The sequence below is a fragment of the Mesorhizobium sp. CO1-1-8 genome (assembly GCF_020164875.1).
Taxonomy (GTDB): Bacteria; Pseudomonadota; Alphaproteobacteria; order Rhizobiales; family Rhizobiaceae; genus Mesorhizobium.
Window position 1 is genome coordinate 57,672 of sequence record NZ_JAIUGZ010000010.1, and the last position, 110,928, is coordinate 168,599.

Annotated in this window: 119 protein-coding genes and 1 tRNA gene (2 of these 120 running past the window's edge); 82 read left to right on the forward strand and 38 right to left on the reverse strand. The window is 62.1% G+C overall.

Annotated elements, in window-relative coordinates:
• A protein-coding gene (locus LB558_RS20015) for a DUF922 domain-containing Zn-dependent protease (RefSeq protein WP_224699279.1) crosses the window boundary here: on the reverse strand, window positions 1–30 show its start. Its footprint begins 630 nt before the window's first position; only the first 30 of its 660 coding nucleotides appear in the window; the start codon lies at window positions 28–30; the stop codon falls past the left edge of the window.
• Between the two features lie 103 nt (window positions 31–133).
• Here LB558_RS20015 and folP point away from each other — a divergent pair, with 103 nt between their 5' ends.
• Genes folP through folK form a run of 3 tightly spaced genes read left to right on the forward strand, consistent with a single transcriptional unit; the run spans window position 134 to window position 1,844 of the window.
• Window positions 134–985, forward strand: a complete 852-nt coding sequence (gene folP / locus LB558_RS20020) for a dihydropteroate synthase (RefSeq protein ID WP_224699126.1) — start codon at window positions 134–136, stop codon at window positions 983–985.
• Between the two features lie 3 nt (window positions 986–988).
• Window positions 989–1,348, forward strand: coding sequence for a dihydroneopterin aldolase (gene folB, locus LB558_RS20025; RefSeq protein ID WP_023813034.1), 360 nt, complete (start codon window positions 989–991; stop codon window positions 1,346–1,348).
• Complete coding sequence (gene folK, locus LB558_RS20030; protein WP_127261126.1) at window positions 1,332–1,844, forward strand: 2-amino-4-hydroxy-6-hydroxymethyldihydropteridine diphosphokinase; 513 nt, start codon at window positions 1,332–1,334, stop codon at window positions 1,842–1,844. The genes folB and folK overlap by 17 nt, the downstream gene beginning before the upstream one ends.
• Window positions 1,845–1,870: 26 nt before the next feature.
• On the opposite strand, the gene LB558_RS20035 is transcribed toward folK, so the two are convergent.
• Both LB558_RS20035 and LB558_RS20040 read right to left on the reverse strand, forming a co-directional pair.
• Complete coding sequence (locus tag LB558_RS20035; protein WP_224699127.1) at window positions 1,871–2,416, reverse strand: DUF924 family protein; 546 nt, start codon at window positions 2,414–2,416, stop codon at window positions 1,871–1,873.
• 14 nt (window positions 2,417–2,430) lie between these two features.
• Complete coding sequence (locus tag LB558_RS20040; protein WP_224699128.1) at window positions 2,431–4,266, reverse strand: monovalent cation:proton antiporter-2 (CPA2) family protein; 1,836 nt, start codon at window positions 4,264–4,266, stop codon at window positions 2,431–2,433.
• A 159-nt stretch (window positions 4,267–4,425) separates the two neighbouring features.
• Between LB558_RS20040 and LB558_RS20045 the strand changes: the two genes are divergently transcribed.
• The 3 genes from LB558_RS20045 to LB558_RS20055 all read left to right on the forward strand — a co-directional run bounded on the left by LB558_RS20045 (window position 4,426) and on the right by LB558_RS20055 (window position 7,135).
• Complete coding sequence (locus LB558_RS20045) at window positions 4,426–5,415, forward strand: AraC family transcriptional regulator (RefSeq protein WP_224699280.1); 990 nt, start codon at window positions 4,426–4,428, stop codon at window positions 5,413–5,415.
• A gap of 61 nt (window positions 5,416–5,476) precedes the next feature.
• The gene (locus LB558_RS20050) at window positions 5,477–6,685 is read left to right on the forward strand and encodes an MFS transporter (protein WP_224699129.1); all 1,209 of its coding nucleotides are present in this window, start codon (window positions 5,477–5,479) and stop codon (window positions 6,683–6,685) included.
• Between the two features lie 183 nt (window positions 6,686–6,868).
• Window positions 6,869–7,135, forward strand: a complete 267-nt coding sequence (locus tag LB558_RS20055; RefSeq protein ID WP_024503536.1) for a hypothetical protein — start codon at window positions 6,869–6,871, stop codon at window positions 7,133–7,135.
• A 121-nt stretch (window positions 7,136–7,256) separates the two neighbouring features.
• On the opposite strand, the gene LB558_RS20060 is transcribed toward LB558_RS20055, so the two are convergent.
• The 4 genes from LB558_RS20060 to LB558_RS20075 form a co-directional block, all read right to left on the reverse strand.
• Entirely contained in the window at window positions 7,257–7,811 is a 555-nt protein-coding gene (locus tag LB558_RS20060; protein WP_224699130.1) for a hypothetical protein, read from the reverse strand.
• Window positions 7,812–7,946: 135 nt separating this feature from the next.
• Window positions 7,947–9,038 carry a YcjF family protein gene (locus tag LB558_RS20065; protein ID WP_224699131.1) on the reverse strand — a complete coding sequence of 364 codons (1,092 nt, stop codon included), beginning with the start codon at window positions 9,036–9,038 and terminating at the stop codon, window positions 7,947–7,949.
• A complete protein-coding gene (locus tag LB558_RS20070; protein ID WP_224699132.1) occupies window positions 9,035–10,513 on the reverse strand; it encodes a YcjX family protein in 1,479 nt (492 codons plus the stop codon). The genes LB558_RS20065 and LB558_RS20070 overlap by 4 nt, the downstream gene beginning before the upstream one ends.
• Before the next feature lie 63 nt (window positions 10,514–10,576).
• Window positions 10,577–11,080: a SixA phosphatase family protein gene (locus tag LB558_RS20075; protein ID WP_224699133.1), complete on the reverse strand. Its 504-nt coding sequence runs from the start codon at window positions 11,078–11,080 to the stop codon at window positions 10,577–10,579.
• 331 nt (window positions 11,081–11,411) lie between these two features.
• Here LB558_RS20075 and dksA point away from each other — a divergent pair, with 331 nt between their 5' ends.
• Window positions 11,412–11,828, forward strand: coding sequence for an RNA polymerase-binding protein DksA (dksA, locus tag LB558_RS20080; protein WP_013531862.1), 417 nt, complete (start codon window positions 11,412–11,414; stop codon window positions 11,826–11,828).
• Between the two features lie 213 nt (window positions 11,829–12,041).
• Here dksA and LB558_RS20085 read toward each other — a convergent pair whose 3' ends face one another.
• Window positions 12,042–12,779 (reverse strand): flagellar biosynthetic protein FliO, encoded by a 738-nt coding sequence (locus LB558_RS20085; protein ID WP_224699134.1) that lies wholly within the window; start codon window positions 12,777–12,779, stop codon window positions 12,042–12,044.
• A 225-nt stretch (window positions 12,780–13,004) separates the two neighbouring features.
• Here LB558_RS20085 and cckA point away from each other — a divergent pair, with 225 nt between their 5' ends.
• From cckA to LB558_RS20100, 3 genes are all read left to right on the forward strand, one after another.
• A complete protein-coding gene (cckA, locus tag LB558_RS20090; protein WP_127258845.1) occupies window positions 13,005–15,578 on the forward strand; it encodes a cell cycle histidine kinase CckA in 2,574 nt (857 codons plus the stop codon).
• 86 nt (window positions 15,579–15,664) lie between these two features.
• On the forward strand, window positions 15,665–16,372 hold the full coding sequence (locus LB558_RS20095) for a purine-nucleoside phosphorylase (protein WP_224699135.1): 708 nt from the start codon (window positions 15,665–15,667) through the stop codon (window positions 16,370–16,372).
• 181 nt (window positions 16,373–16,553) lie between these two features.
• Complete coding sequence (locus LB558_RS20100; protein ID WP_224699136.1) at window positions 16,554–16,991, forward strand: VOC family protein; 438 nt, start codon at window positions 16,554–16,556, stop codon at window positions 16,989–16,991.
• A 10-nt stretch (window positions 16,992–17,001) separates the two neighbouring features.
• Here LB558_RS20100 and LB558_RS20105 read toward each other — a convergent pair whose 3' ends face one another.
• Window positions 17,002–17,307 (reverse strand): ribbon-helix-helix domain-containing protein, encoded by a 306-nt coding sequence (locus LB558_RS20105; RefSeq protein ID WP_013531854.1) that lies wholly within the window; start codon window positions 17,305–17,307, stop codon window positions 17,002–17,004.
• Between the two features lie 208 nt (window positions 17,308–17,515).
• Here LB558_RS20105 and LB558_RS20110 point away from each other — a divergent pair, with 208 nt between their 5' ends.
• The 3 genes from LB558_RS20110 (at window position 17,516) to LB558_RS20120 (ending at window position 20,145) form a co-directional block, all read left to right on the forward strand.
• Window positions 17,516–17,911, forward strand: a complete 396-nt coding sequence (locus tag LB558_RS20110; RefSeq protein WP_224699137.1) for a VOC family protein — start codon at window positions 17,516–17,518, stop codon at window positions 17,909–17,911.
• An 85-nt stretch (window positions 17,912–17,996) separates the two neighbouring features.
• Entirely contained in the window at window positions 17,997–18,527 is a 531-nt protein-coding gene (locus LB558_RS20115) for a gluconate 2-dehydrogenase subunit 3 family protein (RefSeq protein ID WP_224699138.1), read from the forward strand.
• Window positions 18,528–18,573: 46 nt separating this feature from the next.
• Window positions 18,574–20,145, forward strand: a complete 1,572-nt coding sequence (locus tag LB558_RS20120; protein WP_224699139.1) for a GMC family oxidoreductase — start codon at window positions 18,574–18,576, stop codon at window positions 20,143–20,145.
• A 63-nt stretch (window positions 20,146–20,208) separates the two neighbouring features.
• On the opposite strand, the gene LB558_RS20125 is transcribed toward LB558_RS20120, so the two are convergent.
• On the reverse strand, window positions 20,209–20,622 hold the full coding sequence (locus tag LB558_RS20125) for a hypothetical protein (protein ID WP_224699140.1): 414 nt from the start codon (window positions 20,620–20,622) through the stop codon (window positions 20,209–20,211).
• A gap of 312 nt (window positions 20,623–20,934) precedes the next feature.
• Here LB558_RS20125 and urtA point away from each other — a divergent pair, with 312 nt between their 5' ends.
• From urtA to LB558_RS20155, 6 genes are all read left to right on the forward strand, one after another.
• Window positions 20,935–22,245, forward strand: coding sequence for an urea ABC transporter substrate-binding protein (gene urtA, locus LB558_RS20130; protein ID WP_224699141.1), 1,311 nt, complete (start codon window positions 20,935–20,937; stop codon window positions 22,243–22,245).
• A gap of 98 nt (window positions 22,246–22,343) precedes the next feature.
• Entirely contained in the window at window positions 22,344–23,957 is a 1,614-nt protein-coding gene (urtB, locus tag LB558_RS20135) for an urea ABC transporter permease subunit UrtB (RefSeq protein WP_224699142.1), read from the forward strand.
• Window positions 23,954–25,186: an urea ABC transporter permease subunit UrtC gene (urtC, locus tag LB558_RS20140; protein WP_224699143.1), complete on the forward strand. Its 1,233-nt coding sequence runs from the start codon at window positions 23,954–23,956 to the stop codon at window positions 25,184–25,186. Before urtB ends, urtC begins: the two co-directional genes overlap by 4 nt.
• Before the next feature lie 6 nt (window positions 25,187–25,192).
• Window positions 25,193–25,939 carry an urea ABC transporter ATP-binding protein UrtD gene (gene urtD / locus LB558_RS20145; RefSeq protein ID WP_127263655.1) on the forward strand — a complete coding sequence of 249 codons (747 nt, stop codon included), beginning with the start codon at window positions 25,193–25,195 and terminating at the stop codon, window positions 25,937–25,939.
• Between the two features lie 71 nt (window positions 25,940–26,010).
• Entirely contained in the window at window positions 26,011–26,706 is a 696-nt protein-coding gene (gene urtE, locus LB558_RS20150; RefSeq protein ID WP_127258867.1) for an urea ABC transporter ATP-binding subunit UrtE, read from the forward strand.
• 263 nt (window positions 26,707–26,969) lie between these two features.
• Window positions 26,970–27,146: a hypothetical protein gene (locus LB558_RS20155; protein ID WP_224699144.1), complete on the forward strand. Its 177-nt coding sequence runs from the start codon at window positions 26,970–26,972 to the stop codon at window positions 27,144–27,146.
• A 109-nt stretch (window positions 27,147–27,255) separates the two neighbouring features.
• Here the strand turns inward: LB558_RS20155 and LB558_RS20160 are convergent, their stop codons facing one another.
• The 10 genes from LB558_RS20160 to LB558_RS20205 form a co-directional block, all read right to left on the reverse strand.
• A complete protein-coding gene (locus tag LB558_RS20160; protein WP_224699145.1) occupies window positions 27,256–27,465 on the reverse strand; it encodes a hypothetical protein in 210 nt (69 codons plus the stop codon).
• 125 nt (window positions 27,466–27,590) lie between these two features.
• A complete protein-coding gene (locus LB558_RS20165; RefSeq protein WP_224699146.1) occupies window positions 27,591–28,742 on the reverse strand; it encodes a GGDEF domain-containing protein in 1,152 nt (383 codons plus the stop codon).
• A 115-nt stretch (window positions 28,743–28,857) separates the two neighbouring features.
• Window positions 28,858–29,649, reverse strand: coding sequence for a DUF72 domain-containing protein (locus LB558_RS20170; RefSeq protein ID WP_224699281.1), 792 nt, complete (start codon window positions 29,647–29,649; stop codon window positions 28,858–28,860).
• A gap of 107 nt (window positions 29,650–29,756) precedes the next feature.
• On the reverse strand, window positions 29,757–31,148 hold the full coding sequence (locus tag LB558_RS20175) for a glycosyl hydrolase family 79 C-terminal domain-containing protein (protein ID WP_224699147.1): 1,392 nt from the start codon (window positions 31,146–31,148) through the stop codon (window positions 29,757–29,759).
• Between the two features lie 100 nt (window positions 31,149–31,248).
• Entirely contained in the window at window positions 31,249–31,719 is a 471-nt protein-coding gene (locus LB558_RS20180; RefSeq protein ID WP_224699148.1) for a GNAT family N-acetyltransferase, read from the reverse strand.
• A gap of 32 nt (window positions 31,720–31,751) precedes the next feature.
• Window positions 31,752–34,673, reverse strand: a complete 2,922-nt coding sequence (gene uvrA, locus LB558_RS20185) for an excinuclease ABC subunit UvrA (RefSeq protein WP_224699149.1) — start codon at window positions 34,671–34,673, stop codon at window positions 31,752–31,754.
• A gap of 724 nt (window positions 34,674–35,397) precedes the next feature.
• Window positions 35,398–35,691: a hypothetical protein gene (locus tag LB558_RS20190; protein WP_224699150.1), complete on the reverse strand. Its 294-nt coding sequence runs from the start codon at window positions 35,689–35,691 to the stop codon at window positions 35,398–35,400.
• Window positions 35,692–35,779: 88 nt separating this feature from the next.
• Window positions 35,780–36,385: an ATP-dependent Clp protease proteolytic subunit gene (locus LB558_RS20195; protein ID WP_224699151.1), complete on the reverse strand. Its 606-nt coding sequence runs from the start codon at window positions 36,383–36,385 to the stop codon at window positions 35,780–35,782.
• A gap of 21 nt (window positions 36,386–36,406) precedes the next feature.
• The gene (locus tag LB558_RS20200; protein ID WP_224699152.1) at window positions 36,407–36,895 is read right to left on the reverse strand and encodes an SRPBCC family protein; all 489 of its coding nucleotides are present in this window, start codon (window positions 36,893–36,895) and stop codon (window positions 36,407–36,409) included.
• Complete coding sequence (locus LB558_RS20205; RefSeq protein WP_056582312.1) at window positions 36,892–37,206, reverse strand: ArsR/SmtB family transcription factor; 315 nt, start codon at window positions 37,204–37,206, stop codon at window positions 36,892–36,894. The genes LB558_RS20200 and LB558_RS20205 overlap by 4 nt, the downstream gene beginning before the upstream one ends.
• A gap of 226 nt (window positions 37,207–37,432) precedes the next feature.
• Between LB558_RS20205 and LB558_RS20210 the strand changes: the two genes are divergently transcribed.
• Both LB558_RS20210 and LB558_RS20215 read left to right on the forward strand, forming a co-directional pair.
• Complete coding sequence (locus LB558_RS20210; protein WP_224699153.1) at window positions 37,433–37,960, forward strand: single-stranded DNA-binding protein; 528 nt, start codon at window positions 37,433–37,435, stop codon at window positions 37,958–37,960.
• A gap of 137 nt (window positions 37,961–38,097) precedes the next feature.
• The gene (locus LB558_RS20215; RefSeq protein ID WP_224699154.1) at window positions 38,098–38,523 is read left to right on the forward strand and encodes an OsmC family protein; all 426 of its coding nucleotides are present in this window, start codon (window positions 38,098–38,100) and stop codon (window positions 38,521–38,523) included.
• 32 nt (window positions 38,524–38,555) lie between these two features.
• On the opposite strand, the gene LB558_RS20220 is transcribed toward LB558_RS20215, so the two are convergent.
• Window positions 38,556–39,185, reverse strand: a complete 630-nt coding sequence (locus LB558_RS20220; protein ID WP_127258888.1) for a MarC family protein — start codon at window positions 39,183–39,185, stop codon at window positions 38,556–38,558.
• A gap of 160 nt (window positions 39,186–39,345) precedes the next feature.
• The gene (locus tag LB558_RS20225; RefSeq protein WP_224699155.1) at window positions 39,346–39,876 is read right to left on the reverse strand and encodes a hypothetical protein; all 531 of its coding nucleotides are present in this window, start codon (window positions 39,874–39,876) and stop codon (window positions 39,346–39,348) included.
• Window positions 39,877–39,962: 86 nt separating this feature from the next.
• On the opposite strand from LB558_RS20225, the gene LB558_RS20230 reads away from it, so the two are divergent.
• Together LB558_RS20230 and gyrA are read left to right on the forward strand one after the other, a co-directional pair.
• Window positions 39,963–40,787, forward strand: a complete 825-nt coding sequence (locus LB558_RS20230) for a helix-turn-helix transcriptional regulator (protein ID WP_224699156.1) — start codon at window positions 39,963–39,965, stop codon at window positions 40,785–40,787.
• 202 nt (window positions 40,788–40,989) lie between these two features.
• Window positions 40,990–43,791, forward strand: a complete 2,802-nt coding sequence (gyrA, locus tag LB558_RS20235) for a DNA gyrase subunit A (protein ID WP_224699157.1) — start codon at window positions 40,990–40,992, stop codon at window positions 43,789–43,791.
• A 67-nt stretch (window positions 43,792–43,858) separates the two neighbouring features.
• On the opposite strand, the gene LB558_RS20240 is transcribed toward gyrA, so the two are convergent.
• On the reverse strand, window positions 43,859–44,011 hold the full coding sequence (locus LB558_RS20240) for a hypothetical protein (RefSeq protein WP_081714296.1): 153 nt from the start codon (window positions 44,009–44,011) through the stop codon (window positions 43,859–43,861).
• Between the two features lie 299 nt (window positions 44,012–44,310).
• Here LB558_RS20240 and coaD point away from each other — a divergent pair, with 299 nt between their 5' ends.
• The 7 genes from coaD to tgt all read left to right on the forward strand — a co-directional run bounded on the left by coaD (window position 44,311) and on the right by tgt (window position 48,958).
• Window positions 44,311–44,811: a pantetheine-phosphate adenylyltransferase gene (gene coaD, locus LB558_RS20245; protein WP_224699158.1), complete on the forward strand. Its 501-nt coding sequence runs from the start codon at window positions 44,311–44,313 to the stop codon at window positions 44,809–44,811.
• Window positions 44,812–44,978: 167 nt separating this feature from the next.
• Complete coding sequence (locus tag LB558_RS20250) at window positions 44,979–45,473, forward strand: peptidylprolyl isomerase (RefSeq protein ID WP_224699282.1); 495 nt, start codon at window positions 44,979–44,981, stop codon at window positions 45,471–45,473.
• Window positions 45,474–45,513: 40 nt separating this feature from the next.
• On the forward strand, window positions 45,514–46,026 hold the full coding sequence (locus LB558_RS20255) for a peptidylprolyl isomerase (protein WP_127258901.1): 513 nt from the start codon (window positions 45,514–45,516) through the stop codon (window positions 46,024–46,026).
• A gap of 12 nt (window positions 46,027–46,038) precedes the next feature.
• Window positions 46,039–46,488, forward strand: a complete 450-nt coding sequence (locus LB558_RS20260; RefSeq protein WP_027036714.1) for a DMT family transporter — start codon at window positions 46,039–46,041, stop codon at window positions 46,486–46,488.
• On the forward strand, window positions 46,488–47,576 hold the full coding sequence (gene queA / locus LB558_RS20265) for a tRNA preQ1(34) S-adenosylmethionine ribosyltransferase-isomerase QueA (protein WP_224699159.1): 1,089 nt from the start codon (window positions 46,488–46,490) through the stop codon (window positions 47,574–47,576). Before LB558_RS20260 ends, queA begins: the two co-directional genes overlap by 1 nt.
• Window positions 47,566–47,835, forward strand: a complete 270-nt coding sequence (locus LB558_RS20270; RefSeq protein ID WP_127258905.1) for a hypothetical protein — start codon at window positions 47,566–47,568, stop codon at window positions 47,833–47,835. Before queA ends, LB558_RS20270 begins: the two co-directional genes overlap by 11 nt.
• The gene (gene tgt, locus LB558_RS20275) at window positions 47,828–48,958 is read left to right on the forward strand and encodes a tRNA guanosine(34) transglycosylase Tgt (RefSeq protein ID WP_224699160.1); all 1,131 of its coding nucleotides are present in this window, start codon (window positions 47,828–47,830) and stop codon (window positions 48,956–48,958) included. The genes LB558_RS20270 and tgt overlap by 8 nt, the downstream gene beginning before the upstream one ends.
• A gap of 5 nt (window positions 48,959–48,963) precedes the next feature.
• Here tgt and LB558_RS20280 read toward each other — a convergent pair whose 3' ends face one another.
• Complete coding sequence (locus tag LB558_RS20280; protein WP_224699161.1) at window positions 48,964–49,383, reverse strand: DUF4864 domain-containing protein; 420 nt, start codon at window positions 49,381–49,383, stop codon at window positions 48,964–48,966.
• A 265-nt stretch (window positions 49,384–49,648) separates the two neighbouring features.
• On the opposite strand from LB558_RS20280, the gene LB558_RS20285 reads away from it, so the two are divergent.
• From LB558_RS20285 to LB558_RS20360, 16 genes are all read left to right on the forward strand, one after another.
• Complete coding sequence (locus tag LB558_RS20285) at window positions 49,649–49,885, forward strand: Lrp/AsnC family transcriptional regulator (RefSeq protein WP_127258914.1); 237 nt, start codon at window positions 49,649–49,651, stop codon at window positions 49,883–49,885.
• A gap of 171 nt (window positions 49,886–50,056) precedes the next feature.
• A complete protein-coding gene (locus LB558_RS20290) occupies window positions 50,057–51,469 on the forward strand; it encodes a circularly permuted type 2 ATP-grasp protein (RefSeq protein ID WP_224699162.1) in 1,413 nt (470 codons plus the stop codon).
• A 91-nt stretch (window positions 51,470–51,560) separates the two neighbouring features.
• Window positions 51,561–52,502, forward strand: a complete 942-nt coding sequence (locus LB558_RS20295; RefSeq protein ID WP_224699163.1) for an alpha-E domain-containing protein — start codon at window positions 51,561–51,563, stop codon at window positions 52,500–52,502.
• Window positions 52,503–52,587: 85 nt separating this feature from the next.
• Window positions 52,588–53,382, forward strand: a complete 795-nt coding sequence (locus tag LB558_RS20300; protein ID WP_224699164.1) for a transglutaminase family protein — start codon at window positions 52,588–52,590, stop codon at window positions 53,380–53,382.
• Window positions 53,383–53,413: 31 nt separating this feature from the next.
• On the forward strand, window positions 53,414–54,145 hold the full coding sequence (locus LB558_RS20305) for a peptidase (RefSeq protein WP_013531816.1): 732 nt from the start codon (window positions 53,414–53,416) through the stop codon (window positions 54,143–54,145).
• A 101-nt stretch (window positions 54,146–54,246) separates the two neighbouring features.
• Entirely contained in the window at window positions 54,247–55,656 is a 1,410-nt protein-coding gene (locus tag LB558_RS20310) for a pyridoxal phosphate-dependent decarboxylase family protein (RefSeq protein WP_224699165.1), read from the forward strand.
• Window positions 55,657–55,734: 78 nt separating this feature from the next.
• Entirely contained in the window at window positions 55,735–56,502 is a 768-nt protein-coding gene (locus LB558_RS20315) for a DeoR/GlpR family DNA-binding transcription regulator (RefSeq protein ID WP_127258922.1), read from the forward strand.
• A 126-nt stretch (window positions 56,503–56,628) separates the two neighbouring features.
• The gene (gene glpD, locus LB558_RS20320) at window positions 56,629–58,155 is read left to right on the forward strand and encodes a glycerol-3-phosphate dehydrogenase (protein WP_224699166.1); all 1,527 of its coding nucleotides are present in this window, start codon (window positions 56,629–56,631) and stop codon (window positions 58,153–58,155) included.
• Between the two features lie 42 nt (window positions 58,156–58,197).
• Window positions 58,198–59,277: an ABC transporter ATP-binding protein gene (locus tag LB558_RS20325; protein WP_224699167.1), complete on the forward strand. Its 1,080-nt coding sequence runs from the start codon at window positions 58,198–58,200 to the stop codon at window positions 59,275–59,277.
• Window positions 59,278–59,287: 10 nt separating this feature from the next.
• Window positions 59,288–60,355: an ABC transporter ATP-binding protein gene (locus tag LB558_RS20330; RefSeq protein WP_224699168.1), complete on the forward strand. Its 1,068-nt coding sequence runs from the start codon at window positions 59,288–59,290 to the stop codon at window positions 60,353–60,355.
• The gene (locus LB558_RS20335) at window positions 60,356–61,222 is read left to right on the forward strand and encodes a carbohydrate ABC transporter permease (protein ID WP_013531810.1); all 867 of its coding nucleotides are present in this window, start codon (window positions 60,356–60,358) and stop codon (window positions 61,220–61,222) included.
• Between the two features lies 1 nt (window position 61,223).
• Window positions 61,224–62,147, forward strand: coding sequence for a carbohydrate ABC transporter permease (locus LB558_RS20340; RefSeq protein WP_224699169.1), 924 nt, complete (start codon window positions 61,224–61,226; stop codon window positions 62,145–62,147).
• Window positions 62,148–62,214: 67 nt separating this feature from the next.
• Window positions 62,215–62,502, forward strand: coding sequence for a DUF2160 domain-containing protein (locus LB558_RS20345; protein ID WP_127258932.1), 288 nt, complete (start codon window positions 62,215–62,217; stop codon window positions 62,500–62,502).
• 78 nt (window positions 62,503–62,580) lie between these two features.
• A complete protein-coding gene (locus LB558_RS20350) occupies window positions 62,581–64,308 on the forward strand; it encodes an ABC transporter substrate-binding protein (protein WP_057145741.1) in 1,728 nt (575 codons plus the stop codon).
• Between the two features lie 97 nt (window positions 64,309–64,405).
• The gene (gene glpK, locus LB558_RS20355; RefSeq protein WP_224699170.1) at window positions 64,406–65,899 is read left to right on the forward strand and encodes a glycerol kinase GlpK; all 1,494 of its coding nucleotides are present in this window, start codon (window positions 64,406–64,408) and stop codon (window positions 65,897–65,899) included.
• 214 nt (window positions 65,900–66,113) lie between these two features.
• A complete protein-coding gene (locus LB558_RS20360; RefSeq protein ID WP_412033485.1) occupies window positions 66,114–66,410 on the forward strand; it encodes a DUF6882 domain-containing protein in 297 nt (98 codons plus the stop codon).
• A 73-nt stretch (window positions 66,411–66,483) separates the two neighbouring features.
• Here LB558_RS20360 and LB558_RS20365 read toward each other — a convergent pair whose 3' ends face one another.
• Window positions 66,484–66,951, reverse strand: a complete 468-nt coding sequence (locus tag LB558_RS20365; protein ID WP_224699172.1) for a BA14K family protein — start codon at window positions 66,949–66,951, stop codon at window positions 66,484–66,486.
• Between the two features lie 255 nt (window positions 66,952–67,206).
• On the opposite strand from LB558_RS20365, the gene LB558_RS20370 reads away from it, so the two are divergent.
• Window positions 67,207–67,282: transfer RNA gene (locus LB558_RS20370), tRNA-Lys, on the forward strand.
• 242 nt (window positions 67,283–67,524) lie between these two features.
• Here LB558_RS20370 and LB558_RS20375 read toward each other — a convergent pair.
• The 5 genes from LB558_RS20375 to LB558_RS20395 form a co-directional block, all read right to left on the reverse strand.
• Window positions 67,525–67,995: a nucleoside deaminase gene (locus LB558_RS20375; RefSeq protein ID WP_224699173.1), complete on the reverse strand. Its 471-nt coding sequence runs from the start codon at window positions 67,993–67,995 to the stop codon at window positions 67,525–67,527.
• 254 nt (window positions 67,996–68,249) lie between these two features.
• Window positions 68,250–69,389 (reverse strand): DNA-processing protein DprA, encoded by a 1,140-nt coding sequence (dprA, locus tag LB558_RS20380; protein WP_224699283.1) that lies wholly within the window; start codon window positions 69,387–69,389, stop codon window positions 68,250–68,252.
• A gap of 38 nt (window positions 69,390–69,427) precedes the next feature.
• On the reverse strand, window positions 69,428–70,015 hold the full coding sequence (gene plsY / locus LB558_RS20385; protein WP_224699174.1) for a glycerol-3-phosphate 1-O-acyltransferase PlsY: 588 nt from the start codon (window positions 70,013–70,015) through the stop codon (window positions 69,428–69,430).
• 33 nt (window positions 70,016–70,048) lie between these two features.
• Window positions 70,049–71,356: a dihydroorotase gene (locus LB558_RS20390; protein WP_224699175.1), complete on the reverse strand. Its 1,308-nt coding sequence runs from the start codon at window positions 71,354–71,356 to the stop codon at window positions 70,049–70,051.
• Complete coding sequence (locus LB558_RS20395; RefSeq protein ID WP_224699176.1) at window positions 71,353–72,333, reverse strand: aspartate carbamoyltransferase catalytic subunit; 981 nt, start codon at window positions 72,331–72,333, stop codon at window positions 71,353–71,355. The genes LB558_RS20390 and LB558_RS20395 overlap by 4 nt, the downstream gene beginning before the upstream one ends.
• 193 nt (window positions 72,334–72,526) lie before the next feature.
• Here LB558_RS20395 and LB558_RS20400 point away from each other — a divergent pair, with 193 nt between their 5' ends.
• The 3 genes from LB558_RS20400 to LB558_RS20410 all read left to right on the forward strand — a co-directional run bounded on the left by LB558_RS20400 (window position 72,527) and on the right by LB558_RS20410 (window position 75,260).
• Window positions 72,527–74,155 (forward strand): DNA alkylation response protein, encoded by a 1,629-nt coding sequence (locus tag LB558_RS20400; protein ID WP_224699177.1) that lies wholly within the window; start codon window positions 72,527–72,529, stop codon window positions 74,153–74,155.
• A gap of 194 nt (window positions 74,156–74,349) precedes the next feature.
• Window positions 74,350–74,919, forward strand: coding sequence for a hypothetical protein (locus tag LB558_RS20405; RefSeq protein ID WP_224699178.1), 570 nt, complete (start codon window positions 74,350–74,352; stop codon window positions 74,917–74,919).
• On the forward strand, window positions 74,919–75,260 hold the full coding sequence (locus tag LB558_RS20410) for a DUF6105 family protein (protein WP_224699179.1): 342 nt from the start codon (window positions 74,919–74,921) through the stop codon (window positions 75,258–75,260). Before LB558_RS20405 ends, LB558_RS20410 begins: the two co-directional genes overlap by 1 nt.
• Here the strand turns inward: LB558_RS20410 and ruvX are convergent.
• Complete coding sequence (gene ruvX / locus LB558_RS20415; protein ID WP_224699180.1) at window positions 75,178–75,684, reverse strand: Holliday junction resolvase RuvX; 507 nt, start codon at window positions 75,682–75,684, stop codon at window positions 75,178–75,180. The genes LB558_RS20410 and ruvX overlap by 83 nt on opposite strands.
• A gap of 122 nt (window positions 75,685–75,806) precedes the next feature.
• Between ruvX and LB558_RS20420 the strand changes: the two genes are divergently transcribed.
• The 7 genes from LB558_RS20420 to LB558_RS20450 all read left to right on the forward strand — a co-directional run bounded on the left by LB558_RS20420 (window position 75,807) and on the right by LB558_RS20450 (window position 80,723).
• Window positions 75,807–76,514, forward strand: a complete 708-nt coding sequence (locus tag LB558_RS20420) for a metal-dependent hydrolase (protein ID WP_224699181.1) — start codon at window positions 75,807–75,809, stop codon at window positions 76,512–76,514.
• 24 nt (window positions 76,515–76,538) lie between these two features.
• Entirely contained in the window at window positions 76,539–76,955 is a 417-nt protein-coding gene (locus tag LB558_RS20425) for a hypothetical protein (RefSeq protein WP_224699182.1), read from the forward strand.
• A 121-nt stretch (window positions 76,956–77,076) separates the two neighbouring features.
• Window positions 77,077–77,364: an Asp-tRNA(Asn)/Glu-tRNA(Gln) amidotransferase subunit GatC gene (gene gatC, locus LB558_RS20430; RefSeq protein WP_224699183.1), complete on the forward strand. Its 288-nt coding sequence runs from the start codon at window positions 77,077–77,079 to the stop codon at window positions 77,362–77,364.
• 7 nt (window positions 77,365–77,371) lie between these two features.
• Window positions 77,372–77,827: a GNAT family N-acetyltransferase gene (locus LB558_RS20435; RefSeq protein WP_224699184.1), complete on the forward strand. Its 456-nt coding sequence runs from the start codon at window positions 77,372–77,374 to the stop codon at window positions 77,825–77,827.
• Window positions 77,827–79,392: an amidase gene (locus LB558_RS20440; RefSeq protein WP_109669089.1), complete on the forward strand. Its 1,566-nt coding sequence runs from the start codon at window positions 77,827–77,829 to the stop codon at window positions 79,390–79,392. The genes LB558_RS20435 and LB558_RS20440 overlap by 1 nt, the downstream gene beginning before the upstream one ends.
• 1 nt (window position 79,393) lies before the next feature.
• The gene (locus LB558_RS20445) at window positions 79,394–79,924 is read left to right on the forward strand and encodes a hypothetical protein (RefSeq protein ID WP_224699185.1); all 531 of its coding nucleotides are present in this window, start codon (window positions 79,394–79,396) and stop codon (window positions 79,922–79,924) included.
• Window positions 79,925–79,931: 7 nt separating this feature from the next.
• The gene (locus LB558_RS20450) at window positions 79,932–80,723 is read left to right on the forward strand and encodes a YdcF family protein (protein WP_224699186.1); all 792 of its coding nucleotides are present in this window, start codon (window positions 79,932–79,934) and stop codon (window positions 80,721–80,723) included.
• Here LB558_RS20450 and LB558_RS20455 read toward each other — a convergent pair.
• Complete coding sequence (locus tag LB558_RS20455; protein WP_013531782.1) at window positions 80,702–81,415, reverse strand: DUF599 domain-containing protein; 714 nt, start codon at window positions 81,413–81,415, stop codon at window positions 80,702–80,704. The two genes, LB558_RS20450 and LB558_RS20455, sit on opposite strands and share 22 nt — an antisense overlap.
• Before the next feature lie 179 nt (window positions 81,416–81,594).
• On the opposite strand from LB558_RS20455, the gene LB558_RS20460 reads away from it, so the two are divergent.
• From LB558_RS20460 to LB558_RS20475, 4 genes are all read left to right on the forward strand, one after another.
• Window positions 81,595–82,998 carry an L-serine ammonia-lyase gene (locus tag LB558_RS20460; protein ID WP_224699187.1) on the forward strand — a complete coding sequence of 468 codons (1,404 nt, stop codon included), beginning with the start codon at window positions 81,595–81,597 and terminating at the stop codon, window positions 82,996–82,998.
• Between the two features lie 76 nt (window positions 82,999–83,074).
• The gene (locus LB558_RS20465) at window positions 83,075–83,512 is read left to right on the forward strand and encodes a DUF1489 family protein (protein WP_224699188.1); all 438 of its coding nucleotides are present in this window, start codon (window positions 83,075–83,077) and stop codon (window positions 83,510–83,512) included.
• Between the two features lie 83 nt (window positions 83,513–83,595).
• Window positions 83,596–84,327 (forward strand): VWA domain-containing protein, encoded by a 732-nt coding sequence (locus LB558_RS20470; protein ID WP_224699189.1) that lies wholly within the window; start codon window positions 83,596–83,598, stop codon window positions 84,325–84,327.
• A complete protein-coding gene (locus LB558_RS20475) occupies window positions 84,327–85,025 on the forward strand; it encodes a DnaJ domain-containing protein (protein ID WP_224699190.1) in 699 nt (232 codons plus the stop codon). Before LB558_RS20470 ends, LB558_RS20475 begins: the two co-directional genes overlap by 1 nt.
• 46 nt (window positions 85,026–85,071) lie before the next feature.
• On the opposite strand, the gene LB558_RS20480 is transcribed toward LB558_RS20475, so the two are convergent.
• Complete coding sequence (locus LB558_RS20480; RefSeq protein WP_224699191.1) at window positions 85,072–86,496, reverse strand: SPOR domain-containing protein; 1,425 nt, start codon at window positions 86,494–86,496, stop codon at window positions 85,072–85,074.
• Window positions 86,497–86,781: 285 nt separating this feature from the next.
• Between LB558_RS20480 and LB558_RS20485 the strand changes: the two genes are divergently transcribed.
• From LB558_RS20485 to LB558_RS20500, 4 genes are all read left to right on the forward strand, one after another.
• A complete protein-coding gene (locus LB558_RS20485; protein WP_013531776.1) occupies window positions 86,782–87,111 on the forward strand; it encodes a phasin family protein in 330 nt (109 codons plus the stop codon).
• Window positions 87,112–87,408: 297 nt separating this feature from the next.
• Window positions 87,409–87,738, forward strand: a complete 330-nt coding sequence (gene clpS, locus LB558_RS20490; protein WP_023812950.1) for an ATP-dependent Clp protease adapter ClpS — start codon at window positions 87,409–87,411, stop codon at window positions 87,736–87,738.
• Between the two features lie 6 nt (window positions 87,739–87,744).
• Entirely contained in the window at window positions 87,745–90,213 is a 2,469-nt protein-coding gene (gene clpA, locus LB558_RS20495) for an ATP-dependent Clp protease ATP-binding subunit ClpA (RefSeq protein ID WP_224699192.1), read from the forward strand.
• A 60-nt stretch (window positions 90,214–90,273) separates the two neighbouring features.
• On the forward strand, window positions 90,274–90,900 hold the full coding sequence (locus tag LB558_RS20500) for a chloramphenicol phosphotransferase CPT family protein (RefSeq protein WP_224699193.1): 627 nt from the start codon (window positions 90,274–90,276) through the stop codon (window positions 90,898–90,900).
• Window positions 90,901–90,908: 8 nt separating this feature from the next.
• On the opposite strand, the gene LB558_RS20505 is transcribed toward LB558_RS20500, so the two are convergent.
• The 4 genes from LB558_RS20505 to LB558_RS20520 all read right to left on the reverse strand — a co-directional run bounded on the left by LB558_RS20505 (window position 90,909) and on the right by LB558_RS20520 (window position 93,911).
• Complete coding sequence (locus LB558_RS20505) at window positions 90,909–91,340, reverse strand: HIT family protein (RefSeq protein WP_224699194.1); 432 nt, start codon at window positions 91,338–91,340, stop codon at window positions 90,909–90,911.
• A gap of 98 nt (window positions 91,341–91,438) precedes the next feature.
• On the reverse strand, window positions 91,439–92,653 hold the full coding sequence (locus LB558_RS20510; RefSeq protein WP_224699195.1) for a GNAT family N-acetyltransferase: 1,215 nt from the start codon (window positions 92,651–92,653) through the stop codon (window positions 91,439–91,441).
• Between the two features lie 50 nt (window positions 92,654–92,703).
• Window positions 92,704–93,432, reverse strand: coding sequence for a glycerophosphodiester phosphodiesterase (locus LB558_RS20515; protein WP_224699196.1), 729 nt, complete (start codon window positions 93,430–93,432; stop codon window positions 92,704–92,706).
• Window positions 93,433–93,446: 14 nt separating this feature from the next.
• Window positions 93,447–93,911, reverse strand: coding sequence for a RidA family protein (locus LB558_RS20520; RefSeq protein ID WP_224699197.1), 465 nt, complete (start codon window positions 93,909–93,911; stop codon window positions 93,447–93,449).
• A 138-nt stretch (window positions 93,912–94,049) separates the two neighbouring features.
• Here LB558_RS20520 and LB558_RS20525 point away from each other — a divergent pair, with 138 nt between their 5' ends.
• The 5 genes from LB558_RS20525 (at window position 94,050) to tsf (ending at window position 98,645) form a co-directional block, all read left to right on the forward strand.
• Window positions 94,050–94,877 carry a cell envelope integrity EipB family protein gene (locus tag LB558_RS20525; protein ID WP_224699198.1) on the forward strand — a complete coding sequence of 276 codons (828 nt, stop codon included), beginning with the start codon at window positions 94,050–94,052 and terminating at the stop codon, window positions 94,875–94,877.
• A 115-nt stretch (window positions 94,878–94,992) separates the two neighbouring features.
• Window positions 94,993–96,291, forward strand: coding sequence for a hypothetical protein (locus LB558_RS20530; protein ID WP_224699199.1), 1,299 nt, complete (start codon window positions 94,993–94,995; stop codon window positions 96,289–96,291).
• A 59-nt stretch (window positions 96,292–96,350) separates the two neighbouring features.
• Window positions 96,351–96,629 carry a DUF4031 domain-containing protein gene (locus LB558_RS20535; protein WP_027036667.1) on the forward strand — a complete coding sequence of 93 codons (279 nt, stop codon included), beginning with the start codon at window positions 96,351–96,353 and terminating at the stop codon, window positions 96,627–96,629.
• A gap of 203 nt (window positions 96,630–96,832) precedes the next feature.
• Window positions 96,833–97,615 (forward strand): 30S ribosomal protein S2, encoded by a 783-nt coding sequence (gene rpsB, locus LB558_RS20540; protein WP_023777441.1) that lies wholly within the window; start codon window positions 96,833–96,835, stop codon window positions 97,613–97,615.
• Window positions 97,616–97,724: 109 nt separating this feature from the next.
• Complete coding sequence (gene tsf, locus LB558_RS20545) at window positions 97,725–98,645, forward strand: translation elongation factor Ts (RefSeq protein ID WP_224699200.1); 921 nt, start codon at window positions 97,725–97,727, stop codon at window positions 98,643–98,645.
• A 21-nt stretch (window positions 98,646–98,666) separates the two neighbouring features.
• Here the strand turns inward: tsf and LB558_RS20550 are convergent, their stop codons facing one another.
• The gene (locus tag LB558_RS20550; RefSeq protein ID WP_224699201.1) at window positions 98,667–99,593 is read right to left on the reverse strand and encodes a LysR family transcriptional regulator; all 927 of its coding nucleotides are present in this window, start codon (window positions 99,591–99,593) and stop codon (window positions 98,667–98,669) included.
• 16 nt (window positions 99,594–99,609) lie between these two features.
• Here LB558_RS20550 and LB558_RS20555 point away from each other — a divergent pair, with 16 nt between their 5' ends.
• From LB558_RS20555 to LB558_RS20610, 12 genes are all read left to right on the forward strand, one after another.
• Window positions 99,610–100,236 carry a nuclear transport factor 2 family protein gene (locus LB558_RS20555; protein ID WP_224699202.1) on the forward strand — a complete coding sequence of 209 codons (627 nt, stop codon included), beginning with the start codon at window positions 99,610–99,612 and terminating at the stop codon, window positions 100,234–100,236.
• A gap of 38 nt (window positions 100,237–100,274) precedes the next feature.
• Window positions 100,275–101,384 carry an aldo/keto reductase gene (locus LB558_RS20560; RefSeq protein ID WP_224699203.1) on the forward strand — a complete coding sequence of 370 codons (1,110 nt, stop codon included), beginning with the start codon at window positions 100,275–100,277 and terminating at the stop codon, window positions 101,382–101,384.
• Window positions 101,385–101,534: 150 nt separating this feature from the next.
• Entirely contained in the window at window positions 101,535–102,257 is a 723-nt protein-coding gene (gene pyrH / locus LB558_RS20565) for a UMP kinase (protein WP_013531760.1), read from the forward strand.
• A 102-nt stretch (window positions 102,258–102,359) separates the two neighbouring features.
• Window positions 102,360–102,914 (forward strand): ribosome recycling factor, encoded by a 555-nt coding sequence (gene frr / locus LB558_RS20570; RefSeq protein WP_013531759.1) that lies wholly within the window; start codon window positions 102,360–102,362, stop codon window positions 102,912–102,914.
• A gap of 34 nt (window positions 102,915–102,948) precedes the next feature.
• On the forward strand, window positions 102,949–103,683 hold the full coding sequence (locus LB558_RS20575; RefSeq protein WP_023812930.1) for an isoprenyl transferase: 735 nt from the start codon (window positions 102,949–102,951) through the stop codon (window positions 103,681–103,683).
• Window positions 103,680–104,495 (forward strand): phosphatidate cytidylyltransferase, encoded by an 816-nt coding sequence (locus LB558_RS20580; RefSeq protein WP_224699204.1) that lies wholly within the window; start codon window positions 103,680–103,682, stop codon window positions 104,493–104,495. The genes LB558_RS20575 and LB558_RS20580 overlap by 4 nt, the downstream gene beginning before the upstream one ends.
• Before the next feature lie 103 nt (window positions 104,496–104,598).
• Window positions 104,599–105,741 carry an RIP metalloprotease RseP gene (gene rseP, locus LB558_RS20585; protein ID WP_224699205.1) on the forward strand — a complete coding sequence of 381 codons (1,143 nt, stop codon included), beginning with the start codon at window positions 104,599–104,601 and terminating at the stop codon, window positions 105,739–105,741.
• A 217-nt stretch (window positions 105,742–105,958) separates the two neighbouring features.
• Complete coding sequence (gene bamA / locus LB558_RS20590; RefSeq protein WP_224699206.1) at window positions 105,959–108,322, forward strand: outer membrane protein assembly factor BamA; 2,364 nt, start codon at window positions 105,959–105,961, stop codon at window positions 108,320–108,322.
• A 75-nt stretch (window positions 108,323–108,397) separates the two neighbouring features.
• Window positions 108,398–109,456 (forward strand): UDP-3-O-(3-hydroxymyristoyl)glucosamine N-acyltransferase, encoded by a 1,059-nt coding sequence (gene lpxD / locus LB558_RS20595; RefSeq protein WP_224699207.1) that lies wholly within the window; start codon window positions 108,398–108,400, stop codon window positions 109,454–109,456.
• Window positions 109,449–109,916, forward strand: a complete 468-nt coding sequence (gene fabZ / locus LB558_RS20600; RefSeq protein WP_127268627.1) for a 3-hydroxyacyl-ACP dehydratase FabZ — start codon at window positions 109,449–109,451, stop codon at window positions 109,914–109,916. The genes lpxD and fabZ overlap by 8 nt, the downstream gene beginning before the upstream one ends.
• A gap of 13 nt (window positions 109,917–109,929) precedes the next feature.
• Window positions 109,930–110,763, forward strand: coding sequence for an acyl-ACP--UDP-N-acetylglucosamine O-acyltransferase (lpxA, locus tag LB558_RS20605; protein WP_224699208.1), 834 nt, complete (start codon window positions 109,930–109,932; stop codon window positions 110,761–110,763).
• A protein-coding gene (locus LB558_RS20610; protein WP_224699209.1) for an LpxI family protein crosses the window boundary here: on the forward strand, window positions 110,750–110,928 show its start. 718 nt of this gene lie beyond the right edge of the window; the window shows 179 of its 897 coding nt (coding positions 1–179); its start codon is at window positions 110,750–110,752; its stop codon lies beyond the right edge, outside the window. Before lpxA ends, LB558_RS20610 begins: the two co-directional genes overlap by 14 nt.

Sequence of the window (110,928 nt, forward strand, 5' to 3'; positions counted from 1 at the left end):
CTTTTTCATGCCAAGCATGGTTCGTTTCATCATGTTGCCTCTTCGACCACCTTGCTTTACGGCCGTTGCCGGCGCAATGAAATTGATCCGCCAGGGATCACACATGATTGATGAACTCCATGGTCGATGAGCAATGACGGCGAGGCGATGGCAGTTGGCGCATGGGCGCCATCTCGACCTTGGCGGCAAGGCCGTGGTCGTCGGCATCCTCAATGTCACGCCTGATAGCTTTTCCGACGGCGGCCAGTTCGACGCCCCTGAAAAGGCGCTGGCCCAGGCACGTCGCATGATCGGGGAAGGGGCACTGGTTGTCGATGTCGGCGGAGAATCGACGCGCCCAGGTGCTGCCTCGGTATCGGCCAGCCAGGAACAGGCCCGCATCCTGCCGGTGATCGAAGCTCTGGCGGGCGTGAGCGAGGTGCTGATTTCAGTCGACACCTATCGCGCCGACACGGCGCGGCTTGCGGTTGCCGCCGGCGCGCATATCGTCAACGATGTCTGGGGTTTGCAGCGTGAGACCGACATTGCGCGCGTCGCCGCCGACACCGGCGCCGGGCTTGTCATCATGCATACCGGGCGGGATCGCCAGAAGCTGCCGGATGTGATTGCCGATCAACTGACGTTCCTGGGAAGGTCGCTGGAAATCGCGCGCCAGAACGGCATCGCCGAGGATCATATCGTGCTTGATCCCGGATTCGGATTCGCCAAGGAGACGGCGGAGGAAAATCTCGACCTGATGGCACGCTTTTCGGAATTGCATGCACTCGGCTTGCCGCTGATGGCCGGTACGTCGCGAAAACGCTTTATCGGCACGGTCACCGGCCGTGATGCCGCCGACAGAGGGGTTGGAACAGCGGCGACCAGCGTCATCTTGAGGCTCCAGGGCGCCGATCTGTTTCGCGTCCACGATGTCGCATTCAACGTGGACGCTTTGGCGCTGGCGGATGCTATGCTGGCGCGTCGGACGGATCAGGCGAGAAACTGAGCGATGTATGTCATCCGCATGAAGAACTGCGCTTTCTTTGCCCGGCACGGCGTGCTGGACGAGGAGGAAAGGCTCGGCCAGCGCTTCTATGTCGATGCCGTTCTCACCGTCGATCCAGGCCGCGCACTTGCCGAGGATTCGATCGAGGATACAGTCCACTACGGCATTGCATTCACCGTCATTGAAAAGATCATCACCGGGCAGCGCCGTTTTCTGATCGAGTCGCTGGCGCTCGAAGTGGCCCGTGCGCTGACGGCGCGTTTTCCTCAGATAAAGAAAGCCGAGATCACGGTGCGCAAGCCGAACGCACCGGTGCCCGGCGTGCTCGATTATGTCGAGGTGACCGTTGTCTGGCCCGAATAGTACCGTTTATCTCAGCCTTGGCGGCAATCTTGGCGATCCGGCGAAATCCATGGGCGCGGCGCTGCGCATGCTGGATGCCGACGCGGATACGCGTGTCACCGGCGTCTCCTCGCTTTATCGCACGCCGCCCTGGGGCAAGCTCGATCAGCCGGATTTTCTCAATGCGGCCGCCGAAATTTCCACCGTGCTTGCACCGCGTGCCTTGCTCGACCTCTGCCTCGATGCGGAGCGCAAGCTGAAGCGGGTGCGCGAGGAGCGCTGGGGGCCGCGGCTGATCGACATCGACATTCTGGTGTTCGGCGACCGCGTCATCCATGAGACCGGGCTGGAGGTGCCGCATCCGCGCATGCTGGAGCGCGCCTTCGTGCTGGCGCCGCTGGCCGAGATCGCGCCCGGCCTGGTTGTCAGTGGTCGCAGCATCACCGAGCGTCTGGTCGCCGTCGATACCTCGGGCATCGAGCGCTTGTCGTCCGGCCGGGATTGGTGGCTGGCCTGAGTCCGGACGAGGCAGTTGCCGGATCTTCAGCCAGAGAAGCCGCCACCATCCAGGAATGCCTGCTCCTGCACTGTGGTTTCGCGGCCAAGCATCCTGTTTCGATGCGGAAAACGACCGAAATGCTGAATAATATCGCGGTGTTCGACAGCGTACTTCAGGTAGGACTCGGCCCTGGCCTGCGTCAGCTCGACCGAAATGTCCTGGTCGGCCAGCAGTTCCGAATGCTCGTAAGGCAGGTAGAGGAAGACGCGGAGTTCTTCCTCGAGTGCCAGGTCAAGACCAGCCGCGATCGCTCTCTCTGCGAAATGTCTGGCGAGCGGATCGGTCGCGTACATATGGCCGGTGCCGCGAAAACAGTTCCGCGGAAACTGGTCGAGCAGGATCATCAGCGCCAGCGCACCTTCGGCATGCTTCAGCCAGCCGTCGCATTCCCGTCGCGCAGCGGCGTAATGCAGATCGAGAAAGCGGTCGCGGAACTCGGTATCGAATGCCTCATTCTTCTCGAACCAGGCGTCCTCGCCGGCATCGCGCCAGAATTTCGTGACCGTCAGGGCTCTGCTGTCCAATTCCATGCATAATTCCTTGCTCAATCGGCGGGTTCGGGCTTGTGCAGCACACCCGCGGTTTCTTCATTGAGTGCCTGACCAGGCCGGCGCGGCGTGGAGAGCGGTGTCGGAATCGGCGTGCCGATATTGCCTCTTAGGAAGCGCTGTCCGGCGCGAATGCCTTCAGCGAGCTGGGTTTCGAAACGATCGGTGTCGCGGCGCCTGACGTCTTCGATCGTTTCAGCCACGTCTTCGGGATCGACGCCCAGCGATTCCAGTGCCGAGCCGCCGAAAACAAGTGCGGATTCGAAGGTTTCGCGCAGTTGGTAGTCGACGCCAGCACGAATGAGCTGCAGCGCCGTTCCACGGTCGAATGCGCGGGCCAGCAGTGTGAGCAGTGGGAATTCGGCCTTGATCAACTGGGCGATGCGAACAGCCACATCGGCCTTGTCGACGCAGATCAGCACGGCGCGCGCCCGGCCGGCACCGGCGGCATGCAGGATGTCCAGTCGCGTGCCGTCGCCATAGTAGACCTTGAAGCCGAAATCGGCCGCCGCCTGGATCATTTCGACGTCATTGTCGATGATCGAGACGTCGATGCCGCGCAGCAGCAGCGGCTGGCTTGCGATCTGGCCGAAGCGGCCGAAGCCAATGATCAGCACGCTGCCGGTCAGTCCATCGGCGACATCGACGCCGTCGAGCGACTGCTCGTCGCGCGGCGTCAGATAGCGCAAGGCGATGATGGCCAGCGGCGTCAGCACCATGGAGATGATGACGATCGCCGTCAGCGTCGCGTTGGCCTGGCCGTCGATGATGCCGACCGCCGCGGCCGCCGAGTAAAGGACAAAGGCGAATTCGCCGCCCTGTGCCATGAAGACCGCGCGCTCCAGGGCTTCGCGGTGGCCTGATTTCAGGATGCGGGCGACGATGTAGATGCCGAACGCCTTCATCACCATGTAGGCGACGACATAGACGGCGATCAGCCGCCAGTTCGCCGCGACCACATGCAGGTCGAGCGACATGCCCACCGCGAGAAAGAACAGGCCAAGCAGGATGCCGCGGAAGGGTTCGATGTCGGCTTCGAGTTGGTGGCGGAAGGTCGATTCGGACAAAAGCACGCCGGCCAGGAAGGCACCCATCGCCATCGACAGGCCGCTGAGCTGCATGGCGAGGGCGGACCCGAGGACGACCAGAAGTGCCGCGGCCGTCATCACCTCGCGGGCACGGGCATCCGCCAGGATGCGGAAGAACGGATTGAGCAGATACCGGCCGGCCACCACCAGCCCGACGATCGCGGCGAGGCCGATGCCGACCTCGGTCAGCCGCTCCGACAGGCTGGTGTCGACTCCACCGGGCGCCAGGAACGCGATCAGGGCCAGCAACGGCACGATGGCCAGATCCTCAAGCAGCAGCACCGATACGATGCGCTGGCCTTTCGGTGCGGCGATTTCGCCGCGTTCCTCGAGAATCTGCATGACGATCGCCGTCGAAGTCAGCACGAAGCCGGCCCCGGCGACGAAGGATTGCGATATTGGAAACCCTCCAGCCATGCCGACACCGGTCAGCAGGAGCGCGCAGACGCCGACCTGCAACGCACCGAGGCCAAAGATCTCGCGGCGCAGGCCCCAGAGCCGCGACGGCTGCATTTCCAGCCCGATGATGAACAGGAACATCACCACGCCGAGTTCGGCGACATGAAGAATGGCTTCCGATTCGGAGAAGACGCCGAGGCCGAACGGGCCGATCACCACGCCGGCAGCCAGATAGCCGAGGATCGAGCCGAGGCCCATGCGCTTGAAGATGGGAACGGCGACGACACCGGCAGCAAGCAGCGCCACCACCTGAACCAGATCACTGCCCGATGCTTCAGCTGCCATGCCTCTTGTCCCTGTGTCTCGCAGCACTCCTTGCATGCCGTTGGAGCGGGAGGCAAGGCGAGAAATCCGCCGGAAGGGTAGGGTGCCGTTGCAGCGATTTACCTGGTGGAACAACGGTCCCTGCTTGCCTGCCGGACGTTCGGCATCTATATTGCGTATATGCCTGACTATTCGTCCCGACCGTCCTCGCCGCCACATATCCCGATGGATGCGCTCAGCGAAGTTCTGCAAGACTTCCGCTTGAGTGGTGTCAACTATGGCCGCTGCGAGCTCCGACACCCATGGAGCATAGACTTTCCGCACCAACAGCTGCTTCGGTTTCACTTTGTCGGCCAGGGCCCGTGCTGGATTCATACTGAATCGCAAGGCTGGCAGGAGTTGCGTGATGGCGATCTGGTGCTGCTGCCGCAAGGCATCGCCCATCGGCTGGCGAGCGCGCCGGACGTTGCAGGGGGCTCGCTCGAAGGTTGCCAGGTGATCAAGTTGGGGGGCAACGTCTGCGAAGTGGTACGGCAAGGAACGGGCGCGACAAGCACCCTTTTCTGCGGCTCCATGGCCTTGGACTCCTATGCGCTCAACCCATTGATCACGTTGATGCCGCCTGTCATCAAGGGTTGCGACGTGGCCGGCAATGACCCGGTCGTCGGTCCTTTGCTGGCGGCCATGACGGTGGAGGCCTCGCAACCGCAGATGGGCAGCGCCACGATTCTGTCGCGTATGGCCGACTTGCTAACGGCCCGGCTCATACGTTGCTGGGTCAATTGCAACGGAGCCTCGACCACCGGTTGGCTCACAGCCATCCGCGACCCCCATATAGGCCGCGCTTTGGCGGCCATGCACCGCGACCCCGGCCACAACTGGACGCTGGGAAGCCTGGCCGGCGTGGCAGGCCAATCGCGCTCGATTTTCGCCGAGCGTTTCAGTGCGGTATTGGGGGAGGGTGCCGCACACTATCTCGCCCGCCTGCGCATGCAGCTTGCCCGCGAATTGCTGGGCCAAAACGGCTTGTCGGTTGCCGAAGTCGCTACCCGTTTGGGCTATGATTCCGAGGCATCCTTCGCGCGCGCGTTCAAGCGCATCACCAATGTCTCGCCAGGCGTTGTGCGTCGCACAATTCCCGGACGAATGGATATGAATTTCGGATTCTAAGATACATATCATCCGAGCGGACTCGCCTATTTAAGACCTCCAAACTTTTGGAGATCTTTCCGTGACTGACACAACATTACAGCTTGAAGACGCCGCGATTGGCCTTGATGCCGATGCACCAGCCGCGTGGAGTTCAGCCACCTGGTTCGCGGTCATTTCATTGGCGGCCACCAGCTTTGCCCTGGTGTCGGCCGAATTCCTGCCCGCAGGTCTGCTGACGCCAATGGCACGCGATCTCGGCATCAGCGAGGGGACGGCCGGACAGGTCGTCACCGCCACCGCTTCCGTCGGCGCCGTGACGGCCATGTTGAGCAACGTTCTCATCGGCCGATTGAACCGCAAGACGGTGCTGGTTGGCCTCAGCGCCTTGGCAGTCGGTTCCAATGTTCTTGCAGCGCTGGCCCCCAATTTCTGGCTGCTGTTGCTGGGCCGGGCCGGGTTGGGAATCGCTCTCAGCGCTTTCTGGGCACTTTCGGTCGCCGTCGTGGCGAGGCTGGTTGGCGCCAACGCGACGGGGCGGGGTATGGCTATCGTCACCCTCGGCGTCTCGCTCGCAACCATTGCCGCACCGTCGATGGGCGCGTTGATCAGCGACTGGCTGGGTTGGCGCAGCGCCATGGCCATGACAGCGGGGTTGGCCCTGCTTGCTATGCTGCTGCAATTCCTTAGTCTGCCGACCTTGCCTGCAACAGCAAGCAATAGTCTTGCAGACGTCCTTCGGCTGACACGGCGGCGTGGCATTCAACTCGGTATGCTTGCTATCCTTTTGCTGATGACGGGGCATTTTGCCGGCTCGGTTTATGTGCGTCCTTTCCTCGAACACGTGACGCTCCTTGCAACCGGGCCAATTGCCCTGGCGTTGCTAGGATTTGGCATCGCCGCCGTGATCGGCAATATCGCCGGTGGCCGCATGGCCGACGCCAATATCCACGTGGCTCTCGTGGCTACCGCCGCATTGATGGCGTTTGCGGCGCTGGCATTGGTTCTCTGGGGCGTGCACATTGGCGTTGCCTTCGGCTTCGCTACGCTGTGGGGCTTCGCCTTCGGCATGGCGCCGGTGGTGCTGCCGACAAATTTGTCTCGCGCAGCGCCTGACGCGCTGGAAGCAGCGGGCAGCCTGATGGTCGCCTCTTTCCAGATCGCCATCACCATCGGCGCGGTTGTCGGCGGCTATGTTGTGGACACCTATGGCCCCACAGCGCCTTTGACGCTGACTGCTATCCTTGCCGCATCGACAGCCGTCTTGGCGCTGCTGCAGCCACGCAGCTGAACTTCGCTGCCGCCAACACAATAGCCTGGAATTCCGGCCGCCGGCGATGTTGCAGGCGCGACACACAAGTTGAGGCCGGGAACACGTTGCATCTTGCCGCAATCGAAGGCTAAGGACGCTCGGCTTCGGCCATTGGAGGGTGATCGACGATCAAGTCGCACCCTTTTTGAGGAGATGACTGACATGAAGAAGTTTTTGTTTGTTGCCGTCGGCCTGGCGGTGCTTGCCGGTTCGGCTTGCTCGAAGGCACCTGAGTGCACGGCGGAGATCGCGACCAAGAAGGCGCAGGACATGGCTGCAGCACTTCAGGAGGCGATCACCAAGGACCCGGCCAAGGCGGCTGATCTGACCGCCAAGGTCCAGGCGGTGACAACCAAATATCAGGGCACGACGACGTTGGCCGACGCCTGCAAGGCCTATGACGAAGTGACGGCCGCGATCAAGGGCTGACGCCCTGATTCGAGATCAAGGGCTAACGCCCTGATTTGAGATCAAGGGCTAACGCCCTGATTTGATGGCTCAAGTGAGAGGGCGGTGACCGTTAGGTTCGCCGCCTTTTTCTTTGGATTGTTCAGTTCGGCGCGATGGAGCCGACTTCGACCGCGTCGACGCGCTTCAGGCTCATGCCGATCACCGGCACCAACTGGTCGTCGACGCGCACGGCAATGGTCACCGTCATCGAATTGTCGTCGGGGATGCGGGCCTGCATGACGCCGCGCAGCTGGTTGCGGTTGATGGTGAAGACCACTTTGCGGGCATCGACGACGTTGCCGCCGATGATGTCAAGGCCGGAACCAGTCGCGCCACCCATAAAGCTGCCCTTGTAGCCCTCGCGGCCCTTGCGCTCGATCTTAGCCGACATCGGCTGGGTGAACATACCGACCCGGCAGCCACCGTCGAGCGACATGCCGACCTTGCCGTCGGGCGTCGAGCCGGTGAAGCTGCAGTTGAACTTGGTGCCTTTGTACTTGCCGGCGACGATTTCGCCGGGACCGATCCACTTGCCTTCGGCGGACTGGAAGAACTGCTTGTCCGGCTCCGCTGCGCTGGCCGCTCCTGCAATGCCGACGACTGCCGTGATCACGGTTACCAGGGGCAGGACGCTGGATAGTATTACGCTTTTCATCGACGACACCCGGCAACAAAGATGCTGTTTGGAACCCGTCTGACCATGAACAAGATTGGTTAATGCTTCGTCACCGCGGGGCCGCCGCAGAGCAGTCCGGTAACGATTCCGAATGCCCGGACACTCCAGCCCGGCTCACTTGCCGGATGGGGTCGTTTCACCGTCTTTCCTGGTTGCGAACGATGTCAGCGCCGAGAGGAAGTCGCCCAATCCGGGACGCTTCGCGGCGCTGAAGGGCAGCGGTCGCGCCGTTTCCATCGCGGCGATGCCGATGCGCGCCGTCATCATGCCGTTGACGACGCCTTCGCCAAGCTTGGCCGAAAGGCGCGCGGCCAGGCCGTGGCCGACGATCTGCTGGACGAAACTGTCGCCGACCGCGATCGAACCGGTGACCGCCAGGTGCGCCAGCACGCTGCGCGCCAGGCGGAAGAAGCCCAGCGTTCCCGGCCGTCCGCCATAGAGTTCCGACAGGCGGCGAATGAGCCGCCCGGCCTCGAACACGACATAGACGACATCGACCAGTGCGCGTGGACTGACCGCCGTCACCAGCGAAACGCGTTTGGCGGCTTCGAGAATCATCACCTTCGCCCTGGTATCGAGTGGTCCGAGAATTTCAGCCTCGGCCAGGCGCACGAGATTGCCGCCATCGATGATTTCGCCGCGCAGTTCGGCCAAGGCGCGCCGGCCTGCCGCGGTCTCGGGCTTGGCAGCGACAAAGGCCGACAATTCGTCGACGACCGATCGTGCAGCCTTGGGATCGTCGCGGGCGATCGCGTCGAGGGCCCGCTTCTGCAGCTTTTCGACCTCGGCCAGGCGGGCGATCGCCAGGAATTCGCGAATCAGGATCACCACAAGCGCCAGCACGGCAATGGCGGCCATGCCCGCCGCCACCCAGCCCAGCCATTCGGCGCGCGCGAAGAGGTCGCGTATGAGCTGGTCGGTCCATAGGCCGACCGCCAGCGAAACCAGCACGCCGAAGGCACCGAAGAAGATGCTGCCGAGCAGCGAACGCTTCCTGGGGGCAATGGCCGGAGGTGGCTCGGCGGCAACGATGTCGGGCTCGTCGAAGACGTCGACTTCCGCCGGTATGACCATCGCGACATCGGTTTTCATCGCGCGGGGTTTGCGCTGGGTGTCGGCCTGGGTACGGCGGGCCTCCGGCGCCTCTTGCCTTGGTTCGGTGTTCGGCTCGATGCGGAACGCTGCCGGCTTGCGGGGCGCGGTCATGCCAGATGATCTCCGATCAGGAACTGCAAGGCACGGTCGAGCCTGATATGCGGCAGCGACAGGGTGATACCTTCGGCCGTGCGTTCGAGCTTTGGCGGACGGAAACGGACGAAGCGGATTGCAGGATCCGCGGCATCCTGCTTGTGACCGGCTCCCGAAACATCGAACACCGCATCAATTTTCTCCGGTAAATCACCGGGAAATATGGCTGTTTCAGTTTTTCCATCAAAGGTTTCGCCGTTGATCTTCTCACCGGCGATCGGCGTGCCGATGATAACGGGAAGCGTCTCCCGGCCTTGCTTGACGGTGCCTTCGCGCGTCGCGCGCACCGCCGCCATGGCGACCACATCGACATCGGCGCCGGTGAAATTCGCCCGTGCCACGGCGCGGTCGGCAAGCCGCCGCACGATCGCCTGCAGCCGGTCATGGCTTTCGTGATGCAGATGGTCGGCCTTGGTCGCGGCAACCAGGATGCGGTCGATGCGCCGGGAGAACAGATCGGTGAGGAAGCTGCCCCGGCCAGGTCGGAAACAGCTGAGGATCTCGGTCACCGCGCGTTCCAGGTCTGCCATGGCGCCGGGGCCGGCGTTCAGCGCCTGCATGGCGTCGATCAGCACGATCTGGCGATCGAGGCGGGTGATGTGTTCGCGGAAGAAGGGTTTGACGACATGCGTCTTGTAGGCCTCATAGCGCCTGTCCATCATGGCGTGCAGCGATCCTGCGCGCGGACGCCTGTCGCCAATCCCGGCCAGTGGCGCGAAGGTCAGGGCCGGTGAGCCTTCGAGATCGCCCGGCATCAGGAAGCGGCCGGGCGGCAAGGTCGAAAGCGCTTGCTCGTCGAGCTTGCAGGCCTTCAGATAGGCGGCGAAGCTTTCGGCCAGGCGGCGCGCCGTCATCTCGTCGGCGTCGGCGTTCGGGTCGATCCCGGCCGACAGCGCCCGCCAGGCTTGCGACAGGTCCTCACGCACCGGCAGAACGGCCATTTCGAAGGCTTCGTGGGAAAAATCGGCGAAAGACTTGCCGAGCAGCGGCAGATCGAGCAGCCATTCGCCGGGATAGTCGACGATATCGACCGACAATCTGCCCGAGGAAAACATGCGGCTCCAGCCGGAAGCCGATTCATATTCGATGGTCAGCCGCAGTTCCGATATGGCGCGCGTCGAATCGGGCCAGGCGCGGTCGTTGACCAGGGCGGCAATGTGGTCCTCGTACTGGAAACGCGGCACCGCGTCGTCGGGCTGCTGCTCGAGGAATGCGCGGGCGATGCGCCCTGATTTCTGCGCTTCGAACAGCGGAAGGCGCCCGCCATGGATCAAATTGTGGACAAGGGCCGATATGAACACCGTTTTGCCGGCGCGGGACAATCCGGTCACGCCGAGGCGCAGTGATGGGGAAAAAAGCCCGGTGGCGCGGCCCGATAGCGTGTCGAGGGCAATCCTCGCCTCGTCGGTGAAGGTGGTCAGCGATGATGCCAAAATATGCTCTCTCGGACTTCGGTCCGTCCGATATAGGCTCTGTATCAGGGCTTTGAAATGGCTTCAGAGATCGGCCGGCGTCAGGAACGCTTCCAGATAGCCGGTGCCTTGGGCGGCGCTGGCAAGATCGCCGTCGAAGCGGACGACCGCCAGGCCCGCGGTCGGGAACCCATGGTTCAGCGTGGCCCGCGCAGTCTCGTCGCTGTCGCCCGAAACTGCCATGGTGAGGTCTTCCATCATCGGGTTGTGGCCAATGACCAGCAATGAGCCCGATCCGCCATTGTCGCGGATGAGGTGGAGGTAACCGGCCGCGTCGGCGCTGTAGAGCGTGTCGAAGAACAGGACCCGGCCGGTGTCGGTCTGGCCGGCCAGGCCCTCCAGCGTCTCCTTGGCGCGTTTGGCATTGGAGCAGAGCGTCCGGTCCGGAACGTAGAGGCAGGAACGCATGGCGGCCCCCATCATTTCGGCTTCGGCGCGGCCGGACGCATCAAGCGGACGGTCGAAATCGCGCATGCCGGGCAATGCCCAGCCAGCCTTGGCATGTCGCAACAGATAAAGCCTGCTCACCCAACCTCCGAATGCCGAAGCCTTCCGGGATTAGCCACGAGAACGGCGTTGCGCACAATGGCCCATGCCGTTCAAACACGGCGAATCACCCAATGCTGGCTGCCGCAAAAGGCTCTTGCGTATTGGCCCCGCGGTCACGGCGATCTCGGAAAGCATGTGCCACCGGATCCAAAGTGTCTCGGCGGAGTTTGTACCAAAGCGACCGTACGTGGCTGTAAAGACGCGTGCAGGGTACTTTAACAATTGCGTGAAACAGCGGCCGATTGCGCTTGTGCAGGCGTCGGACGACGAATATATAGGCGCCAAAATTGGGGCAGTTTGGGTGAGTCGAATGAACGACATCGTTACCGCCGATTACGTACCCTCCGAAGACGAGCCGTTCATGAACGAGCGGCAGAAATCCTACTTCCGCTCAAAGCTCGTCACCTGGAAGAATGACATATTGCGCGAAGCGCGCGAAACACTGGAAATCCTGCAGCAAGAGAATGCCAACCACCCCGATCTGGCCGATCGCGCCTCTTCGGAAACCGACCGCGCCATCGAACTCAGGGCCCGCGACCGTCAGCGCAAGCTCATTGCAAAGATCGATTCCGCCCTGCAGCGCATCGACGAAGGCACCTACGGCTATTGCGAAGAGACCGGCGAGCCGATCGCGCTGAAGCGGCTCGATGCGCGTCCGATCGCGACATTGTCGATCGAAGCGCAGGAGCGGCATGAGCGCCGCGAAAAAGTCTATCGCGACGACTGAAGGTCAAGGCCGGCGGCTCACGGCCGGCTGTCTCAAACGAACTCGATTCTGAAATGGCCGGTTTTCCGGCCATTTTTTATTGGTGCGGCATCCACTGCTCAGGGCGCGCGAAGGCAGCGAACCCTTGAGATTTGGCGCTTCGGACGAGCTGGTTCGGCAGCGGACCAGTGGACCGGCGACGATGTTTCGCGGGGATAGCGACCCAGCGGTCGCTCATCTCTTCTGACTGGAGAGTTCGCCGAGAAGCTTGGTCATCTCGTCGTCGAGCGACTGCGGCGCCGCCGGCTTGCCCACCGGGCCGCCCGAACGGGGCTGGTCCAGCGATACTTCGAGTTCTCTCATCAGCGTGTCGTCGATGCTGTCCTGCGGTGGTGGCGGCGGGTGCCGGACGGTGTTGGCATTGGCAGAGCCGTCGGCGGGCAACGGCGTGACATTGGTCGGCTGGTAGCTTTGCGTCGCCGGCTTCGGTGCAGGTGGCGGCGGCGCTGTTGGACGCGGGCGGGCGGGCGGCGCGGTGTTCACCGGCTGTGGAGCGGGTGCCTGTCTTGGCGGGGGTGGCGCGGGTTGCGGCGGACGCGGCCTTGCTGCTGCCGGGGCCGCAGTGGCCGGGACCGGCTGCAAGCCGCCGTCTCCGGTCAATGCCGGCCGGCGCGGCGCCGAAAGCCGGATATCGCGCTCGACGACGACGTCGGTCGGGCCGCCGATCAGAAGCAGATGTTCGATGTCGTCGCGGCGTATCAACACCAGCCGGCGATGGCTATCGACGGCGGTGGCATCCATGACGGCCAGTCGCGTCTTGCGGTTGCGGCCGCCGGCGACGAAAGTTCCGAATGTCAGGTTGCGCACCAGCTTGATGATGACGAGAACGATGACCAGCAGAACAAGCGCTGCAAACGTCCACAACAATGCTGCGGCATAACCGGGACCTGCCACGCTATCGAGCCATTGCATTGGTTTCCCCTGATCGCCCCTTGGAAGTGACGAGACACTAGACCGTTGCAGCGGGCCACCGCAAGTTGCGTTTCACGCCGGTGAACAGCTTGAAAAACTCAGAAGGCCGAAAGACATCATTTTTATCCGACATTTGCCGCCCAGGCCTTTTCCGGACTAGGAGAATGTGATTCAACCCGGTACGGGGCGGGTGTCGGAACACCGGAATTCACGAGCAGGGGGCACATGGCCAAGGAAGCGCGCGGCGATTTCTATCCGGTACCGATCGTCGACCAGAATACGCGACCGGGCGCGGTCACCCGGCTTATCATTTTCATCGTCGTTCTGACGGGGGCGGCGATCGTCTTCGGGCTTTTCCGCGAGCGCCTCGGCGATCCTTTCCTGCTCGGCATGCTCGGCGTTCTGGCGATGATCGGCGTCGGCTTCCTGTTTGCGACGGCGATCGGCTTCGTGCAGGTCACGCCACGCTCGACAGGCGACGAACTGTCGAAATCCTTCGTCGATTCGATGTCGCAGGGGCTTCTCGTCACCGACACCAAGGGCCGCGTCGTCTACGCCAACCGCGCCTATGCGGATATGACCGGAGCATCGTCCGCTGCAGACCTGAAGACCGTCGAGGGATTGCTCTCGGATGTCCCCGAAGCCTCGGTGACGATCTATCGCCTGGCGTCCGGCCTGCGCGACGGCCAGCCAGGAGACGGCGAGTTTAGGCTCGCGCAGTCCATTCGGCCGGGCGCCGAGCCCGGCGCCCGCTGGTACAGGGCGCGCGCCCGCACGTTCAACGTGCCAGGCCAGCGGCTGCCGATGCTGGCCTGGCAGCTTGCCGATATCTCGCAGGAGCGGGCAGAGCAGGAGCGTTTCTTCCTCGATCTGCAGAAGGCGATCGATCATCTCGACCACGCGCCGGCCGGCTTCTTTTCAGCCGACCAGGAAGGCCGCGTCACCTACATCAACGCCACGCTCGCCGAATGGCTGGGCATCGACCTCACCAGCTTCACGCCCGGCGCCGTGTCTCTGTCGGAGATCGTGGCCGGCGACGGCATGGCGCTGGTCCGCTCGGTCAAGGCCGACCCCGGCACCACACGCAACGCGGTGATCGATCTCGACCTGACGACCATGACGGGCGAAGCGCTGCCGGTGCGCTTCATGCACCGCGTTTCGGCCAGCCGCGAAGGATTGAACGGGCCGACACGCACGATCGTGCTCAACCGCACGCAAGGCGAGGATGCTTCTGCCGATTTGCGGGCCTCGGAAGTGCGCTTCACCCGCTTCTTCAACTCGACACCGATGGCGATCGCAGGCGTCGACCACGATGGGCGCATCCTGCGCACCAATGCGCCGTTCCTGTCGCTGTTCTCGTCTGTCGTCGATCGCGACGCCGTCGACCGTCGCGTGCGGCTCGATACTGTGATCCACGAACGCGACCGGCCGGCTTTCGCGGCTGCCTTCGAGAAAGCGCAGCAGCGGCAGGCCGATATCGAGCCGATCGACACGCTTTTGCCCGGCAACGACGACCGGCACATCCGCTTCTACGTCAACGCCGTCGCTGACGGCACCGGCGGTGAGGGCGCCGAGGAGTCGGCCATCGTCTACGCCGTCGAAACAACGGAGCAGAAAGCGCTCGAAGGGCAGATGGCACAAAGCCAGAAGATGCAGGCGGTCGGCCAGCTTGCCGGCGGCATCGCGCATGATTTCAACAATGTGCTGACCGCCATCATCATGGCGTCCGATCTTTTGTTGACCAACCACCGCCCGTCGGACCCCTCCTTCCCCGACATCATGAACATCAAGCAGAACGCCAACCGGGCGGCTTCGCTGGTGCGGCAGCTTCTGGCCTTCTCGCGCAAGCAGACATTGCGGCCGGAAGTGCTCAACCTGACCGACGTGCTCGCCGATCTCAGGATGCTGCTCGCCCGGCTGGTCGGCAACGACATCAAGCTGAAGGTCGACCATGGCCGCGATCTGTGGCCGGTCAAGGTCGATATCGGACAATTCGAACAGGTGGTGGTCAACCTTGCGGTCAATGCGCGCGATGCTATGCCGGCGGGCGGCGATCTCACCGTGCGCACCCGCAATGTCACCGCCGAGGAGTGCAAGGCCTTTTCCTATCGTGAACTCACCCCGGCCGACTATGTCGTGGTCGAAGTCGAGGACACCGGCAGCGGCATCGCGCCCGACGTGCTGAAGAAGATTTTCGAGCCCTTCTTCACCACCAAGGAAGTCGGCAAGGGCACCGGCCTTGGCCTGTCGATGGTCTACGGTATCATCAAGCAGACCGGCGGCTTCATCTTCTGCGATTCCGAAGTCGGCAAAGGCTCGACTTTCCGCATTTTCCTGCCGCGTCACATCCCCGAAGCGAAAAAGGCAGGCGAGCCCGGCGATGCGCCGGCGGCGCCGGCAAAGATCGCCGATCCGGCCAAGGATCTGTCGGGCTCGGCCACGGTGCTGCTCGTCGAGGACGAGGATGCCGTGCGCATGGGCGGCATGCGGGCGCTGACCTCGCGTGGCTACACCGTGCACGAGGCATCGTCGGGCGTCGAGGCGCTGGAAGTGTTCGAGGCGCTGGGCGGCAAGGTCGATATCGTCGTTTCCGACGTGGTGATGCCGGAAATGGACGGACCGACACTGCTTGGCGAATTACGCAAGCGCCAGCCGGACATCAAGTTCGTCTTCGTGTCCGGCTACGCCGAGGACGCATTCGCCAGAAACCTGCCGGCAGATGCGCATTTCGGCTTTCTGCCCAAGCCGTTTTCGCTCAAGCAACTGGCGACGATCGTCAAGGACGTTCTGGAGTCCTAAAGCCTTCCCATGTTCCTCCTTGCGCAATGCCGTGACAACGCCATGATTGAAGGGTGAAACGGCAGGAAGGCTTGGGGGAGCAACTGGTGACGCCGCACAACGAAGCGGACAAGGACGACTACGCCGACACGGTTTTGTTGCCGGGCGACCCGCAGCGCGCCGAATGGATGGCGCAAACGTTCCTGGAAGCGCCGCGCTGCATCAATCGCCGCCGCGGCGCGCTTGGCTTCACCGGGCTATTTCGTGGCAAGTCCATCAGCATTCAGGCGACGGGCATCGGCGTTTCATCGTTTCTGATCTATGCGCATGAATTGCTGGACCATTATGGCGCCCGGACGTTGATCCGCACCGGCACCTGCGGCAGCCTGACCGCAAAGGCAAAACTGCGCAGCCTTGTCATCTCGCAATCGGCAAAGGGGGAAAGCGCCCAGAGCGGCCAGGTTTTCGGCCTTTATGGACCGGCTGGCCCAGACCCGGCGCTCCTCGCATTGTCACTGGCCAAGGCGGTAGAATTTGGCATCGACCATCATGCCGGCCTGACGGTGTGCAGCGACATCTTCTATCACCCGGAAGGGCGCGCCCGTTTTGCCGATGCGCGGGCCGAAGGAGCCCTGGCCGTGGACATGGAAACCAGCGCGCTCTATCGCATATCAGAGCATTTCGGGGCGCGTGCGCTGTCGATGTGTGTCGTTGTCGACAACATCGAGACCGGCGAACAGACCGACTATTCCGAGCGTCAGGAGTTGTTCGCAGACATGAGCCGGCTGGCGCTCGCTGTCGCAGCAGAGAGCTAGGGTGCGGGTCTACCGGGTCAGCCCCTTGCGTACGGCAGTGACATCGTCTGAGGAGACCGCTGGGGCGGCGTTGCCCCAACTGGCGCGCACATAGGTCAGGACGTCGGCGACCTCAGCGACCTCAGCTGGCAAGCAGCCTAATGAGTTTACGACCGGGACGACGCCTTGTAGACTGAACACCATGGCGCTCAAACGGATGGACAATATAGGAATCGTCGTCGATGACCTCGAAGAGACGATTGGTTTCTTTGGCGAGCTCGGCCTGGAGTTCGAAGGGCGGGCTACGATCGAAGGAGAATGGGCCGGACGTGTCACGGGACTGGGCGATCAGCGCGTCGAGATTGCCATGATGCGGACGCCGGACGGCCACAGCCGGCTCGAACTATCCCGTTTCCTCACGCCACCTGTCGTCGCGGATCACCGCAACGCCCCGGTAAACGCCCTAGGTTACCTCCGCGTCATGTTCGCCGTGGACGACATTGACGGGACGCTCGAAAGGCTCCGCAATCGCGGTGCGCGGCTCGAAGGCGAAGTCGTCCAGTACAAAGACGTGTATCGGCTCTGCTACATTCGAGGGCCTGGAGGGCTTCTCATTGGGCTCGCGCAAGAACTCAGCTGAGCGCAATGCGCTACGCGGCCTCCCGCTTCGGCACCATCTGCTCATCCATCCCTGGCCGATGGCCGCGCAGATAGAGCGCGCAGGTGGTGCGCAGCATCGACGCGAAGTTCGGGATGGCGCCGTTGATCTCTATGGCTTCGTCATAGAGCTTGGAAATGAATTTCGGCGTCGTCAGGTTCTGGTTTTCGGCGATCTCGTCAAGCAACGCCCAGAATGTCGCTTCGAGCTGGATGCTGGTCGAGTGACCGTCGATGCGAATCGAGCGGTTGATCTGGCGATAGCCTTCGGGGTCCTGGCCCGCAAACACCCTGCACATCCGACAAACCTCCCGTGATTGTTGGTCTTGGGTGGACGGGCGTGCAGTTTGACACTGCTTGACCTGTCTCCACATGCATTCTCGGGCAAAATTGCCGGTCCGGCAATCGGACTTTCGTCCCGTTCGCGGCTGCGGGCGTGGTAACCGGCTGCCACCACCTTTTATCCGCGCCGCGCATAATCGCCTCCACACCAGCGCGGAGACTGATTTGGCCAAGGCGATACACAGTATGATCCGGGTTCTCGACGAGGCCCGATCGGTCGATTTCTACAGAAACGCCTTCGGGCTCGATGTCGCCGACAGGCTGGATTTCGAGACATTCACGCTCCTTTACCTCAGCAATGCCGAGGCAGGGTTCGAACTCGAACTGACAGTGAACAAGGATCGGCAGGAGCCTTACGGGCTCGGCGACGGCTACGGTCACTTCGCTGTCTCGGTCGTCGATCTCGACAGCGAACATGACCGTCTCGGCGCGCTCGGTCTCAATCCGAAGAAGATCGTCGAGTTCAACCGCGACGGGTCGCTGATCGCCCGCTTTTTCTTCATCGAGGATCCGGACGGCTACAAGATCGAGGTGCTGCAACGCGGAGGTCGCTTCCAATAGGAGACATCGCAGCCGCCTCTGAGGGGGCGGCGCGCCAGCAACGGCGTTCTGAACAGAGCGCACACAGCAAGCAGGGAGGAATAAAATGGTCACGATCTATGACGCGAAGCCCGGGCTTTCACGTCGCGAGCTTCTCAAACGCGGCGGCATCGGCGCGCTGCTCGTCATCTCCGGCAGTGCCGTCATCAGCCCCGAACATGCCTGGGGGCTCGAGACATCGGCACTCAAGCCCGAAACCATGGCGACGCTGATCCAGATGGCGCGCGACATCTATCCGCACGATCAGGTCCCCGACAAATATTACGCCATTGCGGTGAAGGGCCATGACGAGCAGGCCGGCAAGGACGCCGCCTACAAGGCGATGATCGAAGACGGCATCGCCGACCTCGACAAGAAGTCCGGCGACGGCGGCTATCGGGGTCTCGGCTGGGAGGACCAACGCGTCGGCGTGCTGAAGCAGATCGAGGCGACGCCGTTCTTCCAGGCCATCCGCGGCGGGCTCGTCGTCAGCCTCTACAACCAGAAGGAGGTGTGGCCGATCTTCGGTTACGAAGGCGAGTCCTATTCCAAGGGTGGCTACATCGCGCGCGGTTTCGACGACATAGAGTGGCTCTGAGCCCCGTCGTTCCTGAACCCGCAAACAGAAATCATGGGAGGAAACCATGGCAGCTTCATTTGATCTGAACAACGACGGTGTGGTCGTCATCATCGGCTCGGGCGCCGGCGGCGGCACGCTGGGCAACGAACTGGCCCAGAAGGGTGTCGACGTCGTCATCCTGGAAGCCGGCGCGCGCCACGAATATGAGGATTTCATCAATGACGAGTGGGGTTCGTTCGCCCAGCTCGCCTGGACCGACAAGCGCACCACGTCCGGCGACTGGCGTGTGGCCAAGGATTTTCCGAACCTGCCGGCCTGGATCGTCAAGTCGGTCGGCGGTTCGACCACGCATTGGGCCGGAGCTTCGCTGCGCTTCCAGGAGCACGAGTTCAAGACGCTGTCGACCTACGGCAAACTGGAAGGCGCCAACCTGCTCGACTGGCCGATCACGCTGGCCGAGATGGAGCCTTATTACGCCAAGGCCGAAGCCAAGATGGGCGTCACCGGCACCAATGACTGGCCAAGGCTGCCGGGCAACAACAACTTCAAGGTGTTGAAGGCCGGCGCCGACAAGCTCGGCTATAAGGAATGCCACACCGGCAATATGGCGATCAACTCGGTCGATCGCGACGACCGCATGTCCTGCCAGCAGACCGGCTTCTGCTTCCAGGGCTGCAAATGGGGCGCCAAATGGTCGACGCTCTACACCGAGATCCCCAAGGGCGAGGCGACGGGCCATCTCGAAGTCAGGCCGAACGCCATGGCGATCAAGATCAACCATGACGCTAGCGGAAAGGTGACCGGCGTCGTCTATGCCGACAAGGACGGCAAGCTGCAGGAGCAGAAGGCGCGCATCGTCGCCGTTGCCGGCAATTCGATCGAGAGCCCAAGGCTGCTGCTCAATTCGGCGTCGGGCAAATTCCCCGATGGTCTTGCCAATTCGTCGGGGCAGGTGGGCAAGAACTACATGCGCCACACCACCGGCTCGGTCTATGCCATCTTCGACAAACCGGTGCACATGTATCGCGGCACCACCATGGCCGGCATCATCCGCGACGAGGCGCGCCATGACCCGTCCCGCGGTTTCGTCGGCGGCTACGAATTCGAGACGCTGTCGCTCGGCCTGCCGTTCATGGCGGCCTTCCTCGATCCTGGCGCCTGGGGCCGCTCGTTCACCACCGCACTCGACCACTACGACCACATGGCGGGCCTGTGGATTGTCGGCGAGGACATGCCGCGCGCGGAGAACCGCATCACGCTGCATGCCGACGAGAAGGACGCGCACGGCATGCCGATCGCCGACGTGCATTTCGACGACCATCCGAACGACACGGCGATGCGCAACCACGCCTACAAGCAGGCTATGGCACTTTACGATGCGGTTGGTGCCACGCGCACCTTCCCGACGCCGCCCTATCCGTCGACCCACAATCTCGGCACCAACCGGATGAGCGAAAAGGCGGAAGACGGCGTCGTCAACAAGCACGGCCAGGCGCACGACATCAAGAACCTGTTCGTGTCGGACGGCAGCCAGTTCACCACCGGGGCAGCCGAAAACCCGACCCTGACAATCGTGTCGCTCGCGATCCGCCAGGCCGACTACATCGCCGCGCAGATGTCGGCAAAGACGATCTAGTCACATCCTCCCGACAGACTGCTGGCGCGGAACCCGCAAGGTTCCGCGCCTTTTCTTGCCGCCTTATTGCTTGGTGCAGGTCGAGGCGGTGAAGGCGCCGTCGGGTTGCTTCATGATGATGTCGAAGGAGGGCACGGTTTCGCCGTCCAGCGTCGCCTGGGTCAGCGACAGCGAATTGCCCCCGGCGGTATAGCCGCCCAATGGCCCCAGCCACGAGATCACGCCGTTTGCGTCCATTTGATAGTTATAGCCCTGCTGCACGGGGCCGAAGACGCGGAGGCTGGTGTAGACCGGACCGCTGTAGACGTTCCCCTTGATGGTGATGTCGCCGAGGCTGAGGAACATGCCAAGCAGGTACACTTCGCAATGATAGCTGCCATCAGGCATCTTGCCGTCGCTGAAATCGGCTCGCGCGGGCCCGGTTGCCGCGGCCAGAAGCAGTATGCCGATAAAAATGCGTGAAATCCCTGAAACCATGACGTCGCTCGCTTGAAGAGCGAGCTTGCCCTATTTTTGCACCGCGCTGCAACATCGGTCGCCTGAGGTACGGCTGTTGAGGTCAAATTCTAGGCAATCTGACAGAATGAGTGAAAATTAGGCAACGACTGCGTAAGCTGCGCAAATTTCCCTCAATCGATTTCTGGCCGCCTCTCTTTGTTTTGGAAGCCCTATATTCCAAGGCGCTGATATCTCTGAACTATTTGTGCCCTTTCGGGATCGCTAGAGCGGTTGGCATGGGGGTTGCTTTGTAGTGTTGCGGTGCAATCAACCAGCTTGGGAGTCTGTAATATGAGGGGTAATTTCTCGACCATAACAAAAATGTTTTCGGCGAGCGTGGTCGCCGCCGGTCTGTTGATGTCCGTTCCGGCGAAGGCCGCTGACGACACGATCAAGGTCGGCATTCTCCATTCGCTGTCGGGGACCATGGCGATTTCGGAGACGACGCTAAAGGACGCCATGCTGATGCTCATCGACGAGCAGAACGCCAAGGGCGGCCTGCTCGGCAAGAAGCTCGAGGCGGTGGTTGTCGATCCGGCTTCCAACTGGCCGCTGTTTGCCGAAAAGGCGCGCGAGCTGATCTCCAAGGACAAGGTCGCGGCAGTGTTCGGCTGCTGGACCTCGGTGTCGCGCAAATCGGTGCTGCCGGTGTTCTCCGAACTCGACAACATCCTGTTCTATCCAGTCCAGTACGAGGGCGAGGAGAGCGAGCGCAACGTGTTCTATACGGGTGCGGCGCCGAACCAGCAGGCAATTCCCGCTGTCGACTACCTGATGAGCGAGGACGGCGGTTCGGTGAAGCGCTGGGTGCTGGAAGGCACCGACTACGTCTATCCGCGCACCACCAACAAGATTCTCGAGGCCTATCTGAAGGCCAAGGGCGTGGCTGCGGAAGACATCATGGTCAATTACACGCCGTTCGGATTCTCCGACTGGCAGACCGAGGTTTCGGCGATCAAGAAGTTCGGTTCGGCCGGCAAGAAGACCGCCGTCGTCTCGACCGTCAACGGCGACGCCAACGTGCCGTTCTACAAGGAACTCGGCAACCAGGGTATCAAGGCCGAGGACATCCCGGTCATGGCCTTCTCGGTCGGCGAGGAAGAGCTTGCCGGTCTCGACACCGCGCCGCTGGTCGGCCATCTCGCCGCCTGGAACTACTTTGAGAGCATCGACACACCCGAAAACAAGAAGTTCATCGCCGACTGGCACAAGTTCATCAAGAACGACAAGCGCACCACCAACGACCCGATGGAGGCCCACTATATCGGCTTCAACATGTGGGTGAAGGCGGTCGAGAAGGCCGACACCACCGATCCGGACAAGGTGATCGACGCCATGATCGGCGTCTCGGTGCCGAACCTGACGGGCGGCTATTCGACGATGATGCCGAACCACCACATCACCAAGCCGGTGCTGATCGGTGAAATCCAGGCCGACGGCCAGTTCGAAACCGTGTCGCGCACGCCGGGCCTGGTGATGGGCGACGAATGGTCCGACTATTTGCCTGATTCCAAGGACCTGATCTCCGATTGGCGCGCGCCTCTGTCCTGCGGCAACTTCAACGTTGCCACCGGCAAGTGCGGCGGCAAGGGCACGAATTGATCCCTCCCAGGGCTGACCTAGTCAGACCGCGCGCGTCCGGACGGCTACTACCGCCGTCCGGACGCCCACTTCAACCTTCAAGGGGCTAACGGAAGCCGATGACCTTAATCCGCGCGGGCCTGACGCTGTTGTTTCTGCTGGCGACGCTGTCGTCTTCGGGCGCTGGCGAAGCCGATCTGCGCGGCATCATCGCCAAATTCGCCACGGCCAAGGGCTTTTCCGAGATCGGAGCCGTCGTCCACGAACTGGCTGCTGCCGGCGATCCGGCGGTGGAGCGGCCGCTTGCGGCATTGGCCGACGGCAATCTCTATCTCCGCAAGGCCGATTCCCTGGTGTTTGTCGGCAAGGAAGCGGGCGAAAGCGTCCAGCTTTCCGACCCGTTGAGCGGCGAGGCCTCGGGCGAGGCAGCCAAGGACGACATTACCAAGATCAAGGTCAACAACACGCTGCGTCGCGTCATCCGCGATGCGTTGGGCACGCTGACGCTTGGCGCCAAGGATCCCGCCGTGCGCGTTGCCGCCGCCGACACCATGTTCAAGACGCCTGACGCCGCAAACATAGGGCCGCTCGATGCGGCGATCGCCAGTGAGACCGTGGCCAGCGTCAAGGCTCTGCTCGAACAGGCTCGCGCCGCGTCCGTGCTGGTTTCCGACCGGCCGGATGGCGACAAGCTGGCTGCCATCGCACTGATCGGCGCGCGTGGCGACCGCGATGCGGTTTCCCTGCTCACTTCGGTCGAGGCGAATTCCACCGACGCGGTCAGGCAAGCGGCGACAGCCGCGATCGCCAACATCAATTCGACATTGGCCTTCTGGGATGCCGGCCAGAATATCTGGTACGGCATTTCGCTGGGCTCGGTGCTGCTGCTGGCAGCAATCGGCCTCGCCATCACCTTCGGCGTCATGGGAGTCATCAACATGGCGCATGGCGAGATGGTCATGCTCGGCGCCTACACGACCTTCGTCGTCCAGCAGGTGATCCGCACCTCTTTTCCCGGCCTGTTCGACTGGTCGCTGGTTATTGCGCTGCCGCTGGCCTTCCTCGTCGCGGCCCTGGTTGGCCTGATCATCGAGCGCGGCGTCATCCGTTTCCTCTATGGCCGGCCGCTTGAAACGCTGCTGGCGACATGGGGCGTCTCGCTGATCCTGCAACAGGCCGTGCGCTCAATCTTCGGGCCGACCAACCAGGAGGTCGGCAACCCATCCTGGATGTCGGGCTCGTTCAATGTCGGACAGTTGGCGATCACCTGGAACCGCCTGTGGATCCTGGTTTTCGCGCTCGCTGTCTTCGCCATCCTGCTCTACGTGATGAAGCGCACGCCCTGGGGCCTGCAGATGCGCGCCGTCACCGCCAACCGGCGCATGGCCGCCTCGATGGGCATCAGGACGCCATGGGTAGACGCGCTGACTTTCGCGCTCGGCTCCGGCATTGCCGGGATAGCCGGTGTCGCGCTCAGCCAGATCGACAACGTCTCGCCCAATCTCGGTCGCGGCTACATCATCGACAGCTTCATGGTCGTCGTCTTCGGCGGCGTAGGCAATCTGTGGGGCACGTTGGTCGGCGCCTTCTCGCTCGGCATCGTCAACAAGTTCCTCGAGCCCTATGCGGGCGCGGTGCTGGGCAAGATCGTCGTGCTGGTGCTGATCATCCTGTTCATCCAGAAGCGCCCGCGCGGCCTGTTCGCGCTCAAGGGCAGGGCGGTGGAAGCATGATCACGGGACGCTTTTTTGCCGCCGGCGCGGACCGCCGCATCGCCATCACGATTTTCATCCTGCTGGCGGTGGCCGTCATCGTGCCGTTGCTCAACCTTGCGGTGTCTCCCACCAGCGCCTTCTACATCCCATCCTACATTGTCGCGCTGACCGGCAAATATCTCTGCTATGCGCTGCTCGCCTTGGCGCTCGATCTTGTCTGGGGCTATTGCGGCATCCTTTCGCTCGGCCACGGCGCCTTCTTCGCGCTCGGCGGCTATGCGATGGGCATGTATCTGATGCGCCAGATCGGCTCGCGCGGCGTCTACGGCAACCCCGTCTTGCCCGACTTCATGGTGTTTCTGAACTACAAGGAACTGCCATGGTTCTGGTATGGCTTCGACCATTTCTGGTTCGCCGGGCTCATGGTGCTCGCGGTGCCTGGCCTGCTCGCTTTCGTCTTCGGCTGGTTCGCCTTCCGCAGCCGCGTCACCGGCGTCTATCTCTCGATCATCACCCAGGCGATGACGTATGCGCTGCTGCTTGCCTTTTTCCGCAACGACATGGGGTTCGGCGGCAACAACGGCCTGACCGATTTCAAGGATATTCTGGGCTTCAACGTGCAGGCCGACCCGACGCGTTCGGCGCTGTTTGCCGCCAGCGCCGTCATGCTCGCGCTCGCCGTCTTCGTCACCTGGGCGATCGTCGGCTCCAAATACGGCAAGCTCTTGATGGCTGTGCGCGATGCCGAGAGCCGCACGCGCTTCCTCGGCTGGCGGGCGGAGAACGTAAAACTGTTCGCCTTCACCGTCTCGGCTGTCATGGCCGGCATTGCCGGCGCGCTCTACGTACCGCAGGTCGGCATCATCAATCCGGGTGAATTCGAGCCGGCCAATTCGATCGAGGTCGTTGTGTGGGCCGCCGTCGGCGGGCGCGGCACCATTGTCGGACCGATCATCGGTGCGTTGCTGGTCAATGCCGGCAAATCCTGGTTCACCGGCGTGCTGCCGGAGTTCTGGCTGTTCGCGTTGGGCGGGCTGTTCGTCGCCGTCACGCTTTTGCTACCCAAGGGCATCATCGGCATGTGGGATTCTTGGCGTGGCGACGCCAAGGCGTTGCGGGCAGCTTCCGTTGCCGAGGAAGCCGGCAGCGACCCCGACGTTCCGCCGCCGGCGAAAATCGTTCGCAGCGAGGCGAGAAAACCCGGCGATTGGTCCGCCAGCAACCCCGAACCGCAGCCGGCGGAGTGAGCGACCATGTCGAAGTCGAACACAATCCTTTATCTCGACGGCGTCTCGGTCTCCTTCGACGGCTTTCGCGCCATCAACAATCTGTCGCTGGTGCTCGACAAGGGCGAGATGCGCGCCATCATCGGCCCCAACGGCGCCGGCAAGACGACGATGATGGACATCGTCACCGGCAAGACGCGGCCCGATGAAGGCGAAGTGTTCTTCGACGGCCAGGTCGATCTGACCAAGCATGACGAGGCCGAGATCGCCATGATGGGCATCGGCCGCAAGTTTCAGAAGCCGACCGTGTTCGAAAGCCACACGATCGAGGAAAACCTGATGCTGGCGCTGAAAGGTCCGCGCTCGATCTTCCCGGCGCTGTTTCATCGCCGCTCGGCCGCCGAGACGCGGCAGATCGATGACATCCTCGGCATCATCCGGCTTGGCGACAAGCGCAACGAATTGGCAGCCAATCTCAGCCACGGACAAAAGCAGTGGCTCGAGATCGGCATGCTCTTGGCGCAGGACCCGAAACTGCTTCTGGTCGACGAGCCGGTCGCCGGCATGACTGATGCCGAGACCGAGGAAACCGCGCGGCTGCTCAAGGATATCGCGCGCGACCATTCGGTCATCGTCGTCGAGCACGACATGCATTTCGTGCGCGAGCTAGGCGTCAAGGTCACCTGCCTGCATGAGGGCTCGGTGCTTAGCGAAGGCACACTCGATTTCGTGTCGGCCGACGAGCGCGTCGTCGAAGTCTATCTGGGGAGATGAGCATGGTCTGGCGGGTTCAATTCCATCGCTTCGATCTGTCGTTTCTCCGGTTCTGGAAAAGGCGCTGAGAGATGCTCGAAGTTTCAAACGCCACACTGCACTACGGCGCCGCCCAGGCGCTGCGCGGCGTGTCGCTGAAAGCGGGCGCCGGCAAGATCACTTGCGTGCTCGGCCGCAACGGCGTCGGCAAGACCAGTTTGATGAGATCGATCGTCGGCCATCACCGGCTGACGAGCGGAAGCGTTGCCTTCGAGGGGAAGGCGCTCGACCGGAGCGCGGCGTATGACCGCGCCCGGTCGGGCATCGCATTCGTGCCGCAGGGCAGGGAGGTCTTTCCGCTGCTCACCGTGCGGGAGAACCTGGAATCAGGCTTCGCGCCGCTGAAACGGGCCGACCGCAACATTCCGGCGCATGTCTTCGAGCTGTTTCCGGTACTGAAACAGATGCTCGGCCGCCGTGGCGGCGACCTTTCCGGGGGGCAGCAGCAGCAGCTTGCCATCGGCAGGGCATTGGTGATGCGGCCGAAGCTGCTGGTGCTCGACGAGCCGACGGAAGGCATCCAGCCGTCGATCATCAAGGATATCGGCCGCGCCATCCGCTATCTGCGCGACCAGGCCGGCATCGCCGTGCTTTTGGTCGAACAATATCTCGATTTCTGCCGCGAGCTCGCCGACGAGGTCAACATCATGGACCGGGGTCTGATCGTCCATACCGGCCCGGCGGAAGATTTGGACCGTGCTGATGTCAGGAAGTTCCTGACGGTCTAGAATCGTAGTTGGACTTCAGTTGACGGTCCGAAATCCTTGGCAAGTCTAATATTTCTCCGATCCAGCCCTGTGCGTCACTGGCGCACCATGGGCTGCGTGCTAGTCTTTCCATGGCTTTTGTGAGTCGGCCGCTTCCGTATCAGTCTGGTTATCGCAGATCGAGGGCGCGGCTAGCACCGGGCAAGTTTCACGCAAGCAAAGCTACCTAGCTTCCCTCCTGCGATCTCTGTCGTTCAAACGCGCACACAGGCTAAGGGACAGCCATGGAACGTTACGTCGAGGACTACCAGAAGCGGCGACTTATCGAACGTGTCGATATCATCGCCGCCATCAACATCTTGAGGTCACAGGGCTGCGAATACGACGACCTGATCGAGGAAATCACGAAGGTTTTCTACGTCGATCTCGATGCCTTCAATGAAATCGTCATGGCGGCGTAGACGCTGCTTCGATCGCAATCAGTTCGTGCGACAGACGCGGCGAACAGCTGGTCGCTCTGCGGCGGCTCAACCATCTGCCCAGAGTTCCAACATACCGTGATGCCTCCATCTAGTTGTCCTGCCGGCGCTTCTCAATTTGATAGGTCAGCCAGCGACAGAACATTCCGATGATGGATAGTGCCGCGCCGCCAATCAAACAGGCGATGAGCACAGGGCTTTTTGGGGCACTCGACCAGCTCACGATGGCGAGCAGGGCTACACTTCCGGTCGAGATCAAATAACCGATCCCCTTCAGAAGGTGCAGAGAAGCGTTTGTCATGCACGGGTTCTCCCGAAAGGTTCTGCCTTTCGGAACATTCTCCACGTTGTGAAGTTCCATCGCTGCCACCGGGCCATGCGAATTGCGCCGGATGATTGGCAACAAAGATATCAAGGCTGGCCAGTCTAACCCGCGCGCCGGTATGCCGAGGCGGTGACACGGTTGCGGCCTCCGCGCTTGGCGTCATAGAGCGCCTTGTCGGCGGCGTTGAGCACCTTGTCGAAGCCGAGGCCTTCCTTGGTGCCGAAAGCAAATCCGGCACTGACCGTGCATATCAGCGAGCCTGTCTCGGCTTCGATGCGGTGCGCGGCGAAAGCTGCCCGAATGGCCTCGGCGGTGGCCTCCACCGTTTCGGGCAAAGTCCGCTTCAGCACCAGCGCGAACTCCTCGCCGCCCATGCGCGCGGCGACGTCGGCCGGGCGGAGATTGCCGGCGAGTTCCCGCGCGAACACCTTCAGCACCTCATCGCCGGCGGCGTGGCCGAATTCGTCGTTGATGGCCTTGAAGTTGTCGAGATCGAAGACGACCACCGCCGTGAAGGCGCCGACCGGCGCATCGCCGTGCAGGTCGAACAGGGCGCGGCGGTTGAGCAGGCCGGTCAGCGGGTCGGTCAGGGCATTGTGGCGGTGATGCCGGGCCAGACGTCCTTGGTTCAGGGCCAGGGAAAGCGCCCCGATCCCGGTCATGCTGGCGATGACGATGATGAGGCTCAGTTCCTCGGCCCAGTTGCTTGGCGCATGTCCAAGGACCAGCTTTCCATCCGAGGCTAGAACCATGGCGCAGAGAGCGAAGGATGCGGCCGTGGCAGAATAGAGCGCGGTGATACCGATCGTCAGGGCAGGGGCTTCGTCGCGGCCTTTCCAGTATTCGACCGCCGTTGCGAACAGAAGCAAGGCGGCGAAGGCATTTTCGAATAGGAAGCCCAGCCCGTCATAGCCTAGAGCCATGGGAGGCAACGTCACGGCCAGCGAAATGGCGCTGCCAAGCACCGTTCGCGGCACTGGCGAGCCGCCGGTTCTGAACTGGTAGGCCGCGCCCAGCATTGTCGAGAAACCGAGCAGGAGGAAAGCCAGCGTGGCGATGCCCAGCAGGCGCCCGGGCATATCGATATAGGCGTCATAGACAAAAATATCGCCGACCACGAACACCAGGCTGATCGCCCATGTCAGCAGGAATTTCTCCGAGCGAGCGGTCAGCCACATGCCAAACAATGTCAGGCTCAGGCAGGCAGCGGAAAAACCGACAGCCAGCAGAAGTGAAGTGTAGTCGAGCGACATGCCCCTCGTCCTTGCCCGCGGAGGTCCAGATCTGCGACTGGTTTAGCTGGATTCATGCAGCAAGGAGGTATCGATAAGGTTACGACGGTGGCGAAGATGCCATGATTCCGCTGCGTCAGGGCACCGGCAGATCCTGGTCCACTCGCTTCATCAGTGCCATGGCGCCGAACGGCGCGCGCACCTTGCCCTCGGTGATGAAGTAGACGAACACGTCGCGCGGCTTTACCGGCGCATCGGTGGCGGGGTCGGCGCGCCGCAGGTCGGCCGGCTGCTTGCCTTGCGCCCAGGTCTTTACCCGCGCGGCCCATTCATCGAGACCTTTCTGCGTGTAACAGTCGGGATTGTCATCGCTGCCGGTCTGCAGCCGGGCGTAGACGAAATCGGCGGTGATGTCGGCGATATCAGGATATTTGGCATGGTCGGCGTAAACGATCGCGGCCTTGTATTTTCGGGCAAGTGCCGCGAATTCCGGGACGATAAAACTGTCGTTGCGGACTTCGAGCGCATGGCGCAGCGCAACGCCGTCCTGCCTTTCCGGCAGCAGTTTCAGGAAGGCTTCGAAATCGTCCGGATCGAATTTCTTGGTCGGCGCGAACTGCCACAGGATCGGCCCGAGCTTTTCACCGAGCGCCGCCACGCCGGAGCCAAGGAAGCGCGTCATCGATTCGCCGGCCTCGCCCAGCACGCGCCGGTTGGTGACGAAGCGGTTGCCCTTCAGCGAGTAAACAAAACCGTCCGGCGCCTCGTTGGCCCATTTGACGAAGGTCGGCTCCTTGAAGCTCGAATAGTAAGTGCCGTTGACCTCGATGCTCGGCACCTGGCGAGTGGCGTAGTTCAGTTGCTTGGCCTTGGAAAGCTTGTCGGGATAGAATGACGTATCCCAGGGCTCGAACGTCCAGCCGCCCATGCCGGCGCGGATTGTTCCCGATGATTTGGTCACCATTTTTCTCCGTGTCGCTTGCCAATGGTTTCGGTTGTTAGTTTTTGTGTGGGGTCTTTGAAACCGGTCTCCGGCTAAACCGCACTATCGGCTGGCCAATCGCCGGACCCGTGCAGGACATTTATCGCCATCGTCCCCAGGTTTTGCATGCCAGTAACGTCGGAGGCATCGAGCCTATCTCCGGAAACGATCAGGAAACCGCCCGGGGCATGATTGCCGGGTCTCAGTATCGGCGGGATCGCTTTGATGCGCCCAAGGCGGAGGGAGCTCACGGAGCCAGGGCACAAGCCGGCGCGATAATGCACCAGGAGATCAGGCAGATCCGCGGCCCGTGAGCCTGCATGCTGGCTAGCCGCCCTGTCGATCATTGCGACAACGGGTTGTCCGGTCTGATCGTCCCTCAGTTCCATCAGCAGGGTTTCTACCAGATCGAGTATTCTTGACCGTTCCGCGTCGACTTGACCGTCCTTGAAAGCCACAGCCGGATTGATGCGAAAAGCGGTGCAGTTCTCGTTGTAGGGCAGCATTTCGCAAAGCGGCCACCATCGCCGGTCTTCAAGCTTCACGACATGCCGCACAAACCGCGTCCAGCGCGACTCGCCAAGTATCCGATTTGCCCGGTTGACGACCTCGGGCATCAGGTGAGCAAGGGAAGCGTTCGGCTGCATCGCGGTCGTCGAGAAGACAATGATCTGAGTGCCGGAGCCGGCCGCCGCCACGAGATCACCGATCGCTCCGTCAATGTCGCCTAGAATCGTCTCGATTGGTGTGCCGAGCCGCTCGTTGCGGCTCGGATCGAACTCCGGATCAACCTCGTTGACGAGGTCCCAAAGCGCATGGCCGGCGCAATGCGCTTCCTTGAACCCGACGATAAACAGATCCCATGCATCGCTGCCAAGATAGTGCAGAGCGGCGGCACGTTTCCTAGCGACTGCAACGCGCAAATTGGCAAGGACGTCGGCCGCCTCTGCGTCGTCCAATGGGCCGTCATGATCACATTGGCTCGGCGGCGCTGCGCCAAAGCGCGCGACAACCTCGCCTGCAAGGGCCGCCGGATAGCTCTTTGGCTCCTGGAAATAACGTCCATGCACAAGCCAGTCGGCCAAATGGATGCCGTTGAGCTGCCTTGGGAGGCGGCATTTCGGAATGTCGAACACGCCGATTCTAAGGTTCGGCGCTGTCTCCCAAAACGTTTCGCGGTCGACCTCATCGGTGCAGATCATGCCGAACCTGCCGCTGCGAAGCCGCTGCAGATAGTGATAGCGCCCATGTTCACCCATACCGGCCGCGTACTGGAATGAAGCCCACAGGGTGTCATCCGTCGCTCCCGCATGTGCGGTGAGATATTTGACCCTCCCACGTGCACGCAGCGATGTGAGGTTGGGGAGTAGGCCGTTTTGGCTTAACCTGTCGACCAGACTCCCGTCCGCACCGTCGAGTGCCACCATGAGAATCCGTGCGGTCACGCCGTTCCCCCGAGCACCAAGGGCTCCAACGTCCGGTTGCCGGCGCCGAAGTGAATTCGTTGCGGATTGCTCACAATCGTCCTCCCGAATTCACAGTGGATCAGGCCGGCGAAGCCTTGTCGACGGCTTTTGCCATGTCGACGAGCACCCATCCTGCCCGGTAGGGATTGGGCCGGCGACCCGTTTCGTGGAAACCGTAGGCCAGATAGAGTGCTATGTTCCGCTCCATTCTGGCGTTGGTGTAAAGCCGCACCTCGGACAAACCCAACAGGCGCGTCTGCTCGTCCGCATGTTTGAGGAGTGCGATGCCGAAGCCTTTGCCCTGAAAGTCGGGGGAGATCGCGACGGAGAAGATCATCGCGTGATCGTCGTGCCGTTCCAGTGTGAGCACTCCGGCAATTTCGCTGCCGCTCTCCATCACCCACACCTCGCCGCCCTCAATGCGCGGCGCATAGTCCTCGGTGACCGGGATCGGCGGTGCGCCTAACAGTGCGGTGTAAGGCGCATAGGCCGCTTCGGTCAGCGAGACGACAGTTTGGAGATCACCGGCAAGCGCTTTTCTGATTGTCATTCAAAAGCTCCAGGCACCAACCGGTCCGATCATCACTCCGCCGCTTCGCGCTTGCCTCCCGGGCGCCGTTCCAGCAGTTCCTTGAGGAACTGGCCGGTGTAGCTGCGCTTCTCGCGCACGATCGCTTCCGGCGTGCCGGAGGCGACCAGCTCGCCGCCGCCGTCGCCGCCTTCGGGGCCGAGATCGAGCACCCAGTCGGCGGTCTTTATGACCTCGAGATTATGCTCGATGACGACCACCGTGTTGCCCTGGTCGACCAGTTCATGCAGCACTTCCAACAGCTTGGCGACGTCGTGGAAATGCAGGCCGGTGGTCGGCTCGTCGAGAATGTAGAGCGTCTTGCCGGTGGCCTTGCGCGACAGTTCCTTGGCCAGCTTGATGCGCTGCGCCTCGCCGCCCGACAGCGTCGTTGCCTGCTGGCCGATATGGATGTAGCCGAGGCCGACCTGCTTCAGCGTGTCGAGCTTGTCGCGCACGCCGGGCACGGCGGCGAAGAAGTCGACGCCTTCCTCGACTGTCATGTCGAGCACGTCGGCGATCGACTTGCCCTTGAACAGGACATCGAGCGTCTCACGGTTGTAGCGCTTGCCGTGACAGACGTCGCAAGTGACATAGACGTCGGGCAGGAAGTGCATCTCGATCTTGATGACGCCGTCGCCCTGGCAGGCCTCGCAGCGGCCGCCCTTGACGTTGAAGGAGAAGCGTCCCGGCAGGTAGCCGCGCGCCTTGGCTTCGGGCAGGCCGGCGAACCAGTCGCGGATCGGCGTGAAGGCGCCGGTGTAGGTGGCGGGATTCGAACGCGGCGTGCGGCCGATCGGCGACTGGTCGATGTCGATGACCTTGTCGAGGAATTCGAGGCCCTCGATGCGGTCGTGATCGGCCGGGTGTTCGCGCGAGCCCATGATGCGGCGCGACGCCGCCTTGAACAGCGTCTCGATCAGAAAGGTCGACTTGCCGCCGCCCGACACGCCGGTCACGGCGGTAAAGGTGCCGAGCGGGATTTCGGCGGTGACGTTCTTCAGATTGTTGCCACGCGCGCCGACGATCTTGAGGCGCCGGTTCTTCTTCGCTTCACGCCGCACGCCGGGCGTCGCCACCTCGAGTGCGCCCGACAGATACTTGCCGGTGATCGAGTTCGGATTGGCCATGACCTGCTGCGGCGTGCCCTGGGCGATGATCTCACCGCCATGGATGCCGGCGGCCGGACCCATATCGACGACATAGTCGGCATGCAGGATTGCGTCCTCGTCATGCTCGACGACGATCACCGTGTTGCCAATGTCGCGCAGGTGCTTGAGCGTGTCGAGCAAGCGGGCATTGTCGCGCTGGTGCAGGCCGATCGACGGTTCGTCCAGCACATAGAGCACGCCGGTGAGGCCGGAGCCGATCTGCGAGGCCAGCCGGATGCGCTGGCTCTCGCCGCCCGACAGCGTGCCGGAATTGCGCGACAGCGTCAGATAGTCGAGCCCGACATCGTTGAGGAAGCGCAGCCGTTCGCGGATTTCCTTGAGCACGCGCACCGCGATCTCGTTCTGCTTGTCGTTGAGCGACGCGGGCAGATCGGTGAACCACTGGTCGGCCTTGCGGATGGAAAGCTCGGTGACTTCGCCGATGTGCCTGCCCGCAATCTTGACGGCCAGCGACTCCGGCTTCAGCCGATACCCCTTGCAGACCGGGCAAGGCGTCGCCGACATGAAGCGCTCGATCTCCTCGCGCATCCAGGCGGATTCAGTCTCTTTCCAGCGCCGCTCGAGATTGGGGATGACGCCTTCGAAAGTCTTTGTCGTCTTGTAGGAGCGCAGGCCGTCATCATACTGGAAGGTGATCTCGCGCTCGCCGGTGCCGCGCAGGACGGCCTCCTTGGCCTCTTCGGACAAATCCTTGAACTTGTCGCCGAGCTTGAAGCCATAGGCCTTGCCCAGCGCTTCAAGCGTTTGCGCGTAATAGGGTGACGTCGACTTCGCCCACGGGCTGACGGCGCCGTCGCGCAGCGAGACGTTTTCGTCCGGCACGATCAGATTGCCGTCGATGGCGCGCTGGCTGCCGAGACCGTCGCAGGTCGGGCAGGCGCCGAACGGGTTGTTGAACGAGAACAGCCGCGGTTCGATTTCCGGAATGGTGAATCCGGAGACTGGGCAGGCGAACTTTTCCGAGAACAGGATGCGCTCATGCGTCTCGTTCTTCGACTTGTTGACCGAATCCTCGCCGGTCTGGCTGGCATCGAGCGGCTTGTCGGCGAATTCGGCGACCGCCAGCCCATCGGCCAGCTTCAGCGCCGTTTCGATCGAATCGGCAAGCCGCGTCGCCAGATCGCCGCGCACGACGATGCGGTCGACGACGACATCAAGGTCATGCTTGTATTTCTTGTCCAGCGCCGGCACGTCGGCGATCTCATAGAAGACGCCGTCGACCTTGACGCGCTGAAAGCCCTTCTTCTGCAGCTCCAGCAATTCCTTGCGGTACTCGCCTTTGCGGCCGCGCACCATCGGCGCCAGGATGAACAGGCGCGTGCCTTCCTCGACCGCCAGCACGCGGTCGACCATCTGCGAAACCGTCTGGCTCTCGATCGGCAGGCCGGTGGCCGGCGAATAGGGGATGCCGACGCGCGCAAAAAGCAGGCGCATATAGTCGTAGATCTCAGTGACGGTGCCGACCGTCGAACGCGGGTTCTTCGAGGTGGTCTTCTGCTCGATGGAAATGGCGGGCGACAGGCCGTCGATCTGGTCGACGTCAGGCTTCTGCATCATTTCGAGGAATTGCCGGGCGTAGGCCGACAGGCTTTCGACGTAGCGGCGCTGGCCCTCGGCATAGATCGTGTCGAAGGCAAGCGATGACTTGCCGGACCCCGACAGGCCGGTCATAACGATGAGGCTGTCACGCGGCAGGTCGAGATCGACATTCTTCAGATTGTGTTCGCGCGCCCCGCGAATGGAAAGATATTTATGGTCGGCCATAGCCGGTCGCCGCCTCAGAATCTGGAATTTCCTGGAATGGCGGGTTTTCCCGGCCATCCCCTATGTAGGTAGTTTTGCCGCCACGTCGAGAGACGCCACAATTCCCGACAAAGCGTTTAAGCGTCTTTCACGTGGCCGGGCAAGCGGAAAGAACAAAGGCTGAACACGCTCCTGACAAAGCTGTGCAAAAACTGACTTGTACGCAACCTCCCCTCGATCACGTTTTTCGCTAACCGGCTATTGATGGTTGACGCGACGGACTCAGGGGCGCAGTCTTCGGCAGTCAACGAAGCCGGCCGTCTCTTTCGATGGCCTCGCCGCCCAGAGGCGGCCTGCGAGACGCCGCAGGCATTTGCGATTTGTGCTTCGGATTGACAAACAGTCGCAACGGACAGAGGAGCGGAGCTATGACGCCACCGGATCGTCCCCTAGGGTTCCAGTTGTCACTGGAGCCGCGGCAGGCATAAGTGCCAGGGTTTTAGCGTTTTCGCCAGCCGGCAAACCGTGACCTGCCATCTCCCGTAAAAATCAGAGACTGCTAGTCGGATCGTCGGCTGAACGCCGCGGTGCATCCGAAATCAAACGCCGGCAGTACACTCCCGGCAAAATTTGGATTTGAGATCCAAAAAGGCCCCGTCCGTTTGCCCAAGGCACGGCGGGGCCGTTTTCATGTGCGGATTGTTGTTGACGATAGGCGCAACGCAGCAGGCGCCGGCACGCACTGTCAGTGGCGCGGCGGCCCGATCGAGCCGGCGCCGACGTCGACGGTGATGCTGCCGGAAATCCTGACATCCGTATCGCCGATCTTGAATGTGCCGTTCTCGCCGGCTGGCAGCGCATCGTCCGGCTCGGGAGCCGGCTTGGCGATGCGGTAGTCGCCGGTCACGCCGGGCAGGGCGCCTTTCTGCGCCGGCCAACTGTCCTCAGCGAGCGCCACGCCACTCACGAGGCCGGCAAAAGCGAGCGCAGCAACGGCGATGACGTGGTGCAATGATCTGGACGAATGAGTGTCGGTCATCCCAGGACTATAGTGGCGCGCGCCCGATGGAACCAGACCGGCATCGTCAAATCTTCGACAGCCGGCCGGACTCCGATCCGGCTCTGGCTTACGCCGCCTTTTTTCGCGTATCGAAAACATGGTCGACGATGCCCCATGCCTGGGCTTCGCGGGCGGTCATGAAGTGGTCGCGGTCCAACGTTCGTTCGACCTCTTCATAGGTTCGGCCGCAATGCTGCGCGTAGAGTTCGGCCATGTGCCGTTTCGTCCTGCCGATGCGCTCGGCATGTCGCTGGATGTCGGATGCCTGGCCCTGGAACCCGCCCAGCGGCTGATGCAGCAGGATGGTGGCGTTCGGCAGGGAAATCCGGCGACCTGGTGTGCCTGCCATCAGCAGGAACGAGCCCATCGATGCGGCAAAGCCCATGCATACGGTCGACACCGGGCAGCTGATATATTGCATCGTGTCGTAGATGGCGAAGCCGCTGGTGACCACGCCGCCCGGCGAGTTGATGTAGAGCGAGATCTCCTTGTCAGGATTGTCCGATTCCAGCGACAGCAGCTGCGCGCAGACCAGCGCCGAGATGTCGTCGTTGATCTCGCCGTTGATGAAGACGATGCGCTCGCGCAGCAGCCGTGAAAAGATGTCGAAGGCACGTTCGCCGCGGCTCGATTGCTCGATCACCATCGGCACCAGATTGGCAACACCGCTCATTTCTCTTCTCCGATTTTCGTATTATGCCGCGCGCAGAAGGCGCGGTGCGTTCGCGGCGATGGGCTTTCCAATTGCGCGCAAACCGAGCGAAAGCCGGCAGCCGGCGCCTGCCATGGCGACGGCAGGCATGGCCTTGCGGGCAAAGCCGTCATGGACGACACGCAGATGCGTGCCGCCGGAAACGGTTCGGGCAAGCGTAAAGGTAACGGTGCTGTCGAGCGGATCCCGCCTAGCTGCGTCGCCCGGCTGCTCCCGCCAGGAATAGCGCAGCAGCTTCTCGGGCTCGGCGTCGAGGATTTCGCATTCGATCGGCGCATCCGGACCGGCGAAGGCAAAATGGTTGCCGATCTCGGGGCGGATGTCGTTCGGCATCATCCAGGCGGCGAGCAATTCCGGTACGGTCAGGGCTCGCCAGACCTTTTCCGGCGGTTCAGCAAGGTCGTACTCGAACTCGAGCGCATCCGCGGCGTCGCTTTGGCCCACGTTGGTGGTTAATCCCGCCTTGTTCATTGATCCATGTCCTTCAAAACCGCCTTCAGCCTTTCAATGCGTTCCGGCCAGAAGGTCCGGTAGCGTTCGATCCAGGAGAGCAAGGGGGCGAGTCCCTGCGGGTCGGCGCGGTAAAAGGCGTTGCGGCCGGCACGCCGCTCGACCACCAGCCCGGCGCCGCGCAGCACCGCCAGATGCTGCGACACCGCGGGCTGCGACACCGTCATACCGGTGCGCAATTCCGACACGCTCATCTCGCCGGCGGCGAGCCGCTCAAAGACGGCGCGGCGCGTCGGGTCGGCCAGTGCGCGAAAAATCTCTGCTTCGATCATGCCGAAAGCATAAGTGCATACTTATTGATTTGGCAAGCGGTCTTTTCAAACCCATATGATCGGCTTCAGCGTTGCTGCCATTCCTTGACAATAAGCAGCGATGCAGATAGGAACGAAAAGGGAACAAAAACCTTGTGGGTAAAGGCAGCCATGGCAAGCGGCGATCGCCTGCAGCCTGTAAGGTGCTGCGACAAAAATTTGTTTCGGATGAGCGCGGAGAAATATCATGGCTGGTAGCGTCAACAAGGTCATTCTGGTCGGCAATCTCGGCGCGGATCCCGAAATCCGTCGCCTGAATTCGGGCGAGCCGGTCGTCAACATCCGGATCGCCACATCGGAAAGCTGGCGCGACAAGAATTCCGGCGAACGCAAGGAAAAAACCGAGTGGCACAATGTCGTCATCTTCAATGAGGGCATCGCCAAGGTGGCGGAGCAGTATCTGAAGAAGGGCATGAAGGTCTATGTCGAAGGCCAGTTGCAGACGCGCAAATGGCAGGACCAGACCGGCGCCGACAAATACACGACGGAAGTCGTGCTGCAGAAATTCCGTGGCGAGCTGCAGATGCTCGACGCGCGTGGGCAGGGTGAAGGCGGCCAGGTCGGCGGCTACGCCGGTGGCGGCAGCAGCCGTGGTTCCGATTTCGGCCAGTCCAGCCCGAGCGAAGGCTTCAATCGCGGTGGTGGCGGCAACGCGCCGAGGGGCGGCGGTGGCGGCGGCTCGTCGCGCGAACTGGACGATGAAATCCCGTTCTGATCGCAACAGCAGATGTTATTTTCGGCGTAAGTCAAACATTGCGCGCCCCGAGAGTCCCTCATGGACTTTCGGGGTTTTGCATTGTCGAATTGAACGCTGACTTGGCGATCAACGAAATGTGGCGAAGGACGAGTTCGATGAAAGCACGCGTAAAGTGGGTCGAGGAGCGGACCTTCGTCGGCGAGTCCGGCAGCGGCCACAAGGTCGTGCTCGGAACCGCGCCCGGACCGGAAGGCAGGACGCCGGGACCGAGCCCGATGGAGCTGGTGCTGATCGGCACCGGCGGCTGTTCGGCCTATGATGTCGTGCATATCCTCGAAAAGGGCCGCGAGGCGATCGAGGACTGCGTCGTCGAACTCGACTCCGACCGAGCCGAAACCGAGCCAAGAGTGTTCACCCGCATCCATATGCATTTCGTCGTCAAGGGCAGGGCACTCTCCAGCGACAAGGTGAAACGCGCGATCGACCTTTCGATCGAAAAATATTGCTCGGCCTCCGCGATGCTTGCCAGGACCGCCACGATTACCCACGATTTCGAGGTCATCGACACGACGGCGAAATAGAACGGCTTCGGGATTCTCGCCACGTCAGCTTGTCAGCCCGCTATCAGCGCCTTGATGCCATCGGCGACGAATTGCACGGCCAGTGCCGCCAGGATGACGCCGAGCAGACGGGTCAGGATCGAGCGGCCGGTCTGGCCGAGGAAGCGGTCTATGCGTTCCGACAGCACGAACACCAGATAGGTGATGGCGAGGCAGACGAAGATGATGCCGACCAGTGCCGCCTGCGCGGCAAAGCCTTGAAACGAGCCGGAAAGCAGTACTGTTGCCGAAATGGCACCGGGGCCGGCGATCAGCGGGATCGCCAGCGGGAAGGCGGCGATGTTGTGGATCATGTCCTTGGTGATGGCGACGTCGCCGATCTTTTCCTTGCGGTCCTGCCGGCGCTCAAACACCATTTCGAAGGCGATGAAGAACAACAGGAAGCCGCCGGCGACCCGGAAAGCCGGCAGCGTGATGCCGAACACCGACAGGATCGAGGCGCCTGCCACCGCAAACAGCGCCATCACCAGGAAGCCGATGATCGAGGCGCGGACGGAAACCTGCTGGCGCTCCTCGCGGTTCATGCCGCGTGTGACGGCGAGGAACAGCGGCGCCAGGCCGGGCGGATCGATGGTCACGAGAATGGTGACGAAGGCATTGAACAGGCTGTCGAAACTCGGCATCTCTGACCCTCCCGCCGGGCCGTGCCCGTACCAGGATAATTGGTAGAGCAAAGCCCGTTCGGTGGGAACTGTTCGTGAGAAAGTGGCTGATGCCGGCGGGACAGAGGGCGGCGCGAGGGATGGCGACGCTTTTATTCTGGTCTGCTGCAATCCTCGGTGATCAAACCGCTCGGCGCGCCAGGAACTCGACTTCCAGCCGCCATGTCGCGCCATTGTCGTGCGAGCGCTCGCCCAGCCATCGGAAGGAGTTTTCGGTGATACGGGAAAAACTCCAACGCACCGATGAACCGGTGCCGTCGGCGCCCACTTGCACGATCGTGTCACCCTCGGCACGGCCGAGCTGGCGGCTGAAGTACTGGTTGCGCGGATCGCTCCAGAAAATGTGCCAGGCGTCCTGGCCGGGATCATAGACACGCAGCGTCGTGCCGTAGAACGTCCAGGCGCCGAGCGAAGGCTGGGAGCCAGTGTCCCGCGCGGGCAGGATCCAGACGTCCTGAATCGCCCGGCCTTCCAGCACCCAGCCGAAATGCACCTCGCCACGCCCTGTCAGGACCGTACCGTCCTCGAGATGGCGCGAGGCGTCGAAAGTCCAGGCGCCGACGAAGCGGCCGTAAAGGCTCAGTTTTTCAGCAAGCCCCGCGATCGGTCCGGGGCTATGCAGGGCTTCGGCAAACGAAGATTGATCGAACATGGTTGTGGCCCTCTTCTTGTCAGGAGACCGTGAGGAGTAGGCCGTGACGGGGTTCTGGGCTTGGGAAAAATTGCTATATTTCGACCATGACGGCGACCACCCATGTTCTCGCATCCGGACCCGGCTGGCATGTGACGGATGTGATCTGCACCGCTAGTGCCGGCGATCGGCCGTTCGAGGAAGCGCATCAGGATTTCTGCGTCGCTGCGGTCACCAGCGGCACGTTCCGCTACCGCGCCCAACAAGGCACGGCGATGCTGGCGCCCGGCGCGCTCCTGCTTGGCAATCCCGGCACATGTTACGAATGCGGGCACGAGCATGGTAGCGGCGACCGTTGCCTCTCGTTCCACTTCAGGCCGTCCTACATGGAACGGATCGCGGCTGGCGTGCCGGGCGCCAGGAAGCTGGCTTTCGAGGCGGCGCGCCTGCCGCCTTTGCCGGTCCTGGCGCCACTGCTGGCCGAGGCGGAGACCGCACGCGAGATGGCCGACATCGACGCCTTCGAGGAACTTTCCCAGCGCATCGCCGGTGCTGCCGTCGCTACAGCCTCTGGCGCTACGCATGTCAGGCGCGCACCAAGCCGCCGCGATCAGAAGCGGGTGGCCGAGGCCGTGCGGCGGATCGAACTCGATGTCGACGGGACGGTCTCGCTTTCAGCGCTTGCCGATGACACGGCGACTAGCCCGTATCATTTCCTGCGCATTTTCCGGCAGGTAGCGGGTATGACGCCCTACCAATTCCTGCTCAAGACGCGATTGCACAGGACCGCGGTGCGGCTGCGCATGTCGGACGATACGATTTCGGCGATCGCCTTCGACGCCGGCTTCAACGATCTGTCGACCTTTAATCGTCGTTTTCGGCGGATCATGGGGGAGACGCCGGGCCAGTATCGCAGCCGCCGTGGCGCATAGGCCGTTTCTGCTTCGTGAATCGGCCCCGTGCCCGCAAAGGCGCCGGGGCGGCGAAAACCGCCTTGGCCATATCGTCGCAATCAGTGGTATCCATTTGAAATTACCACCAAAAATGACACTGGAAAAGTGCCTGGCATGTTGGAGTTTCAGCCTTGCTTCCTATATAAGCACCAAGTGATTCCTGATTAGATTGTGATCCGATTTGACCGACCAGAAGACACCGCGCGGCGCCGACGGCGGCCCCACCGGCATCGAGCCGATATCCATCGTCGAGGAGATGCAGCGCTCCTATCTCGATTACGCCATGAGCGTGATCGTCAGCCGTGCGCTGCCCGACGTGCGCGACGGCCTGAAGCCAGTGCATCGCCGCATTCTCTTCGCCGCCCATGAGAGCGGCTACCACTGGAACCGCAAATATGTGAAGTCGGCGCGCCCTGTCGCCGACGTGATGGGTAAATACCATCCGCATGGCGACGCCTCCATCTATGACGCCTTGGTGCGCATGGCACAGGACTGGTCACTGCGCGTTCCGTTGATCGACGGGCAGGGCAATTTTGGCTCCATCGACGGCGATCCGCCGGCGGCGATGCGCTACACCGAAGCGCGGCTGACCAAGGTCGCGCACGAGCTTTTGGAGGATATCGACAAGGACACTGTCGATTTCCAGGACACGTACGATGCGTCGGGCAGCGAACCGAAGGTTCTGCCGGCACGGTTTCCCAACCTTCTGGTCAACGGCTCGGGCGGCATCGCCGTCGGCATGGCGACCAACATCCCGCCACACAATCTCAGCGAAATCTGCAACGGCGCCATCGCCCTCATCGACAATCCCGCGATCGACCTGCCGGCGTTGATGGAGATCATTCCGGGACCGGATTTCCCGACCGGCGGCATCGTGCTTGGCCGTTCGGGCATCTACAACGCCTATTCGACCGGCCGCGGCTCCATCGTCATGCGCGGCAAGGTCAACATCGAACAGCGCGGCAACGACCGCGAGTCCATCATCATCACCGAAGTTCCCTACCAGGTGAACAAGTCGTCGATGATCGAGAAGATGGCTGAACTGGTGCGCGACAAGCGCATAGAGGGCATTTCCGATATCCGCGACGAGAGCGACCGCCAGGGCTACCGCGTCGTCATCGAATTGAAGCGCGACGCCGTTGCCGACGTCATCCTCAACCAGCTCTACCGTTTCACGCCGCTCCAGACCTCTTTCGGCGCCAATATGGTGGCACTGAATGGCGGCAAGCCGGAAGTGATGAACCTGACCGATATGCTGAAGGCGTTCGTCGCTTTCCGCGAGGAGGTGATCACAAGGCGGACCAAGTTCCTGCTGCGCAAGGCGCGCGATCGCGCCCATGTGCTGGTCGGTCTCGCCATCGCCGTCGCCAACATCGACGAGATCATCAAGCTGATCCGCACCGCGCCGGATCCGCAGACGGCGCGTGAGCAGTTGATGGAACGGCGCTGGCCCTCCGGCGACGTGGAATCTCTGATCCTCCTGATCGACGATCCGCGCCACCGGATCAACGAGGACGGCACCTACAATCTGTCCGAGGAACAGGCGCGCGCCATCCTCGAGCTGCGCCTGCAGCGCCTCACCGCGCTCGGCCGCGATGAGATCGCCGACGAGTTGAACACGATCGGCGCCGAAATCATCGATTATCTGGACATTTTGTCGTCCCGCGCGCGCGTCCAGCAGATCGTCAAGGACGAGCTTGCCGCCGTGCGCGACGAGTTCGGCACGCCACGCCGCACCGAGCTCACCGATGGTGGGTCGGACATGGAAGACGAGGACCTGATCCAGCGCGAAGACATGGTCGTGACGGTGAGCCATTCCGGCTACATCAAGCGCGTGCCGCTGTCGCTCTACCGGGCGCAGCGCCGCGGCGGCAAGGGCCGCTCCGGCATGTCGACCAAGGAAGAGGATTTCGTCACCCGGCTGTTCGTGGCCAACACCCATACGCCGGTGCTGTTCTTCTCCTCGCGCGGCATCGTCTATAAGGAAAAGGTCTGGCGGCTGCCGATCGGCAATCCGCAGTCACGCGGCAAGGCGCTGATCAACATGCTGCCGCTGGAGCAGGGCGAGCGCATCACCACCATCATGCCGCTGCCGGAGGACGAGGCCAGCTGGGGCGAACTCTACGTTATGTTCGCCACCACGCGTGGCACCGTGCGCCGCAACGATCTATCTGACTTCGTCCAGGTCAACCGCAACGGCAAGATCGCCATGAAGCTGGAGGAAGAAGGCGACGAGATCCTCGGCGTCGAGACCTGCACCGACAAGGACGACGTGCTGCTGACCGCCAGTTCCGGCCAGTGCATACGGTTCTCCGTCGGCGACGTGCGCGTCTTCCAGAGTCGCAATTCGGTCGGTGTGCGCGGCATAACCATGGCCGAGACCGACCGCATCATCTCGATGTCGGTGATCGAGCATGTCGATGCTTCGCCGGCGGAACGCGCCGCGTACCTGAAGCGCGCGGCGGCGGAGCGGCGTCTGGCCACAGAAACGGCCGGCGAAGAGGAAGAGATCGCGCTGACCAATGAGGAGATCGGCGAGGAGACGGAGCTTTCCGACAGCCGATACGAAGAACTCAAGGCGCACGAACAGTATGTGCTGACGGTGACCGAATTCGGCTACGGCAAGCGTTCGTCGTCCTATGATTTCCGGCTGACCGGACGCGGCGGCAAAGGCATCCGAGCCACCGACGTGTCGAAGGCTGCCGAGATTGGCAGGCTGGTGGCGACGTTCCCGGTCGGCAATGACGACCAGATCATGCTGGTGTCGGATGGCGGCACCGTCATCCGGGTTCCGGTCAATGGCATCCGTTTCGCCAGCCGCGCCACCAAGGGCGTGACCATCTTCAACACGGCTGAAGGCGAGAAGGTGGTTTCGGTCGAGCGGATCTCGGAACCGCAAGCGGACGAAGAGAGCGAGGAGACGGTCGAGGGCGGTGCCGATGCCGCTCCGGCGCCTGACGCCGGTCCGGAGGTTGCGGACTAACCGCGGAACCGGTTTCGACATAGCAACGCCGGCCAGTTGGCCGGCGCGGCAGCAAGTTCAGGCTTTATCAGTAGTGGCGATATGGCTTGCGCGGGCCGAAGCCTTCGAAGCGCTTGGTGTTTGCCTTGACGCGGATGCGTTGTGCCTCCTGATGCAGCCCAAATACGGTGGCGATCAGCATGGCGACGGTCATTGCGGTGGCGAGCATGTAGATCAGCATGTGCGTGTTCTCCTGCGCCTAACAACGGATAGATGGGATTTTGGTTTCATCTTATTAAGGTGCAACCTAGTGAACGCTGCGTGAAGGCTTCGTGATCAGCGTGTTCATCTGTCGTTCATGTGCCGGAAAAGGTTTCACGGCCGGCGCGCCGATCGGATTTGCCTTTGCGAGAGAGGCTCGCTAGAGCCTGTTCCATCTTGATGGACGGAAGATGGAACAGGCCCTAGCTTTCATTTGAGCATGATCTTTTCCAAAAACCGGTTTCCACTTTTTGGGATCATGCATTAGAAGCACCAGCCATGACTGAACGCATCGCCCTCTATGCCGGCTCTTTCGACCCGCTGACCAACGGCCATCTCGATGTGCTGAAGGCCTCGCTGGCCGTGGCCGACATCGTCTATGCGGCGATCGGCATCCATCCGGGCAAGCAGCCGCTGTTTTCCTTCGAGGAGCGGGTGAAGCTGATCGAGACGGCGACGAGGACGGAATTCGGCAGCGACGGCGCCCGTATCAAAGTCGTCGCCTTCGACGGGCTGGTGATCGATGCGGCCAGGAAGCACGGCGCCTCGATCATGATTCGCGGCCTGCGCGACGGCACCGACCTCGACTACGAGATGCAGATGGCCGGCATGAACGAGACCATGGCACCTGAGCTGCAAACGGTTTTTCTTCCCGCCAGCCCCTCCGTGCGCACCATTACCGCCACACTCGTCCGCCAGATTGCCTCGATGGGGGGTGATATCCGCCCCTTCGTTCCGGCGGCTGTCGCTGGCGCGCTCACCGCAAAATTCAAGAAATGATGCATGTCGCTCAAAAGTGGAAGCCGGTTTTGAGGCAACGACATGCATAAACACAAAAATCCCCGGAGACAGATATGCAGCTGAAAAAGCTCGCCTCGTTCCTCATTGTGCTTGCCGGCCTTGTGACCGCATCGGTCTCGGCCTTCGCCGCCGACCCGGAAAACACCATGATCATCACGCTGAAGGACGGCGACGTCACCATTGCGCTTCGGCCCGATCTGGCGCCCAAAAACGTCGCGCAGATCAAGAAGCTGGTGCGCCAGGGCGTCTATGACAACGTCGCTTTCCACCGCGTCATAGACGGCTTCATGGCGCAGACCGGCGACGTCAAGTTCGGCAACATCAAGAAGGGTTTTAGCGCCCAGGCCGTCGGCACCGGCGGTTCCGACCTGCCCGACCTGCCGGCCGAATTCTCGCAGGCCGAACACTACAAGCGCGGCGTGGTCGGCATGGCCCGCTCGCAGGACCCCAACTCCGCCAATTCGCAGTTCTTCATCATGTTCGCGCCGGCGCCGCCGCTCGATGGCCAGTACACCATCGTCGGCAACGTCGTCAGCGGTATGGAACTGGTGGACCAAATCAAGAAGGGCGACGAAGCGGACAATGGCACGGTCACCGACCCCGACCAGATGATCAAGGTGCGCATCGCCGCAGACAAGTAAAATTGTCAAATAACTCTGTTTTCTCAAAAGGATATCTGACATGGCCGAAATCAAGGACCGCGAGAACGCGCTCATCATGGAAACGACCAAGGGCACGGTCGTCATCGAACTTTTCCCCGACCTGGCGCCGGGCCATGTCGCCCGCATCAAGGAACTGGCTAGGGAGGGCGCCTATGATGGTGTGGTCTTCCACCGCGTCATCGAAGGCTTCATGGCGCAGACCGGCGACGTCAAGTTCGGCAATTCCTCGAAGCCTTCCTTCGCGCCGTCCCGCGCGGGCATGGGCGGCTCTGAAAAGCCGGATTTGAAGGCCGAATTTTCCAACGCCAACCATGCTCGCGGCACCTGCTCGATGGCCCGCTCGCAGAACCCGAACTCGGCCAATTCGCAGTTCTTCATCTGCTTCGACGATGCCGCTTTCCTCAATCGCCAGTACACGGTCTGGGGCCAGGTCATCGAAGGCATGGACAATGTCGACAAGATCAAGCGCGGCGAGCCGGTGCAGGATCCTGACAAGATCGTGTCGCTGAAGGTCGCGGCCGACGTCAAGTAAGGGCAAACGACAATGATGGGCGTCGTCTGGTCGCTTCTCGGCATCCTGTCCGGCGCCTTCATTGCCATTCAGGCGCCGATCAATTCGCAGCTCGCGCGCGGCCTGGGTCTCCCGGTCGCTGCGGCTGCGTTTTCGTTCCTGTCGGGCGCGATCGTGCTCGGCATCATCTCCGTTACAGTGGTGAAGCTGCAAGGCATCTCGCTCGACTGGAAGGCGCCGGCACCCTGGCTGTTCGTGGCCGGCGGCATGCTCGGCGGTTTCTATGTCACGCTGTCGACGATTCTCACGCCACGCATCGGTGCTGCCGCGCTGATGGCGTTTCTGGTCGCCGGCCAGTTGCTGGCCGGCATGCTCATCGACCGCATCGGCTTCCTCGGCGTCGCGGTGCGTGAAATCTCGCTCGGCCGCATCGCCGGCGCGGTGCTGCTGCTGGCCGGAGCGCTGCTCGTCCGGCTCTACTGATGCGCGTCGACCTCTTTGACTTCGACTTGCCGGAGGAGCGCATTGCGCTTCGCCCGGCGGAGCCGCGCGACAGCGCCAAGATGCTGGTGGTCAAATCAGGCGAAGGGCTCGACGACCGCAGGGTTGGCGACCTGCCGTCCTTGCTCAAGGCCAGCGACGTGCTGGTGTTCAACGACACCAAGGTCATTCCAGCGCAGCTCAAGGGCATCCGGCGGCGGGGCGAGGCGACGGCGCAGGTCGAAGCCACACTGCACATGCGCATGGCGCCGGACCGCTGGCTGGCCTTCATGCGGCCGGGCAAGCGCATCGCAGCCGGCGACCGCATCCATTTCGGCCACGACGGCAATTCCTGTTTCCTCGGTCAGCTCGACGCCACGGTGATCGAGAAAGGCGAGGGCGGCGAGGCGCTGCTTGGCTTCGACCTGTCGGGCCCCTTCCTCGACGAAGCGCTGCACGCGGTCGGCCACATTCCGCTGCCGCCCTACATCGCCTCGAAGCGCGACGACGACGAACGCGACCGGGCCGACTACCAGACCATCTATGCCCGCGAGGAAGGCGCCGTCGCGGCACCGACCGCAGGCCTGCATTTCACGCCGGAACTGTTTGCGGCGCTCGACGCCAAGGGCATCGAATGCCGCTTCGTCACCTTGCATGTCGGCGCCGGCACGTTCCTGCCGGTGAAGGCGGACGACACCGCCGACCACAAGATGCATGCCGAGGTCGGTTCGGTCAGCGCGGAAACAGCGGACGCGCTGAATGCGGCCAAAGCGGGGGGTGGGCGCATTGTCGCCGTCGGCACGACCTCGCTGCGTCTGCTGGAGAGCGCGGCGCGTGAGGACGGCACTCTGCTTGCCTGGTCTGGTCCGACCGACATCTTCATCACGCCCGGCTACCGTTTTCGCACCGCCGACATGCTGATGACCAATTTCCATCTGCCGCGCTCGACGCTGTTCATGCTGGTTTCGGCCTTCAGCGGCCTCGACACGATGCGTGCGGCCTATGCGCATGCGATCGAGAACCGCTACAGATTCTATTCCTATGGCGACGCAAGCCTGCTTTTCCGAGCGGAGACGAGCGATGGACGATGATCTGCAAGCCTTTGACCGCGATGCGCTGATCGCGGAGGTGAAAAAATTGCGCGCCGGTATTCGCCAGCATCGCGACGCAACCGGCCATGAATTGTGCTGGCATCACCCCGATCTGTGGGACCTTCTGCCGGAAAAAACCGAACCGGCAATCGCCGTGCCGCCCTGGCCAAAATTCATGCGCGGCTGCATCCACTACCGCCAGTCGCTCGACAATCAGGCGCCGGACGCCCCGATCCACGACAAGGAATTCAATGGCTAAGCCGTTCAGCTTCAAGGTTCTGGCAACCGACGGCAAGGCGCGGCGCGGCGTGATCGATATGCCGCGTGGCGAAATCCGCACGCCAGCCTTCATGCCGGTCGGCACCGGCGGTACCGTCAAGGCGATGTATATGGACCAGGTGCGCGGTGTCGGCGCCGACATCATCCTGGGCAACACCTATCATCTGATGCTGCGACCCGGCGCCGAGCGCGTGGCGCGGCTCGGCGGCTTGCATGAATTTGCCCGCTGGCCGCATCCGATCCTGACCGACAGCGGCGGTTTCCAAGTGATGTCGCTGTCGAAGCTGAGGAAGCTGACGGAAAAGGGCGTCACCTTCCGCTCGCATATCGATGGCGCCGCCTACGAGATGTCGCCGGAGCGGTCGATCGAAATCCAGGGACTGCTCGATTCCGACATCCAGATGCAGCTCGACGAATGCACGGCGCTGCCGGCCGAAATGAAGGAGATCGAGCGCGCCATGGAGCTGTCGCTGCGCTGGGCCGAGCGCTGCAAGACGGCGTTTGGAGACCAGCCGGGCAAGGCGATGTTCGGCATCGTGCAAGGCGGCGACAACACGGCGCTGCGGGTGCGTTCGGCCCAGGCGCTGAGCGCGATGGCGCTGAAGGGCTATGCAGTCGGCGGCCTGGCCGTCGGAGAACCGCAGGCGGTGATGCTCGAAATGCTCGACATCACCTGTCCGGAACTGCCGGCGGACAAACCGCGCTATCTGATGGGCGTCGGCACGCCGGACGATATCCTGAAATCGGTGGCGCGCGGCATCGACATGTTCGACTGCGTGATGCCGACGCGGGCCGGCCGCCACGGTCTTGCCTATACAAGGCGCGGCAAGGTCAATCTGCGCAACGCCCGCCATGCCGACGATCCGCGCCCGTTGGACGAGGAAAGCGATTGCCCGGCCGCCCGGGACTACTCGCGCGCCTACCTGCACCATCTGGTGCGCTCGCAGGAAGCGCTCGGCGCCATGCTTTTGACGTGGAACAACCTTTCCTACTATCAAAAGCTGATGCAGGACATCCGCGCCGCCATCGAGGCCGGCACCTTCGAGACGCGCGGCGCGGAAATCACCGAGGGCTGGGCGAGGGGCGATATTCCGTTGCTGTGAGGGCTTCAGGTGCTCAATGAATTCGACGCGCGCAGGCTGCAGCCGGTGATCTGGAACGTGCCGTCGGGCTGTTGCTGCAACGTATAGACCGCTTCGTAGTCCTTGCCGTCGGGGCCGACGATCAGCACCTGCTGGACGATCGAACCCGGAGCCGTCTCCTCGACCTTGCCGAAGGAATAGGTTTGCGGCTTGCGCACCGGCGGGTAGCCATTGGTCACCATGTTCATGAAGGCATCGACGGTCGGGAAGATCCGTTTCACATTCGGAGCGGCGAAGCTGTAGGCGGTGGCGCCGTCATTGGCGATGAGGGCCTTTAGCTGACCGTCGATGACAGACTGGCTTGCCTTGATCTCGGCATCGCCGGCCAATGCCGACGACACAAAGAGGAATGGAACGACTGCGATTGCGAAAAAGGCGCGGCGCATGGCCTGTCTCCGTTGTCCCGCGAAATATCTTCCCTCGAAATGGCGCTGTCCGAAGGCGCATCATAACATACGCTTGGCAGCGCATCGCGGTTTCAGCGATTGCGAATACTCGTTGGCGATCGGCGGCAGGTTGCATGCTGGTGCAGAGCTGCGGGAGGTCGTAGCCCACGTCCCGGGTCGACTGAGCATTCATTCCAGCGCTTGAAAGCCCGCCTCCAGTCTGCCAGAAGGGCCGCTGGACTTGGACGTTTAGCGGGACGAAGCCATGAAGGCGTTTTTCGTGCAGATCAAATGCGAGCTGGGTAAATCCTATGAGGTTGCCAGCGCGCTTGCCGATGCCGAGATCGCCTCGGAAATCTACTCCACCGCCGGCAACTACGACCTGCTCGCCAAATTCTATGTCGACGACGAGGAAGACGTCGGCCATTTCGTCAACGAAAGGGTGCAGATTCTCCCCGGCATCAAGGACACGTTCACCGTCGTCACGTTCCGCGCATTCTAGCTGGTAAACCCATTTGCCCGGGCACGAGGCAAAGCCTGACCAAGGTCATATTTCAGCTGCCTCAATTTTAGGCAGGCGCAACATACTGATCGCCCGTATCTCCCAAATCACCGATTGCGCTTGATTTTCTCCGGCGACGCCAGTGAAATGGCGTCACAGGGGAGTATGCGATTGGCAGCGTTCGATGAAATGCTTCCGGAAGTCTCCGGATTGAGAAGACCGTATTCGGCTTATGATCGCTGGCTGAAGGAGCAGGACCCAGCCAGGTTGACCGAGAAGATGCAGGACGCCGAACGCGTCTTCCGCAAGACCGGCATCACCTTCGCCGTCTATGGCGAGCAGGAGGCTTCCGAGCGGCTGATCCCGTTCGATATCGTTCCGCGCATCATTTCAGGCAATGAATGGCGGCGCCTCACGCAAGGCATCGAGCAGCGCGTGCAGGCGCTGAACGCCTTTCTCGACGACATCTACCATCGCCAGGAAATCCTGCGGGCAGGGCGCGTCCCCTGGGAATTGATCGCCAGAAACGAGGCATTCCTGCCGGAGATGATCGGGGTAAGGCCGCCGGCCGGCGTCTACACCCACATCATCGGCGTCGACATCGTCCGCATCTCGGAGGACGAATTCTACGTGCTGGAGGACAATGCGCGCACGCCATCGGGCGTCTCCTACATGCTGGAGAACCGCGAGACGATGATGCAGCTGTTCCCCGAGCTGTTCCAGAAGATCAAGGTGCGGCCGGTGGAAAACTACCCGCAGCTTCTGCGCCAGTCGCTGGCGGCGGTGCGGCCGCAAAGCACCAAAGGCGCGCCGACCATTGCGGTGCTGACGCCCGGCAGTTTCAACTCCGCCTATTTCGAACACGCCTTCCTCGCCGACCAGATGGGCGTGCAGTTGGTCGAGGGCCAGGACCTGCGCGTGGTTGACGGCCATGTCGCGATGCGCACGACCGAAGGCTACAAGCAGATCGATGTGCTTTACCGCCGCGTCGATGATTCTTTCCTCGACCCGCTGACGTTCCGTCCGGACTCCGCTCTTGGAATACCCGGCATCATGGATGTCTATCGCGCCGGCAACATCACCATCGCCAATGCGCCGGGCACGGGCATTGCCGACGACAAGGCGATCTATTCCTACATGCCCGAGATCATCGAATTCTACACCGGCCGCAAGGCGATCCTCGGCAACATTCCGACCTGGCGCTGCTCTGAGCCGGACAGTCTGAAATACGTGCTCGAACACATCGACGAACTGGTGATCAAGGAAGTCCACGGTTCCGGCGGCTACGGCATGCTGGTCGGACCGGCGGCCACCAAGAAGGAATGCGAGACATTTGCCAAGAAACTCCAGGCAAAACCCTCGAATTATATAGCCCAGCCGACGCTGGCGCTGTCGACATGTCCGATCCTGACGGAAAAAGGGTTGGCGCCGCGCCATGTCGATCTCAGGCCTTATGTGCTGGTCTCCGATCGTATCCAGATCGTGCCGGGCGGGCTGACCCGCGTTGCGCTGAAGGAAGGTTCGCTGGTTGTAAACTCGTCGCAGGGTGGCGGGACGAAAGATACTTGGGTGTTGGATGATTGAGACGAGCAGGGGGGACGCAGCATCATGAGACGCATTCTTCCCTATTCGCTACTCCCTATTCGCTACTCGCTCAAAATCGGGGCACGTTGACATGCTTCTCGGCCGCACCGCCAACGGGCTCTACTGGATGAACCGCTACATCGAGCGGGCCGAGAATATGGCGCGGCTGGTCGATGCCGGCCTGCGCATGGCGCTGACTCGTACCCAGAGCGCCTCGGAAGAGTGGAATTCGGTGCTGCTCAGCGCTGGTTCCGACGTCACCTTCAGCCAGAAATATTCTGACTATACCGCCGCCAACGTCTCCGACTTCCTGTTGCGCGACACGTCGAACCCGTCGAGCACGATGGCGTCGATCGAGACGGCCCGCAACAATGCCCGCATGGTGCGTACCGCGCTGACGCGCGAAACCTGGGAAAGCATCAACGAAGCCTGGATGTCGCTGAAGCGGATGCTGGCCAAGCCGATCGACGAGCGCGACCTGCCCAGCGTGCTAGACGCCATCAAGCGCGAGACGGCGCTGATCCGCGGCTCATTCTACGGCACCATGCTGCGCAACGAGATCTTCGACTTCTCGCAGCTCGGCACTTATGTCGAGCGAGCGGACAACACGGCGCGCATCCTCGACGTGAAATATTATGTGCTGCTGCCGTCGATCTCCTGGGTCGGCTCGACACTCGACAATTATCAGTGGGAATCGATCCTGCGTTCGGTCTCGGCCCATCGCTCCTATCGCTGGGTCTACGACGCCGATTACAAGCCGACCAACATTGCCGATTATCTGATCCTCAATGTCCGCATGCCGCGTTCGCTGATGTTCTGCTATCGCTTCCTGTCGGAGCATCTGAAATTCCTCGGCGACGATTACGGCGAACGGCATGCCTGCCACGCAACGGCCGAGAAGACGCAGACAATGCTGAGAGCCGGGTCGATCAAGGGCATATTCGACGCGGGCCTGCATGAGTTCCTGGCCAATTTCATTCGCGACAACACCAAGCTGGGCGAAGAGATCGCACAAGATTATCGGTTCAATTGAGCATGGTCCCGACAGGTGGGAGCCGGTTTTCTCAGACAAACGAAGCCGTTTGTCCGGAGATCGTGCTCACAAACGGAATAGAAGCATGCGGCTGAAGATTACCCACCGGACCGAGTACCGTTACGATGCGCCGGTGCACTATCTGTTGCAGCGGCTGCGGCTGCTCCCAGTCAGCGGGTCAACGCAGACCGTTCTGTCCTGGGCTCTGGCGATCGAAGGCGCGCGCGAGGAGGTCCGCTTCGTCGACCATTTCGGCAACGACACAAGGCTGTTGAGCGTCGAGGGCGAGCGCGACTTCATCACGGTGGAGGCGTCGGGCGAGGTGGTGACGCGCGACACCGCGGGCATCTCCGGGCCACATCAGGGCTTTACGCCGCTCTGGCTGTACAGCCATGAAACGCTATTGACGACGATCGGCAGCGGTGTTCGCGATATCGCCGCATCGGTCGGCAAGGGCAGCGACATTGAAAGGCTGCACCGGCTGATGGCCATCATTGGCGAACGCGTCGCCTACACGCCCGGCACCACCAATGCGACGACGCCGGCGGAGGAAGCCTTGGCGCTGAAAACCGGTGTCTGCCAGGATCACACCCATATCTTTGCCGCCGCGGCGCGCGCCATGGGCTTTCCGGCTCGCTATGTCAGCGGCTATCTGATGCTGGATGCCACGGTCGAGCAGGCAGCCAGCCATGCCTGGGCCGAAGCGCATGTTTCGGGTCTCGGCTGGGTTGCCTTTGATGCCGCCAATGGCATTTCACCCGACGAGCGTTATGTAAAGGTGGCAACGGGCCGCGATTACCGCGATGCCACGCCGGTGTCGGGAATTCGGCTGGGACAGGCGGAAGAACAGCTTGCGGTCACCGTCACGGTGGAGCAGTAATCCGCCAGCATTTGCCGTTAGAAGAGATTCCATGACTTATTGCGTTGGCCTGAAGATCGATCGCGGGCTCGTGTTCATGTCGGACACGCGAACCAATGCAGGCATGGATTCCATCTCCACCTTTCGCAAGATGCATGTCTGGGAAGAACCGGGCGAGCGTGTCATCGTTTTGATGTCGGCGGGCAATCTGGCGACGACGCAGGCCGTGGTCAGCCTGCTTGACGAGCGCACCAAGGCGATCTCCGAAAGACATTCCACGCTGCTCGAAACGCCGTCGATGTACCAAACGGTCCGCATTGTTGGCGACACGGTCAAGGAGGTCATCGCCAATTCGTCACCCGCTGGCGAGAAGGCGGATTCCTATTTCAATGCGTCCTTTATCCTAGGCGGCCAGATCAAGGGCAGCGAGCCGCGCCTGTTCATGATCTATCCCGAAGGCAATTTCATCGAGTCGACCGATGACACGCCGTTTTTCCAGATCGGCGAGACCAAATACGGCAAGCCGATCATCATCCGCGCCTATGAAAAAACGATGAGCCTAGCCGAGACGGTGAAACTGCTTTTAGTGTCGTTCGATTCGACGTTGAAGTCGAACCTGTCCGTCGGCTTGCCGCTCGACCTGCTCTTCCTGGAGAAGGACGCCTTCAAGGTCGGATTGAAGAAGCGGATCGGCCAGGACGACCAGTATTACCGCACGATCTCCGACGGCTGGTCGAATGCGCTGAAGACGGCCTTTGCCAGCCTGCCGGATTTCCCTGGCTGAGGCGTGCGGCATCCTTTGCTGGTTGCATATATTTCACGCGTTAATTAATAACGAGACCGGCCGCGATGGATGGTGGCGATGGATCATGTCGGGAGGACAGGATGAACAACGATGATTTCCGGCACTGGTCGCGGCGCGCCGCCGACTGGGGCGCTGACTATCGCAACAATCTGCGCGACCGCCCCGTGCGGCCACTGGTAGAACCCGGCGCCATTTCTAGAAGCATTGAGGTTTCGCCGCCCGAAGACGCCGAACCGATGGACCGGATCTTCGCCGACTTCGAAGACAAGATCCTGCCGGGAATGACTCATTGGCAGCATCCGCGCTTCTTCGCCTATTTCCCGGCCAATGCGGCGCCGGTCTCGGTGGTGGCGGAATATCTGGTTTCGGCGATGGCCGCGCAATGCATGCTCTGGCAGACGTCACCTGCGGCGACCGAACTCGAAACGCGCACCGTCGACTGGATGCGCCAGGCGCTCGGCCTGCCGGAAGGTTTCTCGGGCGTGATCCAGGATTCAGCCTCATCGGCGACGTTGGCCGCGGTGCTGACCATGCGCGAACGGGCACTCGACTGGCAAGGCAACAAACAGGGCTTGGCGGGGCAGGCGCGGCTTCGCATTTATTCCTCCGACCAGGTCCACACTTCGATCGACCGGGCGATCTGGGTGTCAGGCATCGGCGAGGACAATCTCGTGCGCATTCCGGTGGGCGGCCGCTTTCGCGCCATGGACACGGCAGCGCTCGATGCGGCAATCACCGCCGACCGGGAAGCCGGCATGCTGCCGGCGGGCGTCATCGCTTGCGTCGGCGGCACCAGCACCGGCGGCACTGACGACATCGCGGCGGTGGCAGAGGTGGCGCGGCGGCATGGGCTTTATCTCCATGTCGACGCCGCCTGGGCGGGATCGGCGATGATCTGTCCGGAGTATCGGCATTTCTGGACAGGCGTCGAAGGCGCCGATTCGATCGTTTTCAATCCGCACAAATGGCTGGGCGCACAGTTCGACTGCTCGATCCAGTTCCTGCGCGATCCCGAGAGCCATGTCAGGACGCTGGCCATCAAACCGGACTATCTGAAGACGCACGGTCATGACGGTATCATCAACTATTCCGAATGGTCGGTACCGCTCGGCAGGCGATTTCGCGCGCTGAAATTATGGTTCCTGCTGCGCGCCCATGGCCTGGAACGCCTGCGCACGATGATCCGCAATCATGTCGCCTGGAGCGAAGGGCTGGCAGCGCGGCTGGCAAGGGAGCCGGATTTCGAGATCGTCAGCGAACCGATGCTGTCGTTGTTCTCGTTCCGGCACAAGACCGCAACCGACGCGGACGAGCACAACCTGCGCCTTGTCAATGCGATCAACGACGATGGCCGCATCTACCTGACGCAGACGAGGGTCGATGGCAGGATCGCAATCCGGTTCCAGGTCGGACAGTTCGAGGCGACCGCCGCCGATGTCGAAACGGCTTTTGTTGTGATTGCTGAAATCGCACGTGGCCTGGATCGCTGATTTCGTTAGCCGGCTCATGCCTTTTCATCGGTTTCGTTTTCGACTATAGACAAGAAAAACGAAAACGGGAGGTTGCCCATGTATCTGTCGCCGCGCCATGCCGAGATTATTCAGATGGCCAAGGATCATGGCCGCGTGCTGGTCGATGATCTGGCCACCCACTTCAATGTCACGCCGCAGACCATACGCAAGGACCTCAACGATTTATGCGACCAGCGGCTGCTCTCGCGCATCCATGGCGGCGCGCTGTACCCCTCCGGAATCGAAAACATGGAGTATGAGGCGAGACGCAAGATCGCCGCCGACGAGAAGGAAGCGATCGGCCGCGCGGCCGCCAGGCTGATCCCCGACAACGCCTCGCTGTTCATCAACATCGGCACCACGACCGAGTCGGTCAGCAAGGCGCTGCTCGATCATAACGGGCTTATGGTCATCACCAATAACATCAATGTTGCCAATAGGATGCGGATATATCCGTCGATCGAGGTGGTGATTGCCGGCGGGGTTGTGCGCGGTTCCGATGGCGGTGTGGTGGGCGAGGCGGCGGTCGACTTCATCAGGCAGTTCAAGGTTGATTACGCGGTGATCGGCGCATCCGCCATCGACCATGACGGCGCCTTGCTCGACTTCGATTTTCGCGAGGTCAAGGTGGCGCAGGCGATCATCGCCAATGCAAGGCATGTCATCCTGGTTTCAGACCAGACCAAATTCGAGCGAACCGCACCGGTGCGCATCGGCCATCTGTCGCAGGTCAACACCTTCATCACCGATCGTTGCGACATCCCGTCGGTGCGCAAGATTTGCCAGGAGGCTGAGGTTCAACTGATCGAGACGTCGCTCGCCTAGGCGGTTTTCACCTGATATCACGCGCTCGTGATATTTCGTTTGACATTCGTTATCATTTCGAAATAATTCCGACACGGTTTCGTAAAAGCACAAAAATGGTGCAATGCGAAATCGCTGGAGGAATTTGTGGACGCATCTCCGATCCGTGACATTTTCGTCATAGGTGGCGGCATCAATGGCTGCGGTATCGCCCGTGATGCCGTTGGGCGTGGCTTTTCCGTCTTTCTCGCCGAGATGAACGATCTTGCCAGCGGGACCTCCTCGGGCTCGACCAAATTGATCCATGGTGGCCTGCGCTATCTCGAATTCTACGAATTCCGCCTGGTGCGCGAGGCGCTGATGGAGCGCGAGGTTCTGTGGAAGAACGCGCCGCACATCATCTGGCCGATGCGCTTCGTGCTGCCCTATGCCAAGGGCCTGCGCCCGGCCTGGCTGATCAGGCTCGGTCTCTTCCTCTACGACCACATTGGCGGACGCAAATTGCTGCCGGCGACCCGGACGCTGGACATGGCCAGGGATCCGGCCGGCAAGCCTTTGAAGCCGCTGTTTAAAAAGGCCTTCGAATATTCGGATGGCTGGGTCAATGATGCGCGGCTGGTGGCGCTGAACGCGCGTGATGCCGCCGACCGCGGCGCGACGATCCGCACCCGTACGAAAGTGACCGGCGCGCGCCGCGAAAACGGTCTGTGGACGATCCAGATCGAGGACCTGCAAACCGGCGAGACCGAGGAGATCAAGGCGCGCCTGCTGGTCAATGCCGCCGGCCCCTGGGTCGATCATGTGCTTTCCGGCGTCGTCGGCCTCAACGATGTGCACAATGTCCGCCTCGTGCAGGGCAGCCACATCGTGATCCCCAAGAAGTTCGACGATCCGCGCGCCTATTTCTTCCAGAACAGGGATGGCCGCATCATCTTCGCCATTCCCTATGAGGAAGAGTTCACGCTGATCGGCACCACCGATCAGGATTATCCCGGCGATCCGCATGACGTGAAGATCAGCGACACCGAGATCGATTACCTCTGCGCCGCGGCAAGCGAATATTTCGCGCAACCGGTCAAGCGCTCGGACATTGTCTGGACCTATTCGGCCGTCCGTCCGCTCTATGACGACGGAGCCTCCAAGGCGCAGGAAGCGACGCGCGACTATGTGCTCAAGGCCGATGGGGGCGAGGGCGCGGCCCCGATCGTCAACGCCTTTGGTGGCAAGATCACCACCTATCGCCGGCTGTCGGAATCGATGCTGGACAAGATCGAGGGTTTTCTCGGCAAACGCGGCAAGCCGTGGACGGCGAACGCGCCGTTGCCGGGCGGAGATTTCCCGGCCACCGGTTTCGATGCCGAAGTGGCGAAACTGAAGACCGCCTATCCATTCCTCGACGCGCGCCTCGCCCGCCGGCTGACCCGGCTGTATGGCACCCGCGCAAGGATGCTGTTGGGGCTGGCCAAATCGAACGTCGATCTCGGCCGCAACTTCGGCGCCGATCTCTATGAGGCCGAGGTGCGCTATCTCGTTCAAAACGAATGGGCTGTCACATCAGAAGATGTATTGTGGCGCCGGACCAAGCGCGGTCTGCATCTCAGCCGCGAGCAGGTGGCGGCTCTCGATGAATTCATGCGCGGCCTAAGCCGGCGACATGTCGCGGCTGCCGAATGAAGAGGGGTTTGAGCTGATGCAGAAAGCCTGGGAGGAGGCGTCATGCTGGAACTGAGAAACGTCACCAAGACGGTCGGTGCGGTCGCGCATATAAGCGACGTGTCGCTGACGCTCCAGCACGGCTCGCTCAACGTCCTGCTCGGACCTACGCTGTCCGGCAAGACCAGCCTCATGCGGCTGATGGCCGGCCTCGATGTGCCGACATCCGGTTCGATCTGGTTCGACGGCCAGAATGTCACCGGCGTGCCGGTGCAGAGGCGCAAGATCGCCATGGTCTACCAGCAATTCATCAATTATCCGGCGATGACCGTCTATGAGAACATCGCTTCGCCGCTCAGGGTGGCCGGCACCGATCAGGCGACAATCGACAAGGAAGTGCGCAATGCCGCCGCACTTCTCAAGCTGACACCCTATCTCGACCGCACGCCGCTCAACCTGTCCGGCGGCCAGCAGCAGCGCACCGCGCTGGCGCGCGCTATTGTCAAGAACGCCAGCCTGGTCCTGCTCGACGAGCCGCTCGCCAATCTCGACTACAAGTTGCGCGAAGAGCTGCGCGCCGAATTGCCCAGGATTTTCGCCGCTGCCGGCACCATCTTCGTCTATGCCACGACCGAGCCGCACGAGGCTCTGCTGCTTGGTGGCAACACGGCGACGCTTTCTGAAGGGCGCATCACCCAGTTCGGACCGACCATCGAAGTGTTCCGCAAGCCTGCCGACCTGGTGACAGCCCGGACGTTTTCCGATCCACCGCTCAACACCATCGTGCTCGCCAAGAAGGGCCGGGACTTCCTGCTGGAGGGGGGCGTGAACCTGCCGGTGCCGGCCGAACTGTCCGGCATTGCCGACGCCATCTATACGGTCGGCTTTCAGCCGCATCACCTGTCGCTCGATCGGCCCAACGCGGCGGCGGTGCCGGTGCGGGCCAAGGTGACGATCACCGAGATCACCGGGTCGGAGAGTTTCATCCATCTCGATTTCGCCGATGCGCGCTGGGTCATGCTGACCCACGGTATCAGGCATTTCGAGCCTGACGAAGTGGTCGAGGTGTTCATCGATCCGCGCCACATCATGGTTTTCGACGAGCACGGCCGCGCCGTGAGCGCGCCGAAGCTGGCGGCTTGAGGGGAAAGAGATGGCGCGCATCGACGTCAACCATGTCAGGCATTCCTATCTGCCCAACCCGCAGAAGGATTCCGATTTCGCGCTGCGGGAAGTGCATCACACCTTCGAGGACGGTGGCGCCTATGCGCTGCTCGGGCCGTCGGGCTGCGGCAAGACCACACTGCTCAACATCATTTCGGGATTGCTGCATCCCTCGCATGGCCAGCTGCTGTTCAACGGCAAGGACGTGACCAATTTGTCGACGCAGGAACGCAACATCGCGCAGGTGTTCCAGTTCCCGGTCATCTACGACACCATGACCGTCTACGACAATCTGGCCTTTCCGCTGCGCAACCGCGGTGTGCCGGAAGCCGATGTCGACCGCAAGGTGCGCGAGACGCTGGAGATGATCGACCTGGCGTCTTGGGCGAAGAAGAAGGCGAGGGGCCTGACCGCCGACCAGAAACAGAAGATATCGCTCGGCCGCGGGCTGGTGCGCTCCGACGTCAACGCCATCCTGTTCGACGAGCCGCTGACCGTCATCGACCCGCATATGAAATGGGTGCTGCGTTCGCAACTGAAGCAGCTGCACCGCCGCTTCGGCTACACCATGGTCTATGTGACCCACGACCAGACCGAGGCGCTGACCTTCGCCGACCAGGTCGTGGTCATGTATGACGGCGGCATTGTGCAGATCGGCACACCGGCCGAACTGTTCGAGCGGCCGCGCCATACTTTTGTCGGTTATTTCATCGGCTCGCCCGGCATGAACGTCATGCCGGTGGCGATCGACGGCAAGACGGCGACGCTCGGGTCGCAGCGGATCGAACTGCCGGGCGCACCCAAGGCAGGCAGCGGCGCCATCGAGCTCGGTATCCGTCCCGAATACGTCCGGCTTGGCCGCGACGGCATGGCCGTGCAGGTCAGCAAGGTCGAGGATCTCGGCCGCCACAAGGTGGTGCGCGCCAAACTCGAAGGCCGCGACATCGCGGCCGTCATCGGCGAGGACGAGGCGGTGCCGACCGACCCAAAGGTGCGGTTCGATCCGGCCGGCATCAACATCTATGCCGATTCCTGGCGCGTCGAGATGGGGGCATAGATGGAAAAGACCTGGAACAACAAGGCCTGGTTCCTGGTGCTGCCGGTGCTGGTGTTGGTGGCGTTCTCGGCGGTCATCCCGCTGATGACCGTCGTCAACTATTCAGTGCAGGACACTTTCGGCAACAACGTCTTCTTCTGGGCCGGCACCGAGTGGTTCGAGGAACTGCTCTCTTCCAGCCGCTTCTGGGAGGCGATGGTCCGCAACCTGATCTTCTCCTTCATCATCCTCGCCATCGAAGTGCCGCTCGGGATCTTCATCGCCCTCAACATGCCGAAAAAGGGCTGGGGCGTGCCGGTCTGCCTGGTGCTGATGGCGCTGCCGCTGTTGATCCCGTGGAACGTCGTCGGCACCATCTGGCAGGTCTTCGGGCGCAACGACATCGGCCTGCTCGGCTACTACGTCAACGCGCTCGGCATCGACTACAACTACGTGCAGGACCCGTTCGACGCCTGGGTCACTGTCATCATCATGGATGTCTGGCACTGGACCAGCCTGGTCGTGCTGCTCTGCTATGCCGGCCTGGTCTCCATTCCGGACGCCTTTTATCAGGCAGCCAAGATCGACGGCGCCTCACGCTGGGCAGTGTTCCGCTACATCCAGCTGCCGAAGATGAACCGGGTGCTGCTGATCGCCGTGCTGCTGCGCTTCATGGACTCATTCATGATCTACACCGAGCCGTTCGTGGTGACGGGCGGCGGCCCCGGCAACTCGACGACGTTCCTGTCGATCGACCTCGTTAAGACCGCGCTTGGCCAGTTCGACCTCGGTCCGGCCGCGGCCATGTCGCTGGTCTACTTCCTCATCGTCCTTCTGCTGTCATGGGTCTTCTACACCGTGATGACCAACTACGACGCGGAGCGCTGAGATGAGCGGCGCCAATGAAAGAACGACGGGGCAGGACAGAGTGAGCGAAACGACGGCTTCGGAAGGACTTGCCAGCGCAATGTCGCAGGACCAGATCGCGCGGCTGATGCGCCGTCGCGGCGAGGAATCGCGTTGGTGGTGGATCGTGCCGACGGTCTACATCATCGTGCTTTTGCTGCCGATCTACTGGCTCATCAACATGAGCTTCAAGACCAATGCGGAGATTGTCTCCTCGCTGACGCTCTATCCGCATGCGCCTACGATCGCCAACTACGTCACCATCTTCACCGATGCGTCCTGGTATTCGGGTTATATCAACTCGATCACCTATGTGGTGATGAACATGGTGATCTCGGTGGCAGCGGCGCTGCCGGCGGCCTACGCTTTCTCGCGCTACCGCTTCCTAGGCGACAAGCATTTGTTCTTCTGGCTGCTGACCAACCGCATGGCGCCGCCGGCGGTGTTCGCGCTGCCGTTCTTCCAGCTCTATTCGGCATTCGGCCTGATCGACACCCATATCGCGGTGGCGCTGGCGCACTGCCTGTTCAACGTGCCGCTGGCTGTGTGGATCCTCGAAGGTTTCATGTCGGGTGTGCCGAAGGAAATCGACGAGACCGCCTATATTGACGGCTATTCGTTCCCGCGCTTCTTCGTCAGGATATTCATGCCGCTGATCGCAAGCGGCATCGGCGTCGCCTGCTTCTTCTGTTTCATGTTCTCGTGGGTGGAACTGCTGATCGCCCGCACGCTGACCACCACCGATGCCAAGCCGATCGCCGCCACAATGACCCGCACCGTTTCGGCCGCCGGCATGGACTGGGGCCTGCTCGCCGCCGCCGGCGTGCTGACGCTGATCCCAGGTGCACTCGTCATCTGGTTCGTGCGCAACTACATCGCCAAGGGCTTCGCCCTGGGGAGGGTATGATGAAACAAACGCACGAGTTCATCCGCAACACCATCGCCAAGGGCTTCGCCCTGGGGAGGGTATGACCATGAATTTCGACCTCACCTGGATGGCGTGGACCTGGCCGACGGCGGCCTTTTTCGGGACCATTCTTCTGCTGCTGTGCGGCATGGCGGCGTGGGAATACGCCTCGCCGGGCGGCAATCCGCGCGTCGGCGTGCTGCGCTTCGAGACGACGCGCGGCGATCGTCTTTTCCTGTCGCTGCTTGGCAGCGCCTTTATCCATCTCGCTTGGTTGGGTCTTGTCGGATCCAATTTGTGGTGGGCTCTCGCTCTCTCCGTGGTCTACGCCGTTGGCGTGTTCCGCTACGTATAGAGGGGGAAACTGTTGGAGCGACCGCGTGCCGGCGGCCGCTCCAGATCGCACTTGAAACCTGTAACGTGGAGGAAACACATGCGACGGCAATTTTTAACATCAACGACCGCCCTTGTCCTGTTGCTCGGGGTCGGCAATGCCTATGCCGGGATGGACGAGGCAAAAGCCTTCCTGGACAAGGAAATCGGCCCGCTTTCGACGCTCGACCGCGCCGGCCAGGAAGCCGAAATGCAGTGGTTCATCGATGCCGCGAAGCCTTTCGCCGGCATGGACATCAAGGTCGTTTCGGAAACCATCGCCACCCACCAGTATGAATCGCAGGTGCTGGCCCCGGCCTTTACCGCCATCACCGGCATCAAGATCACGCATGACGTCATCCAGGAAGGCGACGTCGTCGAGAAGATCCAGACCCAGATGCAGACCGGCCAGAACCTCTATGACGGCTGGGTCAACGATTCCGACCTGATCGGCACCCACTGGCGCTACCAGCAGGTGCGCAACCTGACAGACTGGATGGCGGGCGAGGGCAAGGATGTCACCAACCCGAACCTCGACCTGAAGGACTTTATCGGCACCTCGTTCACGACGGCTCCGGATAAGAAGCTCTACCAGCTTCCCGACCAGCAGTTCGCGAACCTCTACTGGTTCCGTTATGACTGGTTCAACGACGAGAAGAACAAGGCGGACTTCAAGGCCAAATACGGCTACGACCTCGGCGTTCCCGTCAACTGGTCGGCCTACGAAGACATCGCCGAATTCTTCACCGGCCGTGAGATCGACGGCAAGAAGGTCTATGGCCACATGGACTACGGCAAGAAGGACCCGTCGCTCGGCTGGCGGTTCACCGACGCCTGGCTGTCCATGGCCGGCAATGGCGACAAGGGCCTGCCGAACGGTCTGCCGGTCGACGAATGGGGCATCAAGGTCGACGAGAATTCTCGGCCCGTCGGCTCCTGCACGGCGCGCGGCGGCGACACCAATGGCCCTGCCGCCGTCTACTCGATCCAGAAGTACCTCGACTGGCTGAAGGCCTACGCTCCGGCCGAAGCGCAGGGCATGACCTTCTCTGAATCCGGCCCGGTTCCGGCTCAGGGCGCGGTTGCCCAGCAGATCTTCTGGTACACCGCCTTCACCGCCTCGATGGTCGATGCCGGCGCAAAGGCAGTTCTGAACGACGACGGTACGCCGAAGTGGCGTATGGCGCCGTCGCCGCATGGTGTCTACTGGAAGGACGGCATGAAGCTCGGCTATCAGGACGTCGGTTCCTGGACACTGATGAAGTCGACACCGACCGACCGCGCCAAGGCCGCCTGGCTCTACGCGCAGTTCGTGACCTCGAAGACCGTCGACGTGAAGAAGAGCCATGTCGGCTTGACCTTCATCCGGCAGAGCACGATCGACGACAAGAGCTTCACCGAGCGCGCTCCGAAGCTCGGCGGCCTGATCGAGTTCTACCGCTCGCCGGCGCGCGTGCAGTGGTCGCCAACCGGCACCAACGTGCCTGACTATCCGAAGCTGGCGCAGCTTTGGTGGCAGGCGATCGGCGATGCGTCGTCGGGTGCCAAGACGGCGCAGGAAGCGATGGACTCGCTCTGCGGCGAGCAGGAAAAGGTGATGAGCCGCATCGAGAAGTCGGGCGTCCAGGGCGATATCGGCCCGAAGATGGCCGAAGAGCATGACCTCGCCTACTGGAACGCCGACGCGGTCAAGAAAGGCAATCTCGCTCCTCAGTTGAAGATCGAGAACGAGAAGGAAAAGCCGATCACCATCAACTACGACGAACTGGTGAAGAGCTGGCAGAAATAACCTTGGTGTTGGCGTTCGCGCCCGCATCATGAGAATAGGGGGAGGCGGCATCTTGCCGTCTCCCCTGTTTGTGTAAAAGACTAAGCGGGGAGGCAGAATGACCGGATACATCCTTGCCATCGACCAGGGCACGACATCGACCCGGGCGATCCTGTTCGACGGCGATATGAAGGTTGCCGGCAGCGGGCAGAAGGAATTCACCCAGCACTATCCGGCCTCCGGCTGGGTCGAGCACGATCCCGAGGATATCTGGGCGAGCGTGGTGACGACCGTGAAGGCGGCGCTGAAGAACGCCGGCCGGAATGCCTCAGATGTCGCCGCGCTCGGCATCACCAACCAGCGCGAAACCGTCGTCATCTGGGACAGGGCGACCGGCAAGCCGATCCACAATGCCATTGTCTGGCAGGACCGGCGCACCGCGCCGCTGTGCCAGAAACTCAAGAAGCAGGGGTTGGAGAAGAAGTTCACCCGCAAGACCGGGCTGTTGCTCGATCCCTATTTCTCCGGCACCAAGATCGCCTGGATGCTCGACAAGGTGAAAGGCGCGAGAAAACGCGCCGAGAAGGGCGAACTGCTTGCCGGCACCATCGATAGCTTTTTGATCTGGCGCCTGACCGGCGGCAAGGTTCACGCCACGGACGCCACCAACGCCTCGCGCACGTTGGTCTATAACATCGCTGACAATGCCTGGGACGACGAGCTGCTGTCGATTCTCAACATCCCGGCAAAGATGCTCCCTGAGGTAAAAGATTGCGCCGATGACTATGGAATCACGGAGAAAAATCTTTTTGGCGCAGAGATAATGATCCTCGGCGTTGCCGGCGACCAGCATGCGGCGACCATTGGCCAGGCCTGTTTTGAGCCGGGCATGATGAAATCGACCTATGGCACCGGCTGTTTTGCACTGCTGAACACCGGCAGCGACCTGGTGCGTTCGAAGAACCGGCTCTTGACCACCATCGCCTACCGGCTGAACGGCAAGACGACCTATGCGCTGGAAGGTTCGATCTTCATTGCCGGTGCTGCCGTGCAATGGCTGCGCGATGGCATCAAGGTGATCGGCAAGGCCGAGCAGAGCGGCAAACTGGCTGATGAAGCCGATCCGACCCAAAACGTTTATCTGGTGCCGGCCTTCGTCGGGCTCGGCGCACCGCACTGGGATGCCGAGGCACGTGGCGCCATTTTCGGGCTGACCCGCAATTCCGGTCCGGCGGAGTTTGCCCGCGCCGCCCTGGAAGCCGTCGCCTACCAGACGCGTGACCTGCTCGACGCCATGCGCAAGGACTGGAAGAGCGCTTCGGCCAAGACCGTGCTGCGGGTCGACGGCGGCATGGTGGCGTCGGACTGGACCATGCAGCGTCTGGCCGACATCCTCGATGCGCCGGTCGACCGCCCGACCATTCTGGAGACGACGGCGCTCGGTGCCGCCTGGCTGGCTGGCTCGAAGGCAGGTGTGTGGCCGGATGCCAAAAAGTTCGCGAAAAGCTGGGCACTCGAACGGCGCTTCCAGCCTGACATGGATGCCCTAAAGCGCGCAGCTAAGCTCGCTGGTTGGCGCGATGCTGTGCGAAGGACGCTGAGCGTGCAATAAGCAGCCAACAGGTGGTAAATAATGGGGGCGAGGGATTGAAACCAGACTGGTATCCTGCGTGGCGCGAGGAGGCTATCGAACAGCTGAATGCCAAGAATGCACGCTTGAACAAAGATTTCCACCTCGGCAGCTGGTCGCGTTATGATTATGACCTTACGGCCGGAAAGCTCCTTTTCTCGGATAAGGAGGCGTCAAGATCGTCACCGAAATCCAAATTGCGGGCTCTACGAGCGCCAAGGCCAGCAACTGGCTGTGGGCTTGGTCAAATTCGAATTTGCCCGGCGAGCTTCTCAGCGACGCCAAGCTGGTTCGCTCCTTCGGCGAGAAGAACAGCATAGATGAGTTGACGCAGGCCTACGTGACCGACGCCGACAATGACCTGGAAGCGCTGGGCTGGGAATTGACTGGAGCGATGGCTCGAATTTGCGATGCTCTTGGGGCGTACCGTTCACCGCGTGGTGAGGGTGGAGCGCTGTATTTGATTTTTAAGAGCTTCAGCTGGGCGATCTGACAACGACCTTCCGCGATAGAAAAGCCCGCGCTGTTTCCGACGCGGGCTTTTTACTCAGCACTCACACTATGGATCAGTAAGGCGAACGGCACTCCTTGCGAGGGCCGTAATTCGGCTGGAACGTGTTGTCCGAAGCGCGGTAGCTGCGATAGTGGTCGTAGCACCACTGCACATGCGAGTTGCCTCCGTAGACGCGGTTGTTTTCGTTGTTGATGATCGCGCCGGTGATCAGGGCGCCAGTCGCGAACGCCGCCAGCGGGAACCAATAATCGCCATGGCGGCGATAGCCGCGGCGATATTCTCGATAGCCGCGATGGCCGTTCCAATACGCTCCGCGATTGCGGGAAAAACTGCGGTCACGCGAAAAATTGCGATTGTAGCGGTCCTTGCGCCACTCCCGGTACTGGACTGTCTGAACATCCGGCACCGCGACCTGGGGCTGCGGCACATAGTTCGGTTGGGCGTTAACCGACACCGCCTCCGCCGCAACGAATGTGACGGAGAGTGTGGCCGCCAGCAGGCTCGTTGTGATTCTGTTCATTGGTCTTCTCCTCGATGGTTGGCGGACGTCCCTGTGCCGAGAAAACGAGCGGCGCATACAATTGTTCCCCAGACTGGATGCCGCTGTCGGGAAGAAATGGCAGTTTTCCTTGGCAGTTCTCCCACCGGCGGCGCGGCGGGCAAGTATCACAACAGGGCGAAGCCCCCGTGGTTGCGAGCCCTCTTTTTCCGGTTGACCGGTCGAGGCACTCTCCCTATGTTCCGCGCAATTTCGAGGGCCGCCTTTCGCCCGCGGGAGCGCGTAGCTCAGCCGGTAGAGCAACTGACTTTTAATCAGTAGGTCTCGGGTTCGAACCCCGACGCGCTCACCACATCTTTAACGTTAAATATCAGCGGCTTAGGGCTTTTTAGTCTTTTGGGAAAAGCATCATTGTGCGACTTTTCGCGGCCCGTGCGACTTCTTAAAGATCTCGCCACGGGCAACGACACGACAAGATCCTCGGACTTGGGATCGTCGATTCTGTAAGTCTTTGATTTTGTTAAACGGCAGCGGTAGTGAGGCTCCGACCGATCCGACAGTCACTGCTGCCATTTATCGGCTGGCTCGAAACCATCAGCGCTTCCAGAAATCGCGGTGCGGTGCGAGCATCTCGTCGGCAATTTCTGGGAAGGGGCCAAAGACCTCGATCTTTTTCTGGCCGGAGTCGAGGACGGTGCGCGAAGAGAGGCTCATCGTCGGATTGTCCGCGTGATCCCCGGTGAGCGCCAGGAGCTCGGTCTCTTCGACCCCGTAAACCAGCCGCCCGATATTGGCCCAATACATCGTGCCGGCGCACATGGCGCACGGCTCGAAGGTTGAGACCAGCGTGCATTGCCACAGGAACTCCGGCTCGTAGGCAGCCGCCGCGCGTCGGGCGAGCTCCGTCTCGGCATGGCGCACCGTGTCGAGATTGCCCTGCCGCATCAGCACGCGGCCGTCCGGCCCGACCAGAACGCAACCGAACGGATGATGCCCATGCGCCGCCGCCTCGCGCGCGACCGCGTCGGCGGATCGAAGGTGGGCGAGCATCTGATCGCGTGTCATGGCGAAATCCTGGGACGCCAGCATCCAACCGATAGCGGCTCCTTGGGCGAAGATTGCCGCCAACGAACGCGAGTGGCAAGAGCAAACCGCCGCTTGAGGCCTTCGCGTCGGGATCTGAGATCTTTGCCCACAATCGCCTACCGGTCTTGGCGGCGAACGGATGAGCGCAGGCGCGGCAAAGCGGAAGACCGGCTGAAAAGGCTATCCTCGCCGAGCTTCTCGAAGCAGTTCGGCGGCGCGAAATGCGAACAGCGTCAGACGGAAGGCTCCCCAAACACCAATGAAACATGTCCGCCCGCATGGCGCTCGATGCGGCCGGCGAGGTCGAGTTCCAGCAGCACCATGAAGACCTGGGCCGGGTGCAGGCCGGTATGGCGGATGATCTCGTCGACCGACACTGGCGTTGGGCCGAGCGCCTCGATGACGCGGGTGCGGTCGCTTTCGCCGGGCGGTGGCGTGGCCAAGAAGTCGGGCGGCTCTTCGAATGGAGGCACGTCGGGCGCCCGCATGCCGGTCAGCGGGGCGATAGCCCGCGAAATGTCAGAGGCCTCGGTGACCAGGGTGGCGCCATCCTTGAGCAGTCCGTTGGTGCCGGCGGCACGTGGATCGAGCGGTGAGCCCGGTACGGCGAAGACCAGCCGGCCCATTTCGCCGGCAAGCCTGGCGCTGATCAGTGATCCAGAGCGTTGCGCTGCCTCGATCACCACCAGCCCAAGGGCCGCACCCGCGACAAGACGGTTGCGGCGCGGGAAATCCTGGGCGCGCGGCTGCCAGCCGAAGGGCATTTCCGAAACGATGGCGCCGCGCTCGGCAATTTCCTCGCACAGGCCGGCATTTTCAGGCGGGTAGGGCAGGTCGAGGCCGCCGGCCAGGACGCCGATGGTGCCGGTCGCCAGACTGCCCTGATGCGCCGCTGTGTCGATGCCGCGCGCCAGCCCGGAGACGATTGCGTAGCCGTCGCGGCCAAGATCGGCGGCCAGCATACGCGCCATCTTGATGCCGGCCAGCGATGCGTTGCGGGCGCCGACAATAGCGACCCCTGGCAGTCGGAAGACAGCGGCATTGCCCTTGACCGCCAGCAGTGGCGGGGGATGGTCCATGTTGCGCAAGAGCGGCGGATAGTCGGGTTCGCCGATACCGACGAAGCGCGCACGGGCTTTTCGGGCGGTCTCCAATTCGGCCTCGGCTTCGGCGACCGAAGGGATGCGGGCGATCCGGCGGGCGCCGCCCGAGATCATCAGTTCCGGCAGCATTTCCAGCGCCACCTCGGCCGACCCGAAGCGGTTGATTAGGTCGCGAAAGGAAGCGGGGCCGACATTCTGGGTGCGGATCAGCCGAAGCCAGCTCAGCCGCTGCCGGTCGCTGAGGCGCGGCCCGGCGGCCGGCTCGCTCACCGCGGTGGCGCGATCGCTCACCTCGGTGGCGCGCTCGCTCATCCCTTGGCTCCGATCTTGCCCTCGGTGCCGGCAAGCAGGCGTGAGATATTTTCCCTGTGTTTGAGGAAAACGATGATGCTCATCACCACGAACAGGGCAGCAATCTGCGGCGTGCTAAGGACATAGATAGCGATCGGCACGATGACGGCTGCCGTCAGCGCCGCCAGCGAGGAATACCGGAACAGGAAAGCCATCACCAGCCAGACGACGGCGAAGATCAGCGCCACCTGCCACGCAAGGCCGATCAGTACGCCGAGATAGGTTGCGACGCCCTTGCCGCCCTTGAACCCGAGCCAGACCGGGAAGAGATGGCCGAGAAAGGCGCCGAGACCGGCCCAGATCGCCAGGTCAGGCGCGAAATGGCCTGCTATCAGCACGGCGGCCGTGCCCTTCAGCGCATCGAGCAGCAGCGTCGCTGCGGCAAGGCCCTTGTTGCCGGTTCGCAGAACATTGGTGGCGCCGATATTGCCGGAGCCGATCTTGCGCACATCGCCAAGGCCGGCGGCGCGGGTGAGCAGGAGTCCGAAAGGAATCGAGCCCAGGAGATAGCCAAACACGAGCGCTGGGATGAGGCTGTAAGTCATTGTTTCCCCCCGCATTCCCCCTGACGGGCCGGGTCAGGCGCGATGCGCGGTGGCCGGCTCGGAGAACACTGTGCGGCCCGCAACCAGCGTTTGCAAGACCTTGCCTTGCAGCCGCGCGCCTTCGAAACAGGTGTTTTTCGAGCGCGAACGAATGCCGCTTTCGCTGACGATCCAGGGTTCGTCGAGGTCGACAAGGGCAAGATCGGCGACAGCGCCGGGCTTCAGCGTGCCGCCGGGCAGTCCGAACAGTTTTGCGGGAGCGGTGGACAAGGTCTCGATCAGCCGGAGCAACGGCACGTCGCCATTGTGGTAGAGCCGCAATGCGGCGCCCAGCAGCGTCTCCAACCCGATGGCGCCAGCCGCCGCATCGGCGAAGGGCAGGCGCTTGGTGTCGACGTCCTGCGGATCGTGCGAGGAGACAATGATGTCGATCGTGCCGTCCCTGACCGCCTCTATCATCGCCAGCCGATCTTCCTCGGCGCGCAAAGGCGGCGTCAGGCGGAAAAAGGTGCGGTATTCGCCGACGTCGTTTTCATTGAGCGACAGATTGTGGATCGCCACGCCCGATGTGACGGCCGCGCCATCGGCCTTCGCACGCGTGACGGCGTTTGCCGCCATCGCCGTCGAGATCTTTGCCGCGTGGTACGAACCGCGCGTCAGCCGCGCCAAGGCCAGATCGCGTTCCAGCGGGATGGATTCGGCTTCACGCGGAATGCCGGAAAGGCCGAGCCAGCTTGCGTAGAGCCCCTCGTTCATCACGCCGGATGAACCGAGGTCCGCATCCTGCGTCTCGTGCACGATGGTGGCGCCGAAGTCGCGCGCATAGGTCAGCGCGCGGCGCATCACCAGTGCACTCGATATGGTGTGGCGGCCGTCGGTGAAGGCGACAGCGCCGGCTTCGCGCAGCAGGCCGAACTCGGTCATTTCGCGCCCGTCGAGGCCCTTGGTGATCGCCGCGGCTGGAAAGACGTTGACGCTTGCCGTGTCCTTGGCGGTGCGCAGCACGAATTCGACCAGTGCCACATTGTCGATCACCGGATCGGTATCGGGCATCATGACGATAGAGGTGACGCCGCCGGCCGCCGCCGCAACACTTGCCGACGCGATAGTCTCGCGATGCTCGCCGCCCGGTTCGCCGATGAAGACGCGGCCATCGATCAGGCCTGGAATGATCGCCTTACCGGCGCAGTCGATGACGGTTGCGCCCTCGGGGGCGCCCTGGTTTAGCGCTGCCTTGCCGGCGGCAACGATCTCGCGGCCATCGATGATGACGGCGCCGACTTCATCGATGCCGCGCGAAGGGTCGACGATGCGGGCGCGCCCAAAAACCGTTATGCTCATGCGCCGCGGCCCTCATGGTTGCGGCCCTCTTGATTGCGACGGGGGTCGAGCAGCGCTTCCATGACCGCCATGCGCACGGCGACGCCCATCTCGACCTGTTCTTGGATGACGCTTTGCGGACCGTCAGCGATTTCCGAGGCGATCTCGACGCCGCGGTTCATCGGCCCGGGATGCATCACCAGCGCGTCGTCCTTGGCTGCCTTCAGTTTCTCGGCATCGAGGCCGAAATAGCGGAAATATTCGCGCACCGACGGCACGAAGGCGCCTTCCATCCGCTCGCGCTGCAGGCGCAGCATCATCACCACGTCGGCGTCCTTGAGGCCCTCGGCCATCGATCGGGTGACGATGACGCCCATCTTCTCGATGCCGGTGGGCAGCAGCGTCGACGGCGCGACGACGCGCACCTGCGCGCCGAGCGCGTTGAGCAGCATGATGTTGGAACGCGCCACGCGCGAATGCAGGATGTCGCCGCAGATAGCCACGATGAGCTTCAACAGCGGACCCTTGGCGCGGCGGATGGTCAGCGCATCGAGCAGCGCCTGTGTCGGGTGTTCATGCGCGCCGTCGCCGGCATTGACCACGGAGCAACCGACCTTCTGCGCCAGAAGCGCGGCCGCACCGGCCGATTGGTGGCGGATGATCAGAATGTCGGGGCGCATGGCGTTCAGCGTCATCGCCGTGTCGATGAGCGTTTCGCCCTTCTTCACCGAGGAACTCGCAACCGACATGTTCATGACATCGGCGCCAAGCCGCTTTCCGGCCAACTCGAACGACGACTGCGTGCGCGTCGATGCTTCATAGAAGAGGTTGATCTGGGTGCGGCCGCGCAGCGTCGAGGTTTTTTTCTCTGACTGCCGCGAGATGGCGACCGCTCGATCCGCCCTGTCGAGCAACAGCTCGATGTCGGCGGGCGAAAGATCGCGGATGCCCAGAAGATGGCGGTGAGGGTAGAGTGGCAGGGACGAAGCGTCGGTCATCTCAAGGCGCTGCTATAGGGTGGAGACCTTGCGGCTGCAAGCGCCAGCTTTGCATTGGAGCCGTTCTCCTCTATTTTTTCGCGTAGATGGTCGATTACATCGGCCGGTATTTTCGTCGCGCGCGCTGCATGGCTTGGCTATATCTAGCCGACAGCCTCGGATTCGTGGCTTCCTGACGATAGAAGGATTGGGCGTGACCGACGACGTGACGAACCAGCCGCCGCCGCTGACGGGCGGCAACGCCTGGCGGGGCGATCCGTTGCTGATCCAGCTCGCGGAGCGTTTTTCCGATCCGGTGCGCAAGGAACTCGACGGTCTCGGCCGTTTCGTGCTGACGCAGGAGGCGCAGGAACTGGCGCGCCTCGCCAATGTCGAGACCCCGAAGCTGAGGACCCATGATCGCCAGGGACGGCGCATCGACGTGGTCGAGTTCCATCCCGCCTATCACGCCTTGATGCGCCGCTCGGTGGCCAACGGGCTGCATTCCTCGGTGTGGGAGAACGGCGACACCGAGATCGGCCGCCGCCATCAGGTCCGTGCCGCCCGGTTTTATCTGACGGCTGAGCTCGAGACAGGGCATCTGTGCCCCATCACCATGACCAACGCTTCGCTCGCCGCCCTGATGGCCAGCCCAAAGCTGTTTCGCGAATGGGCGCCGCGCGTGACGACGCGCAAATACGACCAGAGCCAGAAGCCGCCCGTCGAGAAGACGGGGCTGACGCTCGGCATGGGCATGACGGAGAAACAAGGCGGCACCGATGTGCGCGCCAATGTGACGAGGGCGGAACGCGCCGGCAGCGGTTTTTATCGGTTGACCGGGCACAAATGGTTCATGTCGGCGCCGATGTCGGATGCCTTCCTGGTGCTGGCGCAGGCGCCGGAGGGGCTGTCGTGCTTCCTCGTGCCGCGCGTTCTCGGTGACGGCTCGGGCAACGGTTTCCGCTTCCAGCGGCTGAAGGACAAGCTCGGCAACCGATCCAACGCATCCTCCGAAGTCGAATTCGTCAATGCCATCGGCGAGATGGTCGGCGAGCCCGGTGCCGGTGTGAAGACGATCATGGACATGGTCACCCTGACCCGGCTCGATTGTGCCATCGCCTCGTCGGCGATCATGCGCGCGGGCCTCGCCGAGGCCGTTCATCACGCCCGCCATCGTCAGGTGTTCGGTTCAACCCTGATCGAGCAGCCGTTGATGCAGCGCGTGCTGGCCGACATGGCGCTCGATGTCGCCGCCGCCACCGCGCTGTCGTTCCGGCTGGCGCGCTCCTTCGACGAGGCGGCCAGCGATCGCGGCGAGGCGGCGTTTGCCCGCGCCATGACGCCGGTCGTCAAATACTGGGTCTGCAAGACCGCCCCCCCGCTGCTCTATGAGGCGATGGAGTGCCTCGGCGGCAATGGCTATGTCGAGGAGGCGCCACTCGCCCGCTACTATCGCGAGGCGCCGGTCAACGCGATCTGGGAAGGCTCGGGCAATGTCATGGCGCTCGACGTGCTGCGCGTTCTTGGCCGCGCGCCCGGCCTGTTCGAAGATGTGCTGGCCGGCATCGACCGTGATCTTGGCGCCGGCGGACGCGGCACGATCGGCGTTCTGAAGGCGGCGATGCAGGTCGCTTCAACCGACGAAGGTTCGGCCCGGCTGCTGACCGAGCAACTGGCACTGTCGGCTGCGGCAGCGGAGTTGCGCCGGCTGGGGGCAGGGCGGATCGCCGACGCTTTCGTCGAGACGCGATTGGCCGGTCAGTGGCGCAACACCTATGGCATGCTCGATTCGCGCCACGATGCGCGCATGATCATCGACACGCTCTATCCGCCGGTGAATTGAGCCGCGATCGTCGCAAAAACCGGCGCCATCCACAGTTTTGAGGCGTTGGTGGGGTACCCTCACGCGTATGGCTAATCGCTGTTAACCTTAACAAATGGTTTCCGTTGCGGCGGCGGGCGGCAAAGCCCACTGTCCCGGCGAAAGCATGGATGGTTCAAATTGGCCGTCCCTTGCTTGGCGAAGCAGGAACACCGATGCGACAGGTACTGACCTCTTTTCTGGCCTTGCACTGGGCGATCGTTTTCGCCCTGCTTGCGCTCATCTGCATCGACGGAAACCGTGGTGTGGCGGCGGCGCTCGGCGTGCTGGGTGCCACAATCGAGGGTACCCGCTTCATCGACCTCGACAATTTCGTTGTCGTGGCGCCGCTAGCCACCGCATTGCTTGTCGTCGCGGTTCTGTTTTTCTGGGCCTTTGTCGAAGCCCTGGTCAACGACGCGACCAGCGCGGGCGCCGACAGCGTTGCCCGCATGGCCTTCATCTGCGCGTCCGGCGTGTTGTCGCTGATCATCATCGGTGGCGCCGCACAAGGCATCAACGGGCTGTTCATGGCTGTCGCCGTGCAGCTGACAGCACTTCTGGCGTCCTATGTCGCCATCCTTGCCGAACGGCGATCCGTGGTTGCGACAGCGGCTTCGGGCGAAGGCGAGATCCATGCCATCGCGCACGGCATGGCAAAAGCCGCAGCCCACAATTCACTGCTTTCACTTATATCAGGCCGAACGGTGTCCAAGACCGGCTCCCATCCCAGGGGAGGCCGCTGATGCGCTACATCTTCGGATTCTGGGCGGCGCCGATGGCGATTTTCTGGGGCTGGTTCTATCTGTCGGCCAATGACATCAATTTCGGCTACACGATGCTCAGCCGACAGATGCACGACTTCTTCTTCCAGCTGTATGGTCAGATGCTCGGCATCGACCCGGCGATCATCCCCGGCATGGTGGCGAAGACGTGTGTCTTCGACGGGTTTCTGCTGATGGCGCTTTGGGCCTTCCGCCGTCGCCGCGCAATCGCCGGCTGGGTCAGACAGCGCTCGGCGGGTAGGGTTCCGTTCGAGCGGATGCGTGGAGCGACTGAAGCCGGTCCAAAACTCCCTGCAGAATAAACGCGGCTGCCGCCGAATCGATCTTGCCGGCGCGCTTGCGGCGCGAGAAATCCATCTCGATCAGCGTCCTTTCGGCCGCGACCGTCGATAGTCTTTCATCCCAGAGCACGAACGGCAGGTCGCTCATCTGTGCCATGTTGCGGACGAAGGCGCGCGATTTCTGCGCACGCGGACCTTCCGAGCCGTCCATGTTGATCGGCAGCCCAATCACCACCGCGCCGGCATTCTCTTTCCGCAGCAAGGCGAGCAGCACCGCCGCATCGAGCGAGAATTTCCTTCGCATGATGACCGGACGCGGATGGGCGAAGGAAAACCTCTGGTCCGAGACCGCGACGCCGATCGTCTTGTCGCCGAGGTCAAGCCCCGCCAGCGTCTTGCCGCCGGTTAGCCGCGCCGGCAATTCCTCGATCGTGATAATCCCCACCGGCCGTCCTTCGCCTTTCACCACCAGGTGTTTTGTCAAACGCGTGGCGGACAAGTAACCCTTTGATCTCGGGGCCATCGGCGTTCTATCCTTTGGCAAGCCAAAAATCGAGGAATGCATTCATGAAACTGACCTGGTACGGCCACTCGGCCTTTCGCATCGAGACCGCTGATGCCAAGATCCTTGTCGATCCCTATCTGATCGGCAATCCGTCCTGGACGGGTGGCTGGGAGGGCCCAGCCGAGGGGATCACGCATGTTCTCCTGACGCATGGCCACAGCGACCACATCAGCGGCGCACTGGAAGTGCTCGGCAAAAGCGGCGCCCAACTGGTCGCCAATTTCGAGATCTGCATGTATCTGGTCGGCAAGGGCGCCAGCGACAAGAAGATCAACCCCGGCAACATCGGCGGCACCGTCGATTGCGGCGGCTTCACCACCACTTTCGTTCAGGCGCTGCACTCGTCCTCGTTCCCGGGCGAGGGCGGCCAGAACACCTATCTCGGCAATCCGGGCGGCCTCGTCCTGCATTTCCCGGAAGACAAAACGCTCTATCACATGGGCGACACCGACATCTTCTCCGACATGGCGCTGATCAACGAGTTGCATGAGCCGAAGATTGGCCTGGTGCCGATCGGCGACCGCTTCACCATGGGCGGCGCGGTGGCGGCACTTGCCTGCCGCCGCTTCTTCAAGTTCGACACCGTGGTTCCCTGTCACTTCGGCACGTTTCCGATGATCGACCCGACCGCCGACAAGTTCGAGGCCGGTATGGAAGGGTCCGGCGTAAAGGTGGCATTGCCTGGCATCGGTGAGACGATTAGGATCTAGGCGTAGCTAAAGTGGAATAAAACCATGGCTTTGAGGCAATCTCTTTGTGTATCGATGCTGGTCGCGGCGTCGCCCGCGCTCGCCGCGGATGATTTCATCGAAGGCGTCTACTTGCAGTCCGAAGAGCTTTGCAAACGGGCCAAAAAGGACACGCTGCAAACGCTGATCGACGCCGGCAACATCGTGCTTTCGCCGCACGGCCTGCAGAGCGTCGAATACAATTGCGAGTTTCTGCAAATCAGCAAGGCGACGGCTTCGCCGAGCTGGGCGGTGACGGCCATCTGCCAGGAACCGGGCTATGTCTTCCCGGATGTCCTCTCGGTGACGCAAATGAACGCGAAGCAGATCGATCTCGTGTCGGTCCGGCCCGTCGACGACGAAAGCGAAGCAAGCGGCAACAGCGGCAGCTACTATCTATGCGAAGGCGTTGCCCTGCCATAGACAGCACCCTGTAGACCGCTGACCGAAGAGCCGGGCCGCCACACGGCCTGCCGCACGATGCATGTTGCGCAGCGCGCGCGGCGCCGCTATAGCCCGAGCTGGTTTTCCCCGAGGCAAAAACATGTCCGTAGATCTTCAGACAGTGAAGCGCGTCGCGCATCTCGCCCGTATCGCGGTGAGCGAAGAAGATGCCGACCGGATGACCGGCGAGCTGAACGCCATTCTGGGCTTCGTCGAACAGCTGAACGAGGTCGATGTTTCCGGCGTCGAACCGATGACCTCAGTGACGCCGATGGAGATGAAGAAGCGCAGGGATGTCGTCACCGACGGCGGCAAGGCAGGCGACATCGTCGCCAACGCGCCGGCGACCGAAGAGAATTTCTTCCTCGTGCCGAAGGTCGTGGAGTAGCCGGCCGATGGCAATCGAGATCGCCATTGAAACGCCACTGCAGGACGATGTGCGCGGTCTGGTCGAGGAACTCAACGCGACCTTGCTCGAACTGACGCCGCCGGAGCATTGCTACCATTTGACGGTCGAGCAGATGGCCGGTGTGGATACGACCGTTTTCATCGCCCGCGACAATGGCATGGCCATCGGCTGCGGCGCGCTGAAGCGCCATGATGGCGCCATCGGCGAGGTCAAGCGCATGTACACGCGGCCTTCGCATCGCGGCCGCAAGATTGGCGCTAGCATCGTAGAGCGGGTCGAGGCGCTGGCGCGAAATGAGGGGCTGAAGCGCTTGGTGCTGGAGACAGGCGATCGTCATCCCGCGGCGTGGACCGTCTATGAACGTGCTGGGTTCTCGCGCTGCGGCCCGGTGCTGGATTATCCCGATTCCGAGTGGTCGGTGTTTTACGAAAAGAGCCTTTGATGAGCGACCTGACCCAGCTGACGATTTCACAGGCCCGCGCCAAGCTGCGTGGCAAGGAAATCACCGCGACCGAGATCACCGAGGCCTACCTCTCGGCCATCGATCGCGCCAATCCTGCGCTCAATGCCTATGTCGCTGTGACCGGCGACAAGGCGCGCGACATGGCCAAGGCGTCCGACGCAAGGCTGGTCAAGGGCGAGGGCGGTGCGCTGGAAGGCATCCCGCTCGGGATCAAGGACCTGTTCGGCACCGAAGGCGTCCATACGCAGGCCTGCAGCCATGTGCTCGACGGGTTCAAGCCGCGCTACGAATCGACCGTTACGTCAAATCTGTGGGCCGACGGCGCGGTCATGCTGGGCAAGCTCAACATGGACGAGTTCGCCATGGGCTCGTCCAACGAGACGTCCTATTATGGGCCGGTCATCAATCCGTGGCGGCGTTCGCGCCTCGACACGGTGGTGATGCCGACGACGCATCAAGGCGACGGCGGCTTCGTCTCGGCCGGTGGCACAAGGACCGCGCGCAGCCTGGACAATGCGCAGCTGGTGCCGGGCGGTTCTTCCGGCGGTTCGGCAACCGCAGTCTCCGCCTTCCTGTGTGCCGGCGCGACCGCGACGGATACTGGCGGTTCGATCCGCCAGCCGGCCGCCTTCACCGGCACGGTCGGCATCAAGCCGACCTATGGCCGCTGCTCGCGCTGGGGCATCGTCGCCTTCGCCTCGTCGCTCGATCAGGCCGGACCGATCGCGCGGGACGTGCGCGACGCCGCGATCCTGCTGAAGTCGATGGCCTCCGTCGATCCGAAGGACACGACGTCGGTCGACCGGCCGGTGCCGGATTATGAGGCGGTGATCGGCAAGCCGATCAAGGGCATGAAGGTAGGCATTCCCAGGGAGTACCGCGTCGACGGCATGCCCGAGGAGATCGAGGCGCTGTGGCAGAAGGGCATTGCCTGGCTGAAGGACGCCGGCGCCGAGATCGTCGACATTTCCCTGCCGCATACCAAATATGCGCTGCCGGCCTACTATATCGTGGCGCCGGCCGAGGCTTCGTCCAACCTCGCCCGCTACGATGGCGTCCGTTACGGATTGCGCGTGCCGGGCAAGGATATCGTCGACATGTATGAGAAGACCCGTGCCGCCGGTTTCGGCCGCGAGGTCAAGCGCCGCATCATGATCGGCACCTATGTGCTGTCGGCCGGCTACTATGACGCCTACTATCTGCAGGCGCAGAAGGTGCGCAATCTGATCAAGCGGGATTTCGAGACTGTCTTCGCCGCCGGCGTCGACGTCATCCTGACCCCGGCAACGCCGTCCGCCGCCTTCGGCATCGCCGACGAGGACATGGCTGCCGATCCGGTCAAGATGTACCTGAATGACATCTTCACGGTCACCGTGAACATGGCCGGCCTGCCGGGCATTGCCGTGCCCGCTGGGCTCGACGCCAAGGGCCTGCCGCTCGGCCTGCAACTGATCGGCCGGCCGTTCGATGAGGAAACCCTGTTCCAGACCGCTGCCGTCATCGAGCAGGCCGCGGGCACATTCCAGCCGGAGAAGTGGTGGTAGCATGCCGCCCCCGTCTCGCATTTTCATCGTCGAGACGGGAGACGAACTGCTGATAACCAACCCACCACGCACGTCGGATTTCAGGACGGCCTTCGCCCTGATTGGGGCCGGGATCGTTGCCTACACCGGCTACATGGGATTGACCGACACGTCGCCCGCAACCGTCGCCAGCGGCACTCTCGGACTGCTGTCGTTCACGGCGATCATTGCCCTCTTCACCTATTTCCTCGGCAAGGATTTCATCTGGCTGGTATTCGGCAAGGAAACCCTGCGGCTAACCAACGCCGCAGCCGTGCGCGACGTCAGGGGGTTTTTGCGAAATCGTTCGTCATTGCCTTTGAAAGGGCACCTTGAGGCCGAAATCCTCGACCATACCTATCCAACGGATGAAGCGGGTCTGTCGGAAGTCATCAGGTTGACCAACACCAACGGCGTCCTTGTTTTCGGCAGGGAGTTGAGTCGGCCCGAGGCCGAGGCTGTGACGAGTGCCGTTGAGCACTTCATCGGTCGTGAGAATTCGAGCCGACGATAGGCAGCCAATGTTCTTCTACCTTTCCAAGATTTTCTGGTTCTTCATCCAGCCGCTCAACCTGGCGATCTTCCTGCTGCTGGCGGGACTGCTCTCAGCCATGATCGGCCGCCGGCGGCTGGCGGCCACCGGTAGCGTGCTGGCATTTCTGGTCCTTGCGCTGTCAGCCTGGACGTCGCTCGGCGCCATGATGCTCAATCCGCTCGAAGAGCGCTTCGCGCGCCCGCCGCTGCCGGAAAAAGTCGACGGCATCATCGTGCTCGGCGGCGGTTTCGAGGGCGCCATCAATCTGGTGCGCGGCGGCTATGAGTTGAACAGCAGCGGCGATCGGATGGTCGAGACCGCGATTCTCGCCCGGCGCTTTCCCACCGCCAAGGTGGTCGTGTCCGGCGGCACCGGCGCGTTGTTTCTTGATGGCGAGGGCGATGCGGCAACCGCGCCGCGCCTGCTCACCGCGCTTGGCGTGGCCGCCGATCGTCTGATCCTGGAGAACAAGTCCCGCAACACCTATGAGAACGCGGTCTTCACCAAGGAGCTGGTAACGCCGAAGCCCGGTGAGACCTGGCTGCTGGTCACCTCGGCCTTCCATATGCCGCGCGCCAAGGCGCTGTTCGACAAGGCCGGCTTTGCGACGGTTCCCTGGCCGGTCGACTATCGCACCTCGGGCAAAGAAGGCATTGGCCTGTTCCGCGACAATCCAGCCGATTCGCTGCAGGCCACCAGCATGGCCATCCGCGAATGGATCGGGCTTTTTGCCTACTGGCTGTCAGGCCGGATCGATCAGCCTTTTCCGGGCGGCTGACCGATCACCGCCTGCCTGGCGGCCGAGAAGAACTGGCGCCGCACCAGCACGGCCAGCAGCAACAGCGTCGACAACACGAACACCATCGGGTCGACGAACCAGCCAAGATAACCGATCGAGAAGAACACGCCGCGCAGGCCGGAATTGAAGTGCTTTCCGGCGAGCATGTTCATCTGTGCCGCCCGCCACACCGCCGTTTCGGTGACCGGATTGCGTGAGGCTTCGCCATGCGGGATCGGCACGGCGCCGATCAAGATCGTGCAATAGTTGAACAGCCGGTATGCCCAGCCGAATTTGAAGAACGAAAACGCCAGGATCAGCACCAGTCCGAACACCTTTATCTGAAAGGCCGCGCGCGACGGCGCGCCACCCAGGGGCAAGTCGCTGAGCACTTCAAGAACCCGGTCGGACGCACCGAGCAGGGCAAAGCAGCCGCCGATGGCGATCAGCGAGCTGGAGGCGAAGAAGGCGGTGCCTTGCTGCAGCCCGCTCATGATGGCGGTGTCGACGATGCGGATCTCGCGCTCGGCCATGGTCCGCATCCAGGCTTGCCGCTGTGCATTCATCGCCGTCGTCAGCGACACGCGGCTGACCAGCTTGCCGTCGGAGGCAAACGTGTGCAGCAGCCACGCGACGAGGAAGAAGGCCAGCGCCGCGAGATCGGCTGTCGAAAGATCGAGGGAATCGCCCATGGCCTGAATTTATCACATTCAGCGCGATCGCTTCGATGTCCGCATACAGCGATCGTACCAATGTCGCTGCCGGAGCAAACAAGGTCGGCGGGTGCAGCGCCGCGATTTCCAAAAGAGCGGAAACATCGTGGGAATTCCTATATATAAATCCTCGCCCTGACTCCAGGAGACTACGCCGCGTGTTCCTTTCGGTTTTCGACCTGTTCAAGATCGGCATCGGACCGTCGAGCTCTCATACGATGGGGCCGATGACTGCTGCTGCGCGGTTTCTCGACGAGGTCGCGGGAAATGACTGGCCGCGCCCGGCGGGTGTGAAGGTCGACCGGCTTGGCGCCAGCCTGCACGGATCACTCGCCTACACCGGCATCGGCCACGGCAGTGATCGCGCCGTCATGCTCGGCCTTGCCGGCCTTACGCCGCAGACGGTCGATCCCGACCAAGCCGATGGCATTGCCAGCCGCATCGCCGCCGAAAAGCGCATTTCGCCGCCCGGCCATCCCGCCTATCGCTTCGATCCGGCCACTGACCTGGTGCTGGACCGCAAGACGCCGCTCACCGGCCACGCCAACGGCATGGCGTTCTACGCCTATGATTCCGGCGGCCGCCTGCTGCTCAAGCGCATCTATTATTCGATCGGCGGCGGCTTCGTGGTTTCGGAAGAAGAACTGCAGCGGATGAAAGCCAAGGGATCGGTAACGACAGAAGGCAAGAAAGTGCCTTATCCGTTCAAGAATGCGGTCGAGATGCTGGCCATGGCCGGCAAAAGCGGCCTTTCCATCGCCGACATGAAACGCGTCAACGAGGAGACGCAGATGACGCGCGAGGAGCTCGACGCCGGCCTCGACGGCATCTGGAGCGCCATGAAAGGCTGCATCGACCGAGGCCTGTCTCAGGACGGCATCATGCCGGGCGGGTTGAAGGTGCGCCGCCGTGCCCGCATGCTGCACGACAAGCTGCAGGAGCAATGGCAGCAGAACAAGCCCAATCCCCTGCTCGCCAATGACTGGCTGTCGATCTACGCCATGGCGGTGAACGAGGAAAACGCCGCCGGTGGCCGGGTCGTCACAGCGCCCACTAACGGTGCGGCCGGCACGCTGCCGGCGGTGCTGCGCTACTGGCTGCATTTCCATCCCGAGGCGGACCAGCCGAGCATTCGTGATTTCCTGCTGACGGCTGCTGCCGTCGGCGGCATCATCAAGACCAATGCTTCGATCTCCGGCGCCGAGGTCGGCTGTCAGGGCGAGGTCGGGTCGGCGTCGGCGATGGCGGCGGCCGGCCTGTGCGCCGTCATGGGCGGCACGCCCGAGCAGGTCGAGAATGCCGCCGAGATCGCGCTCGAACATCATCTCGGCATGACCTGCGATCCGGTTGGCGGGCTGGTTCAGGTGCCATGCATCGAGCGCAATGCGCTGGGTGCGGTCAAGGCGGTGACGGCGGCATCATTGGCCATCAAGGGCGACGGCACCCATTTCGTACCACTCGACGCGGCGATCGAGACCATGCGCCAGACCGGCCTCGACATGAACGAGAAGTACAAGGAAACCAGCCTTGGCGGGCTTGCCGTCAATGTCGTGGAGTGCTGAGGGCTGGCCTAAACTGCCACTGTGGAGAAGTCGATCCGGTCGTTGACGCGTCCGCGTGCGGGACTAACCTTATGCGATGTCTCTCAGTCTCATAAAACTCTGTGTCGGCTGCGACAGCGTCGAGGATCTCGAAGAGTGGATCGCCTTCCGCCTCGACGAGCGGCGGCGCGCCGGTGAGCCGGTCGAGCAGTATCACACCACCCGCATGATGCCGACGCGCGGCGCCGAGGTCACCGATGGCGGTTCGCTCTATTGGGTGATCAAAGGCAATGTGCAGTGCCGCCAACTGATCACCGAGATCCGGCCGTTCACCGACAGTGAGGGCATCGGCCGCTGTCGCCTGATTCTCGACCCCGAGGTTGTTCGAACCGACTGGCAGCCGCGCCGGGCTTTTCAGGGCTGGCGCTATTTGAAACCGGCGGACGCGCCGCTCGATCTCGGCAAGGGCAAGGCCGGACTGATCGAGATGCCGCCGAAACTCAGGCGCGAGCTTGCCGATCTCGGCCTGCTCTGACCCCAGGTGGCATCACCGTCTGGCCCTTCGTGCCACCCGATGTGGGGCTTGCAAGCGATGTAACAACGCCACATCTTGCTTTTATGAACGACAAGAAGCAGCCCGTGCCCGCGAGGGCCAATCCTGCGCCGATCAAGCCTCAATCCAACGCCGGCGAGATCGACGCCTTCATTCGTCAGGCGAGGACGCTTGCCGCGTCGGCGACCGGTTCGGGCAGGCTGATCCTTGCCCTCGACGCGACGATGAGCCGCCAGCCGACCTGGGATCTGGCTTGCACGCTGCAGGGCCAGATGTTCGACGCCGTCGGCAAGGCCGGAACCCTCAGCGTGCAACTGGTTTATTTTCGCGGTCTCGGCGAGTGCCGTTCGTCCGCTTTCGTGAGCGACACCAATGCCTTGAAGCAGCTGATGACGCGGATCGAATGCCGCAGCGGCCACACCCAGATCGGCAAGGTGCTGGCGCATGCGCTGAAACAGACGGCGGCCGCCAAGGTCAATGCGCTGGTCTATATCGGCGATGCGATGGAAGAGAATATCGACGATCTGGCCGAAAAGGCCGGCAGCCTCGGCCTGCATGGCGTTCCTGTCTTCGTCTTTCAGGAAGGCCATGATTCCAGCGCGGAAAAGGCGTTCAAGGAGGTTGCACGGCTGTCCAAAGGGGCATGGTTCCGATTTGATCGGCAGGCTGCCGCGACCCTGGCAGGACTGCTTTCGGCCGTCGCCGTGTTTGCGACCGGCGGGTTGAAGGCCCTCGAAGCCAGGGGCAGGCCGGAAGACCGGCTGATGATCGAGCATCTGCGGGGCGGCGGAAAATAATGGGCGCAATCATCGCTTTTGTCGCGTTGCTTCTGCTGCTTCTCGGCGCGGTGACGATCTTTCTGCGCGCCGAGCCAGCGAAACTGGCGGGCACGCTGCGAACGCTCGGGCCGGCTCTTCTGGCAGTTGTCGGCGTCGCCGTGCTTGTGGTCGGCCGTGAAGGCATCGGCGGCATGATCCTCACCGCGGCAATTGCCTGGTATGGGTCCACGCGCATGAAACGCCAGCCGGCCGGGCTGGCACCGGGCAAACGTTCGACGGTACGCACAGCGGCATTGGAAATGGAGCTTGATCACGATACCGGCGGCCTCGAAGGACTGATCCTGGCTGGCCGCCACGAAGGCAAGATGCTTGGTGCAATGGGGCTGACGGAGTTGCAGCATCTCTACCGGGAACTCTCCGGCGATCCGGAGAGCCGGCAGCTGCTAGAGACGTATCTTGACGGCAGATTTCCCGTCTGGCGCAAAAACACTGAGACGGACGGTGGCGAAGGGCTGGGTGTTGCGCCAGGTTCGGGCGCCATGACTAAGGAGGAGGCCTACAAGGTCCTTGGTCTTGAAGCGGGGGCCGCCGCGGCGGATGTCCGCAAGGCGCACCGCCGCCTGATGCAGCGCCTGCACCCCGATATCGGCGGCACGTCTTTCCTGGCGGCGCGGATTAACGAAGCCAAGGACGTCTTGCTCTCCAATCACAACTAGTCTCCTTCGATGCAGAACTTTTCCGGGAGATGACTTCCACGCCGTCCTACTGCTGGACGGCGTAGCACTCGATGTTCTTCTTCTTCAAAGCGGTGCAGGCCTTCCAGGCCGCGGTCTTCGAACCAAAGCCGCCGAAGCGGGCGCGGTAGTAGGTGACGCCGTCCTTGTCGAAGGCGACGGTGAAGCCGGACGCGTCGGCCAGCACCTTGGGTGCCTGCTTGGTGGTCTTGTCGAGGAAGGCCTGTGCCTCGGACTGCTTTGGCGACGAGGCGACCTGAATGGCCCAGCCCGACGGCACCGACGCCGTATTGACCGGGTCGACGGCCGTCGGCGTTGGCTCGGCATAGGCAGCGACGACCTGGGCAGTGGCGACCTGGGGGGCCGACACTATCACGGTCTTGACCTTCCTGGTCTTGACGACGGGCGCTGTCTCCTCGACAGCAGCTGTTGTCTGCTCGTCGGCCGCTGCGTCGGTGGCCGTCGGATCGTCGTTGGACGCCACGGCATCGTCTTCGACCATCGGCTTGTCGTCCGGCGTCGGCGCGTCGTGCTTGGGCAGCAGCACCTTGGCAAGGGCTGTGATCGGGTTGTTGCCGCCGGCCTTGGCCACAAGGTCGCCACCGCCACGCGTCGAAGCCCTCGGCAGATAGGTATTGATCAAGCTGGCCATCTGATTGTCGCGGCTGCCGCCGGAGGTGCCGCCCATGACCACGCCGACGATGCGGCGATTGCCGTCGGAAACCGACGAGACGAGGTTGAAGCCGGAAGCGCGGGTGTAGCCCGTCTTGATGCCGTCGACGCCCTTGATGCGTCCGAGCAGACGGTTGTGGCCATTGATGCGCTGGCGCCCGTAGAGAAAGGAGCGCTGCGAGAAATAGCCGTAATACTGGGGAAAATGCTCGCGCAGCGCGATGCCGAGCGTCGCCATGTCGCGTGCGGTGGTGAACTGGCCGGGGTCGGGCAGGCCATTGGCGTTGCGGAACACGGTGCCGTTCATGCCCAGCGCACGCGCCTTGGCGGTCATCATACGGGCAAAGGTGGTTTCATTGCCGCCGAGCATTTCGCCGAGCGCGGTGGCCGAGTCATTCGCCGACTTGGTGACGATCGACAGGATCGCGGTCTCGACCGTGACCGAACCGCCCGGCTTCACGCCGAGTTTCGTCGGCGCCTCGGCGGAGGCCTTGGCGGAAAACACCACTGGCGTGTTCCGGCTGATCTTGCCCTTCGCCATCGCTTCGAAGGTCAGGTACAGCGTCATCATCTTGGTCAGCGAAGCCGGATAGCGCCTGCCATTGGCATCTGCGGAGTAAAGCACCTTGCCAGTCTTGGCATCCACGACGATGGCCGCCTGCCTGGCCGCCAGCGACGAGGCAACGTCGCCAAAAACGAATGTCATCGCCAAGGCGATGATCATCATCGTTTTGAGAGGGGAGGTGGATTTGGAAACGATGCCCAACAACGCCTTACGCACTGGTACTTCCCTTGGATTTCTTCGTTGCGTTGGAGGCGGCAAAGGGTCCTGCCTCGCTTCCGGTCAAGCTACCGGCGCAGCGTTACCAATCCGTTTATGGTAACCGCCGCGTTCACCATTTTCTTCGGGCTTGAAGCTCTCTTTATTCGATTTTTAGCCTTTGGCTGCGCAGGCGGGTCCGCAAGCCCGCGAAATCTTGACTTTTGTGCGGCGCACAATATATTATCTTGCATTGCACAAGGGCGCCCCGAAGAAGGACGTCTCAACCGTCAAGGGAATCGTGAAATGACCCAGACCTATGAGGACTTCAGCAAATACGGCAAAGAGTTCGCCGACACCGGATTGAAGAGCTTCGCGTCGCTCTCCAAGGGCGCGCAGGCGATAGCCACCGAGGCTGGTGAATACACCAAGAAGAGTTTTGAAACCGGCAGCGCCACTGTGGAGAAGCTGTTTTCAGCCAAGTCGCTTGAAAAGGCGATCGAGATCCAGTCGGACTACGCCAAGCAGTCCTATGAGGCGTTCGTCGCCGAGGCCACCAAAATTGGCGATCTCTATGCCGAACTCGCCAAGGAAGCTTACAAGCCATTCGAATCGATCGTTGCCAAGGCGAAGTAATTTCGCCCGGGCGGACTAATTTCGCCTGACGGGATTCAGATTGAGCCTTTGAACCCCGAGAAAAGCCCGGCCGTGGAAACGCGGCCGGGCTTTTTTCGTGTCAATTTCCGTTCCAGAGCCTCTCGCCCCTTCACGATTGCGAAAATCGTCCAAGTTTGGTGACCTAGCCATATTGTCAGCTAACCAGAAGGGCTTAAAATCGTACATCGAACACCTACATGTCGAACTCGCATGGGGAATCGAAAGAGGCAGGAATACGTGACGATCGGTTTGACTGCCACGAGACGAGTGGTGCGGATGCAAGACGGCGACGGTAACGGCAATGGGGCCGGCCGTGGGACGGCCGTCATCACGCGCACCAAAACCAAGACCAAGAAGCCCAGCCTTTATCGGGTCCTCATCCTCAACGACGACTACACTCCGATGGAGTTCGTGGTTCACGTGCTGGAGCGTTTTTTCCAGAAGGATCGCGAAGCCGCCACACGCATCATGCTTCATGTTCACAATCATGGAGTGGGCGAGTGCGGGGTCTATACATTCGAGGTGGCCGAGACCAAAGTGTCCCAGGTCATGGATTTCGCCCGACAGAATCAGCATCCGCTGCAATGCGTGATGGAGAAGAAGTGAGGTAACATGCCGGCTTTCTCCCAAGGCCTGGAAAAGGCGCTTCACCAGGCGCTGACGCTCGCCAATGAGCGGCACCATGAATATGCAACCCTAGAACATCTGCTGCTCGCGCTCATCGACGACACCGAGGCGGCCGCCGTCATGCGCGCCTGCAATGTCGATCTCGATGAGCTCAAGCATACGGTTCTCACCTATATCGACACCGAGCTGGACAACCTTGTCACCGGTTACGACGAGGACTCCAAGCCGACGGCCGGTTTCCAGCGCGTCATCCAGCGCGCGGTGATCCACGTACAGTCGTCTGGCCGCGAGGAAGTGTCGGGCGCCAACGTGCTCGTTGCCATCTTCGCCGAGCGCGAGAGCCATGCCGCCTATTTCCTGCAGGAACAGCAGATGACCCGCTACGATGCGGTCAACTACATCTCGCACGGTATTGCCAAGCGTCCGGGCGCGTCGGAGACACGCTCGCCGCGCGGCGCTGACGACGAGCAGGGCGGCCAGAACGGCGCCGAGCCGCAAGAGGAAGGCGGCAAGAAGAAGCAGCAGCAGGACGCGCTAACAGCTTATTGCGTCAATCTCAACAACAAGGCCAAGGCCGGCAAGATCGACCCGCTGATCGGCCGCGAGTCCGAGATCAACCGCACCATCCAGGTGCTGTGCCGCCGCTCCAAGAACAACCCGCTCTATGTCGGTGATCCCGGGGTCGGCAAGACAGCGATCGCCGAGGGCCTGGCCAAGCGCATCGTCGAGGGCGACGTTCCCGAAGTGCTGCACAATGCCACCATCTTCGCGCTCGACATGGGCACGCTGCTCGCCGGCACGCGCTATCGCGGCGATTTCGAGGAACGGCTGAAGCAGGTCGTCAAGGAACTTGAGGATTATCCTGGCGCCGTGCTGTTCATCGATGAGATCCACACGGTCATCGGGGCAGGGGCTACATCAGGCGGCGCCATGGATGCGTCCAACCTGTTGAAGCCGGCGCTGTCGTCGGGTGCGATCCGCTGCATCGGCTCGACCACCTACAAGGAATTCCGCCAGTTCTTCGAGAAGGACCGTGCCTTGGTGCGGCGCTTCCAGAAGATCGACGTCAACGAGCCGACCATCGAGGACGCCATCGAGATCATGAAGGGCCTCAAGCCTTATTATGAGGAATTCCACAAGGTGAAGTTCACCAACGAGGCGATCAAGGCCTCGGTGGAGCTGTCGGCGCGCTACATCAACGACCGCAAGCTGCCGGACAAGGCGATCGACGTGATCGACGAGACCGGCGCCTCGCAGATGCTGGTGCCGGAAGCCAAGCGCAAGAAGACCATCGGCATCAAGGAGATCGAGGCGACGATCGCCACCATGGCCCGCATCCCGCCGAAGACGGTTTCGGCCGATGACGAGAAGGTGCTCCAAGGCCTCGACATCGAGCTGAAGCGCGTCGTCTATGGCCAGGACACCGCGATCACCGCGCTGACCTCCGCGATCAAGCTGGCACGTGCCGGTCTGCGCGAACCGGAGAAGCCGATCGGCTCCTACCTGTTCTCCGGCCCGACCGGCGTCGGCAAGACCGAAGTGGCCAAGCAGTTGGCCGCGTCGCTGGGCGTCGAGCTGATCCGCTTCGACATGTCGGAATATATGGAACGCCACACCGTCTCGCGGCTGATCGGCGCGCCTCCCGGCTATGTCGGCTTCGACCAGGGCGGTCTTTTGACCGACGGCGTCGACCAGCATCCGCATTGCGTGCTGTTGCTCGATGAGGTCGAGAAGGCGCATCCGGACCTGTTCAACATTCTGTTGCAGGTTATGGACCATGGCAAGCTGACCGATCACAACGGCAAGCAGATCGACTTCCGCAATGTGATCCTGATCATGACCACCAATGCGGGTGCGTCGGACGCGCAGCGCGCGGCGATCGGCTTCGGCTCGACCAAGCGCGAAGGCGACGATGTCGAGGCGATCAACCGGCTGTTCACGCCGGAGTTCCGCAACCGTCTCGATGCGATCATCCCGTTCGGCTCGCTGCCGGTGCCGGTTATCCATCAGGTGGTGCAGAAGTTCGTCATGCAGTTGGAGGCCCAGCTTTCCGAGCGTGGCGTCACCTTCGATCTGTCGGCGGATGCGATCGCCTGGCTTGCCGACAAGGGCTATGATGAGCGCATGGGAGCGCGGCCGCTTGGCCGTGTGATCCAGGAGCACATCAAGAAGCCGTTGGCCGACGAGGTGCTGTTCGGCAAGCTCAAGAGGGGCGGCACGGTGCGTGTCACCGTCGAGAAGAAGGAAACCGGGGAGACCGGCCTGAAGCTCGAATCGCTCGCCGACGAGGCGCCGGTGAAGCCGAAAAAGGAAGAGCCGGAAGAAACGCCGAAACCCAGAAAGGCCGTGGCGAAGAAGCCGGCGGCCAAGAAGCTGCTGGCGCCGAAGCCCGAAGCCAAGGGCAAGGACGGCGGCAAGCGCAGCCTGGTGCCGCAACTGCCCCGAAAGAACTGAGCTTTACGAAAGTCGAAAAGCCCCGGAAACGGGGCTTTTTCATTGGAACACGAGGAACACATGGCCGGCCAGGTCATCGTCCTGAACGGTGCGCCGCGATCGGGAAAATCAAGCATCGCCAAGGCTATTCAGGAGAGCTTCGATGGCATCTGGATCAATCTCGGCGTCGACGTTTACGAGCAGGCTACGCCGGCACGTTATCGGCCTGGGATAGGATTGCGGCCAGGCGGCGAGTGCCCGGACCTTGAAAGCGTCGTGCCCGAATTATACGCCGCGCTCTACGAATCGATAGCCGCTCATAGCCGACTGGGGCTGAATGTCGTCGCGGATGTCGGTCATCACGATGCCTATTCGAAACCACTCGACTGCCTCGTCGATTGCGCCCGCCGTCTCGTCGGTCTGCCGGTGCTGCTGGTCGGCGTTTGCTGCCCGATCGAAATCATCATGGAGAGGCGTGCGGCCAGCGCGGCGGACAAGGGATATGTGACCGCCTCGCCTGACGATCCCGCGCCATTGCCTGTGCGTCTGTGGCAGGAAGAGGTGCACCGCCCAGGCGTGTACGATCTGGAAGTCGACACTTCGCTTCTGAGCCCAGAGCAATGCGCTGATACGATCCGCCGGCGGCTGGAGCAAGGCGTCGCACGACCTAGTGCCATCGAGCAATTGGCCGATATGTCGGCCAGCTAATTCCTGCGTCAGCTTTGCAGCGCCGCCCGTATCTTTTTGGCGTTCTCGGCCAAGATTTCAGGCTTCTCCATTCCGCCCGTGTGCGGTTTCAGGGGAATGCCATCGAAGCGCGGAATGACATGCACATGCAGATGATAGACGGTCTGCCCCGAGGCCGGCTCATTGAACTGCATGACGGTGACGCCATCGGCGCCGAAGGCCTTTTTCACCGCCAGCGCCACTTTCTGAACGACGGTGAAGAGCGGGCCGAAAATTGACGGTTCGGCATCGAGCAGGTTGCGCGACGGCGCCTTCGGCACCACGAGCGTATGGCCGGGACCCTGCGGCATCACATCCATGAAGGCTATGACCGTTTCGTCCTCGTAAACGCGGTGCGAGGGAATTTCGCCGCGCAGGATCTTTGCGAAAATGTTGTCGGTGTCATAGGCGGCCTCGGCCATGGCGAACGCTCCGGATTGTGCCTTTCGTGTAGCGAAGGCATGAGAAGTCGGCAAGACGATGGGGCGAAGTCGCCCCGCTCATCAGGGCAGCCCTGTTGCTACTCCTCCAGATCCTTGCGGAACGGGGTGTGCTCTTCCAGATATTCGCTCATCCGCTCCACCTCTTGCCGCTCGCGCCTGAGATAGTCGGCGACGGCGTTGCGCAGGCCGGGGTGCGCAATGTAGTGCGCGGAATGCATGGTCACCGGCCGATAGCCGCGCGCCAGCTTGTGCTCGCCCTGTGCGCCCGCCTCGACCACCTTCAGCTTGCGCTCGATGGCGAAGTCGATCGCCTGATGGTAGCAGACCTCGAAATGCAGGAAGGGGTGGTCCTCGATGCAGCCCCAGTTGCGGCCATAGAGTGCATCGGAGCCGATGAAATTGATGGCGCCGGCAATATAGCGCCCATTGCGTTTGGCCATCACCAGCAGGATGTCGTCTGCCATGCGTTCGCCGATCAACGAGAAGAATTGGCGGTTGAGATAGGGCCGGCCCCATTTGCGGCTGCCGGTGTCCATGTAGAAGGCGAAGAAATCGTCCCAGGCCTTCTCGGTAAGGTCCTTGCCGGTCAGCCGGTCGATCGAAATGCCATTGCCAAGCGCTTCGCGCCTTTCCTTCTTCATCGCCTTTCGCTTGCGCGAGGCAAGGGTAGCGAGGAAGTCGTCATAGGTTGAAAAGCCTTCGTTGAAGAAATGGAATTGCTGGTCGGTGCGGTGCAGGAAACCGGCCGCTTCCAGCACCTCCACATCGCTCTCCTGCGCGAAGGTGACATGCGCGGAAGAGACACCTAACTTTTGCGTCACCGCCTTCAGGCCCGCCGCGAGACCGGCCTTCACCCTGGCACTGTCCTCGCCCCTGGTGACCAGCAGGCGAGGGCCGGTGACCGGGGAGAACGGCACGGCACTTTGCAGTTTGGGATAGTAACGGCCACCGGCGCGCTCGAACGCATCCGACCAGCCATGGTCGAACACATATTCGCCCTGGCTGTGCGATTTGAGATAACAGGGCACCGCGCCCAGCAATCTGCCTTGCCCATCCTCCAGCCTGAGGTGGTGGCCCTGCCAACCGGTGCGCCGCACGGCGCATCCGGAATCCTCAAGCGCGATCAGAAAAGCAAAGGAAACCAAAGGATTGTAACTGGTTTCTACATCGCCGCGCGCGGTTCCGGCCAAGCCGTTCCATTCATCACAGGTGAAGGCGCCGATGCCGGCGGCGACGCGGATCGAATAGTCCGCATTGGCCGTTTGTCCGTCACCCTCGTCGCCCTGATCCATGAGGCTTATTTAAGCTCCGTCCGGCTTGGTACAAGTCACGTTTCAGACACTCAGGCGACTTTGACCAGATCGGGTTCGAACCCTTCGAACGTCATCTGGTCGGCATATCTGAAGGTCAGGTCGACCGCCGGCTGGTCATGCACCGTCCAGGTGATAACAGGCATTTTCAGCCTCTCACGCACGAAGCTGACAAATGGGTTTGGCAGGTCGCCGGCGGCGTAGGAGGTGAAGGCGATCTCATGCGCCAGCATGGCGAAATGCGCCTCGATCAGCTTGACGTCCTTGCCGTAGGCGGTGAGACCCCCTGGGATACCCGGCGCGTCCTTCGGAAAATCGCGGACCAGCCAATGGTCGAACGACATGATCGCCGCTTTGCCCTTGTAGCGCTTGAGCATCTTGCCGACGCTTGCCACCAGGCCGTCGTCATAGCCGGGTGTGCCTTTCAACTCGACGACCAGCGGCACGCGGCCGTCGACCAGGTCGAGCGCTTCCTGCAGCGTCGGCACATGGTCCGCCGTGCCACCGACCCTGAGCGCCGCGAGTTCAGCTGCGGTACGCTGCCAGATAAAACCATCCTGGCCGGTCAGGCGCTTGAGATCGCCGTCATGGATGATGACGGGAACACGGTCGGACGACAGGTGCACGTCGCATTCGATGGCATAGCCGCGCTCGGCGGCCGCGGCGAAGGCCGACAGCGTGTTTTCCCAGCGAGTCTTGTTCATGTCGTGGAAGCCGCGATGGGCGACGGGCCGGGCGGTCAGCCAGGATAGGTCGGTCATATCTGTCCCCTGGCTCATTCGACTTCGAAGATGGCTTCGATTTCCACTGCGGCATTAAGCGGCAGGCAGGCCGTGCCGACGGCGGAGCGTGCATGCTTGCCGCGCTCGCCAAGGGCCGCGACCAGGAAATCGGAGGCGCCGTTGGCAACCAGATGCTGCTCGACGAACTCAGGTGTCGAGGCAACGAAAACGGTGATCTTCACCAGACGGCTAATCTTCTCGAGGTCGCCGAGTGCTGTCTTGGCCTGCGCCAGGATGTTGATCGCGCAGTATTTTGCCGCCTCCTTGCCGCCTGCGGTATCGAGATCGCGGCCTAGCTGCCCGCTAGCCTGCAGCTTGCCGTCCTTGAGCGGCAATTGCCCGGCAGTGAACAGCAAGTTGCCGGTCCTGCAATAGGGCACGTAGTTGGCGGCGGGCGCGGCGGCGACGGGAAGCGTCACACCCAGATCGCTTAGCCGCTTTTCGATTGTTTCACTCATGGTATTTCCCTATTGCTTGGTGACGCCGCGCCGGCCGGGCCGAAATTGCTATTTTTGCCTCGCTTCCGCCACGACTTTTTTTAAGCTGGACCATCTTTCCCTGCGGCCTGCCATCAGTCGCGACGATCGGAGTACCTCATGCGCGCAACGCGCCTCGCATTCCATGCCGTCCTGTTGTCGGGCGCCTTCTCTATAGGCCCTGCCTTCGCAGCGCCGGCGCTGCAAGCCCACCGCGCCGTCTACGATCTTACCCTGAAAAAGGCTTCCGATCAGTCCGGCATCACGGGCATATCCGGCCGCATGGTCTATGAGTTCAATGGCTCGGCCTGCGAAGGGTATACGGTGAAATTCCGCTTCGTCACCCAGATCGTCACCGCCGACAACACCAGGTTGACCGACCAGCAGACCACCACTTTCGAGGACGCCGAGGGCAAGACCTTTTCGTTCGTGACAAAATCCTTCGTCGACCAGAATCTCGACAAGGAGGTCAAGGGCATCGCCACGAAAGAAACCAAGGGCCTGAAGGTCGACATCGACAAGCCTGAAAAGAACAGCGTCGAGCTCGCGACAACCCAATTCCCGACCCAGCATCTGGTCGAACTGATCGGCAAGGCCGAAAAGGGCGAAAATTTTTACGAAACCAACCTGTTCGATGGTTCCGAAGACGCCAACAAGGTGATGACCACCACCGTCGTCGTCGGCAAGAAAACGGATGCCGACAAGGCCGACCCGGAGGCTCCCGCACTGGCAAAGCTCGCCGCCGACAAATACTGGCCGGTCGACATCGCCTATTTCGACGACACCAACAAGACGGGCGAAGAGGTTCCGGAATACCGTATCAGCTTCAAGCTGCATGAGAACGGCATCACCCGAGATCTCGTCATGGACTATGGCGACTTCTCGATGACCGGCAAGCTGGTCAACCTGTCTCTGTTCGACCAGACTAAACCTTGTCCCGCCAAATAGTGCCTGTCTAGGCAGTTGATTTACCACGACACGGCGCGGTCGTAACGAACGACTTGAGCTTGCCGCAATCGTCTCCCAACCTGCTTCCCAGCGTCCAGGCGCGAGGGGGATCAGCTTGAGCAGGATCGATACATTCGTGGCGCCGCGGCCCAACCCGGCACTGATCAGGGCCATGACATCCGTCAACCGGATCGTCATGCTGCGCGGCATTCCCGGATTTCGGGATCTGTTGCCGTTCAATCGACTGGCCGGTCTGCGCGGTGTCGCCAATGTCCGTCACATCGATTTTCCCGACGCCGATCTTGAGCGGCTGAGGGCCAGTTGCGGGGCAGGGAAGGCGACCTTCATCACGCCCAATCATCCCGAGTTCTTCACCGACTGGATGATCGACAAGGAAATCGTGTCGCAGGTCAGCCCGCTCACGGCCTCATGGGCAACCAATGGTGTCGTCAACGGCCTTGGCCGGCTGATGCAGAAGTTCTGGCTGGCCAACAATCTGATCGCCCAGATTCCCGGCAACAGCGGGGCAGCCAAGGAACACTCCGTCGCCTGGGCCTTGAAAGGCCATGGTGTGCTGCTTCATCCCGAAGGCGGCGTCGGCTGGCATGCCAACATCGTTGCGCCGTTGCTGCCGGGTGCCGTCGAGATGGGGCTGGAGGCCCTCAAGCGCGGCCGGGCCACGGATCCCGATTTCAAGGTCTGGATCGCGCCAGTCGTCTGGAAGCTCGCCTTCACCGGGAATGTCGAAGCGGCGCTGGCGAAGGAATGCGCCTATGTCGAGAAATGCCTGAAAATAGAACGCCGCGCGATCGACACGCTGCCGCAGCGCGTTCACCACATCTATTCGACGCTGCTGGCCCGCGATGAAGCCGCCAGCGGCATGCCGTTCGACCAAGGCGCTTCCCATGCCCGGCGCCAGAGGGTTTTGGCCGCCGAGCTCGGCGGCCAGCTCGGCAAAAGCATCTCAGCCGACATTGATGTCACCGACACCGCGGAGGTTCTGCGACGTGCGCGTCGCTGGCAGCGCGAAAACACTGGCGATGCGGAACGGCAAAGGCAGGTCCGCGCGCTCGCCGATAGGGTTCAGAGGCTGCAACGCGTCGGACCTTGGGCCTCGGCCAATCCGCGCATCACTCAGGAGGAGATCGCCGAACATCTGAAGCGGATCCGCAACGACTATTGTCGGGGCGGACTGCGCGACACGATGAACCGGTTCGTTCCGCAGCCGGCCGGACCGCGTTGCGGCCACATCCGGGTGCCGGAGGCGCTGGGCCTGCATGAATATGCGGGCTCGATCAACGATGCGGTTGCCGAGCTGCGCCGTCGCATGCAGGATACCGTCACCAACATTGTGGCCGAGCTTGCGGCCAAGGGCGGCTTCATTTTCTATCCGAATCCATTCTATCGTCCCTGACATCCTGGCGGGCCATGCGGCCGGCTGGGGTGAAGGATGGAAGGCAAACAGCAAGCTTCATGGCGGTCTATGTCGACGCAGCGATCTGGAACTGGGCCGGCCATCGCTGGTGCCATCTGTTGGCCGACGACACCGACGAGTTGCATCGCTTTGCCGCCCGGCTCGGGGTCAAGCGCTCATCCTACCAGGGGCCGCCCAAGACATCGGCGCCGCATTATGACATAACCGGCTTCGAGCGCGACCGAGCGGTGCGGCTCGGCGCCATCGAATGCAGCCGCGAGGAGATCGTCGCGGTCTTCCGGCGGGTGCGGGTGCCGAACGGGAAGATAAAGCGCTGACGGCAGGGCGCGGATCGTCGCACGCCGCACCACAGATCCTGCCGCGCTTGCGTTTATCGCGCATCCCCTTTATATGCGCGCTCATTCCACACACGGACTTTGGTGTCTGCCCGGGAGAAATCCGGCTGAAACCTCCGGTGGCGTTCGAGGACAAAGTCCAAAAATGCCTGTGTCCGTGGAGGCTAACCGGAAAGGAACTTTGAATGGCACTGCCTGATTTCAGCATGCGCCAGCTTTTGGAAGCTGGCATTCACTTCGGCCACCAGACCCACCGCTGGAACCCGAAGATGGCGCCCTACATCTATGGCGCCCGCAACAACATCCACATCATCGACCTGTCGCAGACGGTGCCTTTGCTGCACCAGGCGTTGAAGCAGGTTTCCGACACTGTCGCCAAGGGCGGCCGCGTGTTGTTCGTCGGCACCAAGCGCCAGGCGTCCGACATCGTCGCCGATGCGGCACAGCGTTCGGCTCAGTATTATGTCAACTCGCGTTGGCTCGGCGGTATGCTGACCAACTGGAAGACGATCTCGAACTCGATCCAGCGCCTGCGCAAGCTCGACGAGATGCTGGCCGGCGAGGCGCAAGGGTTGACCAAGAAGGAACGCCTGAACCTCGACCGCGAGCGCGAGAAGCTCGACAAGGCGCTGGGCGGCATCAAGGACATGGGCTCGACGCCCGACCTGATGTTCGTGATCGACACCAACAAGGAAGCGATCGCCATCCTCGAGGCCAAGCGCCTCGGCATCCCGGTCGTTGCCATCATCGATTCGAACTGCGATCCGGACAAGATCGACTTCCCGATCCCCGGCAATGACGACGCGGCCCGCGCCATCCAGCTCTATTGCGATCTGATCGCCAAGGCTGCGATCGACGGCATCGCCCGCCAGCAGGGCGCGCTCGGCGTCGACATCGGCGCTTCGGTCGAAGCTCCGGTCGAACCCGCGCTCGACCCGGCTCCGGCGTCGGAAGCCCCCGAAGCTTGATAAGCGAAGGCCGGTTGCGGCCTTCATCTTTCTCATATTTTGGCACGCTAAACAGACGCACCATCGAACACCGATGGTGCGTCGGTGCATTTAAAACAAAGAGGCGACAATGAGCATTTCGGCTGCACAGGTCAAAGAACTCCGCGACTTGACCGGCGCGGGCATGATGGATTGCAAGGCGGCGTTGACCGAGACCAACGGCAACATGGAAGAGGCCGTCGACTGGCTGCGCAAGAAGGGTATCTCCAAGGCCGACAAGAAGGCCGGCCGCACCGCGGCTGAAGGCCTGATCGGCGTCGACAATGGCGTGCGCGAGGCTGCCGTCGTCGAGGTCAATTCCGAGACCGACTTCGTTGCCCGCAACGCCGCGTTTCAGGAAATCGTCGCCAACGTTGCCAAGGTTGCCCTGGCCTATGGCACGACCGAAGCTGTGGCCGCCGCAAAGTATCCGGGTTCCGACAAGTCTGTTGCCGACACCATCAAGGACGCTGTCGGCACCATCGGCGAAAACATGGGCTTCCGCCGCTCGGCCAAGCTCACCGTTCCGTACGGCGCTGTCGCTACCTACGTCCACAACGCAGTTGCCGACGGCCTTGGCAAACTCGGCGTGCTGGTCGCGATCGAGACCACGGGCAATGAGCATGCCGCCAACGCCTTTGGCCGCCAGGTGGCCATGCATGTTGCCGCCACCAACCCTCTGGCGCTGACCGCAGAGCAGATCGATCCGGCCGCGGTCGAACGCGAGAAGGCGATCTTCTCCGACCAGGCGCGCCAGTCGGGCAAGCCGGAAGCGATCATCGAGAAGATGGTCGAGGGCCGTCTGCGCAAGTTCTACGAGGAAGTCGTGCTCCTGAAGCAGGCTTTCGTGCTCAATCCCGACATCACTGTCGAGAAGGCGCTGAAGGATGCCGAGAAGGAGATCGGTGCGCCGGCCAAGATCACCGCCTACCTGCGCTTTGCGCTGGGCGAGGGCATCGAGAAGGAAGAGACCGATTTTGCCGCGGAAGTCGCTGCAGCGGTCAAGAAATAGCCCTTTCCAGGGCTCACGAACTCAGGCAACTCGGCCGGGTGTCCGCAAGGAGGCCCGGCCGATTTCTTGTGCGGTGTCGATAAAGGCCCTGAGCTTCGGCGCCATCGCCGCCCGGCGCGGAAAATAGAGGAATAGCCCCGGTTCCTCGATCGCCGTCTGCTGCAGCACCTGGACGAGGCGGCCCGCGGCAAGATCGGCGCGCGCCAGCGGCTCGAACACATAGGCAAGCCCGACGCCTGCAAGCGCAAGATCGATTGCCGCGAGCGAATCCGTCACGACAACGCTGCCCCGCGTCTCCATCGCGATGTCCTTGCCATCCTCGATCAAATCCCAGCGATAGAGCGCACCGGAGCGGACGAGCCGGTAGCCAATACAATTATGGTTCGCCAGGTCGGCAACGCCGCCGGGACGGCCGTGCCTTCCGATATAGGCCGGCGAGGCGACGATGACGACGGAGAATGGCGGCGTCAGCCTGACCGCGATCATGTCCTGGGCGATCATCTCGCCAAGCCGGATGCCGGCATCGAAGCCTTCGCCGACGATATCAACCAGACCCTGGTCAGCGAAGACCTCGACCGTAACCTCCGGATAGCGCTCGGCCATTGCCGCGACCACCGGCGTCACCGCCAATGGCATCGCGATGTTGGAGGCGTTGATCCTGAGCAGGCCAGACGGCCTGCCTTTGACGCTGCGGATGCGGTCCATTCGCTCGGCAATATCCTGGAGGGCCGGAGCCGCCGTTTCCACCAGCGCCTTGCCGGCCTCGGTGAGCGAAACGCTGCGCGTCGTGCGGGCGAATAAGGGCTGGCCGATCCGCTCTTCGACAATACGCACCGCATGGCTGACCGCCGAAGGGCTCATGCCGAGTTCGGCGGCGGCAAGCGCGAAGCCGCCACGCCGGGCAACTGCGACCACGACAGGAAGATGGCTGAGGAGATCGCGATCCATTCATGAATGATATCGCATGGTCTTTGCCAACAATGCAACCTTATCGATGCCGGGGCGGTGGTCCACATTGGCGCCAACTCATCGGCGATCGGCTGATGGCACTGAGGAGACGAGACATGAACACGTTAAAGCACGTAACTTTCGCGGCAGGCATGGCGTTGGCGCCGATGGATGCCGGCGGGGCGGAGCCATCAGACTGGCGGGCCCTCGCAGACGAACGCGCGGTCATTCGCATTGCCGATGCCATCGACCGGGCCGTCGACGCCCAGGACTGGAAACTTGCACGCGGCTATTTGCGGATCGGATCACCGCCGACTTCAGCAGTCTCTCCGGACAGCCGGCGGCCAACATCGCCTCCGACGATCTGATTGGCGCTTGGGCGGCCAATCTCAAGGGCAGCAAGACAAGCCTGCATCTGCGCACCAATCACGAGGTCGTTCTCGAGGCGGACACGGCGACTGTCCTATCGAACGGCTATGCCTGGAACCGGATGGAGGGCAATGGCGACCCGCTTTGGGAGGTCTGGGGCACCTATGAACATCACCTGACGCGTTTTGCGGATGGTTGGAAGGTCGATGGCTTCGTGTTCCGCATGACACACGAGCGCGGCAATCCCTGGGTCAAGAACACTCCGGGCCAGTGACGCGCGGGATATCTATCACCAAGCATTGGAAGACGATTATGACCATGACCTACTACACTCTTGGCAACAGCGGCCTCAGGGTAAGCCGGCTGGCACTGGGCACGATGACTTTCGGCAAGGAATGGGGCTGGGGAGCCGACAGGGATACGGCGCGGGCGATTTTCGACGCCTATGTCGAGGCGGGCGGCAATGTCTTCGACACGGCGGATCTCTACACAGACGGCACGGCCGAAGCCTGGCTTGGTGAATTCATCGCCGAGCGCGGGCTGCGCGACAGGGCGGTGATCGCCAGCAAGTTCAGCATGAACATGCAGCCCGGCAATCCGAATGCTGGCGGTAACGGCCGCAAGAACATCATGCGGGCCGTCGATGCTTCGCTGAAACGGTTGGGGACCGACTATATCGATCTCTATCTCATGCATGTCTGGGACAGGCTGACCCCGGCTGAAGAGGTCATGCGCACGCTGGACGACCTGGTTCGGATGGGCAAGGTGCGCCATGTCGGCCTTTCCGATGTGCCCGCCTGGTATGCGGGCCGGGCACAGGCGATCGCCGAATTACGCGGATATGAGCCGGTTTCGACGCTACAGCTCGAATATTCGTTGGCCGAACGCGCGATCGAGAACGAGTTCGTGCCATTCGGCACACGCCATGGCGCCGGCATCATGGTGTGGAGCCCGCTGGCCAGCGGACTGCTGAGCGGCAAGTATCGGCCGGCTCAGGCCGGAAACGCGGGCCGGCTCGACGGATTTCGCAACTCGACACATCCGGGTTTCCAAAAGTTCACGCAACGCAACTGGGCTATCGTGGCCGAACTCGAGAAGGTCGCATCCGAGATCGGCCGCAGCATGCCTCAGGTCGCGCTCAACTGGGCGGCGACGCAGCCGGGGATCGCAACCGTCATCCTCGGCGCGACGACACTCAGCCAAATGCATGACAATCTTGGCGCGCTGGATTTCGAGATTCCGAAAGCGCATCGCGACCGGCTGGAGAGAGTCAGCAGAATTCCAGCGCCGTTTCCCTATTCCTATTTCGGCTCGCAGATACAGGCGCGCGTTACCGGCGGCGCTACAACCGGCGACAAGCCCTCCAACTACGCGTCACCGGTGCTCATCGAAGGAGAGTCGGCCAGCGTGTCCACCAATTGATTGATGGGACAGGAAACCGGCGAATTTGCCGTTTGGGCGCCGCGTGACATCGCGGCGCCCTTCGTGTATCGGAACGCCATTGTTTCGAGGCGGCACCTGCGTGAGGGTAGCCTCCTGGAACGCGCCACACGCAAAAATGACGAGGCCCAGATGACGGTGAAGCCCCTCTACCGACGTGTCTTGCTGAAAGCGTCGGGCGAAGCATTGATGGGCGAGCAGCATTTCGGCATCGACGTTTCAGTGGTGGATCGCATCGCCGGCGACATCGCCGAGGCGCGTGCATTGGGCATCGAGGTCGGCGTTGTCATCGGCGGCGGCAACATTTTTCGCGGCGTGGCCGTTGCCTCCAAGGGCGGCGACCGTGTCACGGGCGACCACATGGGCATGCTTGCCACGGTGATCAATTCGTTGGCGCTGCGCACGTCATTGAACAAGATCGGCGTCGACGCCGTGGTGCTTTCGGCGATCGCCATGCCCGAACTTTGCGAGAGCTTTTCGCAGCGCCAGGCGACCGCCTACATGAACCAGGGCAAGGTAGTGATCTTTGCCGGCGGCACCGGCAATCCGTTCTTCACCACTGATTCGGCCGCCGCCCTCCGCGCGGCTGAAATCGGCGCCGACGCTCTGTTCAAGGGCACTCAGGTCGACGGCGTCTACTCGGCGGACCCGAAAAAGGATCCGAATGCGACGCGTTTCGAGCGCATCAGCCATGGCGAAGTCATAAATCGCGGCCTTTCCATCATGGATACCGCAGCGATTGCACTTGCGCGCGAAAACAACATTCCGATAATCGTCTATTCGATCCACGAAAAAGGTGGTTTCGGCGATATTCTAAGGGGCGGCGGCCGCTGCACGGTCGTCGCGGACGATTGATCGGCGGTCTGACCCCAAAAGGGGAAGCCGGCTTTCGAAAATCCGGTTCGATAAGCCGCCCCGAAGCAGTGAACCCGCATTAGACGGGTCGAGGAGATAAAGATGAGTGGTGAGTACGACGATCTCAAGCGGCGCATGGATGGGGCTATTGCCGCGTTCAAGCATGATCTGGCCTCGCTGCGGACCGGTCGCGCCTCCAGCAATCTGCTCGATGCGATCCAGGTGCAGGCCTATGGCACCACCATGCCGATCAATCAGGTCGCCAACGTCTCGGTTCCGGAGCCGCGCATGATCTCGGTGTCGGTCTGGGACAAGTCGATGGTCGGCGCGGTCGACCGTGCGATTCGCGAATCCAATTTGGGGTTCAACCCGATCGTAGACGGCACCAACCTCAGGATTCCGCTTCCCGAACTCAACGAACAGCGCCGCAAGGAACTGGTCAAGATCTCGCACACCTACGCCGAGAACGCCCGTGTCGCCGCGCGCCATGTGCGTCGCGACGGCATGGACTTCCTGAAGAAGGCGGAGAAGGACGGCGACATCAGCGAAGACGATCAGCGCAAGCGCTCGGACCAGGTCCAGAAACTTACCGATGAGACGATCAGCACCATCGACCACCTGCTTTCCGATAAGGAAGCTGAAATCATGCAGGTTTAGGGTCTTGGCCGCCGGCTGACCCGAAAGCGAGAACATGGCAACGCCCGCGCATGTCGCGATCATCATGGACGGAAACGGACGCTGGGCCAAGGCGCGCGGCATGCCCCGTCTTGCGGGCCACCGTGCCGGTGTCGAGGCGTTGCGCAAGACGGTGCGCGCGGCACCCGGGCTCGGCATCTCCTACCTGACCGTCTATGCTTTCTCATCGGAGAACTGGTCGCGGCCGAAGTCCGAGGTCAGCGACCTGATGGGCCTCTTGAAAATGTTCATCCGCCGTGACCTTGCCGAACTGCACCAGAGCGGTGTGCGGGTTAGAATCATCGGTGACCGGGCAGGGCTGCAGTCCGATATCAGGGGACTGCTCGACGAGGCCGAAACGCTGACGGCCGCAAACGAATCGCTGACGCTGGTGATTGCCTTCAACTATGGCGGACGCGACGAAATCGTTCGCACGGCACAAAAGCTTGCGGCGGCCGTGGCGCGTGGCGAACTCGACGCCGAGGCGATATCAGCCGAAAGCTTTGCCGGCGCGCTCGATACGCAAGGCATTCCCGACCCGGAACTGGTCATCCGCACCAGCGGCGAGCTTCGGCTGTCGAATTTCCTTCTGTGGCAAGCCGCCTATAGCGAGCTCGTCTTCCTGCCTTGCTACTGGCCCGACTTCAGCCGCGAGCACCTTGCCGAAGCCCTGCGTGAGTTTGCTGGCCGCGAACGCCGTTTCGGCGGACTTGGAGGCCAGGACGTCGCTTCGCGACCGGCCGCGGGATGAGCAATCTCCAGCTGCGTGTCGTTTCGGCGATCGTGCTCGCCATCATCACTCTCGGCTTGACCTGGATCGGCGGTCTGCCGTTCCGGCTGCTGTGCGCCGTAATATCGGCGGCGATCTTTTATGAATGGACCCGCATGTCGCGCCCGACCGGGGCCACGGGCCTCGGCTTCCTGCCGAAAGCGCTGCTTGTTGTCTTCATCGGCGCCTTGATTGGCGGCCTGGCCGCCCCCTGGCTGCTGCCGCTTGTGGCGGCCATTGTTGCCGCAACGGCGATAGCCGCCTCGGTGCGCAAGACCGGACAATGGGATGCGAGCGGCCTTGCCTATGCCGCGGTTTCAGGTCTGTCGCTCGCCTTGCTGCGCGATGGCGATCGTTCAGGCCTCATTGCCATCCTGTTCCTGTTCGCGGTCGTCTGGGCCACCGATATCCTTGCCTATTTCGTGGGGCGCGCCGTCGGCGGCCCGAAACTGGCGCCGGCGATCTCGCCCGGCAAGACACGCAGCGGCGCGCTGGGCGGCGCTGTCGGCGGGGTCGTCGCGGGGCTGATCCTCGCCGTAGCTGCCGGTGTCGGCCATCTGGCATTGCTCGGCCTGGTGGCGCTCGTGCTGTCGATTGTCTCGCAGGCAGGCGACCTGTTTGAATCCTGGGTCAAGCGCCGCCATGGCTGCAAGGACTCAGGCGCGCTCATCCCGGGTCATGGCGGCGTCATGGATCGTGTCGATGGGCTTGTCGCAGCGGCATTCGCCCTATACGTCATCGGCTGGATTTCGGCGAACGCCGATCATCCGGCGCAGGGGCTGTTTCCCGTTTGAGTGGTGTCATTTCAGGTCCTTTGCGCGGTGCGCCTTGGATTCGCCCGGATTGGTGTCACAGTCGCGGCGCAGTCTGCGCCGTGGAAGAATTTGAGGGTTTGTCTTGAACGAGATTCTTCACGCGCTTTTCAGCACACAAGGCTTTGTCCTCGGCACGCTGGTGCCATTCCTGTTCGTGCTGACCGTGGTCGTGTTCGTCCACGAAATGGGCCATTACCTTGTCGGGCGCTGGTGCGGCATCGGCGTCAGGGCCTTCTCGATCGGCTTCGGCCCGGAACTCTTCGGCTTCAACGACAGCCACGGCACGCGCTGGAAACTGTGTGCGATACCGCTTGGCGGCTATGTCAAATTTGTCGGCGACATGAACGCCACATCGAGCCAGCCCACGTCGGAAGAAATTGAAACGCTGACCGAGGAAGAGCGCAAGGTCGCCTTCCACACGCAGCCGATCTGGAAGCGCGCCGCAACGGTGGTGGCCGGACCGTTGTTCAATTTCCTGCTGACGATCGTCGTCTTTTCCGTGCTGTTCACCGCCTATGGCCGCTATATCGCCGAGCCCATGGTGGCCGAGGTGACCGCCGACAGCCCGGCGGCGAAGGCCGGCATTCTCCCCGGCGACCGATTCGTCAGCGTCGACGGCAACAAGGTCGAAACCTTTGGCGACGTCCAACGCCTGGTCTCGGGCCGTGCCGACGACGCAATCACCTTCGTCATGCTGCGCGACGGCCGGGAGGTCACCGTGACCGCGGCGCCGCGGCTGATGGAACAGGAAGACGCGCTCGGCAACAAGGTCAAGGTCGCCGTGATCGGTGTCGTCAACAACAAGGAACTCGGCCAGCCGAGGCTCATCACTTACACGCCGGTCGGAGCGGTCGCGGCGGCTGTCGAGGAAACCGGTCACGTCATCCAGCGCACCGGCCAGTTCCTGCAGCGCTTTGTTGTCGGGCGCGAAGACAAATGTCAGCTGGGCGGTCCGGTGAAGATCGCCGACATGGCGGGCAGGGCTGCGAAACTGGGATTCGAATGGCTCGTGCAGCTGGTTGCACTGCTATCCGTTGGCATCGGAATTCTGAACCTTTTGCCGATTCCCCCCCTCGACGGCGGTCACCTCTTGTTCTACGGGGTGGAGGCTGTCATTCGCCGTCCGGTGTCGGAACGGATGATGGAAATGGCCTATCGGGCCGGGTTACTTCTGGTGCTGTGCTTTATGGGGTTCGTTTTTTGGAACGATCTGTTTGGGTGCTGAAATCATGAAGAAATTTGGCCTCTGCGTGGGCGATGTTGAGACGCCATTTACCATGCCAGGGGATATGAGTGACGCGAAAGCCACGCCGCAGGGTTAAGTAAATACAAATTAACCAGAAGCCTTGCGTGTAGGGAAAATCCGGTTAATACGGTAGGGGAAATTACCGCACGTCCGGTTTTCTCGCCGTGGGGACTACGAGAAAAGGTTATTAAGCCCGATGAAGGCAGCATCCAAGTTTCTAAGCGCCGCGTCCGCGGTGACCCTGTCCGCGGCCATGGTCGTGCCGGGCGCGCTCGCAGTGCAGTTCGTTGCCACATCGGCGGCTGAAGCCGCTGTCGTCAGCAGAGTGGAAGTGAGCGGCAATCAGCGTATCGACGCTGAGACCATCCGCAATTACATCACCATCAAGCCGGGCAAGGCTTTCTCCAGTTCCGACATTGACGGTGCGGTCAAGGCACTGTTCGGTACAGGCCTGTTTTCGGACGTGCAGATCAACCAGGTCGGCTCGACGCTGGTGGTCAAGGTTGCCGAGTACCAGGTTGTCAACCAGGTGCTGTTCCAGAACAACAAGAAGCTCAAGGACAATGCGCTTGCGGCCGCGGTGCAGCTGAAGCCGCGCGGAACGTTCTCGCAGGCGACGCTCGATGCCGACGTGGAATCGGTCAAGGCTGCCTACCGGCGTATTGGTCGCGACGATGTGACCGTGACCACGCAGGTCATGCAGCTTGGCGACAACCGCGTAAATGTTGTCTTTAACATCGCTGAAGGCGATCGCACGCAGATCGCAGCGGTCAATTTCGTCGGCAACAGCGCCTATTCCAGTCGCCGCCTGGCGGATATCATCAACACCAAGCGCTCGTCCTGGCTGTCCTTCGTCCTGCGCGACGACGTCTACGACGATGACAAGCTGCGCGCGGACCAGGAGTTGCTGCGCCGTTTCTACTACAATCACGGCTATGCCGACTTCCAGGTCGTGTCCGCCGTCGGCGAGCTCGACAGCGCGACGAACAAGTACACGGTCACCATCACCGTCCAGGAAGGCGACCGCTACACGTTCGGCGATGTCAGCGTCGAGAGCACGATCCCTGAAGTCGACGGCAAGTCGCTGGAATCGGTGATCGAGACCCACAAGGGTGACGTCTACAACGCCAAGAACGTCGAGGATTCCATCATCGCGCTGACCGAGAAGGTGGCCGGTTCCGGCTATGCCTTCGCGCAGGTTACTCCGCGCGGCGACCGCAATTTCGAGAACCACACCATTTCGGTGGTCTATACGATCGACCAAGGCACCAAGGCCTATATCGAGCGCATCGAGATCCGCGGGAACGATCGCACGCGTGACTATGTCATTCGCCGCGAGTTCGACGTCAGCGAAGGCGACGCCTTCAACCAGGTGCTCATCCAGCGCGCGAAAAAGCGCCTGGAAAACCTGAATTACTTTGAGAAAGTCGACATCTCGACCGTGCCGGGCTCGCAGCCCGACCAGGTCGTTCTGGTGGTCGATGTGGTTGAGAAGTCGACCGGCGAGTTCTCGGTGGGCGCTGGTTATTCGACCGGTGGCGACACGGCCGGACCATCGGTCGAAGGATCGGTGACCGAGCGCAACTTCCTCGGCCGTGGCCAGTTCATCAAGGTGTCGGCGGGCGGCGGCAAGAATTCTCGCGACTACAGCCTGTCCTTCACAGAGCCTTATTTCCTCGGGCGGCGCATCGCCGCCGGCTTCGACATCTATAAGTCGACGCGGGAATACAACAACAACTATGACAGTGATACCACAGGTGCGACGATTCGTTTCGGCCTGCCGATCACCGACAGCATCACGACCCAGTTGGCGTACAACATCTCGCAGGAAAAATATAAAGTTGACGACGGCTGCAATCCCACTGATTCAGACCCCAGCGGTACCTGCAATATCTCGACCGCAATCCTTGATGGTATAGAGCAGAGTCCTTGGATCAAGTCGTCGGTCAGTCTCGGGCTGGTCTACAACACCATCGACGACATGAAGAACCCACATGAGGGTATCTATGCCAACACGACCGTCGAAGTGGCCGGTCTCGGCGGTGACGCCAAGTTCGTGAAGATCACGGGACGCGGCAGCGTCTATCAGACGCTGTCCGAGTCGCTTGATCTTGTCGGCCTTATTTCGGGCGGCGCCGGCCATGTCGAGGGTTATGGCAGTGACGGCCTGCGTATCTTCGATCAGTTCCAGAGCACCGATCGCATGATCCGTGGCTTCGCCTATGGCGGCATCGGTCCTGTGGATCCTCTCACCGGTGACCATCTCGGTGGTACGACCTACTTCAATGCCTCTGCCGAAGCCCAGTTCCCGCTGCCAGTCGTTCCGGAAAGCTTCGGCCTTCGCGGTGCTGTGTTTGCTGACGCGGCCACTCTCTATGGCAGCAAGGTTACAAGCGTCGCTCAGGAGTCAACGGACATGCAGCTGCGTGCCTCTGTTGGTATCGGCTTGATGTGGGCGTCGCCGTTCGGTCCGATCCGTATCGACTATGCGATTCCGGTCAAGAAGGAAGCGCGCGACGACGTGCAGGAATTCAACTTCGGCATATCGACCCGCTTCTGACCGGCGGCCAACGATGCTCCCGGGTCTTCAGGGTCCGGGAGAAATGTTCCGACCTAGCTGGATATAGCTTCTGGAATGACCGATCCGGTGTTCTTCGCGCCATCACGCCGGTATACGGCGGGCGAAGTCGCGAATCTGACCGGCTCGGTGCTCGTCGATTCCGGCCACTCCAATATTTCGATCGAAGCACTCGCGCCGGCCAGCGAGGGCGGCGAGAATGCGCTCGTCTTTGTCGACGGCAAGCGTAATTCCGCGCTGATGCCGGCGCTGCGGGCAGCCGCGGTCCTGTGCCCGGCGGAATTTGCCGGCAAGGCGCCGGCAAGCGTTGCTGTTCTGGTTCATCCGCGTCCGCAACAGGCCTTCGCGCTGATCGGGCGTCTGCTGTTTCCGAGGGCGGCGACACCAGGGCCGATGACCAGTGAAACCGGTGTCTCGCCGCACGCTCATGTCGATGCGACCGCGCATGTCGAGGCCGGTGCCGTCATCGAGGCAGGTGCTGTCATCGGGCGGGGTGCTTCGATCGGCAGCGGTACCGTCATCGCGCCCAACGCGGTCATCGGGCAATCCTGCCAGATCGGCCGCGACGGCTATGTCGGTCCAGGCGCCAGCATCCAGTATGCCTTGATCGGCAATCGCGTCATCATTCATGGCGGCGCCAGGATAGGCCAGGATGGTTTTGGGTTCGTCGGTGGGGCCAAGGGTCCTGAGCGCGTGCCGCAGATCGGTCGCGTCGTTATCCAGGACGACGTCGAGATCGGCTCCAACACCACCGTTGATCGTGGCGCCATGTCCGATACGATCATCGGCCAAGGCACCAAGATCGACAATCTCGTGCAGATCGCCCATAACGTCCGCATCGGCCGCAATTGCATAATAGCCGGGCTTTCGGGTATTTCGGGTTCTGTGGTCGTGGGTGACAATGTCACCATGGGCGGCGGCGTCGGGCTTGCGGATCACCTGACCATAGGGACAGGGGCCAAGCTTGCCGCCAGAAGTGGATTTATGAGCAATGTCCCTGCAGGCGAGATCTGGGGCGGCTATCCGGCACAGCCGATGGCGGAAGCCATGCGGGAGATAGCCATGCTGCGCAAGCTCGCCAGGACCCGCAAACAGGGCGAGGGAGGCAATGGCTGACATGATCGCGTCGACGACGCTGGAAGCGGTCGACATCATGGGGTTGATGAAGCTCCTGCCGCACCGCTATCCGTTTCTGATGATCGATCGTATCGTCGACATCGATGGCGACGAATCCGCCGTCGGCATCAAGAACGTGACCATAAACGAGCCGCATTTTCAGGGCCATTTCCCTGAGCAGCCGGTCATGCCGGGTGTGCTCATCGTGGAGGCGATGGCGCAGACGGCCGGCGCCATCTGTATCCGCAGCCTGGGTACCGAAAAGCCTTCACTGGTCTATTTCCTGACCATCGACAACGCCAAATTCCGCAAACCGGTCGTGCCCGGCGACCAGTTGAAGATCCATGTCAAGAAAATCAAGAAACGCGGCAACCTGCTCAAATTCGCTTGTGAAGCCATGGTCGACGGTGCCAAGGCGGCCGAGGCCGAGATTTCAGCCATGATGGTCACCAGCGACTGACGATCGAGTGCTTATGAAAATCAAGACATCCATCCATGCTTCCTCCATTGTCGAGGAAGGCGCCCAAATCGGCCAAGGTGTGCGCATCGGGCCGTTCTGCCATGTCGGCGCCGATGTGGTGATCGGCGACGACGTCGAACTGGTCAGTCATGTCTCGGTGACGGGGGCGACGTCAATCGGTGCCTCGACCAAGGTCTACCCGATGGCGACATTGGGCGCGCCGCCGCAGAACACCAAGCACAAGGGCGGCCGCACCACCCTGGTCATCGGCAGGAACTGCACGATCCGCGAAGGCGTGACCATGCATCTTGGTACCGATTCCAGCCGCGGCGAGACGACGGTCGGCGACAATGGCAATTTCCTCGCCTACGCCCATATCGCTCATGATTGCGTCGTCGGCAACAATGCGACGTTCGCCAATGGCGCGACCCTGGGCGGCCACTGCGAGGTCGGCAACAATGTCTATATAGGCGGCCTGACCGCAGTGCATCAGTTTGTCCGCATCGGCGACAACGCCTTTCTGGGCGGTTGCTCCGCGATCGTCGGCGATGTGATCCCCTTTGCCATAGCGGTCGGCAACCGCGCCAGTTTGCGCGGTCTCAACATCATCGGCCTCAAGCGCTCCGGCCTGCCGAGGTCCGAAATCCTTGTGCTGCGCAAGGCTTACAGGATGATCTTCGATCGTTCCCGCACTGTTGGAGAGAACATCGAGTTCGCCAAGGCGGAGTTCGCGTCGTCGCCGACCGCCATGAAGATCATCGATTTCATCACCAGTCGCGGCAAGCGGCACTATGCTGTGCCGTCGCTCAAGGGCGGCGATGGCGGCGATGTCGATGACGAAGACTGAGACCGCTGGTCTCGTTCTCGCACCAGGCGCCAGGGTAGGCGTCATCGCCGGCGGTGGCCATCTCCCGGTGGAAGTCGCCGAAGGTCTTGAGAGGCATCGACATTCACCTTTCATCGTCATGGTCGAAGGCGAGGTCGACCGTGGATCGGAACTTTACAGATATGA

What these genes read in the sequence shown, in the direction of transcription:
- folP (WP_224699126.1), top strand. Translation starts at nt 134, where the DNA reads ATGACGGCGAGGCGATGGCAGTTGGCGCATGGGCGCCATCTCGACCTT.
- folB (WP_023813034.1), top strand. Translation starts at nt 989, where the DNA reads ATGTATGTCATCCGCATGAAGAACTGCGCTTTCTTTGCCCGGCACGGC.
- LB558_RS20035 (WP_224699127.1), bottom strand. Translation starts at nt 2,416, where the DNA reads ATGGAATTGGACAGCAGAGCCCTGACGGTCACGAAATTCTGGCGCGAT.
- LB558_RS20040 (WP_224699128.1), bottom strand. Translation starts at nt 4,266, where the DNA reads ATGGCAGCTGAAGCATCGGGCAGTGATCTGGTTCAGGTGGTGGCGCTG.
- LB558_RS20045 (WP_224699280.1), top strand. Translation starts at nt 4,426, where the DNA reads ATGCCTGACTATTCGTCCCGACCGTCCTCGCCGCCACATATCCCGATG.
- LB558_RS20055 (WP_024503536.1), top strand. Translation starts at nt 6,869, where the DNA reads ATGAAGAAGTTTTTGTTTGTTGCCGTCGGCCTGGCGGTGCTTGCCGGT.
- LB558_RS20060 (WP_224699130.1), bottom strand. Translation starts at nt 7,811, where the DNA reads ATGAAAAGCGTAATACTATCCAGCGTCCTGCCCCTGGTAACCGTGATC.
- LB558_RS20065 (WP_224699131.1), bottom strand. Translation starts at nt 9,038, where the DNA reads ATGACCGCGCCCCGCAAGCCGGCAGCGTTCCGCATCGAGCCGAACACC.
- dksA (WP_013531862.1), top strand. Translation starts at nt 11,412, where the DNA reads ATGAACGACATCGTTACCGCCGATTACGTACCCTCCGAAGACGAGCCG.
- LB558_RS20085 (WP_224699134.1), bottom strand. Translation starts at nt 12,779, where the DNA reads ATGCAATGGCTCGATAGCGTGGCAGGTCCCGGTTATGCCGCAGCATTG.
- cckA (WP_127258845.1), top strand. Translation starts at nt 13,005, where the DNA reads ATGGCCAAGGAAGCGCGCGGCGATTTCTATCCGGTACCGATCGTCGAC.
- LB558_RS20100 (WP_224699136.1), top strand. Translation starts at nt 16,554, where the DNA reads ATGGCGCTCAAACGGATGGACAATATAGGAATCGTCGTCGATGACCTC.
- LB558_RS20105 (WP_013531854.1), bottom strand. Translation starts at nt 17,307, where the DNA reads ATGTGCAGGGTGTTTGCGGGCCAGGACCCCGAAGGCTATCGCCAGATC.
- LB558_RS20115 (WP_224699138.1), top strand. Translation starts at nt 17,997, where the DNA reads ATGGTCACGATCTATGACGCGAAGCCCGGGCTTTCACGTCGCGAGCTT.
- LB558_RS20120 (WP_224699139.1), top strand. Translation starts at nt 18,574, where the DNA reads ATGGCAGCTTCATTTGATCTGAACAACGACGGTGTGGTCGTCATCATC.
- LB558_RS20125 (WP_224699140.1), bottom strand. Translation starts at nt 20,622, where the DNA reads ATGGTTTCAGGGATTTCACGCATTTTTATCGGCATACTGCTTCTGGCC.
- urtA (WP_224699141.1), top strand. Translation starts at nt 20,935, where the DNA reads ATGAGGGGTAATTTCTCGACCATAACAAAAATGTTTTCGGCGAGCGTG.
- urtB (WP_224699142.1), top strand. Translation starts at nt 22,344, where the DNA reads ATGACCTTAATCCGCGCGGGCCTGACGCTGTTGTTTCTGCTGGCGACG.
- urtC (WP_224699143.1), top strand. Translation starts at nt 23,954, where the DNA reads ATGATCACGGGACGCTTTTTTGCCGCCGGCGCGGACCGCCGCATCGCC.
- urtD (WP_127263655.1), top strand. Translation starts at nt 25,193, where the DNA reads ATGTCGAAGTCGAACACAATCCTTTATCTCGACGGCGTCTCGGTCTCC.
- urtE (WP_127258867.1), top strand. Translation starts at nt 26,011, where the DNA reads ATGCTCGAAGTTTCAAACGCCACACTGCACTACGGCGCCGCCCAGGCG.
- LB558_RS20155 (WP_224699144.1), top strand. Translation starts at nt 26,970, where the DNA reads ATGGAACGTTACGTCGAGGACTACCAGAAGCGGCGACTTATCGAACGT.
- LB558_RS20160 (WP_224699145.1), bottom strand. Translation starts at nt 27,465, where the DNA reads ATGACAAACGCTTCTCTGCACCTTCTGAAGGGGATCGGTTATTTGATC.
- LB558_RS20165 (WP_224699146.1), bottom strand. Translation starts at nt 28,742, where the DNA reads ATGTCGCTCGACTACACTTCACTTCTGCTGGCTGTCGGTTTTTCCGCT.
- LB558_RS20170 (WP_224699281.1), bottom strand. Translation starts at nt 29,649, where the DNA reads ATGGGCGGCTGGACGTTCGAGCCCTGGGATACGTCATTCTATCCCGAC.
- LB558_RS20180 (WP_224699148.1), bottom strand. Translation starts at nt 31,719, where the DNA reads ATGACAATCAGAAAAGCGCTTGCCGGTGATCTCCAAACTGTCGTCTCG.
- uvrA (WP_224699149.1), bottom strand. Translation starts at nt 34,673, where the DNA reads ATGGCCGACCATAAATATCTTTCCATTCGCGGGGCGCGCGAACACAAT.
- LB558_RS20190 (WP_224699150.1), bottom strand. Translation starts at nt 35,691, where the DNA reads ATGACCGACACTCATTCGTCCAGATCATTGCACCACGTCATCGCCGTT.
- LB558_RS20195 (WP_224699151.1), bottom strand. Translation starts at nt 36,385, where the DNA reads ATGAGCGGTGTTGCCAATCTGGTGCCGATGGTGATCGAGCAATCGAGC.
- LB558_RS20200 (WP_224699152.1), bottom strand. Translation starts at nt 36,895, where the DNA reads ATGAACAAGGCGGGATTAACCACCAACGTGGGCCAAAGCGACGCCGCG.
- LB558_RS20205 (WP_056582312.1), bottom strand. Translation starts at nt 37,206, where the DNA reads ATGATCGAAGCAGAGATTTTTCGCGCACTGGCCGACCCGACGCGCCGC.
- LB558_RS20210 (WP_224699153.1), top strand. Translation starts at nt 37,433, where the DNA reads ATGGCTGGTAGCGTCAACAAGGTCATTCTGGTCGGCAATCTCGGCGCG.
- LB558_RS20215 (WP_224699154.1), top strand. Translation starts at nt 38,098, where the DNA reads ATGAAAGCACGCGTAAAGTGGGTCGAGGAGCGGACCTTCGTCGGCGAG.
- LB558_RS20220 (WP_127258888.1), bottom strand. Translation starts at nt 39,185, where the DNA reads ATGCCGAGTTTCGACAGCCTGTTCAATGCCTTCGTCACCATTCTCGTG.
- LB558_RS20225 (WP_224699155.1), bottom strand. Translation starts at nt 39,876, where the DNA reads ATGTTCGATCAATCTTCGTTTGCCGAAGCCCTGCATAGCCCCGGACCG.
- LB558_RS20230 (WP_224699156.1), top strand. Translation starts at nt 39,963, where the DNA reads ATGACGGCGACCACCCATGTTCTCGCATCCGGACCCGGCTGGCATGTG.
- LB558_RS20240 (WP_081714296.1), bottom strand. Translation starts at nt 44,011, where the DNA reads ATGCTGATCTACATGCTCGCCACCGCAATGACCGTCGCCATGCTGATC.
- coaD (WP_224699158.1), top strand. Translation starts at nt 44,311, where the DNA reads ATGACTGAACGCATCGCCCTCTATGCCGGCTCTTTCGACCCGCTGACC.
- LB558_RS20250 (WP_224699282.1), top strand. Translation starts at nt 44,979, where the DNA reads ATGATCATCACGCTGAAGGACGGCGACGTCACCATTGCGCTTCGGCCC.
- LB558_RS20255 (WP_127258901.1), top strand. Translation starts at nt 45,514, where the DNA reads ATGGCCGAAATCAAGGACCGCGAGAACGCGCTCATCATGGAAACGACC.
- LB558_RS20260 (WP_027036714.1), top strand. Translation starts at nt 46,039, where the DNA reads ATGATGGGCGTCGTCTGGTCGCTTCTCGGCATCCTGTCCGGCGCCTTC.
- queA (WP_224699159.1), top strand. Translation starts at nt 46,488, where the DNA reads ATGCGCGTCGACCTCTTTGACTTCGACTTGCCGGAGGAGCGCATTGCG.
- LB558_RS20270 (WP_127258905.1), top strand. Translation starts at nt 47,566, where the DNA reads ATGGACGATGATCTGCAAGCCTTTGACCGCGATGCGCTGATCGCGGAG.
- tgt (WP_224699160.1), top strand. Translation starts at nt 47,828, where the DNA reads ATGGCTAAGCCGTTCAGCTTCAAGGTTCTGGCAACCGACGGCAAGGCG.
- LB558_RS20280 (WP_224699161.1), bottom strand. Translation starts at nt 49,383, where the DNA reads ATGCGCCGCGCCTTTTTCGCAATCGCAGTCGTTCCATTCCTCTTTGTG.
- LB558_RS20285 (WP_127258914.1), top strand. Translation starts at nt 49,649, where the DNA reads ATGAAGGCGTTTTTCGTGCAGATCAAATGCGAGCTGGGTAAATCCTAT.
- LB558_RS20295 (WP_224699163.1), top strand. Translation starts at nt 51,561, where the DNA reads ATGCTTCTCGGCCGCACCGCCAACGGGCTCTACTGGATGAACCGCTAC.
- LB558_RS20300 (WP_224699164.1), top strand. Translation starts at nt 52,588, where the DNA reads ATGCGGCTGAAGATTACCCACCGGACCGAGTACCGTTACGATGCGCCG.
- LB558_RS20305 (WP_013531816.1), top strand. Translation starts at nt 53,414, where the DNA reads ATGACTTATTGCGTTGGCCTGAAGATCGATCGCGGGCTCGTGTTCATG.
- LB558_RS20310 (WP_224699165.1), top strand. Translation starts at nt 54,247, where the DNA reads ATGAACAACGATGATTTCCGGCACTGGTCGCGGCGCGCCGCCGACTGG.
- LB558_RS20315 (WP_127258922.1), top strand. Translation starts at nt 55,735, where the DNA reads ATGTATCTGTCGCCGCGCCATGCCGAGATTATTCAGATGGCCAAGGAT.
- LB558_RS20325 (WP_224699167.1), top strand. Translation starts at nt 58,198, where the DNA reads ATGCTGGAACTGAGAAACGTCACCAAGACGGTCGGTGCGGTCGCGCAT.
- LB558_RS20330 (WP_224699168.1), top strand. Translation starts at nt 59,288, where the DNA reads ATGGCGCGCATCGACGTCAACCATGTCAGGCATTCCTATCTGCCCAAC.
- LB558_RS20335 (WP_013531810.1), top strand. Translation starts at nt 60,356, where the DNA reads ATGGAAAAGACCTGGAACAACAAGGCCTGGTTCCTGGTGCTGCCGGTG.
- LB558_RS20340 (WP_224699169.1), top strand. Translation starts at nt 61,224, where the DNA reads ATGAGCGGCGCCAATGAAAGAACGACGGGGCAGGACAGAGTGAGCGAA.
- LB558_RS20345 (WP_127258932.1), top strand. Translation starts at nt 62,215, where the DNA reads ATGAATTTCGACCTCACCTGGATGGCGTGGACCTGGCCGACGGCGGCC.
- LB558_RS20350 (WP_057145741.1), top strand. Translation starts at nt 62,581, where the DNA reads ATGCGACGGCAATTTTTAACATCAACGACCGCCCTTGTCCTGTTGCTC.
- glpK (WP_224699170.1), top strand. Translation starts at nt 64,406, where the DNA reads ATGACCGGATACATCCTTGCCATCGACCAGGGCACGACATCGACCCGG.
- LB558_RS20365 (WP_224699172.1), bottom strand. Translation starts at nt 66,951, where the DNA reads ATGAACAGAATCACAACGAGCCTGCTGGCGGCCACACTCTCCGTCACA.
- LB558_RS20375 (WP_224699173.1), bottom strand. Translation starts at nt 67,995, where the DNA reads ATGACACGCGATCAGATGCTCGCCCACCTTCGATCCGCCGACGCGGTC.
- plsY (WP_224699174.1), bottom strand. Translation starts at nt 70,015, where the DNA reads ATGACTTACAGCCTCATCCCAGCGCTCGTGTTTGGCTATCTCCTGGGC.
- LB558_RS20390 (WP_224699175.1), bottom strand. Translation starts at nt 71,356, where the DNA reads ATGAGCATAACGGTTTTTGGGCGCGCCCGCATCGTCGACCCTTCGCGC.
- LB558_RS20395 (WP_224699176.1), bottom strand. Translation starts at nt 72,333, where the DNA reads ATGACCGACGCTTCGTCCCTGCCACTCTACCCTCACCGCCATCTTCTG.
- LB558_RS20405 (WP_224699178.1), top strand. Translation starts at nt 74,350, where the DNA reads ATGCGACAGGTACTGACCTCTTTTCTGGCCTTGCACTGGGCGATCGTT.
- LB558_RS20410 (WP_224699179.1), top strand. Translation starts at nt 74,919, where the DNA reads ATGCGCTACATCTTCGGATTCTGGGCGGCGCCGATGGCGATTTTCTGG.
- LB558_RS20420 (WP_224699181.1), top strand. Translation starts at nt 75,807, where the DNA reads ATGAAACTGACCTGGTACGGCCACTCGGCCTTTCGCATCGAGACCGCT.
- LB558_RS20425 (WP_224699182.1), top strand. Translation starts at nt 76,539, where the DNA reads ATGGCTTTGAGGCAATCTCTTTGTGTATCGATGCTGGTCGCGGCGTCG.
- gatC (WP_224699183.1), top strand. Translation starts at nt 77,077, where the DNA reads ATGTCCGTAGATCTTCAGACAGTGAAGCGCGTCGCGCATCTCGCCCGT.
- LB558_RS20435 (WP_224699184.1), top strand. Translation starts at nt 77,372, where the DNA reads ATGGCAATCGAGATCGCCATTGAAACGCCACTGCAGGACGATGTGCGC.
- LB558_RS20440 (WP_109669089.1), top strand. Translation starts at nt 77,827, where the DNA reads ATGAGCGACCTGACCCAGCTGACGATTTCACAGGCCCGCGCCAAGCTG.
- LB558_RS20445 (WP_224699185.1), top strand. Translation starts at nt 79,394, where the DNA reads ATGCCGCCCCCGTCTCGCATTTTCATCGTCGAGACGGGAGACGAACTG.
- LB558_RS20450 (WP_224699186.1), top strand. Translation starts at nt 79,932, where the DNA reads ATGTTCTTCTACCTTTCCAAGATTTTCTGGTTCTTCATCCAGCCGCTC.
- LB558_RS20455 (WP_013531782.1), bottom strand. Translation starts at nt 81,415, where the DNA reads ATGGGCGATTCCCTCGATCTTTCGACAGCCGATCTCGCGGCGCTGGCC.
- LB558_RS20465 (WP_224699188.1), top strand. Translation starts at nt 83,075, where the DNA reads ATGTCTCTCAGTCTCATAAAACTCTGTGTCGGCTGCGACAGCGTCGAG.
- LB558_RS20470 (WP_224699189.1), top strand. Translation starts at nt 83,596, where the DNA reads ATGAACGACAAGAAGCAGCCCGTGCCCGCGAGGGCCAATCCTGCGCCG.
- LB558_RS20475 (WP_224699190.1), top strand. Translation starts at nt 84,327, where the DNA reads ATGGGCGCAATCATCGCTTTTGTCGCGTTGCTTCTGCTGCTTCTCGGC.
- LB558_RS20485 (WP_013531776.1), top strand. Translation starts at nt 86,782, where the DNA reads ATGACCCAGACCTATGAGGACTTCAGCAAATACGGCAAAGAGTTCGCC.
- clpS (WP_023812950.1), top strand. Translation starts at nt 87,409, where the DNA reads ATGCAAGACGGCGACGGTAACGGCAATGGGGCCGGCCGTGGGACGGCC.
- clpA (WP_224699192.1), top strand. Translation starts at nt 87,745, where the DNA reads ATGCCGGCTTTCTCCCAAGGCCTGGAAAAGGCGCTTCACCAGGCGCTG.
- LB558_RS20500 (WP_224699193.1), top strand. Translation starts at nt 90,274, where the DNA reads ATGGCCGGCCAGGTCATCGTCCTGAACGGTGCGCCGCGATCGGGAAAA.
- LB558_RS20505 (WP_224699194.1), bottom strand. Translation starts at nt 91,340, where the DNA reads ATGGCCGAGGCCGCCTATGACACCGACAACATTTTCGCAAAGATCCTG.
- LB558_RS20510 (WP_224699195.1), bottom strand. Translation starts at nt 92,653, where the DNA reads ATGGATCAGGGCGACGAGGGTGACGGACAAACGGCCAATGCGGACTAT.
- LB558_RS20515 (WP_224699196.1), bottom strand. Translation starts at nt 93,432, where the DNA reads ATGACCGACCTATCCTGGCTGACCGCCCGGCCCGTCGCCCATCGCGGC.
- LB558_RS20520 (WP_224699197.1), bottom strand. Translation starts at nt 93,911, where the DNA reads ATGAGTGAAACAATCGAAAAGCGGCTAAGCGATCTGGGTGTGACGCTT.
- LB558_RS20525 (WP_224699198.1), top strand. Translation starts at nt 94,050, where the DNA reads ATGCGCGCAACGCGCCTCGCATTCCATGCCGTCCTGTTGTCGGGCGCC.
- LB558_RS20535 (WP_027036667.1), top strand. Translation starts at nt 96,351, where the DNA reads ATGGCGGTCTATGTCGACGCAGCGATCTGGAACTGGGCCGGCCATCGC.
- rpsB (WP_023777441.1), top strand. Translation starts at nt 96,833, where the DNA reads ATGGCACTGCCTGATTTCAGCATGCGCCAGCTTTTGGAAGCTGGCATT.
- tsf (WP_224699200.1), top strand. Translation starts at nt 97,725, where the DNA reads ATGAGCATTTCGGCTGCACAGGTCAAAGAACTCCGCGACTTGACCGGC.
- LB558_RS20550 (WP_224699201.1), bottom strand. Translation starts at nt 99,593, where the DNA reads ATGGATCGCGATCTCCTCAGCCATCTTCCTGTCGTGGTCGCAGTTGCC.
- LB558_RS20555 (WP_224699202.1), top strand. Translation starts at nt 99,610, where the DNA reads ATGGTCTTTGCCAACAATGCAACCTTATCGATGCCGGGGCGGTGGTCC.
- LB558_RS20560 (WP_224699203.1), top strand. Translation starts at nt 100,275, where the DNA reads ATGACCATGACCTACTACACTCTTGGCAACAGCGGCCTCAGGGTAAGC.
- pyrH (WP_013531760.1), top strand. Translation starts at nt 101,535, where the DNA reads ATGACGGTGAAGCCCCTCTACCGACGTGTCTTGCTGAAAGCGTCGGGC.
- frr (WP_013531759.1), top strand. Translation starts at nt 102,360, where the DNA reads ATGAGTGGTGAGTACGACGATCTCAAGCGGCGCATGGATGGGGCTATT.
- LB558_RS20575 (WP_023812930.1), top strand. Translation starts at nt 102,949, where the DNA reads ATGGCAACGCCCGCGCATGTCGCGATCATCATGGACGGAAACGGACGC.
- LB558_RS20580 (WP_224699204.1), top strand. Translation starts at nt 103,680, where the DNA reads ATGAGCAATCTCCAGCTGCGTGTCGTTTCGGCGATCGTGCTCGCCATC.
- bamA (WP_224699206.1), top strand. Translation starts at nt 105,959, where the DNA reads ATGAAGGCAGCATCCAAGTTTCTAAGCGCCGCGTCCGCGGTGACCCTG.
- lpxD (WP_224699207.1), top strand. Translation starts at nt 108,398, where the DNA reads ATGACCGATCCGGTGTTCTTCGCGCCATCACGCCGGTATACGGCGGGC.
- fabZ (WP_127268627.1), top strand. Translation starts at nt 109,449, where the DNA reads ATGGCTGACATGATCGCGTCGACGACGCTGGAAGCGGTCGACATCATG.
- lpxA (WP_224699208.1), top strand. Translation starts at nt 109,930, where the DNA reads ATGAAAATCAAGACATCCATCCATGCTTCCTCCATTGTCGAGGAAGGC.